Raw genomic sequence first — 115,343 nt, forward strand, 5'->3', positions numbered from 1 at the left:
CAGTCCCTGGATTATTCTTCAAGCCACACTCAATTTACGGCAGTGCGCAGGAAGGACGGCAGACGCAGCAGGGCTACCCCGAGCCCAACCAGGCCAAACAGCAGCAGCACACCTGCAGGAAGCAGTACGTCGCTGATATGAGCATGATGTGCAATGATGTTGATCAGCGAATGCTGGGCCCAATACTGCGGCATGAATCTGCTGATATGCTGAACAAATTCCGGTAATAGATAAGTCGGAAACCACAGCCCGCCCAGAATGGCGCCGCCCATCGAGATGAGCTGGGTGATAACCATCGCTGCACCTTCCCCTGGAACCACGAACGATAATCCCAGACCGATTCCCGTCCCGGCAATACTTAGAGCAATCACGATCACAATCAGAGCTGGATAATTTCCCAGATGAAGGTCATACATAAAGTGCCCGAAGGCAAACAGCACGGAACACTGTGCCATAACCGTCAGGATGAAAGGAACCCACATCCCAATCAGATACTGAACCGGCGTAATGCGTGTACTGCGGATGCGGGTGAATAGTCCGGTCTTCTTTTCCTCGAAGAAACGCCGGGTCATCGTAATCATGATGAAGAACACGAACATGACGGTCATCCCCGGGACAATCTGATCAATAGCGCTCAGCTGCTCTGAAGACATATTTACCGGCTTGATAGCAATCGGCGACACGAGCGCCTGCTGCGCCGCCTGCGCGGAAGCACCCAGGGAAGTCAGCGATGTCTTGATTTTCTGTTCCCGATACTGATCGGACATTCCCTGTAAAATCGCCTGAATCGGGGCAATGGCTGTCTGGGAAGCCGGGTCTTTATACAAGGTGATATCTGCAGCTGCTCCATTCTTCAGCTTTTGTTCAAATTGGGCCGGAATCACCAGCATGGACGTCATCTGTCCCTGCTTTAACCGGTCAAGCTGCTGATTCAATTCGCCTGCCGGAGAGGCATCCACCGTAATAATACCGGATAATCTGCTAACAAACGCCCTGGATGCCTCACTGTTGTCCTGGTCTACTACCTGCAGGGTGATCGCTGACGTGTTGGCCTCCTGGTTATTGATGCTGCCGAAGATAAGGATAAAGGCAATCGGCATGAACAGCAGAAAAATAAAACTTCTCCGGTCTTTGCGGATCAGCCGCAGTTCTTTGCTAATAAGAGCAAACATAGGATGAACACTACCTTTCTTCACAAAATGGTTTCGGATTATTCGAACTGGATCAGTCTCTAAGCGCCGTACCGGTGACCGTCAGGAATACATCCTCAAGCGAAGGCCGGATGACTTCAAGCTTTTTTACATTCCAATTATGTTTACTGCACTCTGTTATCAGAAGTTTTATCATGTGCTCAGCCTGTTCCGTCTCCAGTACCCAGCCGGATCCCTCTTTACGGACCGATGTGATTCCCGGAGCAATCTGAGGCTTGGGCATACCAGCCGCTTCAATATAGATCGCCTGGGACGCATAGCGGCCAAGCAGCTCTCCGAGCGGCGCCTGGGCCTTGACCATGCCCTGATCCATAATGGCGACCTCGTCGCACAGCGCTTCCACTTCCTCCATATAGTGCGTGGAGTAAATAACAGTAACCCCATCCCGGTTCAAGCCCCGAATCAGGTCAAAGATATGATTCCGTGACTGTGGATCAATCCCGACGGTGGGTTCATCCATAATAAGCAGCTGAGGGCGGTGCAGCAGTGCAGCAGCAATGTTGATCCGCCGCTTCATCCCGCCCGAGAAGGTACGGATCTCTTCCTTGGCCCGATCCAGCAGCCCGGTCTGCTCCAGCACTTCCTTCATTCGCTTGCGCAGCTCTGCGCCGCGGACGCCGTAAGCCTGACCGAAGAACTCCAGATTATCCCACGCGCTGAGCCGCTCGTATAGTGTAATCTCCTGCGGCACATAACCGATGTAACGGGAAGCGGCTCCCGGATTGCTGTCAATCTCCTCACCGAACAGCTTGACACTTCCCTGATCCGGCTTGACGACTCCCGTCAGAATCTTCATCGTTGTCGATTTGCCGGCACCATTCGGACCTAGAAACCCAAATGAGCTTCCTTCCTTTAAAGTAAAGCTGACGTTCTGCAGGGCCTGTTTCCTGCCATAGCTTTTGCTGAGACCGGTTACCTCGAGCAGCGGCTCAGCCGCTGCCGAAGCTTTGTGCACAGCAATCCGATTCGGGGCAGATTGTATATGGGACATGTTCGTCATCTTATTGTTCCTCCTATATCAGATCGTTAGTTTATGTTCAAGCAGGTAAGCAGTCAGCCGATTGATAAGAGCTGTTGCAATCCAGGCTGCCACGATGCTTACGATTCCCACTGCACTGGGTGTCCAGCCTCCCTGTCCGAAACCCAGCCACTCCAGGAGCACCGGATGGTCAGAGTCACTTACGGAGGACAGCACCAGCGAGAAACCGCCCATGGACAGGATCATCAGCAGTGGCAGCAATGGACGAAGCAGCGTATACCGGATCGTGGCCGCGAGGATACCTAATGCCAGTATCAGTGGACTCACCAGAATGATCATCACCGTCCAATATATTCCGCTCACCAGGCAATCCTGCACATCTGCAAGCGTGAATCCTCCCAGGAACAGACTAATTACAGCCGCGTATACCGTGCCTATGATCAGGACTGCAACGGTGACAATGGAGCTCTGAATCCAGCGGGCAGCCCATTTGGAAGAGATAAGCCAATGCCTCGAGTAAGGCAGTGTCAGCCACCAGCCAAAGGTTTCATTGCTCCACTCTCTTTTGACAGAAGAAAAAGCGAAAAAGAACAATCCGAAGGGAAAACCGGCGAGGATCTTCCACAAATCCCGCAGCTCCAGCTGATCCTGGGAGGCCGAATACGTAAGGCCAACGAAGATAACGGCGAGAACTGAGATCAGATACACGACACCCCATCGCATCCGGGTGCCTCCCTGGCTCTCCCGGCCGGCTCTGCGCCAGCTTCCTTTATTACGTAATTCCCGGCGTACCAGCGCCTTGAACGATCCCGGTGTGGTCATGACTTGATTCTCCCTTTCGTATACATCGTTTTGAACACCTGATGCAGGGAGCCATACTCGGCCCGCAGCTGCTCACTGTCCCCCGCCCAGATCGCCTGTCCGGCATTCATCATGACCGTGTAGTCAAACAAGGCTTCCACTTCCTGAATATCATGGGTACTGATCAGCACCGTCTGGTGGCTCTCCTCCAGCAGGTCAATCAGACCGGATACGATGGACTCCCGGGACATGACGTCGATACCGGCAAAAGGTTCATCCAGAATAATTAGCGGGGCTGTACGCGCGATACACATAATGAGCATCACCCGTGCTTCCTGGCCCCTGCTCATTCCGCTGACCCTCATATCCGTGTCTACATCCATATATTCCGCCATTTGCTCTGCCCGTTCATAATCAAAGCCCGGCAGGAAAGTCTGTCCCCAATCCAAAGCATGCTTCACCGTGTCGTTCGGGTACCAGTGCGCCCGGTCAGGCAGATAAGCAACACCTGCATTGGTACGCCAGCCTGGCTGCTGTCCCAGCACTTCAATCCGTCCGGCGTCCGGCTGGACCAGACCGACCAGGGAGCGGAACAGCGTGGATTTACCACAGCCGTTGGGTCCCAGAATACCGGTGATACTGCCTTCCGGGATTGACAGTGACAGCTGATCGAGTGCCGTCTTGCGGCCGTAACGTTTGCTGACCTGCTCACAGGTGATGATGTTCTGTGTCATGCTCTCTCTCCTTCCTGCTCCTGCCGGGAGCGTTCGACGTAATCCTGTACATCCGACCATGCGACGCCCAGGCTCTCCATCTGGGCCAGAAAAGTATCGATATAGCGTGAAGCCAGATCCGTGCGGAACGCCTGCACTTTCTCGGGCAGCGAGGTCACGAAGGTTCCCTGTCCCCGCCGCTTCTCCGTCAGCCCATCCCGCTCCAGCTCCTGATAGGCACGCATGACGGTATTCGGATTCATCTTTAATTCCTGTGCCAGTTCCCGCACCGAAGGCATTTTCTCACCCAACCTGATTTCCCCTTTCGCAATCGAACTACGAACCTGATCCAATATCTGCTCATAAAGCGGTTGGCTAAAATCAATCCGAAACCGGAGACCGCCAACCTGCTGTTCTTCCATAAATGTTCCTCCTCAGGCCAAGCACGGCATTTCCTTATGTGCTGTACCGGGTTAGTTATACTTCATATGTCGTATGCTTTAAGTGTATTATATCACTTAATACACTTAAAGCAACATAAAAAATAACGGTCATTTCCTCTTGGGGTATCCGCCCTTTGGAATGACAGGATACAAAAAAAAGGTGCTCTCCTCGGAGAAGCACCTTACTGCATCTTATTTGGCTGTACTCTTATCGTTGGCCGAGGCCGCCTTGGCGGAAGTTAACGCCTTCTTGGCCGCCTGTTCCATATTCATCACATCGTCGGTCTTCAGCGCGTAGGCCCAGCTGCTGTCTGGCGGAACTGCCCAGATGATCCCTGGATCGTCTGCGGTCGTCCAGCCCTGATAGACCTTGCTTTCTTCACGGCCATTGACTGTCTGTGTCAGCGTCATGGTGAAGCGCTGCACCGGCTTCTTCAGCTCGGGTACGGGGCGGACTTCACGATCTGTTGTTAACCCTTTGACCTGAGCCAGCAGAGACGTGGCCTGGTCTGCCTCTATCTTGGTACCATTCAGTGTCCAGTCAGTGACAGCCTCTGCACTGCCGCTCCCCGATCGCTTCCCTACCCAGGAGAAGATGGGACTTTCCCACTCGAGTGAGACCGTGTTATCATCCTCCCACGTGAACGGAGTGGTCACCATAAAGTCCAGCGGCGCCAGCAGGAGGCCGGACAGATCTTGCTCGGCCGCAGCCACAACCTGCTTGCCGTTAACCTGCACATAATCCCCGCTTCCCGTCGGCAGAGCTGAACCTACCGCATACGTCGTCGTTCCTTGTGCCGTATGGACCTGGATTACCCGGTCATTCGTGGAAATTCCGTATTTGGCGGTGTCGCCCGGCTGTTCTTCTACCGTCTGACTGGTCGTCAATGCGCCCAGTGTGCCCAGCCATTGTTCCACGGCGTAAGCATTGACCGGATAGGCTCCCGGCTGCTTCATCACCCAGTTTCCTTTGTCTTTGACCAATTCTACAGTGCGTCCATTATGGGTCACTGTAATCCCGGTTACTTCAGAGGCTTCTACAGCAGACAATTTAGCCGGTGCCGGGGTTTCCTTCTGGAAGAAATTTTCGCTCTTGGCGTAGACAAATCCTGCGATCAGCAGCATTAACAGCACCAGCGTGGGAATGAATTTTCTCATGCCTTTCTCCGCCTCCACCACAGCAGACTGCCGATCATTACGAACAGCAGCGGAATACCGACGACTGCTGCTGTGAAAATATACGAGCCTTGCTTCGCCGTCAGATAAGCCACCTGATAACCGGCTTCTTCGCGCGGTCGGATCGTCACACCGCTGCTCTTCTCACGCAGATAGCTGAACGCGTTCAGCGCAAGATCGCGATTGCCCCCGGTCGTAATTTCACTATCCTGCACGAAGGTGGATGAGCCCAGAATAACGGCCTTCGGCTTGTTGTCCTTCGAACTGACCGCAAATCCCAGGTCGAGCGGACCCTGCGGATCCTGATCCTTGTCGTTATTCGTTGTATTATTCAGCAAGTCTTTCAGATTCGTCTCCCCGTAGCTGTCACTGGAAGACTGCAGCAGCGGGGTCACCTCATATTGATCCTGCTCTTTTGCCTTCAGGGCCACGGACAAGGTCAACAGCGGATTCAGATTGCTGGCCTTCAGCTTGTCTGTAATCTCATGTGTACCAAAATCCGGCACACTCCACAGGATGCTCATGCTGCTGGCATGCTTGTGATCGATCGTAACCGCGTGCTGATCCTGGACGCCGTATTCACCCATCAGGGCATCCAGGTTCTTCCACCCCGTCTTCATATCTTCGTTGAATCCAAGAGACAGATACAGCTTCCCGCCATTCTGCATATACGTCTGGATCGCCTTCAGCTCGGTGCTGCTGATGTCTCGCTGCGGCCCTATAATGGCCAGAACATCGGCATCCTTTGGCACCGAGCCAGCCTGTGCGAGCTGAAGCTCCTCCGTCGACACCTGCTCGCCGGACAAGGCGGTGTTCAGATTGCTCATTTGACTGAGCGCAACCTCTTCATGGCCGGTCAGGAATACAATTTTCCCCTGATCATCTGAAGTCAGCCCCAGCAGAGCCGAGGTCAGCTTCTCCTCCCCGGAAAACTGGTAGGAACCATCACCGCTGCCGCTCTGAAAGAGACTGGTCAGCTCAATAACCCGCTTGGTTTCTCCCTGCAGCACCACTACGGAGGCTCCAGTCAGCCCGTAGGTTTTGGCCATGGCCGGCTGCTGGGCAAGATCGTATTCCTCCACCTTCAGATGCTTGTTGCGCTTGGCATATTCCTGCATCAGATCCCGCACCTCGCGGTTCAGCAGCTCATTCCCGTCTCCTGAGACGGTGAACAGCATCAGGCGGACATCCTGCTTCACTCCGCTGATGGCGTTCCGGGTCTGCTCAGACATTGTATACTGCTTGCTCGCCGTGAGATCGGCCTGGAAGCCGGTCAGGGAATTCAAAAACAGGGTCAATAAGATAAAAATACCGACCGCCGCCACAGACAGCACAGCACTGTTCGTATGACTTAACCATTTTTTCATATCGTTACCTCCACCTTTTCCGTTCCACAACCTGAATGCTCAATAGGATGAACAGTCCGGCCAAGGTTACAAAATAGAGGATGTCGCTGCCGTTCAGCAGCCCCTTCGCAAAGCTGTCGAACCGCACTGTAAGCGAGAACGGGTCTATCCATTGATGCAGCTTGCTTCCAGTGTCACTGGAGCCGCCCAGACTGTCCATCATCCAGAATGCGAGCATGAGAATAAAGCCTGCCACCGCCGCAATCATCTGATGCTGGGACAGGGTCGAAGCGAACAAGCCGATCGCCATCATGCCTGCACCGAGCAGGAATAGTCCGATCACGGAAGTCAGGATCATGGTCAGGTTCACCGGACCGAAGAAGGACATGATCAGCGGATAAAACAGGCTGCACAGGATCAGCACCAGCAGCATGGCCAGCGAAGCAAGATATTTGCCGAAGATAATCTCCGTTACACTTGCAGGTGATGTGAGCAGCAGCTCATCCGTACCCTGCCTGAACTCCTCGGCGATGAGCCGCATCGTCAGCAGTGGAATGATAAAGAGGAACATCGACAGCGTGTCTCCAAGCACAAGACGATAATCCAGAATGCTCGGCTGGTAGCTTACAAAGTTGTTATAGAACAGCAAGCCGGTTAGCAGCATGTAGATCGCCAGTGCAAAATAGGAGGTCGGTGTCCACAAGTAGGCTTGCAGTTCTTTTTTGCTGATAGCCAAAAGACGTCTCATTTCCGCTCCTCCCCTTCTGCGGACGGCAAAGCTGCCGCTTCCATCGTATCCGCTCCTGAGGAATCAGCCTGTCCGGTTTTATTTAATTCGACAGTGGAAGCACCTGCTGCCTCGCCCTTCTCATCACCTATTTCGTGTCTGGACTCATTCCTGTTCTCGCTCATGGTAAGCTGCTGAAAGATCTGCTCCAGGCTGCGGTTCTCCTTCTTTATTTCAAGGATCGGCAGACCTGCTCCGGACAACAGATAGAACAGCTCTTCCCGGAAATCTTCAGTTGTATGACCCGTCAGCATCAGCCGGACGGTCTTGCTTCGCCGGGGGTCTTCCCTGCCTGCCAGGGATTCATTCTCGATGGTCTCGATCATGACCTTTTCCCACTTGTTCAGCAGATTTTCAACCACATCCGGTTCACTCTTCACTTCGATCGATACCTTAAATTCTTCACCCATCGAGCGGGCCAGAGAATCCGGTTCCCCGTCCAGTACGATCTGCCCCTGATTGATGATCAGTACCCGGTTGCACAAGGCACTCACTTCCGGGAGGATATGCGTGCTGAGCAGGACGGTATGCTTCTCGCCCAGCTCGTGGATCAGCTGCCGGATTTCCATGATCTGATTGGGATCCAGTCCTGAAGTAGGCTCATCCAGAACGAGCAGATCCGGATCATGAATAATCGCTCCCGCCAGTCCGAGACGCTGCTTATAGCCTTTGGAGAGTGAGCGGACAACTTGCTTTTCTCTGCCGTTCAGCCCGAGTCTCGACACCATTTCAGAAATGCGCAGCTTCTGCTCGCGTGCCGGCACGTCCCGCAGGTTGGCCACAAATTTCAAATACTGCTGCACGGTCATATCGCCATACAGCGGCGGGGTCTCGGGCAGATAGCCGATCCGGCTGCGTGCCTGCTTCCCCTTCTCATGGATCGGAATCCCATCCAGTGTAATCCGGCCTTCACTAGGCTGAAGATAGCCTGTAATCATCCGCATCGTTGTCGTTTTCCCTGCACCATTCGGACCGAGAAAGCCGACAATCTCGCCGCGCTGCATGGCAAAATCCAACTGATGTACGCCGCGGCTGCCCTCATACCACTTGCTCACCTGCTTTACTTCCAGCACATGCTTCATCCTTCCTTTATAAATATTGCCTGTCCCTAACTGCAGCCGACCCCTTATGCCTAAGGTCATGGTGACTGACGAACCCATTCCGGACGATCTGCATGATCATCCCACTATATCCCTGGTAGTCTAAATCCGGCTTAAATGAACTTAAATTTAAGCTTAAAATATTGTGTCTAAATTGTGAATTAATTAGAGACAGCAAGAAGCATTCCTTTCCAGGTAGACGAATCTATCATTTCTTATTTTAGTGCTAGATTACCCAATCAACCTCTAGCAATTCGCATATCGTATATAGAACCTTCCGGAAGGTATCCTAACCACAAATCGAAGGGAGATCTACCTTATGCCAAAATTTCTTGATCTGAGAACCTCCGAACAGAGTAACACGGACACTTCAACGCTTGCAGTACCTGTTGGAGCGGGGGCTGCCGTAGTGATCGGCGATATCGGTCTGGTGACTACAGGATTTGCCGGGCAGATTCGTGTATCGCTTCAAGGTTATGCCAAAGTCACAACAACTACAGCCGGTTCCACATTGACATACCAGGTTGTTCGAAACGGAGCTCTTATCTTTACAACAACACTGACTGCGGTTACTGCAGGCGAACAGGATCTGGGCGGCTTTACAGCAGCTGACCTGCCGCCAGCTCCTGCCTCAGGCCTGATCCAATATCAGCTGCTTGTGTTCGCTAGTGCGGCAGGCATCACCCTGGGCGCCCGCGCGTTTACAGGTGTAGCAGCATCCGACTAACAATGAAGAACCAACCTGAAGGGAGATGAAGCTTATGCCAACTTTTCTGGATCTAAGAACCTCTGTCCAGAGCAATACAGATGCCATCACGGCTGCGATCCCTACCGGCACACCGACATTGACTGGTGATATTGGTCTGGTAACAACCGGCGCAGTCGGTCAGATCCGTGTTGCACTGCAAGGTTTTGCGAAGATAACAGCCCCCGCTACTCCTGGAGCTACGATCACTATTACCGTTTTGCGAGGAGCGACCGTTATCTTCACCACTACTTTCACATCTACGACAGCCAACGAACAGGTATCGGCCGGTTTTGAAGCCGCCGATCTGCCGCTAACACCTGCCGGCGGCCTGCTCCAATATCAGATGCAGGTCGTAGCAAGTGCTGCCGGTGCTACACTCGGTGCCCGTGCATTCACTGGAATTGCCGCTGCCGACTAATTCACGCTGCTGCAAAATACCGGAGCTGCCGATGATCGGCAGCTCCGGTAAGTACATATTTATCATCCGACAATGCCCGGAAGAGGGAAACATCATGGACAATTCAATTCGTAAGTGCTCTAAGCATGCCAATAAATTCCCTGCAGTATTTTTCTGGAGAGAATTCCTGCCGCACATGTACTTGTGCGTTGTGGATCAATGCGTTGCGCAGAACTGTATTCTGCATCAGCTCCAGCGCCTCATAGAACCCGCTCGTTATATCACCCATCGGATACACTTTACCTGTAACGTTGTGGATCAACGAACTCCGAACGCCGTCTATATCCGTAGATAATACCGGACAGCGACAGCTCATCGCTTCTATCACTGCATAAGGTGCACCCTCCGTCTTGGAGGTCAAACACAAAAAACCGCCGGAATCGCCTATAATCGAAAAATAATCTGCCATAATCGGGTGAGGAATATTCGACAGTACCCTCGTGTTAGCTCCCACATTTAATAACTGCAGCATATCGTAGAAAGCGGCTCTCTCCTCCGGTACAGACAAATTGATGTCTTCAAACATCCAGAGTTGAATGGCCGGGTTAACGTGCACTAGATGATGCGTGAGCATTAGAAATTCACGCCAGTTCTTGTTATCTCCCCGTTCAAACCTGCCAAGCCAGGCGATGACAGGATGTCCCGCTGGCGGCAAACCACGATAGGTAAAAGAATGGGTATCCATACTATTATTAAAACCGAAACGCGTAATGTTGGGAAAAAGCTCCTCAAACAGAGCCGTAATATGCGGTGTATTCGGATTAAGCACCCCATTGACATACGGTAAGACATAAGGCTGGGCCTGCATCAGCGCCTGGCGGGCCTGATCCTGCGGCCCATATCCCTGAACCTCAAAAATAATAATTCCTGTATAACCGATCTGACGAATAAAGGGAATATACTCATAGGCCGACACCACGATAATCGCTGTATAACCATGTGTTTGAATGAGTTGACCGATCTCCGCTTCATTCGATGTCACAAAAGTAGGGATGTCCCCAGCATTCTGAATACCGGCACCTGGTCTGATATACAGACAATGACATTCCACGCCATGACCTCTCAGAGCCAGACATCGCTGGCGATTCAGGGTATCCACTCCTCCGCTCGGCACATAGAACATAAACAAAACCTTCATTAACGATGCCCCTCCTCCTCAAAAATGCGAACTCGCACTTTACCTACAATATATTGAAATTTGAGGATGATTGACTGTTCTGATGTCCAGCCCTTTGTAATTTCTTGGTCTTACTGAACTGCCCATACCTCCTTCGTCTTCCATTCATACGATGGTATGAATACCCAGAGCCAAGGACAGGAGAATGATATGCAATGAAAATGCTCATTACTGGCGGAGCGGGTTTTATCGGCTCCCATCTTGCCGAAACCTTGCTGGAACAAAATGTTGAGGTTCATATCGTTGATAATCTTTCGAGCGGCAGCATCTCCAATGTGCCTGAGAACGTTACATTTATTGAGGAAGATGTCCGCTCGGCATCACTGCAGCACCTTATGGCCGCCGAGCGGTATGACACGGTCTTTCACCTTGCCGCCCAGTGCGATGTTCAGCACTCCATCAGTAATCCGGCCCATGATGCTTCCGTGAACATTTTGGGAACGCTCAACGTACTGGAAGGCTGTGTCCGGAACAAGATGACCAAGATGATCTTCTCATCTACCTCGGGAGTGTATGGCAACCCCGAATATTTGCCTGTTGACGAACAGCACAGGGTTCAGCCACTCTCCTTTTACGGCTTGTCCAAACTCGCAGCCGAATCTTATATCACTCTTTATCACGCTCTTTACGGCGTACCTTATACCATCTTAAGATACGCGAATGTATATGGACCGAGACAGAATACCAAAGGTGAAGGTGGCGTCGTCGCCCAGTTCATGAACCGGCTGTTTACAGGCAGCCCTTTGACCATCTATGGTGACGGCGAACAGACCCGGGACTTCATTTATGTCAAAGACGTAGCTGCAGCGAATATTGCCGCTGTCCATAACGGCAATCAGGGGGTGTTTAATATCAGTACAGGTCATGGCCGGTCGGTCAATACGCTGGCCGCACTTCTGGGTGCAATGCATTCCTCGCCGCTCCTGTTGGATTACGCGCCGGCCAAATCCGGAGATATCCGGGATAGCTGCCTGCTTCATGCTCATGCAGCGAAAGAGCTCCAATGGACACCGCGCTTCAGTATTGATGACGGCCTTCGGCAGCTGTATGACTACTATGCGGCATCTAGCCCTGGCTGCCCATAGCCGCTCATCTCATCGATCAAGCTTAAACCACCAGCGAATTTTCAAGTTTTCAAATTGAGGGGGGTCCCCTCTTTTTTAATTGCTAAAAAAAGGGGGTTAAACAAAAAAATCTAGAATGTCATGGGTAGACCTGAGGGTTTACCCATGACATTCTACAGGATACGATCTTGATCCATTCGTCATTTTTTCCAGATTCTCTAGTAGACACCTAACTGAACAAGCATGCTGCGAAAGCTGGTTCCATACTGCTCAGGAGAAAAATACATTTGGACATGTGCAAGCGCCTGTTCCGTGATATTATTTCTTAGCGTGTGATCATGCATCAGCGTAAGCGCTTCTTGTACTGCCTCCTGGATATTGCCGAGGGTATAATATTTTCCTGTAATGTTGTGAACGACCGCACTGCGCACCCCGTCGGAGTCTGTCGTAAGCACCGGACAGCGGCAGCTTATGGCTTCAAGAACAGACATCGGGCCACCTTCCACTTTTGACGTGGAGATGAGCATCCCCCCAGAGTCCCCGACTCTTGAGAAATAGTCAGGCATAGCAGCGTGCGGGACATCTGCGTGAATCGTAAGGTAATGTTGTAATTCAAGTTCTTGAATCATTTGGTAGAACTGCTGACGTTCCACTGGGGCAGACAGAGCCGGATCTTCGAACATCCACAGCCGCAGATCTGGGCGGTGTTGAAGCAAATGATGAGAGATTAACAAAAACTCGTTCCAGTTTTTGTTATCTTCGATTCGTCCAATCCACGCGAGCACTGGGTTTTCCAACCGGGGATGAGCACGATAAGAGAATCGACTCGTGTTCAGACAGTTGTGGATATTAAACTTGGGCTTCGCAGGATAGACCTGCTGAAGTATTTCGACAATATGCGGTGTATATGGCGTAAGAAGGGCATCCGCATAAGTCTCGATAACGGGCTGCGCCTGGCTCAGTACCTGCCGGGCCACTTCCTTCGGTCCGAATCCCTGGACTTCAAAAATCAGCCTGCCGGTGTAGCCCAGTCCACGCAAACGAGGTAGTGTATCATAGGCGGAAACGACAATAATTGCGGTATAGGAACCCTGCATCAGGATTTGGTAAATATCGTTATCATTGTTAGTCACAAATGTAGGCATTGGATAGTTGTTCTGCACACCTGGACCAGACATGAAGTACAGACAGTGACCGTTGATTCCATAGGCACGAAGCGCATCTACCCTCTCCCGGTTAACCGTATCCATTCCTCCGCTGGGGTTATAAAATACGAACAAAACGTTCATCGCCTCGCCCTCCTGATTAAATCCTTTTTTCTGAGTATGAGCATGCTCATGCTTCCCCCCCCATACTTCGGATCAAACCCCGCATGGCCCCGTCATACACACGTTGGACTGCACGCCATTCTTCATGGATCTGCGGCCGATAACGCTGTGACCCCATCCCCTCATGGACTCGGTAGGCCGTAAGATTCTCGTTCAGATATGGAAAAGGAACACGGCTTAGCACCACACGGTACCAGAAATCCAGATCATGCGTATAGCGCAGCGACTCATTAAAATTTCCTAGATGGGTGAATATTTCTTTCTTAATCATCACCGTACACCCATTGACCGGATTCATATTAAAAAAGCTGGAGGCAAAAGCAACCGGTTCGGCGAAAACAGCACCGGCAGCGTAAGAAGTTACCTGACTTTCTGCATTGATAAAATCAAAGTTGGTGTGTGAAATCAGAGCATTATGGGTCAGCATAAACTGCAGCTGATTTTCGATCTTGCCTGGATAAAAAATATCATCCGCACTTAACCATGCAATATAATCTCCACCAGCATAACGGATGCCATGATTCAAGGCACTTGCTGTCCCGCCATTAGCTTTACCCAGATAATGGACGCGGTCCCGATAAGGGGCCAGACGATCCGCATTTGAGGTCGACCCGTCATCAATGACCAGAATTTCCACAGCATCGTAGGTCTGTTCCAATGCACTGGCAACCGCACGATCAATGTAAGGACAATTGTAAAATGGGATAATGATGCTCACCGTTGGCTTCATTCTTTACACTCCTTTCATGCGGAAATAGGTAACCACATCCTTAATCGATTCACGAAGGGTAACATGCGGCTCCCACCCTAATCTGTTCAGAGCTTCCGGGGGCGACTCCGGATGATCTGTGTTTTCCGGTTGATTGCCATACTCGATTGTATAGTTCCTGCCCGCCTGCTGCATCATCATTACGGCCATAGTCTCCAGTGTAGACTGCTTCCCGGAGCAGACAGGGTAAATGCTTCCAGGATCTCCTTTTTGAAGAAGAACTGCATACGCTCTTACCGCATCTCTGACATCGAGAAAATCCCGTTTGGTGACACGGGAAGAAATATGAAATGGCTGTGAGACAGAATCTGCCATATCACAAGACACCATATAATGAGCCAGCAGGGCACAAAAACCTGTGGAAGGACCTGGCCCCACCAGATTCGATGGTTCTGCTATGACGATATGCTGGCCGAATAACTCCCTCCATTGAAGAGCTGCCTGCTCCTGCAAGGACTTGCTTAAACAGTAGGGATGGATCTCTCCATAATTCCCTCTCATTTCTAAGGTGACCCGAGAGCCGACAATCACAACCCGGGTATGCACCAGCGGACGCAGCGCATCCAGGAGATACAGCGTCGACATGACATTCGTTTCCAGATAAAGAAGCGGATGTTCCCATGATTCAGGAACCGAATTTTTGCCGCCGAGATGAAGGACATAGTCAGGTGAAATCTGCTTCACAACCCGTTTCAATTTTTCTTTGTCCAAGAGATCACAGCTATATATATCCATATTCTCCGGCAGGCCCGAGGGCAGCGAGGCAGGTATTTTACGTACAAGTGCGGCCACCCTCCACCCGAGATCCGCAAAATGCCTGCACGCATGAATTCCGGTAAAACCAAGTGCGCCGGTAATCAGGATAACGTTGGATTGTCGGTTGTGCTGCGCGTCCATTCCTCCAGCTCCTTCAACATTTCGTGGTAACCGGGAACTGAATAGTTGACATCCTCCCGGGTTGATACCAGAGTCCGGTCCAGGACAGGCAGATCAGACGGGACGATACGGATGCCAGGTATGCGCCAGATTTCCTGGAATAGGAGCAGCAGTTCGTATTTGCTGATGATCTGTGGGGAGACGAGATGAATGAGGCCTGATACCGGCTGCTTCCACAGCGAATGAATCGCCTTGGCAAGTTCAAGTGTGGTTATACCATTCCAATAGACATGACGGTATCCGCTCACCTCCCCTTCCTGCTGCAGGAACCAATTCAATAGTCCAATTCCATCTTGGCGGATCTCCGGTCCAATAATGGATGTGCGAATTGTCAGGTGCCGTTCGCCGCGAACTTCACCTATCGCTTTCGTTCGGGCATATACGCTCTTACCGTCAGGAAGGGTCTGCTCGGTATATCCGCCCTTGTCACCCAGAAACACACAATCCGTACTGACGTGGATCAATTTTGCCCCTACCCTGTCAGCTGCATGGCGCAGCTGATGGGGCAGGAAGCCATTGACATGATAGGCCGTACGGCTGTTCTTTTGAGCATCACCATTTAATACTCCAGTTGCATTAATGATCAGATGCGGCCGGATTACATCTATAAGACAATCAACCGCTTGGCTGTCGGTTACATCGAGCTGAAGGCTGGATCGATCTTCGGGATTCCGGGTCGTATAGGTCACTGTATACTCCTCAAGTGCTGTAAAATACTGCACCAGAACATGTCCCAACATTCCGGTACCGCCCAGAATCAGGACCTTCATGACAAGAAGCCTCCACGCTGCAAAATATCTCTGATTTCATTCTTGTTCATCAGATTTTGTCCGGAACTGAAGCTGTCAAAGGTTACTTTCGGGTAATCCCTGTAATGTTCCTTGAGACCTGCAATGTCAAGCATGGGCAGAATGACCAGATATTCTTCATCGTAAATGACCGTCGTCTGGCTCTCAAAATCACTCATCAGAATTTCATGGATTTTCTCACCTGGACGGATCCCTTTCTCGATCACCCGTACATCCTCTACCCCCATATCTTCCGCTAGGACTTCGGCCAATTCGACTATCCGGCAGGTCGGCATGGACATGACGAAGATTTCACCGCCCACACTGGCTTCAGATGCCTTAAACAACAGCTTGATCGCATCGCGCAGGGTCAGAAAGAATCGAGTCATCTGCAGGTCCGTGATCTGTACCTCACCTTTATCGGCAATCTGGCTTTTGAACAGATGCACGACGCTGCCATTGGTTCCGAGTACATTGCCGCCTCGGACGGTCACGAATGAAGTATTGCTATTCAACAGGTTGGCATAAACAATCAGCTTCTCCCCGATTGCCTTGGTCATACCATAGAAATTGGATGGGTTGGCTGCTTTGTCGGTAGAAATGTAAACCACCTTCGTCACATGGTTATCGATAGCCGCCTCAATCACATTTTGTGTCCCTACCACATTGGTTTTAAGCGCTTCATAAGGCTGTTCTTCACAGACGGGAACGTGCTTCAGGGCAGCCAGATGGAAGACATAGTCGACTCCCTGACATGCTGCAGATAGTGCATCCTTATCACGGATATCTCCGATACGGAAAACTAACCTCGGATCATCAAACTGGCGGCTCATGGCAACTTGACTCGATTCGCCGCGGGAGTAGATGATAATTTCCTTTGGATTCAGCGGCAGCAGCTGGCTCACCAGCTCATGACCCCAAGAGCCGGTTCCCCCTGTAACCAGAATGCGTTTATTCTCAAACATTCAGTTTCCCTCCAAGCAGAAATTTAACAACTTTGTCAGATACATCTTCCGCCAGATACCCATTCGGGCGTTCCCACACCCGGCTCAGTTTCACCATCAGCGAAGCAGAACGGGCAATGGATGCTGCATCCAGGCCGGATACGATATTACTCCCGCAATCAATTGTCTCAGGTCGTTCGGTAGTACGGCGCATTGTGACGGTCGGTACATGCATGATGCAGCACTCTTCCTGTACGGTGCCACTGTCGGTCAGCACGCATAGTGCATGCCGCTCCAGCCGGACAAAGTCGAAGAAACCGAACGGTCTATGGAATTCCACCAGCGGGTGGACCGCCATAGGCGGGTGCTGGGCAATACGGGCAGCTGTTCGGGGATGAATACTGCAGATCACCGGGTTGCCGTGTTCCTCAGCAACCCGATTCAACCCTCCCAGAATGGCAAGCAGATGCTCGGGAATATCCACATTCTCTGCCCGGTGGGCCGTGACAAGTACATATTGATCCGGTTCCAGCTGCAGCTGTTTTAGAATACCGGAAGCCATAATCTGCGGTTCATAATAACGCATGACCTCGTAGATGGGATTGCCGGTCAGAATAATCCGTTGGCTGGGCACACCCTCACGGAGAAGATGCTGGCGACTTTGTTCTGTATAGGGCATATTAATGGAGGAGATGGCATCAATCACACGACGATTCTTCTCTTCTGGTACCGTTAGATCAAAGCAGCGGTTGCCGGCTTCCATATGAACTACCGGATAGCCCAGCCGCTCAGCAAGCAGCGCGCACAGTGCGCTGTTCGTGTCCCCGAGAAGCAGAATTTTATCGGGCTTCTCATGCTTCAGGATGTCTTCCATCTGCAGGAACATAGAAGCCAACTGGCTGCCAAGCGTACCAGCCTGCTCCTGCAGCACGTAATCCGGGGCGCGCAGACCCAGCTCACGGAAGAAGATACCACTCAGACTTTCCGTGTAATTTTGCCCTGTATGAACCAGCACGTGACCAGTTGCATATTGATCAAGCTTCGGAATAATAAGACTGAGCCGAATAATCTCCGGCCGGGTACCGAGTACCGTTAATATTTTCATATTAGCTATCCCTGCCTCCATTAACGTGTGGCTGCTCTGTTACGGAGCTGCCGTTTCTTTGCCCGGCGGGCAGTCAGGGTCACCCGCCGTCGCCGCTGTCCGACTGCGATCTGCCGGCCTGCCCGTCGCAGTCCGCGACGCTTGACCCTCCGTTTGGCACCGGTTGACCGCTTCCGTTTCGTAACTTTGCGCCGGCGGCGCTTTTTTCCACTGCCTGCCGCGGCTGGTACAGCTGGAGGTGAAGGTGCTGCTGCCAGTTCCAGCGCTGCCCCTTGATTAAGCGGCGGCTGTGTGGATAGAGGTAGACTATGAAGAACCGTCGGGGGAAATTCTCTGACCAGCTTCTGTGCCGGGTCCTCCACCTCCATTCTCCGGAGTTCGCCCTGATCCCAGACATACACTGGACCACCCGGCTGCTTTATCATGGGAAACCAGGACGGGTACTGCCGAATCCATTGGGTGACCATGGCATGCATTTTTTCCCGGTAGGCTTCGATACCATAAATGCGCCGAGCCTCCAAGTGACAATGAATTCCGCGATCACGCGTCTGTTCAGGGTGATCCAGAAGTACGGCAACCCGATTCGCAAGGCCTTGGCTGTCACCAGCCTCAACCAGCAGTTCCCCGTTATTGACATTCTCCATAAGTTCGGCGAGACCGCCCTGCCGGAATGCGACAACCGGCTTACTGAAGAGCAATCCCTCCAGAGCCGTCATTCCGAATCCTTCAGGCACCATACTCGGAACCACAACGATATCCATAGCAAGGTAAGCCGATGCCACCGGGTCTACAAACGGAGTAAATACAAAACGTTTAGCATATCTTGAGCTTTTGATCATATCAACGCAATCGTTGTAATACTTACGGTCCGCAGGACTGCCAATAATCCAGTATCTGCACCGGGGATGCGTATCACACAGCCTCAAAGCCATCTGGATAAAGTACTTCAATCCTTTGCCTTCATAAATAAAAGAAGAAATATACCCGATGCAAAGTCTAGATCTGCGAAAGCCTAATTCTTCACGTTTGAGACTTCTCATCTCAGGCCAGCGGTACGGCTCCGGAAGCTCAGCATTCCAGGAAGGCGGCAGAATGGAAAATTTGGATGGGATGCTGCCCTGCTTCAGCGGCTCCATGACTGCATCTGAAATGCCGATAACCCAGTCGCTATAGGCATCGATAATTCCGGCTCCAATGGACGTAAACGGACTTGAAGCTACAATCTCAGTCACCTTCCAGATCACCGGAATACCCAGATGCTTGCCTACAAGAGCGGGCAGAACATTCACACAAGTATTCGTCAGAAGCGCATCCGGCTGCTCATTGCATACCAGATCCACCATTTTAGCGAACGAGGGATGCTGTCGCAGCTGCTCTGCATCTCGCTCAAGTCCTTGATAGGGGCTGCACATACCATGAAGCATGGGCGAAGAAAGCAGACGCACTTGAATTCCATGCCGCCGGGCCATCGCCGTCATCTTGCCTTCATTTGGCGCGATCAGCACACAGTCAAAATACTTCCCCAGCTCCCTGCAGAAGTGAAGCAGCAGTTTTTCTGCCCCCGTGATGCTGCGAGTATTGCTGACATGGCAAAACAGCAGGATCTTTGCTCTTCTCGCCATAAGTTGCGAACCGCTGCAGTCTGCTGCAGGGTCCGCCCTTCACCTCCTTCAAACTCATTCCTCAGCAGGATTCCTCAGGGAAAAATGAGCGTAAGCATCTCATTCAGACGAGAGCTGTAGGTATGATCCCGCAATGTACGAGCAAGCCCGTTTAGTGCAATTTCCCTGCGTTCTTCTTCATGCGCGAGGTAATAGTCGATTTTGTCCATCAGCTCCTGAGGTGAGCTGTAAGTCTCGATTTCCTTCCCAGGCTCATAGAACCGCGCCAGATCACTTCGTATATCGGTCAGCTGCAAAGTGGCGCAGGCATTGATCTCGAAAGTACGCGGATTGGGGGAAACGCCGTCCATCTTCAGCTGGTTGTTGTTGACGGAGTCATCTTCGATGGAGCGGTGAAGGTTAATGACAATTTTGGAGCCGTTGTAGATTTTACTGGTATCCCGTGGGCCCAACCATGTACCTAATCCGATTTTTTCCTGATATAACTTATAATCCGGTATGCGGTCCCACCAGATCCCATTGATTACCGTGTCTTTGGACATCAACCGTGGCATAATCGGGTTGAAATAATATACACGGTTCCAATAGGCGGAGCCTATAAAAGCGACCTCTTTCTGAACTTTTGACCGTGTGGCAAGTGGAGCATAGTGCTGGGTGAACGCAGCAAAAGGAAGATAGTGCACGGATGGACATCCGTGCTGGCGATACAATTCCACGCAGTTAAATTCGAGTGTAAAAACGTGGTCAAAATGAACAACCATATTCAACGTCATGTCTGTATAGTACGGATCATCTGTCAGCCACACGGCTGTTCGGATTCCCATTGCGCGTACAGCATCGATCTGGTCCAGCGGGAACTCCATGCCGTCCAGCGCAAGCAGGAGATCCGGGCAGAGCTCCTGAGCCTGAGACACGAGGGGCTGGCGCGGATCAGTGACACTGACTTTAGCAGCCAATGTCTGCAGTGTCGCAATAATCGCTTCATCAATCGGCGAATATGGGAATCCTTTGCCTGAGCTAACATACAGGATGTGGATCTGCCTGAATGGTAACGGTTCCTGCGGCTGTGTAAAGAGGAAATTGGCACGGCCGCGCAAATACCCCTCTTCCTGGCCTGCCAGATATCCGGCCTGCCGGCCTCGTCTGTATTCCGCCGCCGGGCTGATACTGGCGGCTCGAGGACGTGTTGGCTTGTGCTTTCTCATGAAACGCCACTCCTTTGTATAATCTTCTTTTTGGACAGGTTGCGAGACCTATTCATTCAGCCAACGCTAAAGCCAGCAGTGAACGCATGCGCATCGTGTAGGTATGCCTCTCCATGGTCGTATAGAGTCCACGCCAGGCCATTTCTCTTCGTTCCTTTTCATGCTCCAGGTAATAGGCCAGCTTCAGCTGCAGCTCTTCTGCTGAGGTAAAGGTTTCCAGATCATAGCCCGGACGATAATACTGCACCAGATCCTTCCGCCAGTCTGTTAGCTGGAGGGTTCCGCAGGCGCTGATCTCATACGTCCGCGGGTTGATTGAATTGGCTCCGAGTCCAAATGAATTCTGATTGTCCTGGCCAGGTTCGGATGGACGATGCAGATTAATAACGATCCGGGCACCATTGTAATGTTTGGCCACCTCTTCCGGTGCCATCCAGCCCGGGCGAATGAACTCACCCAGCAGATCCTTCCGGTTCAGCCGTTCCCAGAATCCGCCTGCAATGATCACCTTCTTTCCGGTCAGAAAGGGGGCCAGCTTGTCGAAGAGCTCCACACGGTTCCAGAACGCATTGCCGATGAAACAGATGTCCGAGTCGTATTCCGGACTGATTCTGCGAGGAGCATACAGTTCGGGATGTACGGCGAGCGGCATGTAATGAACCCGCCTTGCACCCAGACCTTTGTAAAAGGAAACACAATTCATTTCATGCGTGAACACCAGGTCATAGTGACTGGATAGTACAGAGGTGCTTGATGTGAAATAAGGATCATCCACGAACCAGATCGCAGTCCGAATGCCCATCGCCCTTACTTCCTTAATCTGTTCGACCTGGTTTTCTGGAAATACATGCAGTCCATTCAAGACCAGGACCAAATCCGGCCGGTGCGCCCGGGCTGCCTCCAGGATCCCTTCCGCTGTGCCGACCACACACTCCCGAACGTTCTTCTGAAGCGCGTCCCTAATACCGCTGTCAATGGATTCAAATCCCTGCGGGATATACAGTACCTTGACGTCACGATAATAAGGCTCAGGTACGCGGACCCGCTTCAAAATGGACTCACACCCGCCAAGACGCAGGCCTTCACGATACCCGTCCCGGTAATTTGCTGCTATCGCGGCACTTTGTTGTTGGGCCACCTTGTTCACCCGCCTGTATGGGTTTATGGATGTTGTTCCCTTAACTATATGCGGAGGGAACAAATGCATCATGGACGGGTGCCCCGGCCTGCACAAAATTGGCTTCCGCCCTGTGCTTCCTCTCGGCTGACATGGACCACATAATAGAGTGTTATACCAAAACGCAAAGCGATCGTTCCTTGTCCATCCCTGCGCATTGAAAATAGGCCAGCTGTTCATTCGGCTGGCCTGTTCACATATGTTTTACCGCTGTGTTTCGCACGGTATGTGTTATTGCGACTTGTAGGACAGTTGATGGCCATCCTCGAATCCTTTTGCAAAGCCTGCATTGAAACCTTCATTATAAGCTTCTTCATATCCCTGACTAAACGTAGATGTACCATTGGCTGCAAGCGGGGGAGAAGGCACAGCACCATGCTTGTGTATTCCTCTGATTCGCTTCAGCTTCTTCATCCGTCTTTTATTCTTCATACGCAACTTTCGCTTCAGCAGCAGCTTCTGTCTCAGATGCCGGCTGGAAGAACGCTTCTGCAGACGAAGCTTCTTCCTGCGTAGCTTCAGTCTGCGCAGCTTCAACCTGCGCAGCTTCAGCCTGGAACGGCGCCCCCGCAGCAGCTTCGCGGAACGGCCATGCGTTCTCGACCGCCGTTTGTGTTCTCCAATACTCAATTGACTCATTCTGATCCCTCCAGTACTCCCCGAACGGCATACCATACTGCGTCACAAGCTTCGTTAAACCATGGCAGTGAAGGAGTGCCATAATGTTGTCTTTGCCATTCAATACCGGATATGACAAAGGCCATCTGTCCCTGATACTGGGTCAGCAGCCTGATATTCTCGGCCAGACTTTTGGCCGTCGAATCCGAATATGAGGATATATCAGCGATGCAGTGTAACATGCGGGCGAGAGCCTGCTGGCTTGCCGCGATAGACTCCATCATAGCAAGCTTCGCCGCCCGTTCTTGACGTAAATAGCTCATCTGTCTCCGCTCTCCATCTCAAAGCCGCCATCGAACATCCCGCCTCCGCCATCTTCCTCCTGCACAAGCAAAGCCTTCAGATTGCTGCAAAGGCCATTTTCCAGCTTGGTCAGTCCTTCCAGCATTTCAATAATCTGCTCATGCAGCTGCAGTGGCTCCCTCAGCTGTTCCTCGTGTGTATCAAAAGCATGCGGATGCAGATGGTTCAGAGACCAGTTTCTGATCTTCTCTGCTTCCACCGCCTTAGCTTCCAGAATGACTGCGATATTCCACTGCATCTTGGCTGCTGCATCAAGCATATGTGTAAAAGTCTGTTCCCGGCTCATTTCTTCCCTCCTCTTCCATTCGCCGTTTGTCTTGCGACGAAAAGCTACTCCTCATCCAGATCCCCAATCTCTTTCATTACCTGGCCGAGCGTTTCTGCCATCGCTTCCTGCAGATCAGCCAATCCGTTCAGGTATCCTACGATACTCTTGTGAATCTGTCCGGAGCTTTCAATTAAGCCAGGCACTCCATTTAGATCCGGCTCTTCATCAGGCAAATGATGAATAATCTGGGACATACGGACAGCGACCTGCCGTTCTGCATCCAGAAGCCGAGCCATCTGCTGATGAGAGTTGGATATATGTGCCAGCAGCTCGTTCACTTTACTTTGCATAGATGAACTCCTTCCTTGATGCCGGACACTGCATACTTCAGCATGCTGTCCGCCCTATCTGCTCACCTGCTACAGCATATGCGAATGCCCGGAAGGCAGTTCCATGGGCACTACATCATTTTCATAAACCTTCAGACAGCTTCGGAGGAGCCATAATCGGTGTACCTGGAGACAGCAGCTGCTGAAGAAGCTTATACTCCGACTCACTAATGGTCGGAAGGTTACGTTGCGGCAGTCTCCATTCCTCGGCCGCATAAGTTGATAAAAGCGGACAGAGAGAACCCGAGCGTATCTGATAGTATCGCTGGACCGAGGAATAGCCTGCGGATATGAACTGACCATCACAATTTGAGATATTCTCCAAAAAGGTATCATCAAAGGTGATCGGCATAAGTTCAAGCCGCTGCTGAACATCCTGTACAGTTATAAAGTTTCCCTGCTCATAGACAAGCAGGTCGTAACGCGAAAGACGTACCGGCTCGAAGGGCAGTATCCATGTCTCCTTCACGGAGGAACCTGTAAAAAGCGGATACTTGACCCCTTGCTCCAGCCAATAGATTTGGCCGGAAGGACCTTTGACAATTATGCCATCCGGGTAGCGTTGCACCGCGGATAGGCTGCGTGGGTGTTCCGCTTCATGACCATGCCGGCTAACCCCTTCCAACCAGGCAGAGAGATGCTCCCATTTTCTTTCAAAATACAGCCGATTATGCTCATTAATGCGGTGAAAATCGTCATGTCTTAATGTCTTCATGCTCGCACTTCCTGCATGATGGATAAATGCGTCACCAGCAATCATAAGCCGCTGGCCTGTCAGCTTCATCCGAAGAATCCAATCTTCATCTTCGTAATTGCCAATCCGAAAACCTTCATCGAAGTAACCGACCTGTTCCAGGGCTTCCCGTCGGAATAGGAAACAAAAGCCGACGAGCCGGTTCGTCTCGCGCCAGCGTCCCGGATCCGGCTTATTGTTATGCTGGGCGAACGCTAACATTTCTCCGATCTGATCAGGCTGATATGGAACATCTATCTGCTGTTCACCGCTGATATAGTTAGTTACGGGTCCTACCAAACCGATGCTGGCATCACTGTCAAGACAGGACAGCATATGATCCAGCCAATTCGGTGTCACAATCGTATCGTTGTTCAGCACGACAATACGGCTTCCCTTAGCCATCATCAGTCCATGGTTTACTCCGCCGGCAAACCCCTTGTTCTCCGGCAGTATACAGTACCGCATTGAAACACTCCGTCTGAGCAAGTAATCTCGGGTGCCGTCTGTGGATCCATTGTCAACAACTATGATCTCGTATGGCGGAATAGTATATGCCTCAATGCTGTCAACACAAGCTTTTAGAAGCTCAAGCTTGTTAAAGGTAGGAATGATAATACTTGTGCCTTCGAATATTTTGCCAAATGAAGACTGGCCCAGCTTCCTCCCTTCTTCATGACCTCTTGCATAACCTGCTGCGTATCTCCTGCGGGCAGCTTTCTCTCCCAGTCTGACTTTGCGACGTGATCTTTTTCTACTTCGCTTTCCTGATGTAAATACCAGCCCCGCTGTATACCCTAAGCTTCTTCTTCGCATCCGTATCACCTCCGCATAGTCGATTCCTTATTTCATTGAGTGCTCCGGGGGACTGGCTGCAGCTGCAGCTCTCCGGAGGCCAGCTTGTCAGCCAAATGCCCAATATCCAGAGCCGTCCTGCCAAGGCGCGAAGCAATCTGCTCGCAGATGACAACAGCTGGCACACCGGCAGCCACCAATGCGATATCGAAACTGGCCGTTACCGCTTCCGCCTGCGCCACTACAGCATCCACGTCTTCAAAACCACGGACTGGTCTGATAACACCAGTGACGAGAACTCCGTGCGCAACGAGCATTTCGGCTAATCCCTCTGCCTTATTACCAGCAACCAGAACCTTTCTTCCCTGCAGCAGGGGGAGAAGCAATCCAGCCCCTTGCAGCATGTAGTTGATCGCAGAGCTCGTTAGGCACAGTTCCCGCCACGGCAGACCGAAATGCTGAAGGACTGGAAACAGCAGTCCCTGATAGGTTGGCAACCTCGCCTCTGGAATGCCAACCAGATCTGCCCTGCGAATGGATTCCGCCAGTCTGGACTGCAGCTGCGGGGTAGGACGCGGTACTCCCGCATAAGGAAGAAAACTGGCAAAGCTATCCGCTTCTCCCGCTTGAAGAACGGTGCCGTATGCTAATGTAAGGAGTTCACCGTCTCCAAGCCTGATTAGAGATAGCGGACGGCCCGCATGAATCCCTTCGTCCAGCCTTTCATATACCTGTTCAACAGTAAGCAGGGGATAAAGCTTATCGGCATTTTGCCTAAAGCCTTCTTTGATTAAATCGGCTGCTGAAAATTCCGGCAGAATCGTCAGCGGGGGCAGAAGCGATGCAACAATTCCTTCAGCGCCGTCGTATCTCCCATCCCGGTAACCTTTGAGATACTGGCTCTGGTCCGAAGAGACGGTAGAGTCCGCTGGGCCTTTAGGAGAGGCAGGCGATACCTTAGACGAATAAGGGCCTCCAAGGGCACTGCCTTTTAAAATTGTCTCTGGTTGCGAGTGGTGTCCAGCCGACGAACAGCGCTTCTTGAGCATTCGTGAACTCCGTAAACGGCCTCTCCTTTGTCCTGCATACAATGCTCGTCGTTTCCTTTTTATTCTATTTTTTCGCCGCTGGCTTGCCCTGGAAATTCGCTTTGTAAGGACATAGTGCCTGCGTGCACTTCCGGACCGCCTTTTTCGTGCTTTCCCAGAGATTGCAGCCATCATTGCTGTTGGTTGCGAATCATCCCGGTCTTTCCCTTCATTGTTCATCACCTTCACCTCCCCTTCAATCGGGCCAGTTTCTTCTCCCTTGTCTCTGTGTGAACGGTCAGGGCAGCAGGTTTTTCATCTGAAGACCTGCTTCTTCAAGTGAATCAAATGTGCCTGCATCGACCCAATACTGCTCCAGAATCCCGTAGCTTAATGCTTTTTGCTCTGCATACCGGTTGTTAACGTCTGTAATCTCCAGCTCTCCCCGCGCAGAAGGCACAATGCCGTCAATCAGCTCGAATACGCTGGTATCATACATATAAATGCCTGTGACACAGAAATCCGATTTTGGATGCTGCGGCTTCTCCTCAATATGCAGAATCGCTTCAGGGTCATGGGGATCAAATTCGGGAACTCCATAGCGATGCGGATCATCCACCTGTTTCAGCAGTACCTTCGCGGTGCCGTACGGCTGCTTCAGATATTCCTGAACAATGGGTCCCAGATCATCCACGAAGAGGTTGTCGCCAAGCAGAACGACGAATTTCTCCTGGGGCTGAACATAATGCCGTGCCAGCTCCAATGCGTCGGCAATCCCTCCAGCCGCATCCTGAATACGATAAGTCAGCCTTACGCCATAAGTGCTTCCACTACCCAGGAATTGGGTATAGAGACCTGCTGACTGCTTGCTGATAATTAATAAAATATCGGTAATCCCCGCCTCCTTCAGCCGGTTAATACCGTAACTGATCATGGGATGCCTGCCCACCGGCAGCAGGTGCTTGTTGACCATTTCGGTCAGCGGGGCAAGACGTGATCCCGTTCCTCCTGCCAGAATAATTCCTTTCATGTGATCCCTCCCGGTTCTTCCCTCTTCATTTAGATATCGCGCTAACGGCTTTCCCTGCTGTCAATCCATGAACGCGGATCCACCTTCCATTTATCCATGAACAATCGGTGGTTGCGTTCAATCAATTCCTGCAGCTGTTCGGAAGGCGTATGGCTGAAGCTTGCACTGCCGAGATGATGCACCAGACTATCTTCACACATCAGCAGCCGATAGCCGTGTTGTCTGGCCCGGTAACAGTAATCGTCGTCTTCATAATGTCCTTGACCGTACGCCTCGTCCAGCAGCCCGATGGTCTGGATAAGACTTCTTCTCATGAGCAGGCAAAAGCCCACCAGCCGTTTTACCTCCTGCCACATCGCAGGATTCGGAACGTTTCTCTCTGCAGCAATACGAATAAACTCCTCCATATTGTCACCGTGTACTTCGATCTGCTGCAGCCCGCTGGCATAATTCGTAACGGGCCCTGTCAATCCAACGTCAGGCGCGCTGTTCAGAGCAGCCCGCAGCGGACCCAGCCAGCCTGGCGTCACCGTGACGTCGTTGTTCAACAGCAGCAGCTCCTGACCTGTCGCCATTCGGATCCCCTGATTACAGGCGGCCGGAAAGCCCTCATTCTGAGGCAGGCGAACACAGGTGATCCTTTGCTCCCGGCAGTAGGCGCCTGTCCCGTCCGTGGAGCCGTTATCAACCACGATGACCTCATAGCGGCCCTCCGTATGAGCACGGATCGCGTCGATGCATGGTCTGAGAAGGTGAAGTCCATTGCAGCTTGGAATGATGATGCTCACATCCACTCCGCTCATCGTGCATTCCTCCTGCGTGCAATCTGATCACGCGGCATCGTAAGGTGTATTAGCTTGCGGCCGGAGCTGCCCATCACAGCAGCCAGCGCTTCCGCATGGTCTCCAATAATCATCCGGGCTACCGGATTCCGCCGTCCGCTGTTAATCTCACGTCTGCGGTTGTTTTTAATGACGTCCACTTCGTGGACGGCCTGGATCTGAAGCCCTTTCTGCAGGCCTATCGCCTGCGCCTTGGGAGGCACAGCGAGCTGGCCTGCGCCCACTTCAGCCACAAATCGCCGTGACAGAGCATGTGGAACCGCGGTCAATGAGTTAGGCCCGAGATCCTTCCGCCCCATACTGCGGTTGAGAAAAATTTTACAGCGGGTCACCTCATCCTGATGGGCGAAACGGGGAATCATCCGGCTAATATCATTCAGTGCCGCATCCAGTCCGCTGTCCACCGCAGACAGAAATGGAGCGAGGTCCTCTGCCTTGACGGCAAAGTCACCGTCCAGGAATAGAAGGATATCTGCATCCGTCATCCTGGCTCCGAGGGCACGGCCGACATCATGACCCGCTGCATCCGGCAGATAGGCCATCGTAACGCCGGGATGCCGCTCTACTTCCTCCGCTGTCCGGTCGGTACAACCGTTCACCACGACGATGACCTGCTTCAGTGGCAAACGCCCTAATTCAGTCAAGACACCGCCAATCTGGTCTTCTTCGTTGCAGGCCGTTACAATGGCCGCTGCCGTTCCCTTCAATGGCAGGGCAAGCGGCTGACGGCGACTTGATACCGGAACGGCTTCTCCTGCAGACAGAGCTTGTGACACTTCCGGCACGGCTTCCGCCGCAGGATGACGGGGCAGCAGCCGCTGCCTGCGGGACTGGAGCAGAAGAGGCGGAGCCGCACGTCTGCCGGCGCGGCGTGATGGGCTTCGTCTGCGCGAGAACATTCCTGCAGATATCCGGCGGGAACGGGAGTGTGCTCTCCGGCTGTCATGCGCCGTGGTTCTCATAGACTCACCTCGCTCAGATGACGATCCCGGTGGAGATCCGTATGTCCAGCCCGGGGTCCCAGTTCCCGTGTCAGCCACTGGATCGCTTCCAGATGATCGTTAATCACAACCGCCGCTAGCGGATCTTCTTCCCCGGATTTACGGCGGAGCCGATTCAGACGGTTTACTTCAACCGCGTGTACAGCGCGCACCGCCAGGCCGGACACGACGGCCTTGGCATGGGCCAGTGGGGGCTTCTCCAACACTTCAAAACCCAGGATCTCAAGCGCTCTGCGGCTGATCGCATGCGGAACTGCCGTCATCGATGTGCCTTGAAGATCAGGCCGTTCCAGCATCGTGTTCAGCACATGCTTGGCCTCTACAACCGGGTGTACTTCTTTTGCCTTCACCGGACCGCTGTATTCATTCAGGGCCACGTCCGTTCCCGCCATAACAGCGCGTATAAAGGGAATTAACTCATAGGATGGAACCGCCATATCTCCATCCAGAAACAGCAGAATGCGACCGCTTGCTGCCTCGGCTCCAACGCGTCTTCCGACATCGTGGCCCAGCGGCTCCGGATAGGTAAGCACCCGTGCCCCAGCAGCCTGTGCTGTCCGGGCCGTTCCGTCCGATGAGCCGTTGTCGACGACAATCACCTCGACGAACGGGTGAATTCTCCTCGCTTCCCGCACTGCACGCCCAATCGTCCGTCTCTCGTTCATGGCCGGAATAATGACGGAAACGACAGGTCCGGCCTGGACAGGCGGCTGCTCACGCGGTAAAGATGCATGCATCACCGTCTTACGCTTTCTCTTCATCTTCGCCTTCGTCCATCTTCGCCGTCGTTTACGGCCGTCTGGCAGCCGGCGTCGTCCTGCGCGCCGTATACTGCGGCGCTGCCTTGAACGGGTTGCCGGATGCTTTGCCGATATGGCGGCCTCCGCCTGCGGGGCGTTCTCCTCATTGCCCGCATCTTGATGCAGTTCCAGGTTGCTGTTGTCCATCAGCGTTCACCTCCTGTATTTCCTATCCCCCAGGAACGGGTACCCGCAGGACCTGTTATCAGGTAGCCTGTTATCATGTGCACAACACATCTTATTCCATGACATCCGTACGGTAACGGCATCTGTCCTTACCCGCTCCGTCGATTCGCGTTCCAGCAGAAGTTCTATGTACGTCAAAAACCCATATCCCGCCAAACACTGTGCGGGATATGGGTTATCATTTTCAGACAGCCAATGAATCAGGAAGGACCGACAGCAATCCAGGAGAGTACTCCATATGATGACGGGCTGCTGCTCTGAATGCAGGCGACTTCCAATACGGCACAGTCGACACGCTGCATTTTGAGTGAGACATGGTAAGCCGGATGGTTGGACATAGCCACAATGACGTAGTTGCTCGAAGGGAATGGTTTTTCGAAGGTCACGTTCACTTCCGTATGGTCCGCCCCGCCCGGCATAATGAACGCATTCATGCCAAACTGCTGAATGCTGCTCTGGCTGCCTACTCCCTGGACTGGCGTCCACGACAGGTGCTCCGGTGTGATGGATCCGGCTGCAATATGACGGCCATTTACAGAATTTTCGGCAAGTTCAAGCGATCCGGATTCCTGTTGAGCCTCCTCACTCTCCAAGGGTTCTTGCGGCTGCGGCAGGTTGGAAGATGGCTGTGAGGCCGTGGTATTCTCCACGTTCTGCACCCGTTCCTCCAGACCGTCCAGTCTGCCCAGTGCTTCCAGGACCTCCTCGGCCAGATGCTCTGCACGAACCGTGTTGGGAGCAAGATGACCGCCTTGGACAGCACCTGCTGCCAGATGTTCGGCATGCACGGCATGCTGTGCAAGATGTCTGGCGCTCACTACCCCTGCCGTCAGATGCCCGGCGTTAATCGAATGGCTGGCCAAATGTTTCGCGTGGATCGCGCCCTCTGACAGATGCTCACCCTTCACCAAGTCCGGAGTCAGGTGATTGGCTTGAATCGAACCATCGGACAAGTGCACCGCCTGCACCGCGCCTTCGGTCAAATGCTCCGGATGGATGGAACCGGTAGACAGATGGTCGGCATGCACAGAGCCCTCTGCCAGCTGATCAGCGTGCACGGAGCCTGCAGTCAGGTGAATCGTATCAACCGCTTCTTCCGCCAGATGTTCACCCTGTACCGCATTCGCTCTCAAATGGTTAGAACTAACCGAAAGATCCGACAGATGCTTGGCGTTCACCGAACCCGCTTGCAGGTGACCTGCATGCACCGAACCTTCGGCCAGGTGGCCAGCGTGCACCGAGTTATCGCTCAGCTGTTCCGCCTGTACGGAGCCTGCTGCCAGATGGATCGTCTCCACCGCTCCCTCGGCCAGATGATCGGCATGCACGGCATGCTGTGCGAGATGTCGGGTGCCGACGACCCCTGCCGTCAGATGCCCGGCGTTAATCGAATGGCTGGCCAGATGCTTCGCGTGGACCGCGTCCTCTGTCAAATGGACGGCATGCACCGAACCTGGAGACAGATGGTCGGCATGCACAGAGCCCTCTGCCAGCTGATCGGCATGCACGGAGCCTGCAGTCAGGTGAATAGTTTCAATCACATCTTCCGCCAGATGTTCACCCTGTACCGCACCGGCTGCCAGATGGATCGTCTCCACCGCTCCCTCGGCCAGATGCTCACCCTGCACCGCACCGGCTGTCAGATGCTCACTGTGAACGGCGTCTTCGGCCAGGTGTACCCCTTGGACCAGGCCCGCCGTCAGATGCTCCCGGTTCACCGATCCGTCGGCCAGGTGATAGGCATGAACGGATGACGAGGCCAGATGGATGGAATCAATCTCCCCTTCCGCCAGATGCTGCGCATGAACTGAACCGGCAGACAGATGATCCGCGTGGACCAAGCCTTCAGCCAGATGGCCCGCATGAATAACACCTGCGCTGAGATGCGCCGGCAGAATCAGGCCTTCAGCCAAATGAGCGGACTCTACAGCCCCAGAGGCTAAATGATCGGCATGGATGATATGTTCATTCAAATGCGCTGATTGGACGGCACCCGCGGACAAATGCACAGTCCGGACTGACCCTTCGGCGAGATGCAGCGACTGCACAGACTGATGATCCAGGTGTCCGGACTGTACTGCCCCTGCCGCCAGCTGTCCGGAGTCCACTGCCGCAGCAGCCAGATGTCCGGTCTCTATCGTTCCTGCAGCTATATGTCCGGCTTGCACAGCTCCGTCTGCCAGATGGCGGGAGTGAATGGAACCCTCCGTCAGATGGCCGGCATGTACGCTGTCCGCTGCAAGATGGACGGATTGTACGGACGCCGGTGCCAGATGAGCTGCTTCAATAGCTCCCGGAACGACATGCGCGGCTTCAACGGCACCGGGTGCAAGCTGTTCAGCAGTGACTGCCTCTGCTGCCAGATGGACCGTGTTCACAGCCTGGTCCGCCAGATGCAGGGAAGACACCGCGCCTTCGGCCAGGTGCAGCGATTTTACAGTCCCTTCGCCCAGATGACTGCCCTGTACGGCACCAGGTGCAAGTTCACGGGACGTGACAGCGCCTTTCGCAAGATGGCGGGATTTAACGGCTTCCCCTTCCAGCTTCGAGGACGTGACGGCCCCGTCACGAAGAAGTGGTGTCGAGATGGACCCTTCCTGGATATGTCCGCCGCCAATGCTCTTATGATGAAGGTGATGCGGGAGTACAGCGCCTTCCGCAAGATGGCGGGAGTGCACCGTGCCGGCCTGCAGATGTTCTTCACCGACCGTATCCGGCTGAAGATGAATACTCACGATGGAGCGGGGCTGCAGCTGCTGGCCCGATACAGCGAGCGGTGCCAGATGCTGCGTACCGATCGCGCCCGGCGCCACGGCGGATTCCGTCACGGAACCTGCGTGCAGATGGTGCCCGGTGACGGAGGACGCCTGCAGATGCACCGGGCCCACGGCGTCTGCCGCCAGATGCGCGGCTTCAACGGAACCTGCCTGCAGATGTCCGGCATGGATGGACTCCGGCTGCACATGTTCAGCCTGAACCGCCCCCCGCTCCAGATGGCGGGAAGATACCGATTGTTCAGCCAGATGCAGCCCGTGTACAGACGCGTCCTGAAGGTGGACAGCGCCCACTGAGCGGCTCTTGAGGTGCGTGCCGCTCACTGATTCCGGCTGCAGCGTCTGGCCGGACACCGACGACGCGGACAGATGCTCTTCACCAATCGCATTCTCCGCAATCTTGCTTCCGGTAATGCTGGCATCCGGCAAAATGGCGGCCGAGCAGACTTCTTCGGCCAGATGATCCAGCGTCACCGAACGCTTCTGCAGATGATAGCCATGGATGGCTTCCTGCTGCAGATGTTTGCCTGCAATGCTCTCCAGTGCCAGATGCATGCCGGAGATCGTCCCCTGTGCTACAACATCACCTGTAACCGCCCCATCTTCGATAGCCCTGCGGTTCACTGCACCAGGGGCCAGATGCTCCGGCTGGATCGTTCCCGCAGGAATTTTGCTGCCGGTTACGCTGCCCTCCGCCAGCTTGGCACTCGTCACAGCTGCATCGGCCAGCTTATCGGTCGCCACGCTCTCCGGGGACAGCTTGACGGAGGTCACTGCATGGTCGCTCAAATGCGGAGCCTGAATGGAGCCTGTCTTCAGCTGGGGGCTTCCCACTGAGCCGGAAGCCAGCTTTTCGCTGGTGACGGCACCGGACTGCAGCATATTGGAAGTAATGCTGCCTTCCTGGATGTGTACGCCGGCTACGGCGCCTTTCGCCAGATGCTTCTGCATAATCGCTTCCCGCTGGAGTGCAGACGGGCCTACACTTTCGGCAGCCAGATGCTTCTCCTGCACTGCGCTATTCGCCAGCGCAGACGAAGTTACTCCCCCTGGTGCCAGTGCAGCGGAACCGACAGAACCGTCTGCCAGCTTGCGTGCGGTGACACTGCCGGCGGCCAGCTTCTCTCCGCTGACGCTCTCCCGCTGCAGCTGGCCTTCTCCTACAGATTCCCGGACAATATGCCGGGACTGAATGACTGCATCGGCCAGATGTCCGCTGTTAATGACGCCTTCAGCAAGGTGGATCGATCCGATACTGCCTGCAGCCAGATGCCTGGACAGCACACTATGTTCAGCCAAATGCCGCGAAGTGACGGATACCGGCGTGATCTGCTCGCTGGTGACGGAATCCCTGGCCAGATGCTTCGTCTGTACTGCCTCGTGCGCTAATTTGGCCGGAAGAATACTCTGGTCGGCAATCTTCGAAGCGGTCACCGAAGCATCAATAATTTTGGCAGTCCCGATCGTTTGATTCGCCAGATGAGCAGATTGGATACTGGATTCTGTCAGATGCCGGCCCGTCAGTGTGCCATCCGGGATATGCTCAGGCTGAATGGCACCGGGTGCAATTTGTCTCGAACCAACGGCCCCTTCAGCCAGATGGGCTGATGTCAGCACTCCGGGGGCCACGTGACCACCGGTAATACTGCCGTCTTCCAGCTGATCCGGACCGATGGCTCCATCTGCCAGTTTGCTGCGGGTGACCGCGCCATCGGTCAGATGAACTGCGGTTACGATATGTTCGCCGATGTGACGGCCTTCGACCGCTCCGTCACGCAGATGCGCAGCGCCAACCGCCTGTTCACGCAGCTTGGAGGCAGTCACCGCACCTTCAGCCAGCTTGGAAGTGTCCACTGTACCATTAGCCAGATGGCGTTCAGACACAGATCCCGATGCGAGCTTGCTGCCGGTTACTGCCTGATCCTGCAGCAGATCGTCTGAGATCACAAGCGGACTGAGCTTGCGGGCGCTGATGGAGCCGTCGGCAATTTTGGAAGCACTGATAGATTGGTCTGCCAGTTTCTGTGGTGAAATGCTTCCGTCCTTCAGCTTTTCCCCGCTGATGGAAGCATCCGGGATTTTATCGGGCGTTACAGCTCCATCCGCAATATGTTCCTGTGTGACAGCGTCCGGCGCGATATGTGCCGACAGGATGGAATGATCAGCGATATGGATGCTGGTTACTGCATAGTCTTCCAGTGCTTCGCGTCCAACGCTGCGTTCACGCAGCTTGGAGCCGTCAACGGCACGCGCAGCCAGTTTGTCGGATGTAATGGCGAAGTCACTGATGTCATCGCTATAGATAAAAGCCCGTGTCGTTCCGGGCATTTTCTTCTCCTCCAGCAGACGCTCCCGTTCCCGGGGTTCGAGAATGATATGCAGATCGTTCTCATCAGCCTGGGCCGGCGTCCCCGTCCATTCATGCGGATGGGATTCGGCCTGGGGCACCTCAGCTTCCGGCTTCAATACCTCTTGGTCATTGCTGCCGGACGGGCCTGTTTGGGCCGCGTCAGTCTGTTCCTCCTCCAGATCCGCAGCAGACGCTGGCTGGACATCCTTCGGTGCCTCGGCCAGAGCTGAAGAAGAAATATTGACCTGCAGTGGTTCCTGCGGCTCTTTTACGCGGCGGCTGGGCCGGTTGCGTTCGAGCATTTCCAGTTCCTGCGTGCCCGGGTTTTCAACAATATACAGCTTCTGCGGGCCTTTGGGACTTTTCGTTTTGCCACGTTTTTTCACAGCTGCTCGCTCCTCTCTAAAAATTGCCTTTGCGTCATCCTATGCACCCCTATGGGCATTTGTCACCGTCCTGCGGCTTTTTGCATGAGCTGCTCCCAGCGCCGGGCTGTATGCTCCCAGCGCAGGCGGTGCCTCGCTTCCTCACGTCCCGCAAGACCCATGGCCTGACGTTGACCGGCATCACGGAGCAGTTGAAGGATGATCTCCGGCAGCAGCTCCTTCAGCCTCTCCTTCGGAATGAGCCGGCCTGTCACCCCATCCTTGACTACTTCGGGAATACCGCCTGCATCGGAAGCCACTACCGGTACGGCTGACGCCATTGCTTCCACGTTAACCAGCCCGAAAGCTTCGTTCCCGAGGGAGGGCACGACGACAAGATCGGCCAAATTATAATACTGTGCCATACCTGTATAGGGGGTAAAAGGTATGAACATCACGTGCTGCGGTGCCTGTTCAGCCAATTGGTTGAGACGGCGGCTGTAAAGGGTCGATTGTCTGGAGCCGTAATAGGCGCCGCCAACAATGAGCAGCAGAATTTGCGGTTCGGCCCGGACAAGCTCGGGAAGGGCCTCTAACAGAATATGCACGCCCTTCTCCGGCAGCAGCCTGCCGGCGTACATCACGATTTTCCGCTGCTGCCACCCCCGGTCCCGCAGTTTGGCTTCACGCAGAGCCTCCGCAGCCGGCGTCCAGCGGGGCAGGAAATCCTGCAGCCGCACACCCAGCAGATTGGACTCCACCCTTCCCTGCAGGAAGGGATAACGCTTCATCAGCGTCCCGCCCAGAAAATCACTATCCACGACGATGCGGTCCGGAATATCGAGCAGCTGTCCTGCCTTATCAGCCGACATGTAGGGCGGCTCCACGAAAGTCAGCGAGTGCAGGGTCAGCACGACCGAAGACTGCTGGAAAGCAGCAGCCATCATTTTTGCAATCCGGGGCCGGTTATGAACGTCGATCACATCCGGCTTCCAGTCCTTCAAATGGTCAATGATCCTCCGTCCGTAAGAAGCGCCGGGAGACACCCGGACACATTCCACACCATGCACGCTGTCATGATCCGGAAGACCTTTACCGCGGATCCCGTAAATTCTCGACTGAATCTGTGCAGCAGCCAGCGGTACTGTATTCTCAATCATGCGCTCTACCGAGCTGCTCATGCCGGAAGGAATGACGAAGGAGCCTGGCGTGATGACTGCTGCTTTGACAGGTTCCCCTGGAGTCTCGGGCATTTAGAATCACGTCCTTTTTTATGGATAGCGCCAGGGTGGGCATGCCTGCAGCTGCCTGCAGCCTGAGCTTCCTGCCCGTCCCGTCTGCGTCCTTTTTACTGTTATCAGCCTATTCCCGGTTTCCTGGTTTGGGACCATATTCTGTTTTCTCGCAGCAAAAAAGCACCCGAACCCGCATTTTTGGGCGGACGGATGCTTGTTGTAAATTTGTTAAGAGGTCGTTTTCTTTATGGATATGGACGCTTATGCAGCCGACCCGTTCTCCGGTCCCGCTTCCGTAACATCCCACGTGATGCTCTGTCTTCCGCTTCCATTCGGCTATAAACAAGCCGTCATCCCTTTCGTTTCAAAGCAGGTCAATTCCGATTATAACACCGAGAATAATCACCCGGAGGATGTTACCGATAGCGAAGGCAGCCGTTTTAAAAACAGCAAAAAGGATCTGGGCATACTCATTGGCACACGTTTCCCCTTATCTCATCATAAGTTCAATTCAAATGACTGGCTCCAAACACATTGAATATCCCCCTGCAGCCCCTTCACTCTGCGGCCGGTATCCGTGAACCCGGTCTTGGCATACAGATTTTTCGCCACCATGTTCTCTTCATTGACCCCCAGTACAATTTCATCCGCGTCTGCAAAATGATTCTGTACAAACCCAGGGAGAATCTGCAGGGCCCGTCTGCCGAATCCTTGTCCCTGCATTTCCTTCGTTATCGACAACCCGCGCAGCAGGATCGCCTGCCGATTCGGACTGTAAGAGGCCGGTCCCGGCCACGTATGAAGGACCATAAAACCAACGACCTGATCATCGGCCGTAATGACGACCGGATAGCGCCGGGAATCCTCCCGCCCAAGGTCCAATAAAGAAGCGGGCATGGCTGTAAACCGTTCCTGCCCCTCCGCAAGCCGGAAGGCGGCCAGCACAGCCTCATCCTCGTCCCGGCAGAAGCGGAGCTCCACTTCCGCTGCATGTTTCTCGGCAGCAGATGAAGCTTCGATAAGGCTGTTCTTTACTCCAAGTTCATATATCCGGCCAGCCATAAAATCAAAAAAGGTCATATTGATCTGTTCACAGATGGCTTCGGGCAGGCGCACAATCAGCTCCCCCGCCAGCTGAACGAGGATTTGCACTCCTTCCGGCTGCCGGGAGGGGGCCATTCCTTCCATGGCCTGCTCCATACGGCTCGCGATTGAAGCCCCAGTATTTTGTGACAGGCGTTTGAGACCCAGGTGCGCAGCAGCAGGATTATCCAGGTAACGGATTAATGATGCCAGGTCCCCGGCCATATAATGGCCCAGCTGAGAGGCCCAGATCGAATCCCCGCGGCTGTATGCGGTCTCGAATTCCAGCAGCGTAAACATAAATTCGTGAATAGTCCTGATCAGTACCGCAGGTTCGAGCGGATATCTGCATTCCACATAGTCCTTCAGTTTATCCTGCGGATCATACAGAACCTGAAGAGCATCGGTCCGGGGCAGGCTGCCGTACGTCACGGTATAGAGGTCCAGATGAAGACCATCGTCATACACACCTACAATTTGGGGACCGACAAACGAAGCCTCCGACCAATAAATTAAAGGCCGGTAAGCTTCCATTATGCGGATCCTCTCCGGCAGGAAGGCGTTGATTTCTTCGTCAGCCACCATGCAGTACAGATCAACATCAGAATACGTATCCCCTTCCCCACGGGCCAATGAGCCTTTAAGGAAAATAGCCTGAACACCCGGCTCCGCCTGAAGAGAACGACAAACGCGCTGAATGGCTTCGTTTTGCCTGTTCATGGAATCGTTCATAGGTATACCTCACTTCCTGCCGCAGACTAACGGAAGTACAGCTTCTTTTTCATATATAAGGCCACTTCTCCATCCACAGCATCTTCATTGGTGTAGAGGGAGAGATCGATGCCCTCCAGCTTGAATCCACAGCTGCGATAGAAGGCAATCGCACCCGTATTCGTATTCTGGGTTTCCGCTGTAATCGCGCGAATACCCTTGGACTTGGCGGCCTGCTCCACACTGGATATCAGCAGACTGCCCAGAGACTTGCGGCGGTGGCGCTCCGCTACCTGCAGATGCCACAGGACCAGCGTATTATTCCAGGCTTGAAACCCGCAAACGGCGATACCCGCCAGCTCTTCGTCCATGTAGAGTCCGAAAGAGTTTCCTTCCTCCACCATTTCACGGTATCTGGCATGATCTTCATAACCGATCGGCTCCAGCTTGATATAGGGCTTTTCTAACTCCACCAGCTCTAATGAAAGGTGTACCGATTTTGCGGATTCCTGCTTGGTAACGGCAAATTTCAATCTGGATTGATAGCCGAAGCTGCCCAGCTGCATCAGCTGTTTTTCCGGGTATTCGGACAGCGGTAAGATTTTCATAGCCCCTCCTTAAATACACTGCTCGGCTTGTATCTATGTATTTCCGATTTTATCGATGCCTTTCCTGCTTTATTTCGAAGACTTCATGGTTTGGAAGGCGTGGATTCATGTTCAGAATGAAGAATGGAATACAGCAGGGAGTCATGAAATTTCCCTTTGTACCACCAATGTTCCCGCAAATATCCCTCCTGCTTCATACCGATCGTGCGCATGACCGAAGCCGAAGCCGTATTCTCCGGTCTGCACTTCGCATAGATACGGTGGATACCCAGCTCTGCAAAGCCAACCGCCAGCAGCGCCCGTGAAGCTTCTGCCGCATAACCGGAGCCCCAATAGGCAGGATTCAGACAGTAACCCAGCTCGGCATTATAACCGTCCCGATGCAGTCCGCAGCCACCGATAAGACTGCCGTCGGATTTGAGGGTAATGACCAGCTCATAGACCGTCCGCGGCTGCTGCTGCTCGGTAATCAGCTGTTTCACGTAATCCCGGGTTTCTTGTTCCGAGTTGGGCCCCCAATGGGTATGTACAGTTACCGCAGGATCAGATGCATACTCATGAATTGCACGCCAGTCCTCTGCCTCAGCCTCCCGCAGCCATAAACGCTCCGTCTCGAGTTCCATCCATCACTCACCTCCATTATGAATTAAAGCCTGATTCAGTCTCATTCCAACCATGATAACCCATATATGGAAACAAAAAAAGACAATTCCGACATTTCGAAATTGTCCAGAGTTACATTTAATTTGAAGCAACCAGTCAAGGGCTGCTACCGTCATGACTCAGCGAACGAAAGTATTGCGGACTCTTTTGGAACGGAGCAGATAGGGAACCCAGACCAGACAATAGAGCAAGGCACGGAACAGATATTGAAATGATTTTCCATCATCCATTGCTCTGCCCAAATCAATCTGGTTGATTAGAATTGTATCAATCAATCCCCACAGTACGGTCAGCATCAGGAACGTTATGATCAGAACCCGGGTCCGTGTCTTTTTCCGGTATAAATCTACCAGAATCCAGATCATCAAAGCAAGCTGCAGTACCGCATGAACCATTACGAATACATAGAACGGCTGCCAGAGCGGATGGTAGAATGAGGAACTGTCATCTGTAAGCTTCACCCAGACATCGGAATTCATCATGGTTACAGAGGACACAAGGGAAGCTAATAGTGTTAACGTATTCAGATAGAGAGAAATCTGAACCAGCACAAGCCACCCGCCAAGTCCTGAGGGGCCTTCAAGTCCCTGGTAACGAAAACTGCGTTTGGGCTCCGGTGATAAGGGGCTGCCTCCTGCAGAATCAATATTGTGTTTCATGACGAGATGCTCCTTCTAATACTTCTAATAGTATGTACACTGACGGATCTCCGCGTAATCTAATCTAGTTAGTTATTATACAAATTAATACAATTCGAAACTGTAAACCGGTACACAAGGCCTTTCCAATTCTTCTCCTGAGACGGCAACGCGTGATTTCCAGTATGCATGTTAGTCATCCTGCCCCAGAAAATCTGGGCTGGCCTGTTTGCATCCATTATGGGTGCTTTTCATCTGCCTGGGAACTGATCGAACAGATGACAGGCCGCCCACTTGTTCATGCTTTCCTCCTGTATATCTATTTTTATCGGCGGTCAGGCAGGATACGCTGCTCCAATGCATATAGCTCATCGTCCAGAGAGGCCAGCTTTTGCTCCATCACCTGACGGGCATCTGCCAACGCCTGGTTATACACATATGGGGAGAGTTCTTTCAGCATGTAGTCCATAAAGTTCTCCGCTGCGAGCTGACCAATCTCCTGTCCAAATTCCATTTGAAAATAGTGCTGTATCCCTTCACTGATGATCAGCTTTTGTTCTCTCGGGATCTGCATCGGTTTCATCATTTTTTCCTCCTCGGCTGGTTATCTCCACATGCTGCGTCTGCTTCTGCTTCGTTCTCTCCATGAATCCCCGTTCGATAAAGTTTGCCGACGGCGGCTGTATGCCGCACTCTCTGGCCCAGACGGACAATTGTCCGATATGGTGTACCTCATGGACAATGACATGCCGCAGAATTTCCCCTGCGTACAGAGGGCCGGTCCTCCAGGGAACCTGTACTTCACGGTAATCCATTTCCGGCTTCCACGCATCCATCCAAGGCTTCAGAACCATCCTGTACCGGTCTGACAGCAGCCGGATCGACGTCAGAGAGGCATAATCCGCATAGCCCGGTTCTTCGTCCTCCCAACCTGCAATGGCTGCGATCCAGCTGTATTCCACATCGACGACATGAAAAAGGGTTTCGAGAATCGATCCTACCCCGCCTGTCCGCGGCGCAGCAAGCGCTTCATACGGCAGCTGCCCGCACCAGGCCAGCCATTCATCACGCACTGACCAGTTATACTCCAGAAGATATCTCATCGCATGCTCCTGTCCTATTCCAATCCCCTGTTCCTATTCCAGGTAGGGATTGTATGTTTTTTCCATGACTAAAAGTGTATCACTCTTGATCAATAAACAACAATATCAATTTCAGTCTGCACAGCAAAAAGGCATTCGAAGAATCCCCCGATTCCTATCAGGACAAAAAAGCAGCCGGCCTAAGCCAGCTGCTTAATCATGCTGCGGTGCGGAATGCCTACTTCCATATAAGGAGCCCCTTTAAGGCTGTAGCCAAGCTTTTCATAGAATGGAACTGCCGTGGCCCGGGCATGGAGAATGATCATACCGTACCCCTGTTCCTTCGCCAGCTGCTCCGCGCTGCACACCATCATCCGCCCCACATTCCTCCCTCTCGCTGAGGCGGCAACCGCTACCTGCTTCATCTGCAGCGTACGGTCATCGATTCTCCGCAGCAGCAGTACGCCAACCAAGACGTTCTCAGCCACCGCACAGATATGACAGTCCTCCTGCTCCTGGTCTGTCGGATCATCCGCGATACTCATTCCAAGAGGGCGGCGGAGCACCTCATCTCTGAGCTCCAATCCCTCCAGGTATCTGACAGACCCCCACGCCATGGTTTCAATGATCAGCTGCATCTTGATACCATGCCAGGAACGCGGCAGCCACATCCTGGCCGGCCTTACCATTCGGGTGAGGATCATATTCAGAGCTCATGTAACGCGGCTGCAGGCGGTGCTCAGCTGGGACCGGAAGTGATAGTACGGCTGCCAGATCGAAGATCCGGTCCACGCCCGTGATCTGTCCGCTGCGGATGGCCGCATTGACTTCGCGCCACGCCGCTTCCTTCTCTCCTTCGAAGTTAAAGGGAGGAACCGTACATAATACAATACTGCCTTCCGCATGCTGACTTCGAATGGCTGTGACGATGCGCTGCAGGCTGTCGAGCAGCTGCCCAGCCGTCCGCTGACCAATGTCCAGATCGTTCACGCCCAAGGCGATCACGACTTCATCTCCCTGCATCGCCTTATACAGCCACGGACCTCCATCTGCTGCATCATACGCTCTGCCCCAGCCGGAACCTATATTCCAGTGCCCATAATCGGTTCCCAACCCTGCAGCAATCTCTGCAGCCCAGTACTGATACTGGTCCTTTGCGGTCCGGACTCCTTGGGTGATGGAATCGCCGAAGAAAACCATTTGCTTCTGTACTGTCGCCTGATAGCCAATGAAGGATGGCAGCACCAGCCGGTTCTCTGAACGCACAAATCCATCGGCTGACGACTGACCGGCACGGTTACCGGGCGCCTCGAAGCCTGTAGCCAGCATCTGCTCCACATTATAAGGGTAGGACTTCCCGGATGAGACCGTACTTAAAGTCCAGGAGAGACACAGATAATGCCCTTCCGGAATTTCAATGTGAACCGTATCACTCCACCATCGCTCTGCGGGCAGCACCTGACGGCCTGCTTCCCCTCCGAACGTAACGGGCACTGCAGAGCCTTCCACCACCTGACCGTCCGGTTCCATACCTCCGTCACTTAGATAGGCGGCCTCGATCCGCCAATCACCGCCCGGCTCTCCACCTAAGGCATCCGCCCCCTGGTCCCAGGTCGAGTCCACAGCATTGCTGTGCCACAATTTCAATTTCAGCTGACCGTACGCCCGCGGTTTAAGATAGATCCGGTATGTATAAGTTGCGGCCTCCCCGCGGTTCATGATAAAATTCGCCGCCGTTGACAGCAGCACCGCCGACGTGTATCCGCTGTTTCTTAAATCAAGCGCCTGTTGAGCACCTGTGCTTCCTGACTCTGTCACATTCATCCCCCGCAGTTCATGAATTGAATATAAAACCTTTTCGTAAATCTCTTATCCATCTTATCCCACCCGCTCCAGGTTGAAAAGAACACGCCCGGCAGGCGGTCGTCCATACACTCATCGATACACGGACATACAATGTCAGTACGGCAATCTGTCATGCCATTCTTGTAAAGGAGGAGCGCCATGCTGAAGCAGTATGTCGGCATTCTGCTCAACTCACGCATGTACCAGGGAGTCCCCCGCATGCGGACGAGACCGGAATATCTATTCCATTATGAGACCGCCGGGGCCGCATACGGACTCACGCCCTGCTATTTGCGGCTGGAAGACATTCATCCTGCATCCGGTAACTGCCTTGCCTACGTATGGGATCAGTATGAATACCGGCAGCAGCGTATTCCGATTCCTGACGTCATTCATAACCGGGCGCTGTACTCCGGAGAGTCCAGCCACCGCAAGCTGGATCGTCTGCTGGCAGGCGGTATTCAGGTATATAACGCAAGAAACCGCTACGCTAAAGACCAAATTCAGCTGCTGCTGGCCGAAGATCCGCTGATCTGGCAGCACCTGCCCCACAGCACGGTCGCCACACCGGATTCACTGGAGCATATGCTGAGCCGCTACGGTGATATTGTTATCAAGCCGGCTAACGGCAGTGTCGGCCGGGGGATCATGCGGCTCTCTCTGAGAAGCCGCGGCGGCTGGGAGCTGCAGTGCGAGAATCCGGCTCAGCCGGGCCGCTGGATGACCCTGCCCCTGCCCTCGCGCCAGCTCCCGCCCTTCGTCAAGCGCCGCATCAGCAGCCGGACCTATCTGGCGCAGGAAACCCTTCCCCTCGCTGCTATCGAGGGGCGTCCTTACGATCTGCGTGTCACGGTTCAGCGGGGCGGCCAAGGCAGTTGGGACGTAACCGGTATGTTCGCCAAGGTTGCACCAGGTCACACCTTTGTCTCGAACGTGGCGCAGGGAGCCACTGCCCTCCCGGCCGCAGAAGCACTGCAGCTCAGCTTCCCGCATATCTCCACGGACAGCCTGCTTCATCAGATTCGGGAGCTGTCCCTGCGCATTGCACAGCATCTGGCTTCACGGCTGCCGCATCTGGCCGACCTCGGTCTCGATATAGGCATTACCGGTACCGGCGAGCTGTACTTCATCGAATCCAACGGGAGAGATCAGCGTTATGGCTTCCGGCTGGCCGGCATGTCAGCTGCCTGGAAAGACAGCTACTGGCGGCCCATGGCCTACGCCCGCTGGCTGCTCGATCAGCCGGCCGCTCCGTATACTCCCCTGTTCTCGCCTGCTTCTCCCCCGGAGGGCAAGAACTTCTGGTAACTTGCCGCATATTGATTTACAGCACATTCTGTGTCAATATAGGGCAGACAGCCGGACCGCGTCCCGGCAGTATTGGCGCGGAACATTTTCTAGGGGGATATGGAATGGCAAAACAATGGTTGCGGCTGATGACAGAGCTCTCATCGCGTAAATGGGTCTGCCGGGTCATGGGATCCTTCGCCCACAGCGGTATCAGCCGGCACTTTATCCCGACCTTTATCAAAAGCTATCAAATCCCGGCACATGAAGCCGAACACGACTGGAAGGACTACCGTTCGCTGAATGCCTTCTTCACCAGACGGCTGAAGCCGGGGATGCGGCCGGTCGATGTTGCCCCTGATTCCCTGATCAGCCCGGTGGATGCGCGCATCACCTTCATGGATAAGATCTCCAGCGGCACCCTGTTCAACGTGAAAGGGCAGGATTATACCCTGCAGGATCTGCTGAATCATTCGCCGCATCTCGAAAAGTACAAGCATGGTTATGCCTTTGTTCTCTACCTGAGTCCCACGGACTATCACCGTATTCATGCACCGGTCACTGGGACACTAATCGAGAATGAGCATATCCGGGGCAAAGTCTATCCGGTCAACGAATTTGGCCTTACGCATATGAGGGGAGTGCTCAGCCGTAATGAGCGTCTGATTACCTACATGGCTCATGAAGGCGGGGAAGTAGCCGTCGTCAAGGTCGGTGCCATGAACGTCAGCAGCATCAAATATGCTGATGAACAGGCTTCCGCCTGGGAGCGGGGCAGCGAGCTGGCTTATTTTGAATTTGGTTCCACCGTCGTGCTCCTGACAGAGAACGGCACATTCGAGCCGGATCCTTCGATCCACCTTGGAGATCAGGTACGGATGGGACAACGGCTCGGCCGTTTTATCGACCGAAACGCCAATACGGCAGCTGATCCGCTGCTGTAAGAAGGGTCGTACAACTAAAAAAGCAGCACCGGCGCTCTGATTCCGGTGCTGCTTTTTGGCGTGCTGCGTGAGGCTGAAGGAAACGTTCATGAATCTTGTCCCTTCATGCTGCGCAGTGCTGTTATTCATTTCATTTAAAGCTCGTGTTCACCTTCGTGCAGCAGCCCGTTCCTGTTGTGCATACCCGTCATGTTCCTCTTGCTGTCGCTGCTGCACTTCTCATTCTATAGATGCTTCATCATTTACAGGTTTGGTGATACTGCATACGCTTCATTCAGAACCAGGCGCTCTGTATGTCTGCGGCCGGTCTGTTGCGGCGGTGGCGGTAACGGCACATCATGCCGCCTCCCGAGCACTCGCGGTTGCGGATACGACGTTTGAAGCCCAACATAGCAGACCCTCCTCTCTTTCACTTGTCCCGTACTCATACCTCTGTGTCTATACCTCAGTATGTATACCAACGTGACAAGCATAGAGAGATTTTACCCCCGTGTTCATCCCATGAAACAATTCAGCTTGCCACCGGAGGAGGTCGTTTCTATTTTAACCAATTCTAACGGATCTCCGACGGGCTCTTGCCCGTATGCTGTTTGAACTGGCGGCTGAAGAAGAAAATATCCCGGTAACCGAGAGCTTCTGCCACCTCCGTGACATTCATCCCTGCATGCTGCAGCATGTGCTGGGCACGTTCGATCCGCTTCTGGATAATGTAAGTCTGTACCGGCATGCCAATCAGCTCTTTGAACCGGACCGAGAAATAACGCGGTGAGAGTCCCGCCCGTCCGGCCAGATCCTGCACCCTGTGCGGCAGACCGGGATGCAGACGCACATAATTGGCAACCTCCAGCAGCGCTTCTGTCAGCTGATGGGTTACCTTACGCTCTACCGGAAATTCCCGGTCATTCCGCAGCAGACAGATCATCATCTGCTTCAGCAGCAGCTGCACCTCCTCCGCAGCTCCATAGGGCTGGTCAAGCCCCAGCCGTACGCAGCGTGACAGCATGTGCTCGAATTCGAATGCATCCTCCAGCACCCGGTACGGTTCCGGAATATCTTCCACTGGTTCTGTCACGTCAAAATGAATATATGTAATGACCAGCGGTTTCTGCGGGTTGTGCGTAGCATGTGTATGATCGCCCGGCCGGAAGAGAAAGCAGCTGCCCTTCTGTACAGCAAACGGCACATCATTAACCACCACAGTTCCCTCACCGCTCCATACATAGAACAGGTCATAATTCGGCATCGGCTTCTCCCGCTTCTGCCATTTCCATCCCGGCTCGCAGACAATCTTGGCAAAGGCCGGGAGCTGGACAAATGATGCCGGTGACGCATTAAGCATACCTTCGCCTCCTGAGTTGAATGTCTGTTGCATTTGCAGAATCTTTCAATTAAGCATGTGTCCCTCCAACCGTCTACTGTAGGCTCTTCCAAGCCGCAGCCAGCCGGCGGGCCCCCTCTTCAATCTGCTCCTCTTCCAGATGAGCGAATCCGAAGCAAGCCGCCGGGGGGATATCCGCGAGCGCGAATTCGCCCGCGTCCCGGAACGACACGCCGTGCCTTACTGCGGCCTGCCGGAAGGCCGCGTACTGGTCCGGCGGTCCGAGCCAGCGGGCATAGAGATGCAGCCCTGCGTCGCTCGGCTGCAGGTCGAACAAGCCGCCGACCTGCCTGTTCAGGGCCTGCTGCAGACAGATGCAGCGGGCACCGTAGAGGCGCGTGATCCGCCGCAGATGCCTGGCGTAATCGCCATGCGCCATGAAGCGCGCCAGTGCGCGCTGCTCCAGCAGCCCCGGCGGCAGCGGGTCATACAGCGCTTTGGCGGTGATGACCGGCTGCATAAGTGATCGCGGCAGCACGGCATACCCGAGCCGGAAGCCGGCGTACATCGTCTTCGAGAACGAGCCGATGGTGATGACCCGCTCTTCCGTATCCAGCGCCTTCAGCGGCTCCATCGGCCGGCCTCCCCAGCGCAGCTCGCTGTCATAATTGTCTTCGACAATGACAGCCTGCCGGCGGGACGCCCAGGCCAGGAGTTCACGCCGGCGGGCCAGGCTCAGTACAGTCCCGCTCGGAAACTGGCGGGCCGGCGTGACGAACAGCAGACTGGCATCCCAGTCCGCGGGAATAATACCTTTGTCATCCAGCCTCGCCGCGGAGATCTGTCCGCCGCTGGCTGTTACCGCCCGTACAATGCCCTGATAGCCGGGATCCTCGGTAATGACCTGGCGTCCCGGATGAACAAGCAGCTGGGCCAGCAGCGCAATGCTCTGCATCGAGCCGCTGAAGAGAACCAACTGCTCAGCATCCGCCCGGATCCCGCGGCTCTGCTGGAGATGACGGGCCAGCACCTCCCGGAGCTCCCTGTCGCCAGCCGGATCCCGTTCATTCTCTGTCCCCAGCTCTCGGGCCGCTGCCCGCAGAGCGCGATTCCACGCAGCCATCGGAAAGTGATCTTCCGGCATCCGTTCGATGCCGAAGGAGATTAGCTCCTGATGGTTCATGCCCTGTTCTCTGTCCAAGTACGGGAACGGGCTGCGGCTGGCGCGTGACATCTGCAGCAGCCGCTCCCCCCAGGGAGACAGCAGGATCGCTGCTCCCTCAGCGCGAGCTTCTAAAGAAGAAGGCGTGATCTCAGCCGATATGAATGTGCCGCGGCCTACATCCGAGCGGATATATCCATCTGCCCGCAGCATCTCGTAAGCCTCGGCTACCGAGCCCCGGGACAGTCCGTACTGGCCGGCCAGCCAGCGGGATGAAGGCAGGCGGGTACCACCAGTCAGCATCCCGCCATGAATAGCATCGCGGATGGCATGATACAGAGCCAGATATTTGTATCGGTGTTTCTCGGTATAAGTCTCCAGCGGAAACATCAGCTGCATGCCTGTTCCCCCTCCCTCCACTGCCTGATTCGAGCATTTTAGATCATTGGATTCGCTCATGATGAGTACAGCACGAAGATTTATGCAATACGTAGAAAATGGACCAATAAAAATAATCTAAATTGGATCTTATTTCATGTCAATATAACTCTTACAATGACCCTACCCGGCAGGAGCAAAGAGAACAAGGGAGTGGTCTTAATTGAGAAGACAGGAATTCAGTATGGAAGAGGAACAAGAACTAACGGCTTTTTTGCAGGAACAAACCTTTGGTTTTCTGGGAACCGTCACCCCTGACGGCGAACCCCGCGTAACCCCGCTTAACTTTGTCTACGACCAGGGGATTTTCTACTTTCACGGCAGCCTGGCTGGTGAGAAAATGAAAAACATCCGCAGCCATGACCGTGTCAGCTTCACCGTAGCCGAGGAGTTCTCGCTGATTCCTTCGTATTACAGCGATCCAGAGATGGCTTGTCCGGCTACCTCCTACTTCAAGAGCGTAGCGGCCGTTGGCACAGCCCGTCCGGTTCAGGATGCTGCCGAGAAAGCCCACGCGCTGGGTCTGTTTATGGCCAAACTGCAGCCTGAGGGCGGCTATGCCCCGATCGATGCTTCGGACAGCCGATATGCCCCTAGGCTCAAAAGCGTATCTGTCGTCGCCATTGTGCCAGAACGGATCAGCGCCAAGTTCAAATTTGGCCAGAATCTGAAGACGGAAGCCAGAGAGCAGATCGCTAGTCAGCTGGAGGAGCGGGCACGGGGTAAGGATATGGAAACCGCCAGGCTTATGCGCCAATTCTGCCCTTTTCATGCTAAGGAATAACTTTTACACACGAACAATATATCATTTTTCCTCTTATAATTTTCGTATATAACAGGTTAGCTGCTGCAAATAGTTCGATTCGAGGAATAATACATCCGTTATGCGTGACGGCATAGGGGTGAAGTGCTATAATGTTATCCAGCAGAAATCGGAAAGATGAAGCCTGATCCAGCATGACCGGGCACGCCTTCCGGACTGCACTTGAAAATGTCTAACATGACTTGGAAGGATGGAAACCATGAACCCACTGGCTGGACAGTTGAATCAAAGCATTCAGGCTGGAAATCAACATGTGTTCGACATGCTGTCACCCCTCGGAAGAGAGATCTATTTTCCAAAAGAAGGGATCCTGAGCCAATCTGCTGAAGCCGGCACCCTGGCCAAGAAGTACAATGCCACCATCGGTATCGCAACCGAGAACGGCGGGCCTATGCACCTGAACGTCATTCAGGAAAAGCTGTCAGCATACCGGCCGCAGGATCTTTATCCATATGCACCGCCTGCCGGCAAACCGGAGCTCCGCGCCGTATGGCGCAGCAAGATGCTGAATGAGAACCCGACACTGGCTGACCGTTCCTTCGGCAACCCTATTGTAACGAACGCTCTTACCCATGGTCTCAGCATTGTGGCCGATCTGTTCGTGAATGAAGGGGACGCTGTCATCTATCCGGACAAGAACTGGGAGAACTATGAGCTGACCTTCGGCATTCGCCGTCATGGCCGTCTCGTGAATTATCCGCTGTTCACCGCCGATATGAAATTTAACAGCGACGGACTGCGCGAGGCGCTCCTGAACCAGAAGGACAGCGGCAAGGCGATTGTCCTGTTGAACTTCCCGAACAACCCGACCGGATATACACCGGGCGCCGAGGAAGGTGAAGCCATCGTCTCCGCGATCCGCGATGCAGCCGAAGCCGGCATTAACGTCGTGGTCGTGACAGATGATGCTTATTTCGGACTCTTTTTTGAAAATTCATTAACGGAATCCCTCTTCGGCCGTCTGGCCGGCCTGCATCCGCGTGTGCTGGCGATCAAAGTGGACGGGGCAACCAAAGAGGAATATGTCTGGGGCTTCCGCGTCGGCTTCATCACCTATGCTTCGGACAGCCAGGAGGTTCTGACCGCTCTGGAGCAGAAGACACTGGGCATCATCCGCGCGACAATCTCCAGCGGTCCGCATCCTTCGCAGACCTTCGTGCTGGATGCTCTGAAGTCCGAAGATTTCAGACCACAGCAGGAAGAGAAATTTGAGGTCATGAAAGGCCGGGCGAACAAGGTCAAGGCCCTGCTCGACAGCGGCCAATATGAAGGCGCATGGGAGTACTATCCGTTTAACTCCGGTTACTTTATGTGCCTGAAGCTGAAGGATGCTAATGCTGAGCAGCTTCGTACCCACCTGCTGAACCAGTATGGTGTTGGCACCATTGCCCTCGGCGAAACCGACCTGCGGATCGCATTCTCCTGTATTGCAGAAGACAATCTGGAGGATCTGTTTAACCTGATTTATCAGGGTGTACAGGATCTGCGCAGCAGCTAAGCCATCACGAATGGAATTATTAAGTGCTCTTTGCCTTTATGGGTAAAGAGCATTTTTAATCTAACGTCCTCTCCACTTCAGCCCAAGCACGAAAGCCCCTGGTCTCATAATATACGGTGTACGACCAACACCAAGTTCGAAAGGGGAATGAACATGGGAGCAGAAGAAGTAAGAGGCGGATATGGATACGCAGGCTACACAAGTGCAGGTGTCATCCTGGTTCTCTTCATCCTGTTGGTTATCATCACTAAAACTTTCTTCATCTAAGGATCAGCAGCAGGATATGAAAGAGGTCCCGTGCCGTATCGGCCGGGACTTTTTTTGTCTGTTCGGCGGCAGCTTGTCTCGTCTTCACAATCCGCTCCATGCCATTTTCACGTCTTATAATGGAGGTATTTCATAAGCCCCCTGAACGCCGCTCGACTGCGGCACCTGCTGCATACGGCTCCGGTATTCACTCGGCTTCAGCTGCTCCAGCTTCTCGAATTGGGTGACGAAATAGTCTGCATTGCAGAAACCGACCCGTTCAGCAACTTCATAAATGCGCAGATCACTTTGCCGCAGCAGCCGCTTGGCTTCCGTCATCCGCAGCTGCAGCAGGTAGTCGTTAAAGTAAGTCCCGTATGTTTTCTTAAACAGCTGTCCCAGATATACCGGGTTCATATAAAAACGCGCCGCCATGCTTTTTAGGCTGATATTCTCGCTATAGTGTTCTTCAATATATTCACGGATCTGGTGGATTCCGCCCCGCTGCCGCTCCCTTCGCAGCTTCACAATTTCATGACTGCTCTCTACGGCAAAGCCGATAAACAGCCGCTTTAACTCACCCAGCGACAGGTTCAGATCATGCCAGCCGAGCAGCCGTTCTGCCGCCGCCAGCGGCTGCTCGCCGCCGCCCATGCTGCGGATGACCTCCTGGACACCAAGCACGCAGCGGTGGATGTTCATTTTGACGGCTTCAGGGGCATATCCCTGCTCCTGGAATGTGGTAAAAAGAATATGAATCGCTAACTCCATTTCAGCTCTGTTCGTCTCTTCGATTCGTTCAATGATGGAATCAATGTGCGCCTGACTTGTCATGACGTACTGCGGTTCCTTACCTGGCTTCTCATGTCCCGGGACAACACCAGTGGACTCATACATATATTTATAGGCCAGCATCTCAACTGCACGCTCATAAGATAGCCGGAGATCGGACAGCCTCCTCACCGGTTGGCCCATATAGACGAATATTCTCCTCCCCGGGAGCAGTGCTTCCAGTCGGGACACCATCCTTTCCCCCAGCACGCTCAGGCTTTTCCCTGCAGCTGTTAACAGTTGATCTGAGATCAAAATCCCCAGCCTGCTGCGATGCTCATGCACATAGAGCGGGAAGTGGGCATCAGTCAAACTACGCAGCACCTGTTCCGCATATTCCCTGAATTGCTGCAGCGTACAATGACCCCTTGCGTGCCAAGGATGCTGGTCATTCAGTTCCAATAACACATAATATAATGGCTCGTCGGCCCGAAGCATCAGCTTCTCTTCCCACTGCCGGATAAACCCGGCATCGGCCCGGCCCATAATAATCTCTTCCTTGAGCGTACCGCTAGATAGCCGTACCTGGCGGTTCTGTCGCTCCTTTGCCTCCGTCAGCCGGTGATTTAACCGGTTGAGGGCTGCCGACAGCTCTTCGTCATCCACCGGCTTGAGAATAAAATCATGGACTCCATAACGAATAGCCTGCTTTGCGTAATTAAAATCATTATATCCGCTGATAATGACAAATTCGGGACTGTGTATGTTGTCCACTGCTGCCTTGCCGATCAGCTCCAATCCATCCAGGACCGGCATGCGGATATCCGTAATCACGAGGTCCGGCTGAAGAGCATGAATCAGCTCCAAGGCATCTTCTCCATCATCCGCTTCACCAATAACCTCAAAGCCGCAGCTCTCCCAGTCCATCAGCTTGAGCAGCCCTTTGCGTGTATATACCTCATCGTCCACCAGAATTGCACGGTGCAGCTGCATGACGTCTTCCTCCTCATCCCAATGTGATCCAAGTCCAGACGCTTTATTTAAGAAAACCCGCTCAATCGGCTCATGTTGAACGAAAAGTAACCGTTTTCATTTCATGGTTTTATTGTCACTTTCAATAGGCGAAATGTCAATCCTCCAAATGGTATATACTGGGTTATTAAGGTGCCGAATGTAAAAGCAGGCTCTTTTTGTCCTCTCCGGTTCCCCTTGCCTCCACCATGTGATAGCATTATCTACAAGAATGATTTGAAAGCGCTATCTAAAATACCGGCAAACCTAACTGCCAAGGAGGAATCATTTATGAACCAACTGCCTCAACATGCATCCCTGCAGGGAAAAGTGGCTGCCATTACCGGCGGATCCGGTGTCTTGTGCTCCGCCATGGCCCGCGAGCTGGCAAGCCAGGGTACCAAGGTCGCCATTCTGAACCGCACCCGGTCCAAGGGCGAGCAGCTTGCTGCCGACATCAACACGGCTGGCGGCACAGCCATCGCCGTCTCCTGTGATGTGACGGACCCGGCCAGTGTAACCGAAGCTGAGCAGCACATTTTCGACCAGCTCGGTCCGTGCCGGATCCTGATCAATGGGGCCGGCGGCAACCGGGCCAGCGCCAATACGACGCAGGAGACGTTTCGTACGGAAGATCTGGAAGCTCACGATCATAAGACCTTCTTCGATCTGTCAGTGGATGGATTCCGTGAGGTGCTGGACTTGAATCTGACGGGTACACTCATCCCAACGCAGCTATTCAGCCGCCGAATGATCCAGCATGGCGGAGGCAGTATTATCAATCTGTCCTCGATGAGCGCACCTTCACCAATGACGAAGGTCCCGGCCTACAGTGCAGCGAAGGCGGGCATTAACAACCTGACACAGTGGCTGGCTGTCCACCTGGCCGAATCGGGCATTCGGGTAAATGCTTTGGCTCCAGGTTTCTTCCTAACGGAACAGAACCGCGAGCTGCTCACCCATCAGGACGGCAGCCTGACCGACCGTTCCCGCAAGATCATCAGCCATACCCCGATGCGCCGCTTCGGCAAACCGGAGGATCTGCTCGGCACCATGCTGTGGCTGGCAGACGACGAGGCTTCCGGCTTCGTGACCGGTGCTTTTATCCCGGTGGATGGCGGCTTTATGGCTTATTCCGGAGTTTAGCACTTTCACCGCTCTCCCGGCAGCTAGACAGCAGTCCCGCAGGGATTGCTGTATAATCAAGAAAAGATAAACCCGCAGCTGCCGGCACAAGCCAATGTTAGAGCGTAAGCCGCTCCCTTTAGCTGCTGAACAACAGGTTAGCCGGGGATCTGGACTTGAATGTGCAGATTCCATTCGGCTGCGAAAAGGAGTGTCCTGCCATTGCTGTTACATAAAGGAGAGACCCTCTTCCGTCAAGGGGAGAGCGGGCCGCTGTACCATCTGAAGAGCGGGATGCTCAAAATCATAAGAGTTCACGCGGACGGCGGCTCGATCCTCGTGAATCTGATTCTTCCCGGCGAAACGATCCCCCACCATTCACTGATGAGCCCTAAGCCGTATTATGGTACGGCCGTTGCTCTCGTCACCAGTGAAATTGACATCCTGCCTGCCGCAGCCTGGTACGAACGGCTGGAGCAGGAGCCAGAGCTGAGCAGGACCATTGCGCTGCAGCTGCAGGATAAGCTGCGAATGATGCAGCAGCGCATCGATCAGCTGACGGAGATTACACCGGCCGAGAAGCTGCGGAAATTTCAAGTCTGGTTCGAGACGTATGTTTCCCCCGCCTCCATGACCGAAGTGCTGACCCAGGATGAGATCGGCCAGTTCATCGGACTGCGGCGGGAGACGGTAAATCGTCTGCTGCGTGCACAGCGGAATCCCGGTACAACCTCATAACGCACCAACAAGCCAGCTCCCGAAAGAGCTGGCTTGTTGGTATTCGTTAGTTTAATGCCGCGGCGGGACCGAAAAATTCAAAATGAATATCCTTCTCCGGCACTCCCCATTCATGAAGTGCCTGATTAATTGTCCGCATGAACGGTACCGGACCACAGAAGTAGAAAACGGCATCGCGGTTTGGCACTACACTGCGCAGCCACTCCAGATCCATGTAACCCTCTTTATGATAGCTGGCGGCAGCACGATCCTCTTCGGTAGGGGAGGTGTACACCCATTGAGCCAGAGAATGTTCCTTGCCGGACACCAGCTGCTCTACCGCTTCACGCATGGCGTGATACTGGCTGTTCTGCGCGGCATGGAGGAACACCGCCGGACGCTCTGGTGACCGCTTCGCCAGCGTATTGAACATACTCACCATTGGAGTAAGGCCTACACCGCCGCTGATAAACACAACCGGACGAGTATCCTGCTCATCCAGCACAAACTCGCCTGCCGGAGCAGACAGCTCCAGTACATCCCCCTCCTGAACTTGTTCATGCAGATAGGTTGAGACTTTACCTGCAGGACGTTCGCCTCTGGCATCTTCCCTCTTGACCGAAATCCGGTAATAAGGCCGATCCGGTGAATCTGACAGACTGTACTGACGAAGATGGGTATAGGCTTCGCCCGGAATGAAGATCTTCACACTGATATACTGCCCGGGCTGAAACGAAGCGAGCACTCCGCCGTCTGCGGGTACGAGATAAAAAGAGGTAATCATTTCGCTCTCTCTTACCTTGCGCTCAACCCGAAAGGAACGGAACCCTTCCCAACCGCCCTTTTGTGTACGGGCTTCTTCATACATCCCGGCCTCGACCCCAATGAAGGCGTCCGCAATGACACCATAGGCATCGGTCCACGCCTGAAGGATTTCATCGGTCGCCGCATCTCCCAGCACCTCAGCGATCGCCGCGAGCAGATGCTCCCCTACGATCGGATAGTGCTCAGGCTTAATGCCAAGGCTGCGGTGCTTGTGGGCAATCTGTTTGACGACAGGAAGTATATTCTCAAGCTGGTCGATATGCTTGGCAGCTGCATAGACCGCGTTGGCAAGGGCCGCCTGCTGACGCCCCTGCTTCTGGTTTGCGTGATTAAATATATTCAGCAGCTCGGGATGAGCCGCAAACATGCGTTGATAGAATGTGGTAGTAATCGCCGTACCGTGGACTTCCAATACCGGAACTGTTGATTTGATGACATCAATCGTATGCTGGTTTAACATGTTGAACATCGTCCCTTCTCTCTTGGATCTGCTTCCAAGTATAGAGAACAGGACATCCCTGTCTTGTGATTTCGATCACTCTAAAAAGGAAGGAATCGTGACAAACCTCACGATTGCCCATTCAAACTAAATCAGCTGGTTCGCGAATAGAAAGATAAATAATACGGCAGTCACAACGAGTGTGAAGCATGCTTGTCCAGATACGTGCTTTTCGAGCCGCCTGCTTATTTATAATCTCTATTAAAAAATACATAAACACATAACTGAAAACAATGATGATTAAAGAAACCACTGGCAGCAGTCCTTTCACTTCACATCTCCTCCTAAAAAAATGACCAACCCCACAAGATCAAGGTTGGTCATCTGTCCTATTTTATTAAATATAGTCTTCCCCGTTCACTTCGCGGTCCCACTTCTTGCCTTGTGCCTGTCGGAACAGAATGACCAGCAGCACAGCAGCGATCAGCGAGGCCGCAGCGGCCCCCATTCGGTCTGTGCCTCCCAGCAGCAGAGGAAGAAAGAGCAGGATGGCCACAGGCAGCTGTATCTGGAACATAAAAGTCAGAAATTGACTGCGCCGCATATTAGCAGGGATCGGATACAACTGCAGCCAGAACGATTCCGCATGGGGACGTCGCAGCGTCGCCAGCTGTACGCCAATCAGAAATACGAAGAAGACATAGATTACATTACCAAACCAGCTTGAAGCGGTCAGCACGGTTAGAATCAACCCGAGTACAACCAGGCGTACAATGATGCCTGCCGCTTCCGTACGCGCAAAGGTCTTCATCAGAAGATAGCGGTAGGCAGCACGGCGCTCCCAAGGCAGATTGCGTCCTAGACCTGCCAGCCAGCGGCGGTTCTTCACCCGCTGGCCCAGCGCCGGGACATCCACGAACCAGCCGAGCGTCCGCATGACACGGCCGGCCTGGGCCTTCTCCGTGTCAATGAGATTCTCCCAGGGCACCGGCTGCTTGGCGGGCGCCCGCAGCGCGGCGGCATATGCGGCCGCCAGCAGCACCAGGAAGGGCAGACTGCGCAGCGGCGGCTGCCACAGCCAGGCTGCAATCGCCAGCAGCCCTACAGCCCAGCGAAGCAGCCGGTATCCGGCCGCGGTTGCCCGCAGTGTCATCCGCTGCTCCTGCCATCCCCCGTAGCTGCACAGCAGCTTAATAAGGATCAGGATGACGGCTGTCAGCAGCAGCGGCTTGGAATCAGCATCAGCCCGGATGTACATCGGCCAGAGCAGGATCAGCAAAATGAGCAGACCAACCATTTTGTACGTCACACCACTGATCCAGGCCCCCTGCAGATACGATCGCATATGATATTCCAGCGGACGCAGAAAAATGATGTCTGCCTTCTGGACATAAGTTCTTACTGTACTGAAGATGATGGGCAGGGCCAACAGTACCAGCATGATCCAGCGGATCGGCAGGTTGGCGGGAAGATGCTGTACAAAGGATGTATACCAGGCCGAGAAAGCAATGAGCAGGAATAGGAACACGACGGCTACCCCGCTCTGGAATACATATCCCAGATAGGGAACGACCTGCCCCCAGAAGGCGGCACGCCGTTCACGGCGAAGCTTGAGCAGATCCATATTAATCCCTGCCTTGCACTAGATTGTAGAATATTTGTTCCAGCGGTACGCCCTGCTGTCCTGTCTGTGCACGAATCTGTTCCAGGCTGCCCTGCACGATAACTTCGCCGCGATGAAGGACAATGAACCGGTCGCAATAATTTTCAATGGTAGACAGAATGTGTGAGCTGAGCAGGATACTTGAGCCGGAGGTCTTGATTTCCATCATAAAATCCAGCAGAGAGCGGATCCCCAGCGGGTCCAGGCCGAGAAAGGGCTCATCAATAATATAAAGCGGCGGCCCGGCCATAAATGCACACATAATCATAACCTTCTGGCGCATCCCCTTGGAGAGATGCGTGGACAGGCTGCTGCTCTTCTCTCTCATCCGGAACAGATCAAGAAGCTTATCTGCCCGTTCCCGGAAATCCTGTTCTTTCACGCTGTACGCACGCGCCGTAAATTCCAGATGCTCCATCACGGTCATTTCGTCGTACAGTTCAGGTGATTCCGGGACAAAAGCAATCGAGCTCTGATAAGCCTCTGTATTCTCTTCCCGCTTATTCCCCAACACCCGGATCTGACCCTGCTGCGGATTCATCAGACCAAGGATATGCTTCATGGTGGTGCTTTTGCCGGCCCCGTTGAGTCCGATCAGCCCCAACATCTCCCCCGGCTGAACATCAAAGGTAATATTGTGCAGCACAGGCTTTTTGGCGCTGTAGCCTCCGCTCAATCCATCAATTTGCAGCACGGATGTCTGCTCCATTCCGATCCCCTCTTTCCAAGCCATTTCGTTTGATGCGCCTGAACCCCGGTCTGCACCGCAGGGTCAGGCCATGGCTGTCCTAGTCACGCGACTGCTTGTCTTTCAGCCACTTGGGCGCCCCTTTGTTTTTGCGGTCACGTTCCTTATCGCGTTTGCGGTCCTGCATACCTGCACCCTGGCCGGTACGGCTGTTCCCGCTGGTACGCGCGCTTCCCGCCCCAGACTTGCTGACCTGGCGCGGTTTACTGCTGCGCGGCCCACGTGGTCCGCTGCCGCCCTGCTTCTCCAGCACTTTTCCGGCGAATAAGGTTCGTTCTTGAAGATCCGTATTCAACTCGCGGGCAAATTTACGCATAATGAACGTCTCGCGGTCAGTCACAATGGACAGAACCAGGCCAGAACGGCCCATGCGGCCTGTACGGCCTGCACGATGCACATAGTGCTCCGAGTCCGTTGCCGGATCATAGTTAATGACACAGCCCAGTCCCTCAATATCAAGGCCGCGTGCGGCAACATCACTGGCAACGAGCAGCTGGATTTTACCATCACGGAACTGGGACAGCACCCGGCTGCGGGTCACCTTATCGGCATCTCCGTACAGGGCAGCTGCATTCAGACCCACATGGTTCATCTTCGCTTCCACTTCACCAATATCATCGGTGTTGTTCACGAATACAATCGCACGGTCCGGATTATAATGGCGTACCAGACGGCGCAGTGTATCAATCTTTTCCCGTTCTTCAGTTACAAAATACAAATGCTCCAGACCGGCCGCTGTCTTCTGGTCAGGCTTAATACCGACCTCCACCGGGTTCTTCATTTCTTGCTGGGACAAAGCCCGCGTGTCATCATTCATCGTGGCGGACAGGAACACCAGCTGGCGTTCACGCATCGTGCTGCGCAGGATATGCTGTACGTCGGCAGCGCCGCCGAGCTGGAACACCTGATCGACCTCATCAATAACGAGCGTAGTCACGGTATGCATCTTCAGCTTGCGCAGGGCAATCAGCTCACGCACACGGCCGGGTGTGCCTACTACCAGCTGGGGATGCTCGCGCAGCTTCTCAATCTGGCGCTTGGCCGCAGCTCCGCCAATGAGCCCCAGTACACGTATACCGAGACCCTCTCCATACCGCTGGCCCTCGCGTACGATCTGCATGGCCAGCTCCTGGGTTGGCGCCAGAATCAGCTTCTGGGTTGCTCTGGAATCAGTATCCATATTCTGCAGCAGCGGCAGCAGATAAGCGAGTGTTTTGCCGCTGCCGGTCTGGGATTGAGCGATTACATCTTTACCTTCCAGAATAGCGGGGATGCTCTCCGCCTGTACGGGTGAAGGTTCGTTAATACCATGCTCGGACAGCTTGGATACGAGGGCCGCATCTACACCGAGCGATTGAAAGTTAGCATTCATGGTTGTCCATCCTTTTCAGCCTGCAGTCTTTGTTCTGAAGCAGGCTCTTATTAATCATCGTTAATCTTCATTATATGCGAAAACACCACATCCACCAAATCATCCATCGCTTTCCTGGCTTCGGCAGAGCACAAAAAAACCGGCTTGTGCAAGCCGGCGTTACTTTTGACTCATGATTCCCTGTGTCAGCCTGTCTGCCAAGCGGGGGAACAGCTGGTACAGCCAGACCCCTGCCGAAGCCAGACGGGGCAGGTTCACTTCTTCCTTGCGTTTCTCAATCGCTTTCACAATATGACCTGACACACTTTCCGGCTTCATGAGCATCCACTTCACATTATTCACGTAATTTCCGGAAGGGTCAGCCATCTCAAAAAACGGGGTGTCAATCGGTCCCGGATTAATCGTCGTCACGGTAATGCCTGTCCCGCGCAGCTCCTGACGAAGTGCATTGCTGAATCCCAGCACCGCATGCTTGGTCGCCGTGTAGGAGGCTGATTTGGCTGTGCCGATCTTGCCTGCCATAGAGGCCACATTCACAATCTGACCGTAACGCTGCTCGATCATGTGCGGAAGAACCTGCTTGGTGCAGCGCACCAGTCCCATGTAATTAACATCCATCATATCTTCAAATTCCGTGACGCTCATTTCAGTCGCATATTCAAACTTGCCGTAGCCTGCATTATTCAAAAGAATGTCGATTCGCCCGTACTTTTGATAGACGTCGGCGAACACCCGCTCCACCTGCTCACTGTCCGTCACATCCAGCACTTTGATCTCATGCGGACCCTGCAGTGTTTGGCTGATCTTCTCCAGCTTCTCACGCGAACGCGCAGCCAGGATCGGAATCGCTCCCTTCTCCTGCAGCATGGACGCACTCAAAGCGCCGATTCCGCTCGATGCTCCGGTAATAAACACAACACGGTCTTTCAGGTCAACCACATTCAGACCTCCCTTAATCATATGGAGCTAGAATCCATCCACAAATGTATTATAACCATAATATATATTTTGTGAAATGAATTCGCTCTCCATCCATTCTAAGAGATCATGACCTGAATATCGAGTTCGCCAATTCCATCCATCATCAGTGGGATGCTTAGTGCCCGCTGAGGTACGAATGAGGTAAGGTTTTCTGATTTCATAACCTGCGGAGGCGTAATGTCCACCGTAACACCCTGACTGGACAGAATCGTGCTGGCGTTGCCGCTGATCATATTACCCAGTTCCGAAATAGCACTTTGCCCCATCTCATCCAGCTCTGTAAGCACAAATCCGCCCATCATAGCCGAAACCATTTTCAACGCGACCTGTTCGTGCAGTCCAAACACAATATTCCCGCTCATTTGACCTGTCATCCCGATCATGATCCAGATATGACTGTCAATAAGTTCTACGTTCTTCACCCCAAGGCTGCCTGTTGACGGTGAAATTTGAATGACCTGCTCAATGACAAGCCGTGCTGATTCCAAGAATGGATTAATCACTTCCGCTTTCATGATAGGTTTTGCGCCCCTTTGCTCTGGGTTGATGGTCACACATCAAAAGTCCCATTAAATTCAAAATTATTATACTTTAAGTCTTAGGAAAAAGCATCTATTATTACGCTAATCTGTAGCGACAATCTACTTATATATCGTCAGGACTACTTCAATTATTTAGAGTAAATACCGCTAAATCTCTTTCTCCCCGGGGCAAGGGTTCAAAAAGACGGCGTGCTGGATGGATATGACTGCGTCAGGAATGCAGGACTTTTGAATCACAATGTCTGCAAATTACATGACCGCCGGTGTTGAGGCCTGGATATCGTTCTCTTCAGCGGGCCCATCGGCTCTCCCTGCCTCACGCTCTCCCTTATCCAGCTGGACCCGGGTCAGCAGGATCATGCCGATCACGAAGAACAGCATGACAGAAAGAATGGCCAATCTGCTGGACCCCGTCCAGGCAGCCGTTAAGCCAAACAGGGCCGGGCCAGCAGCTGCGGATACTTTACCCGAGAGGCTCAGGAAACCGAAAAATTCAGCTGTCCGCTCACGGGGAACCAGGCGGCTGTAGATGGAGCGTGCCAAGGCTTGACTGCCCCCCTGTACGATACCGACCATAAAGGCCAGAATATAGAAATGAACGGCTGTTTTCATAAAATAACCGAAAGTAACAATCAAAGTATAGAACACCAGCGATGCGTATAAAGAACGTTTGGCACCAAATGCCCGGGCCAGCCGGACAAACCCATAGGTAAAAGGAATACCGACAAACTGCGTAATGAGCAGCGCTGCAATCAGGTCCGTCGTGCCGATCCCGATCTGAGCGCCGTAGATCGCCGCCATGCTGATAATGGTGCTGATGCCGTCATTGAAGAACCAGAAGGCCAGCATGTATTTGAGAAGTTCGGGATAACGGGTAATACTGCGGAATGTCTGACCAATCCGGCGGAAGCTGTCTTTGGTGTGATGAGCGAATCCGAGACGGTCCTTTCGAGGAGCCGCCGGCAGGTTCCGGAGCAGCGGAATACTGAAGAGGACCCACCATAATCCAACGGTTAGAAATACAGCCTGGGTAGCCTGAGTCTGACTGGCAAAGCCTAACGGCTTCCACAGCTGGATCATCACCATATTTACGGCAAGCAGTACACCTCCGCCAATATAGCCGTACATGTAGCCTTTGGTAGATAGCGCATCCCGTTCAGCCGGGGGCGCAATATCCGGCAGCATGGCATCGTAGAAGGTGTTACCTCCGGAAAATCCGATGGTCCCCACGATGAACAGCAGCGATACCAGAATGTAATCGCCCTGGCCGGCCAGCGCCATTGCACTGCTGGCTGCAGCACCCAAAATTGCACTGACCGCCAGGAACAGGCCTTTGTGCCCGCTGGAATCAGCGGCGGCCCCCAGAACCGGTGACAGCAGGGCTACCAGGATCATGGCGATGGTCTGTGAGAATGCCCAGTAGCTGGAAGCAGTCGCTCCAGGCAGCCCGGAGGCAGCCACATTTTGATAATAAATCGGCAGTACCGCCGCCAGCATCGTGGTGGCAAACGCCGAATTGGCGAAGTCATACATGGCCCAGGCGCGGGCTTGTTTCTTGTTCATTTAACATCCTCCTCTATTCTCTTCTTCCACCTTAAGCCCTGTTTGTAAAAGTGAATGTCGATTTCGATTAAATGAATATGAACCTGCCAACCGGAACGGGTTTGATTGCCCTAAGAGGGGGAATCCCCTATAATTTAATGAAAACCATTTCGAACTACATAGACGTCTGGTACAGATCACAATTCACATCCACGCAAAAGGAGGGTGTACCTATGAACATAAGTCAACTGGAGACGCTGTTGACGATCTCCAAGACGATGAGTTTCCGCAAGGCCGGCGAACTGCTCAATCTGACACAGCCCGCTGTATCCGCCCAGATTAAAAGTCTTGAGGACGAGTTCAAAACGGTGCTGGTCGACCGGAGCCAACCCGTCACCCTGACGGATCGCGGCCAGGTATTTCTCGAACACGCCGAACGCATCCTAGATATTGTGGAGGAGCTGAAGCAGAAGCTGTCCGATCTTGATCAAATTCCGCAAGGACGTATTGTACTTGGTACCACCACCTCGATCGCCATTCAGATTCTGCCGCGTGTCCTCTCCTACTTCCAGGATCAATTCCCTCTGATCAAAACCAGCATTCAGTCGATGCCCTCCTCGCAGATCTATCAGCAAGTAGAGAACGGACTGGTTGATGTAGGCATCGGGTATCTGATTGAACGAAATCCGAATCTCAGCAGCTCGGTTCTCTACTACGACACCTTCGAGCTGGTTGTCTCTCCTGAGCACCCGCTGGCCGCCAGTCCTCATGCCGATATGGAAGCGCTGCGGGAAGTCCCGCTCATCCTGCTTTCCCCGGATACCGTGGGACGACGTTTTGCCGAAGATGTTTTCCGCCGCTACAATATCGAGCCGCACGTTGTTATGGAGCTGTCCAGCAGTGAGGAAGTCAAGCGGATGGTTGAACTGAACCTGGGAGCAGCTATTATATCCCGGCAGTCCGTTGCTTCTGAGACACGTTCGGGCACCCTGAAGATCATTCAAATTACTGAACTGGAAGTCAGCCATCCGGTAGGTGTTATATACAAATCCAGCCGTTATCTAAATTCGGCTATGCAGCAGTTTCTGAGTGACCTGAAGGGCATGCCGGAAACCCAATTTATCAGCTCGGAATAACCGATCACCAGACCCGTTCAGAGAGGAGCATGTCCATGAAATTTGATCTGCATACCCACCACTACCGCTGCGGTCATGCTGATGGTGACATCAGGGATTACATTGAGGCTGGGATCGCCGAAGGTCTGCAAGCCATTGGCATTTCGGACCATACCCCTTATTTCGGCAGCGACGAGGAGCAACCCTTCCCGCATATTTATATGGGCAAATCCCAAATTGCCGGTTATGTGGAAGAGGTGCTGAAGCTGAAGGCTGAATATGCCGGCCGGATTGACGTCCTGCTTGGTATTGAATCCGATTACTTCCCGCAGTACGCAGAAATCTATCGTAAGGCGCTTGCGCCATATCCTTTCGACTACATGATCGGTTCGGTTCACCAGATTGAGGGGATCAGCATCTTCAACAAAAACCGCTGGCGTGATTTAAGCGATGCACGCAAAATTGAGGTGAAGGAAGGCTATTTTGCTCTTATTGCAGAATCGGCGAAGAGCGGCATGTTTCAGATCCTGGGTCATATGGATGCGATGAAGGGCAATTACCCGGCTTTCTCCAGCATCCAGGCTGCACGCGCGCTAGATAACACCTTGAAGACCATCGCCGAGTGCGGAGTAGCCATTGAGATTAATACTTCCGGCAAAACCAAATTGAGCGGCGGCTGGTATCCGGCAGATGACATTCTCGAGCGAGCCTGTCATTTCGGGGTCGATGTGACCTTCGGATCTGACGCACACAAACCATCCCGCGTAGGTGACGAATGGGAAGCGGTGCGCAGCCGTTTGAAGGATATCGGTTTTAAGAAGTGGGTCTATTTTAAGCAGAAAAAGAAACAAATCGCCGAGCTATAAGAACAAAAAAAGGGGACCTGCCATACCGGCGGGTCCCAAAAGCAGTTTATATATTCAAAAAGGGGGTCATGTCAATAAGTTTACCCTGTCTCTGTTAGAGGTTAATGTCGGCATTATTTCAATTGTGTAACAAAATATATCATTTGCGTCACATCTTCTGCCTCATCCACTGATTCCGGGTTAACTTGTAGACATGGACCGGAACTCCCCCGTCTCCTTCTGCATATGGAGCAATGACTCTGCCAAATGTCAGACCGTTCTTCACGAGTACTCTCAACGAGGCTGAATTATCCGGATGACAGCGGGCTTCCACATCATGCAAACCCAGTCGAGAGAAACCAAACTGCAGCAGCAGCTTCAGCGATGCTGTGGCATAACCGCGTCCCCACCAGTCTCTACCCAGTATATATCCGACCTGGGCCTCTCCTGTCAGCTCATTCCAGAATTGAAAAGAAACCAGTCCGGCGAATTTGCCCGTTGCCTTCTCCCAAATCCCGAAATGCAGAGATTGCATGGTAAGGGCACTATCCTTAATCTGCATAACCAGCTTTCTCGCCCGGATGGGAAGCGGCTGTGAAGCTCTGTTCACATACCGGATCACCTCCGGGTGAGAGACCATATCCAGCAGCCGCTCGTAATCGGCTCCTGATAACAGCATTAATGTAAGAAGCGGATGATGAAGTACAGGTTGAACCTCGCGGATGCTGCTTTTTGTGAGGATAAGCTCTGGCTGAAGCCGATTCTTGTCGTGATCGGCAAGCTTTGTAGGCCATGTCATGGCCGACCCTCTCCTTTAGATTTATTCGCCGGCCATTCCCCGGTAAACCCCTGTTCGCAGCTCACGGATATATAAGTCCAGAGAAGGGACACCCGCAGCGGCTGCACGCTCAACTTCCAACTCAATGTTGTAAGGCACCCGGACAAACTGGATGTTAAAGGAACCCGTCTGTCTGCTGTCAAAGTCCCCTTCCAGGATACAATACGATGCCTGCGTCAAGTCCAGCGGGTTGCCGACACTGCCTGCGTTAAATAATACTTTGCCATCCAGATGCTGCAGATATGCATTATGTACATCTCCATAACCCACGACATCCGGAGAAGCTGCCTCCATCTCATCTTTTGGCGTCACAATCGGGTCGAACATGGCCAGCCGCAGTTTCTCCTCATCCCAGGGCTGAACCCGGTGATAGACGCTTTGAGGTGAAGCATGCAGCAGCCGGATATGGCGGCCGCTTAACCGGAAATCGTAACTGAATGGAAGCGTAAGCAGATACATCAGCCGCTCCTCACCCAGCCGTTCTGCCTGCCAGGTGAAATTGATATTGTCCTGCACCTTCGTGACCAGCTCATCCCAGTTGCCGCGAACGACAATCTCAGCCCGTTCACGGATACTGTCTACTACTTCTGCAGGCATCGGACCTTTTCCTACCAGATCTCCCAGACAGAAGATGCGCGTAATTCCCCTCCGCTCGATATCTGCAACCACTGCATCCCAGGCTGTTTTATTTCCATGTATATCGGATACTACAGCAATTCGTTCCATCCTCTTTTCTCTCCTTATCGCTGCTGTACTAGACGGGGTTCAGCGTCAGAACGGTTAGTTCCGGACGACAGAGGAAACGGATTGGCAGACGAGTCATACCAAATCCCCGGTTCACGTATAAAGGCATATGTGTTTCCCCAATATAATGAAGCCCTTGAATATACCGTCTGCCCCCAAGCGGTGTAATCAATGCTCCAACGAAAGGCAGGCGAACCTGACCTCCGTGACTGTGACCTGACAGCTGCAGCGCAAAGCCGCTTGCTGCTGCTGTATCCGCATAATCAGGCTCATGCATCAGCAGGATGCGGAATGCTTCTGAAGGGATTCCATCGACAGCCTGGGCTAATTTCACCTTGCCTTCAATTTGATCCTCCAGACCAATCATTGCAATGGCATCCTTTCCCTTCTGAATCCAGACATGTTCATTACGCAGAAGCTGAAAACCGGTACGCGGGTACAGTCCGGGCAGACCGTCCGGACGGGATACCCATTTGTAATCATGATTGCCCAATACTGCAAATTTGCCCAGAGGAGCATTCAGCCCTGCCATACTATCTATGGATTCCAACATACTGTAAGGATGATCATCTACAATATCCCCTGTAAAGCAGAGCACATCCGGCTGCTCTGCCTGAATCAGCGCAGCCAGTCTTTTGAAGTCCTCTGCATCCGTATGATACCCCAAATGCACATCACTAAAATGAACAATCTTCATACCGGCAAAAGCAGCAGGGAGACCGGAAAGCGATAAGTTCAGGCGGTTAATCTCCAGATGTCTCGGCTCCCACCATCCCGCATAACCTCCCAGCAGTCCGACTCCGATAGCTGCACCTGCCGCTTTTTTGAGGAACGCCCTCCTTGACGTGTTGAGCTCCTTCTGATGACGATCCTTCCGGCGGAGGGGTGTCTGCCGCTCCGAATGCGGCGTATCTTCCATATGATCATCTCCCCAATATCTCTTTACATCTGCATTCCCTCTACCCAGGAATCAACTGGTGCTGCATGGGGGCTACCTATGTATTACCCTATTCCGGTCATTACGACCTTAGCCCTTATCCGTAATGCGTTACTGCTAACCCGTCATTCGTCATCAAGCTCATCTTGACGAGGGGAGGACTTATCATCCGAAAAGCCCTTCATGCTGGATGCCTCATTAAAATCTTAACGTTTTACAGCGAGCCACATGGCAGCATAATCCACCATATCACGCTGAGAGGCCAGGAAGCAGTCCGCCTCACCAAGGGTGCAGCGCTTCCAGCTGGAGGGATGCTCCTGCTCGAAGTCCGCACCCAACGCCTCAAAGTCATCCGAATCAATGTTGTAGTTTTTGAACTCCTTCCATTCCTTACCTGACTCGGTTAAGAGTGGGGCTTGGCTCATCAGCTCAACACGCCCCCTGTAAGCGGTCCGGTACTCTGCCAGGTGGAAGGAGGTGTTCGTCGCATGGGTTGTGCCCAGGAACAGTACCTGAGCCTCAAGGTCATACATTCTGGCCAGCGGGGAATGCTCTCCAAGGCCAAAGTCCAGACTATGATGGTCTATAATTTGCTCCGCAAGCGGACCTTTAGCAGCAAAAGACAACTGCGGATGACAGCTCCGTCTTACGCCGGGCTGCAGTCTGAACAATTCAGGTATGCTCCCCATCCCTCGGGTTTCAGTCAAAAAGGGATCATACGCCGGCATCTCGTCACGAATCAAATCCCACCACTTCGGATCGGCTGGCGGTGCCATCCAGGTTGATGGATCGGTAAGATCACTGGATTGTGTTGGCATGATCAGGGTCCCTTCCGGACCCAGCACCTCCTCCAAGGCCATAATTACAGCTGCAGCTCCGCCAGGAATATAACGTTTGAAGGCTGACAACGAGGAGTGGACCAGAAGCACCATACCAGGCTTAATGCTAAGCTTCTCCCTCAGAGTTACGACGATCTCCGAGGCCGTGACCGGCTGATCAGTAATGCGTTGTGCTGTCATATTATTCGATCCTTTCTATTCAATCCTTACTATTCGATCCTTACTATTCACTATCTTTCTGTCAAATCAATGGCTGATTATAGAAAGTATATCATAAGACCAGCACGTTCTTCCTGCTCCCGAACTGTACACAGCACAACAGCAGGCCTCCGGTAATAACGGAGGCCTGCTGTGTAAAAGTAGTATTTTACATGCCCAGCCAGCGCTTGAACATGTGTTTCGTTGTTGCTTTGTTCATTTCCGCAATCGATGTAGTAAGCGGAATGCCTTTCGGACAGGAGCGCACGCAGTTCTGCGAATTACCGCAGCCTTCGATTCCTTCATCTGTCATCAGAGCATCGAGACGCTCTTCAGCGTTCATTTCGCCTGTTGGATGGGCATTGAAGAGACGCACCTGCGAGATCGCCGCAGGTCCGATGAAGCTTGTTTTGTCATTCACGTTTGGACAAGCCTCCAGGCATACGCCGCAGGTCATGCATTTCGACAGCTCATAAGCCCATTGTCTTTTCTTCTCTGCCATCTTCGGTCCTGGGCCCAAATCATAAGTACCATCGATCGGAATCCATGCTTTGACCTTCTTTAATGCATTGAACATCCGGCTGCGGTCGATGACCAGGTCGCGGACGACGGGGAACGTCTTCATCGGCTCCACGGTGATCGGCTGCTCCAGGTTATCAATCAGCGCCGCACATGCTTGACGCGGCTTACCGTTGATGACCATGGAGCAGGCTCCGCACACTTCCTCGAGACAGTTCGATTCCCAGCACACGGGTGCAATGGAAGCTCCCTTGCTGTTAACCGGATTTCGCTGGATTTCCATCAATGCGCTGATAACATTCATGCCGGGACGGTACGGAAGCTCGAATTCCTCCGTATAGGAAGCCGAATCCGGTTGATCCTGGCGTGTAATTACAAACTTGACCATCTTGCTGGCAGCAGCTGTTTCCGCCATGTTCATTCTCCTTTCTCAATCCCTGTGTTTATGTTGATTATGTTGTGAGTCTTCTTCAGAGGTCTGGTTACTAGCCCTTAACAGCAGCCCTATCAGCGTACGTATCCCGTATCCGTCAGTCTTTGGAATAGTCACGGATCCGCGGCGGGATGAGGGATACATCAACCGGCTCATAAGAGATATCCGGTCCATCTGCTGTCCATTTGGCAATCGTCGTCTTCAGGAATTCATCATCGTTACGGTCCGGGAAGTCCGGCTTGTAGTGTGCGCCGCGGCTTTCATCACGGAGCAGCGCACCTTTGGTCATTGCTTCAGCCAGCTCAAGCATGTTCCAGAGCTGACGGGTAAAGGCAGCACCTGCATTGTTCCACTGCGATGCATCATTGATGTTAATGCGGTGGTAACGCTCCTTCAGCTCCTTGATTTTGCCGATGGTAGCTTCCAGCTTGTCATTGTAACGTACCACTGTCATATTATTGGTCATCCATTCACCCAGCTCACGGTGAATGACATAAGCATTCTCGCTTCCATCCATGCGGAGGATGTTCTGGTATTTCTGTTCCTGGCGGTTCTTGTAGCCGTCAAATACGGATGAGGATACGTCCTGTACCGATTTCTTCAGACCCTTGATATATTCTACGGCCTTCGGTCCGGCCATCATGCCGCCGAAGATGGCCGAGACGAGCGAATTGGCTCCCAGACGGTTCGCACCATGATACTGGTACTCACATTCGCCTGCTGCGAACAGCCCCGGAATGTTAGTCATCTGGTTGTAATCGACCCACATGCCGCCCATCGAATAATGGACAGCCGGGAAGATCTTCATTGGAATTTTACGCGGATCATCACCCATGAATTTTTCATAGATTTCAATGATGCCGCCCAGCTTGACATCGAGCTCCTTCGGATCCTTGTGGGAAAGATCCAGGTATACCATGTTCTCTCCGTTAACGCCAAGACCCATATCGACACAGACATGGAAGATTTCCCGGGTTGCGATATCACGCGGCACCAGATTGCCGTAGGAAGGATACTTCTCTTCAAGGAAGTACCAAGGTTTGCCGTCCTTGTAGGTCCAGATCCGGCCGCCCTCACCGCGGGCGGATTCGGACATCAGGCGCAGCTTGTCGTCGCCCGGAATCGCTGTCGGGTGAATCTGGATGAATTCCCCGTTCGCATAGTGCACGCCCTGCTGATATACCGCACTCGCCGCCGTTCCTGTGTTGATCACCGAGTTGGTGGTACGTCCGAAGATAATGCCCGGTCCGCCGCTGGCCAGAATCACAGCGTCGGCAGCGAAGGTCTGCACTTCCATGCTGCGCAGATTCTGACCGACGATGCCGCGGCAGATCCCCTCGTCATCAATCACAGCCTGCAGGAACTCCCAGTTCTCGTATTTCGTTACGAGACCTGCGGATTCCCAGCGGCGGACCTGTTCATCCAGCGCGTACAGCAGCTGCTGGCCGGTGGTTGCACCTGCAAATGCCGTACGGTGATGCTTCGTTCCGCCGAAGCGGCGGAAATCCAGCAGACCTTCCGGTGTCCGGTTGAACATTACGCCCATCCGGTCCATCAGGTGAATGATGCCAGGTGCTGCTTCACACATCGCCTTAACCGGCGGCTGATTAGCTAGGAAGTCACCGCCGTATACGGTATCGTCAAAATGAATCCAAGGAGAGTCGCCCTCCCCTTTTGTATTTACGGCTCCGTTAATGCCGCCCTGTGCACACACAGAGTGCGAGCGTTTAACCGGAACCAGAGAAAACAAATGAACATGGACGCCTGCCTCAGCGGCCTTGATTGTGGACATGAGGCCTGCCAGGCCTCCGCCCACAACAATGATATTGGATGCTGCCATATGACCCACTCCTTCTTAACTGATGACTGCTTTCACGGTATTGATAAACGCGGTAGTCTGATCAAACTCCGCGCTGCGGAAGACAAACAGAGTAACAATAAACATGATGGCTACAACGGCGAACAGTATCATACAGATGTAGGAAGACACACGCTGTGCACGCGGTCCAACCGTAATGCCCCATGCCACGAGGAAGGACCAGAGGCCGTTCGCAAAGTGGAAGGAGGTGGACACTACACCAATGAGGTAGAAAATGAAGAAGACCGGCTGGGTGACGATATTGTGCATCAGCCCTCCAAGCTCTTCATGTGTGACCTGCCCCAGAGCCACCTGGAAACGGGTATCGTACACGTGCCAGATAATAAATACGAATGTAACAATGCCGCTGACCCGCTGCAGGGTATAACGCCAGTTGCGCTCATAACCGTACCGGTTAACATTGGGCTTCGCCTGATAGGCGATATAGAGACCATAAATTCCGTGGAACAGAAGCGGAAGATAGATCAGTACCGTCTCCAGCACGATCACGAGCGGAAGGCCATTCAGGAAGGCTACGCTTTTGTTGAAGCCGTCCAAGCCTCCTTCCACCGCGGAGAAGTTGGTGATCAAATGCTCCAGGAAGAACAGCCCGAGCGGAATAACGCCGAGCAATGAATGCAGCTTTCTGGAATAATACCCTTTCATAAACGGTCATTCCCCTTTCCCATAGATAGCGTTTTCAATAGTACTTTTTACATTTTATAAAAGAAGGTAAACTACTCCCTGGATAGGAAGGATCGACAAATTGCTCCATTTTTCCATGTTGTGAACAACTTGTGTCATTGTTCATGTTACTCTTTTTCAACTTATAATGGAATTGCAATATACTTATTAATTGTTATAACCTAGAGACATAAGATAGAAACCGCTATCACTTTCTTCACCTCTTCCCATCCAATATGGTCTCAAGGAGTGAATCCTCTTTGTTTGAAGATATGAATGCATTCGCAATCGTTGTTGAGCAGTCGAGTCTGAACCGTGCCTCCAAGCTGCTTAATCTCTCTCAGCCCGCATTGTCCCGCAAAATCGCCAAACTGGAGAGCGAGCTGGGCGTTACCCTGTTCGACCGCCGGGGCAAACGTCTTGAGCTGACCAGTGTCGGCCAGATCACGTACACGTTCGCATTGGAGCAGCGGCGGCGGCAGAGCCAGTTCCTCCAGACCCTCTCCCAGTTCAAAAGCGAGCTTCCGCGTTCGCTTACGCTCGGCGCGAGCCTGACTACTCTTCAGACGACGCTCCCCTCGCTGATGAATGAGTTCATGGAACGGCATCCCCAGACCGAGATGAAGCTGCTGACCGGTAAAACGCTGGAGATTGTCTCTTCTGTAAGGGATAAAAAGGTGGACGTCGGTCTGATCGGCTCCTATATTGATGAACCTGGTCTGGTGTGCATCCCCCTGTTTGACGACCATCTGGAGCTGGTTATTCCCCAGAGTCATCCTTTTGTCTCACGCTCCCGCCAGGCACGCCTTGAAGAGCTGCAGGGCCAGCCGATGATTATGTTCTCCAAAGGGACGCTCTACCGCCGGATGACGGACGATCTGTTCCAGCGGTTTGGCGTCATGCCTGACATCAGGACAGAGATCGATTCCTTTGAAGCTATTGTGCGGTTACTCCCCATCTTCAAGGCGTCCGCCCTGCTGCCCAAATCGTATCTGCGCGGACAGCTGCTGCGGGACAACGAGCTGGTCTCCTTTCATATTCCCGAGCTTGAGCAGACCCGCCGGACGACCTGCCTGATTTATGACGACACCGTCGAGCACAGTCCGACAGCCTTGTATTGGATTACAGAAACGCAGCAGTCCTTCGCCGCCATCCATAGTACCTCATAAGAACAAAAAAGGCTCCATGAGCTGCCTTCTTGGCAGACATTGGAGCCTGAATGTTGTGCTAGGCTGGGTTCCGGCTGTTTTCACCGTTAATTTCCAGCCCCAGCCGCCGCGCTGCCCAGGCTGTCGTGCTTGCCTGCAGCAGGATGGTCAGCATGATGGCCATGAATGTCACTGAGGCGATAATCTCGCCATGGGCAACGCCCGTTGCAATAATAATACCGGACAGCGCAGCCGGAATCACCCCGGTCTCCCGGACCCACATCATGAAGAGAAGCTCCTGCCAAGACCATCGTGATTGGCGGTCAGGCAGTGCGGAGACGAGAACCGTCAGTGGACGCGCGGCCAGCATCAGGATCAGAACTACACCCAGACTTGGCCAAAAATAGTGACCTAGTGCCTGGAAGTTAACCTGGCTGCCCAGGAGAATGAAGATCAGCATGCGCATCATCAGCGTCAGATTGTCCGCAACCATTCCCATCTCGTTCATCTTGGCCTCCATAGAGAGACCGAAGATATGCGCATTCCCCCAGATTAACCCGGCCGCAAAAGCAGCCATATACCCGCTGACATGCAGGAGATCGCCGGCGAGGTACGAAGATAGGGCCACCACAATCATTGCAATCGTTGTATACTCCTGCAAAATGCCGATTCTCAGATGCGCAACCAGATAATTCACACCAGCTGCAAGGATGAAGCCGATGACGATGCCCCCGATAGCCGTTCTGAGAAAGTCCCAGGTCATCGTCTGTACATGAAGCCGGCCTCCTTCCACAGCCGCTAGCAGCGCAAAAGTAACAATCGAGCCTGTCGCATCATTAAAAGCCGACTCACTCTCCACCGTAATGCGTACCCGCTCACGTATGCTTACTTGGCGGAAAACGGGAATGATGGAAGCCGGATCGGTCGAAGCAATAACCGCGGCGACCAGCAGAGCGAACATCCAGTCTATGCCGAACAGGTAGTGAACGCCTGTCCCGACAATGCCCACAGTCACCAGGACGCCGGGGACACTCAGCATGGACACTGTAAGCCAGACTTTCCGTAGGCCCTCCAGACGCAAATTTCGTCCCCCGTCGAACAGAATCAATACAGAACCTGCTGTCAAAATAAATTGATTAATCACCGAGCTGCCCGGTTCATGAATGAGACCGAGTCCGGGTCCGATCAGCATGCCTGCCGCGATAAAAAGCACAACGTCCGGCAGCTTCAGCAGGGCAGCGAAACGGCCGGCAAACATGCCGACCGCCAGAATGAATAATAGTAGAAGTAATACATGGTGGATCATTTCCGTAGCCGAGGATTCCATAGCTGTTCCCTTCTCTTCTTGACGAATATATTGCCTCATTTGTTATTTTCTAATAAGACCTATTCTAATGAGACCTATTATGATTATTTCCCCGGTAATTACACATTTACTACCTGCTGCTCAAACTGTGTAATATTTTCGTTCGAACCGATCACGACCATAATATCCCCCTGACGGAGCTGGTCCATTGCTGTTGGTGCAATAATAATGCCTTCCGGCTTGTGTACGGCTACAATGCTGCAGCCATAACGGGCGCGGGAGTTCACTTCAGATAATGTCTTACCGTTCAGACATCCGGGCACTGTTAATTCCACGATGCTGTAATCCTTGGACAGCTCAATATAATCAAGCAAATTCGGGGTTACCAGCTGATGAGCAACCCGCACGCCCATGTCCCGTTCAGGATAGATAACCCGGTCTACACCAAGTTTGGTAAGCGCGCGCCCGTGCAAAGTCGAGATGGCCTTAGCGACAACCTGATTGACACCCAGCTCCTTCAGCAGGATGGTGGCCAGAATACTCATCTGGATGTCATCACCAATCGCAACGATCCCGCAGTCAAAGTTGCGGATACCGAGAGACCGGAGCGTCTCTTCATCCGTTGCGTCAGCGATCACCGCATGAGTCAGGAGCTCGCTCATCTCGTGCACCACATCTTCGTCACGGTCGATGCCGAGCACCTCATATCCCAGTTCCATGAGCTCCAGCGCAAGGCTGGAGCCGAAGCGGCCCAAACCGATTACCGCAAATTGCTGTATCTTCATTATCCTTGTCATACTCCCTTATCCAATAATCATTTTACCTTCCGGATGGCGGTACAGCTCTTTGCCTTTCTTAGGTCCAAGCGCGTACGCCAGAGTCAGCGGTCCAAGACGGCCCGCAAACATCGTTATACAGATCAGCACTTTGCCGATCGTCGTTAAATGGGGGGTCAGCCCCATCGATAGCCCTACGGTACCGAAGGCCGAAGTCGTCTCGAATAATATACTGAGAAAACTCGCGCTCTCCGTTGTTGTCAGGGCCATCGTGACCATAATGACCAGCAGCAGAGCCAGCAGAGAAATAGTCAGTGCCTTGAAAATTCGCTCCTGCGCCAGACGGTACCGGAACATCACGATATCATCACGACCGCGGATCATCGCAATCACAGCACCGATCATGATCGTAAAGGTCGTCGTCTTGATACCGCCGCCGGTAGATCCTGGTGAAGCCCCTATAAACATAAGAATAATAATGAAAAACTGTGTGGCCTGCCGCAGGCCGCCGATATCCAGCGTATTAGCGCCTGCCGTACGTGGTGTGACCGACTGGAAAAACGCACCGAGCAGCTTGCCTCCCCAGTTCAGGGAACCGAGCGTTCTCGGATTAGTGAATTCAAAGATGAAAATAACAACCGCACCGAACACAATCAGAAACGCCGTCATCGACAATACCACCTTGGTATGCAGTGACAGCTTACGGTTCTTCCGGTATTCAACCAGATCAGACATGACCACAAATCCGATGCCCCCGGAAATGATAAGAAACATAGCCACAAAGTTCACTATTGGATCATATACATAACCGGTCAAACTCCGGTATTCGCCAAACAGGTCAAACCCCGCATTATTAAACATGGAGATGGAATGCCAAATTCCAAAATAAACAGCTCTTCCGAAAGGCATATCGAAAGCCCAGCGGGCAGCGAACAGCGCCGCGCAGACCGCCTCAATCGTCAACGAATAGATCATGACCTTACGGATCAGACGCACAATTCCTTCCATCGTATTCTGATTCATCGCCTCCTGGAGAATCAGACGGTCTCGCAGTGAAATCCGGCGCTTGAATACGAGTGCTACCAAGGTAGCCATGGTCATAAACCCCAGACCACCCAGCTGAATAAGAAGCATAATGACAACCTGACCGAATGTAGTAAAATCAAGCCCGGTATCTCTCACGACAAGCCCGGTCACACAGGTGGCAGATGTGGCAGTAAACAAAGCATCTATAAAAGGCAGATGCCTGCCGCTGGTGTTGGAGACGGGCAGCATTAACAGCAGGCCGCCGAGCAAAATAATGGCTGCAAAACCCAATACCAGAATCCGGGGGGGAGATAACTTCAGCCATTTCAGCTTTGAATTCAACCGTTTCACCTCATTTGTAAATTCACGAAAAAAAGACACCGGAAAACCCGTGTCTACTGGTTCCTGCTGATGATCACCTACGAGGTTAGCTGACGGATTCGGACATATGCAGGCTGCCCTATTCGGTCGGCAGCGCCGTCCGAAATTCACCCCAATTCATGGTTCCCCCGTTTTCCTATGGAAATTCGGTTATCTTATTTGATTCGCTGCTTGTTTTTATCTTTTGTACATTTGCATAGAGATTATAATGCTAGTTACCTGTGCACACAAAAATGGTTTAGTCGGAATTAGCCCGATTTTGACCAAAAAGCTTCAATCCGGCTGATCGCAAGCAGTTTTTCCATCTCTTTCACACACTTTCTGTTTTTTTCATCCACTATCATCTTAAATGTAAGGTACTGGTTATTAAGCCTCCCCGTATGCTATTGTTAAATTTGTTGTACCCGGCCTCGGGCCTGGGCAGAATAACAGGGATTAGGCTTGAACAAGGAGGAATTAGATGAAAAGTTCTATAGGATCAGAGACTGCTGAAGCATCCGCAAATCAATACAGAAGGCTGATTGTACTGGCCGTGATCGGCCTTGTGCTATTCTTTGTTCTTCAAATTATGCTCCCGTCACTGACAAATCAGTCATCGGATCTGCCGGAAGGCGGCATGATTACCAAAGAGCAGGCCGCTCAGAAGGCCCGGCAGTTTGCAGACAGCGTATGGGGGCCTGGAACGGAAGCAGGCGAGCCGCTCGTTATCTATCATTCCAGATCGGACTTTTACGGCTACTTGTCCAAGGAGAATTTAATCGGGGATTATGATAAGAAATGGAACCGCAAGTATCCTTATGACGTATTCCGTGTCCAGTTAAAAGGAGCGGCGAACGGTCAGGATGCAGCCGTCGACATCAATATGAGCAGCGGCCAAACCGTCGGCTTCCAGGTTAAGAGTAGTGACAAGAATGCAGCCCGGGCTGCCGCAACGGAGGACCCGGCTGCCAAAGATATGCTGATGCGCATCGCTGAGAGCGGCATGCAGCTGAACGAGAAGGAGCAGCTGGCGGGACCGGTGCTGAAGCTCTTCGGATATGACCCCTCCCAGCTCGAATTGATGACAGGGACCGATCAGTCGGGACTGACCTACCGCGTCAAGGATGCCGCAATCGGTCAGTCCAGGCTTGAGCTGAAATTCGCTTTTGAACAGGGAGCCGTTACGGCCTTTGCACCCGTCTTTTCCGTTCCGGCTGCCCACACTCAATATGTTGATGATCAGACCAAGCTGGCTAATTGGCTGTATTGGATCGGTTATGTGGTCCTGACCTTTATCCTGGGCGTGCTCGCCATCGTGTACAGCATTCTTACACGGCACCACACCAGCTTCGCCCGCGGGGCGGCCTTATCGGTTATCTACTTTGTGGTAGCCATGGTCGGCACACTGAATATGCTGCCTGCTCTGCAGGCAAGCGGAACCACCGGCGGCATTCTGGTATTCGGCATGATCATCCAGGCTATGTACACGCTCGTGATGGCTGTCATACTCTATCTCTCCCTTGTTGGAGGCGACGGGTTATGGCGGAAGCAGGGAAGAAATCTGTGGCTGCGCGCTTCTGAGCCAGGCTTCGCTTCCTACACGCTGCACAGTATGTACCGCGGTTACCTCTGGGCCTTGATCCTGCTGGGCGTGCAGTCGGTCATCTTCGTGATCCTGCAGCTGACCATCCATACCTGGTCTACCACGGACGAGACACAGTCCCCTTACAACACGATCTATCCGTGGCTGATGCCGATTCTGGCGTGGATGGCCGGAATCGGAGAAGAAGGGGTGTACCGTCTATTCGGTATTCCAATGCTGAAGAAGATCGTCCGCAGCACCTTTGTGGCGAGCCTGCTGTCCTCGCTGATCTGGGCTTTCGGCCATACGCTGTATCCGATCTACCCGGTCAGCACACGCCCGATCGAGCTTGCCATCATCGGTTTGCTCTTCAGCTTTGTGTTCCTGCGCTACGGCTTTGCTACGGTCGTATTCAGCCATGTGGTATTTGACAGTGTACTTATGGGCATCAGCCTGATTGCCATGGGAGACGCAGTTAACGTTATTGCAGGCATATTCTGGATCGTTCTTCCGGCCATTGTCGGTTACGTGATCTATCGTTTTAACCGCAACCGCAAGTTTGCACCACAGCAGCCGGCTGTACAGCCTTATGGTACAGCCGGCCCGGGAACGGTGGAATAACTTCTGTCAGCCTCAAATATTCACATATCAAGCAAAGTGACTTCAATCAAAAGAGCCTTAGCCCTGTCAGAAGGGGCTAAGGCTCTTTTGATTGAACTACTGCATTTACTGCTCATCTTCACGCAAGGCCGCAATGATCTGCCGGGCCAGCTTGTCGCCAATAGACAGCGGGCGGAAGTCCTCAACACTGGCCTCACGAATCTTCTTAAGCGAGCCAAAGTGCTTCAGCAGAAGCTTGCGCCGCTTCTCGCCAATCCCCGGAATGGAGTCCAGCTTGGAGGTCACCATCGACTTGCCGCGCTGTTCCCGGTGGAACGTAATTGCGAACCGGTGGACCTCCTCCTGGATACGCTGCAGGAGGTAAAACTCCTCACTGTTGCGCGGAAGGGCTACAACCTCAGCTGTATCCCCCATCAGCAGCTGTGAAGTTTTATGCTTGTTATCCTTCACCAGCCCGCATACCGGAATGAAGAGACCCAGCTCATTCTGCAGCACATCCATGGCTGCAGAGATCTGGCCTTTACCGCCGTCTACAATGATCAGATCCGGCTGCTCCAGTCCTTCCTTAAGCACCCGTTCATAGCGGCGGCGGACCACCTCACGCATCGTATCATAATCATCCGGTCCTTCAACCGAACGGATCTTGTACTTGCGGTATTCTTTCTTGTCCGCCTTGCCGTCAATGAATACGACCATGGCGGATACCGGATCTGCCCCCTGAATGTTCGAGTTATCAAAAGCCTCGATCCGGTGCATGGAAGGCAGACCAATCGCTTCACCCAGCGCGGCTGCTGCCTTGACTGTCCGTTCCTCATCACGTTCAATCAGACGGAATTTCTCATCAAGAGATACGCGCGCATTATCAGCGGCCATTCCTGTCATCTGGCGCTTCAGACCCCGCTGCGGTACCAGAACCTTTACCTCCAGCCATTCCTGCAGCGCTGCTGCGGCAGTAACCGGGTCTTCCAGTCCGGCACCCGACACACTCTCCTGGCTGCCGCTGTCCTCATCACTCTCTGCCTCCAGACGGTCTCCAATAGATTCACTTTCGTCCGAACCAGCCGTGTAGGCACCTTCTCCAGACGCCTCTGCGACCAGCAGACCCTCCATTGTCTTCGGCTGCTCTGCGGCTGCGGCAGTCGGTGCGATGCCTGAAACGGTTTCTCCATGGCCTGGAGAAGCTGTTTCTGCGGGTACCACATCCAGACCGGGGAGCAGAATCTCATGCGGCAAGGCCGGGTTGTCACTGTAATACTGGGTGACAAAGGACATAAAGTCACTATATGCCTCGCCATAGAAAGGGAACGTCGACGTATGGCGTTCAATCATTTTACCCTTGCGGACATACAGAATCTGCACACACATCCAGCCTTTATCCACCGCGAAGCCAAACACATCACGGTCTTTGGAATCCGCCGTCGTAATCTTCTGCTTCTCCATAATCGCGTCAATGCTGATAATCTGGTCACGCAGTTCCTTGGCCCGTTCAAAATACAAATCTTCGGCGGCCTCCTGCATCTTGCGCTGCAGATCCTTTTTGATCTCCTCATGCCCCCCGCTCAGGAAAGAGCCGATCTCCTGGCCGATCTGGTCATAGGTCTCCTTGCTCACTTCCTTAACACACGGCCCCAGACATTGGTGCATATGATAGTAAAGGCAGACCTCTTTAGGCATCACACCGCACTTGCGCAGCGGATACATCCGGTCCAGCAGCTTTTTGGTCTGGTGGGCTGCATACGAATTCGGGTAGGGCCCGAAATATTTGGCTTTATCTTTTAACACCCTGCGGGTTACTTCCAGCCGAGGATGGGCTTCATTCGTAATTTTGAGATATGGAAACGTCTTGTCATCCTTAAGCAGTACATTGTAACGAGGCTGGTGCTTTTTGATCAGGTTGCATTCGAGAATCAGTGCCTCCATGTTGCTGCCGGTTACGATATATTCAAAATCGCGGATCTCGGAAACGAGCCGCTGTGTCTTTCCATTATGGCTGCCGGTAAAATAGGAACGTACCCGGTTCTTGAGTACCTTTGCTTTACCTACATAAATAATAGTGCCTTCCCGGTTCTTCATCAGATAGCAGCCTGGCAGATCAGGCAGCAGTGCCAGCTTGTGGCGAATGTTCTCCATGGCCTTCTCCTGTTCCCTTACCAAGTCCGCAAACTCTTCCATACGATTCTGGTCCTCCTCTCCATGGTGGACAAGCAGCGCCTATTGTAACATTCAGGGACAATAACGCAAAAAACGCCCCCGGTTCAAACCGGAGGCTGTGTTCAGCAGGCCGGAACTGGGTTTACAGTCCGGTACATGCTGAATTATTGATGTTTGGCAATGATGCCTTTCAATGCTTCTTTGGAGTTCAGACCTACCACTTTATCCACAGGCTGACCGTCTTTGAAGAAGATCAGGGTAGGAATACTCATTACGCCAAAGCGGGAAGCGGATTCCGGATTCTCATCCACGTTCACCTTCGCAATTTTCACATCGTCGCCCAATTCCGTGGACAATTCATCCAGAATTGGAGCAAGCATTTTACAAGGGCCGCACCACGGTGCCCAAAAATCAACCAAAACCGTTCCTTGGCCTTCAACCTCGTTCTTGAAGGATTGGTCGGATACGTTCACAATAGCCATGAGAATTCCTCCTTATAGGAAACTTCATTATAATATAACCCAAAGTGCCGGAATCGACACGTGATCAGTATAGCATAATAAACTCTTGATTGTGAAACAAAAGGAGGATCTTCATCAAATCCTCACTGACCGCCGCGCTGATTGTCACCCTTGACCTTGACTACATCTACGAACGGCCGAATCCGGTCCATCAGACGCTGCCCCTTATAAATCTCCTCGCCGTCCTTACTCGTGAAGCTCAGATGCTTCTCCAGTCCTTCCAGCGAATAATTGGAGGTATACAAGGTTGGCTTCCGGTTCATTCTGTAATTCAGAATCGAGCCCAGTACATGGTCCCGTACCCACGGGCTCAGGTTTTCTGCACCGATATCGTCGAAGATCAGCAGATCGCAGTTCTTCAACATATCCGTCGTATCCTTTAGCTTCTGTCCATCCTGGAACATGGATTTGAGGTCTTCTACGAAATCAGGCATGTAGACGATGACACCCGTGTAACCCACCAATGCCAGCTCATGGAGAAGATATCCCATCAGGAACGTCTTTCCTGTACCAAAAGAACCCTCCAAATAAAGGCCTGTCGTAGGCAGCCCCTTCTCCTTCACTTCGTTGATATAGCGGAAAACCTGGTTGACTGCAGGCGCACGCTGCAGATCCTTGCGGGCAATCTCAACCGCATTATACCCTTCCTTCAGAGCTCGCTCATCCACATAGAAGCTGCGGATCCGCTGCCTTACCTGCTGTTCACGCTGCCAGGCGAGCTGCAGGGCGCAAGGAGCCCGGCGCTCCACAATTTCTGGAATTCCGTTGATGTCCTCGACGGTCAGCTTGCAGTAATGCCCCTGAAAATCATTCGGGCATCGTTCCAGTCCCGGGCAGTTATCACAGCTGCGGCGGTCTTTGGTGTACTGGTACAGCTTGCTCATGTTGATTCTAAGCAGCCTCTCATCCACTTCGGGGTGTTCAGCTCTGAATTCGCGCACAAGCGGGTCGCCCATCAGTTCTCCGGTCAGACGTTCGGAACGCTCCTTAAACGATGAACTCTGCATCCGCTGGAGCAGTTCTCCCAGTGATTCCATCTTCCGCCCTCCTCTCGGTCAATCCTCAATCTTCTATATTTAAACGGCTCTACATACCGCTTTTCTTCTTGCCTGCCTGCATCTGCTCCGCCATACGCAGCAGCTCCTCGAATTCCTCTTCCGAGACAGCATCCCCGCCGGCTTCATCCTGTACAATCGGTATTTCCGGCTTCAGCTTGCCCTGTCGTCCGGCATATCCGCGATTACGCGGAGCGCTGCCGCCGGAGGCTGCATTTTTCCCCTTAACCTTCGACTGGTCCCGTATGTACTGTACGGCCTTCTCATAGGTATTTATTTGCTTGAGCAGCATATTCGAGGCTACCGCCTCGACAAAATTACGATTGATCCGCTGGTCGCTTCCCTTAACAAGCAGTGACATCAGGTAATGGATCAGTACATTGATCACTTCAGCTGGCAGCTTGTAGCTCAGGTCAATTTTCTCGAATATATCGATCAGATTAGAAGGCACCGAACCTGGGAAGAATGTCTTAAGCAGACGTGTGTACGGCTCATTGCGCAGCATCATATTATACTGGTGCACATCACATTTGGACTCAAATTGCGGAGGAACTTCAACATAATACTCCATCTCAACCATGTGTTCTTCCTGCAGTTCATCCGTCTCTTCCGTCTGCCGCAGGGCAATGACCTTGGCGGCATGGACTTCCTGCTGCTCCCGGCGTTTACGCTCCTGACGGGACACGAGGCTGGCCTGATGCTGAAGCTCGTCCAGCAGCAGGGCACCCTGCGTATCAAAGATTCCGTCCTCATCCAGCAGCCGGCAGATATCTGGAATATCCAGATCAAACTTCCGGACGACGTAATTGAGCATGCTGAACTGTTCGTGATCGAAGCGCAGCTGTTCTACATAACGGCGGTTGGCCGACTCCCGCGGGAAACGTAAAATAATATCCGCATAGTTCAGACTGTCCTCTTCCTTGACGGCAAGCGGGCCGCTCTGACGTGCAGTCGACACTTCCGTCAAGGCCTGTTCCAGCTCGTAGTCGATCACATGCGTGTTTAATTCGAAAATATCATAGAAGGGAACCGATATGTTCTCCTTATTATAGGAAGATTGGGGCCACTCGGCAGCTTCGCTGCTCCAGAGGGAAGCACGCAGAGCCAGCACGGCAAACTTGCCGATCTTGTCGCGCAGAAGCAGCGTAAGATGCTGGGTACGGAAGAACTCGTTCGGCGATAAGGGTGCCTGCAGTTCATACTCGTACATATAATCATCCGTCTCCGGCATGTAGAGGCGGCTGGTCTGAAGCAGACCGACAGCTTCCAGCAGCGATGCCTGTTCCATCAGGTACTTACGCCCCTTCTCACTTGGCTCCAGCCCCAGCGTGAGGAACAGCCTGCGCTGCTGCTCCAGCGGTGAATACCCGACCTGCTCGGCAGGCACGTGCTGGCAGAGAAGCTTATACAGGCCCATTGCAAAGGCCCCGACCATCGGCTGATATACATTACTGAGCATACGCTCATCAATGGCGCTAAGGCCAAACTCCCTGTATACACAGTAGCGATGATTCTCTGTAAAATGCAGCAGGCTTTTCATCCGCATCGCCCCATCTTCCTTTCCCGTTTCATGTTTCTCTATTCTATCATATCTGCCTGTACGTTAAATCCTTAAAATGAGCCAAAATATTTGGGAATGCTCCCTTTTATTCGGCCATCATTCGTTATAGAACGACATACGCCGACCTTCATATTCGAGCGGCAAAGAGTCAGTTTACAGCAAACGGTACGACAAATCAATGGACATCCGAAGGCAGTTCTTATGAATTTTAAGTGAAATTATCGTCCATGATTTGCCCGGCCTTAGCGCTTGGGATACAATGTAAGAGTCAATCTAATGACTGTGAATTACATCCAATGCTTACATATATGACAGGAGTGAATAATCAATGAGCGATGCCGCAATGACGCTGGAGGGCTGGTACGCCCTGCACGATTTCCGATCCATTGACTGGACGGCTTGGAAGGCAGCGGATGATGAGGAGCGTGCTGTAGCCCTCGATGAGCTGCAGGCGTTTATGAAAGAATGGACAACGGCGGAGGAAGCTGGTCAAGGAAGTTCTACCGTCTACACGGTGGTAGGACAGAAAGCGGATTTCGTTATGTTCCATCTGCGCGAGACACTGGAAGATCTCAAACATTTGGAGAACGAGTTCAACAAAACTACTTTTGCCAAATATACGACCAAATCGTATTCCTATGTCAGTGTGGTGGAGCTGAGCAACTACCTGGGCAAGGACGGCGGGGATCCATACCAAAACCCGGAAATCATGGCGCGCCTGAAGCCAATTCTGCCCAAGAACCGTTATATCTGTTTCTACCCGATGAACAAAAAACGCGATCTGAACGACAACTGGTATATGCTGTCCATGGAAGAACGCCGGGGAATGATGCGCAGTCACGGTATGATCGGCCGCAGTTATGCAGGCAAGGTCAAACAGATTATTACCGGTTCGGTAGGTTTGGATGACTGGGAATGGGGCGTTACCCTGTTCTCAGACGATGCACTGCAGTTCAAAAAGCTGGTGTACGAAATGCGCTTTGACGAGGTCAGTGCACGTTATGGTGAATTCGGTTCTTTCTACGTTGGCAGCCTGCTGGATGAGGGATCCTTTGAGGAAATGCTCAAGCTCTAAATCCACCTAATGATTCAACAATAAGTATAAATACAGCAAAGAGACCCTCCGCCTGTCCTGGCAGCCCGAGGGTCTCTTTGCTGTCTGCAGCTCCTGCGATCTAGAAAAAGCGTCCCTTCTTCAGCACCAGCGGAATGCCGCCGATGATGAACAGATAGCGCATATCTACAATCTTCTTCAATTGGGCAGCTGTCCATCCCTTCATCTTGCGCCCGCCGACAACCGCTACTGCCTCTCCCTTACCCAAGGAGGCCACCGTCCCCTTGTTGCTGAAGACGAACTTGTGCGGCTGGCGTCTGCGGATGGCGGCCACTACATTCCTTGCACAGGTGACTCCCTGCTGCATCGCGATCTGGGCCGTAGGCGGATAAGGACGCCCTTCCGGGTTGAAGAACAAAGAGTTGTCACCAATGATGAAAATGTGATCGTATCCCGGCGCACGCAGAAACTCATCTACCTTAACCCGTCCACGCATAACTTCAAAACCGGCGTCCTCAATAATATGGTTGCCGCGGATACCGCCGGTCCACACGATGGTCTGGGCCTGAATCTTCTCCCCTTCACCTACGATGACACCGTCAGGAAGACATTCTTTAATCGGTACTCCAATCCGAAAAGTAACACCCTTGCGCTTCAGCACGTCCATAGCGTATTCTACCAGCTCGGGATCAAAACCCGGCAGCGCTGTGGGGGCAGCCTCGACATTGTAGATGTTGACCCGGTTGGGATCTACATCGAATTCACGGCACAAAACGGGAATCCGATCCGCCAGTTCGGCCACAAACTCAATGCCGCTGAAGCCGGCCCCTCCTACCACAAAATTCAGCCGTGACTCTCTGCGGTCGTTCTTGTATAAGGCAAACTGGTACTCTACATGTTCACGGATCATCCGAACGGAATTGATACTGCGGATCGTCATCGCATGTTCCTTCATTCCCCGGATACCGAAGGTCTCCGGCTCTCCGCCAAGACCGATCACCAGATAGTCGTAGGTGAGCAGGCCGTCTTCCAGGATAACTTTCTTCTCTTGAACCCGGATTTCCTTGACTGTGGATTTGACGAGATCAATTTTGAATTCATCAATCAGCTTTGAGATGGGAACCCGTGAGTGTTCGATCGTATCCGTCCCGGCTGCCGGCATGTGCAAATGGGTGGTAATATAGTGATAGTCATGGCGGTTGACGAGCGTGACATCGGCCTCATTATATTTTAATTCTTTTTGCAGCCGCTGCGCTGTCAGTATCCCCCCGTAACCAGCACCCAAAATCACGATTTTGGGAATATTGCTCATGGTTTAACCCCTTCCGGTTTGTTTCGCTCCATTTCCATTATTGTATATGGTGGACAGCTTGTGGCACCAGCTTTATACATTCCTCTCCTTAGTATTCACAGCAGTCATTGAATATAGTCGTTTTTTTGAAGGACCGGCATGGTCCGGGAGCTCTGTCATAGCCGACTTTCCAAAGCAGGTTACCAGCGTTTATAATGAATAGCAGTTAAGCTTTTTACATACCCGTGTTTGAAAGGATACGAATGTGAAAGGTTAGCCAGCAGCGCTGCTCTGGCGGCAGCTGACGGTTTGATATTTTAGCGGAGGTGCATCACCTGTGACAGTTCAAGACCACAACGGTTCCATAACCGATCTGATTATTATCGGAGGCGGCCCGGCCGGCCTCTTCGCCGCATTCTACGGCGGGATGCGCCAGGCTTCCGTAACACTGATTGAGAGCATGCCCCAGTTGGGCGGGCAGCTCGCCGCTCTCTATCCAGAGAAGTATATTTATGACGTGGCCGGATTCCCAAAAATAACAGCTCAGGAGCTTGTCAACAATCTGGTTCAGCAGATGAACCATTTTAATCCTCATATTGTACTCGAAGAGAAGGTCGTCTCGGTTGAGAAGCTGGAAGAGCGCCACTTTGTCGTAAGAACAGATAAGAATGAATACCACAGCAAAGCCGTAATTATTACAGCCGGTGTAGGGGCATTCGAGCCTCGCCGTCTGGAACTCCCGGAAGCTGCCCGATTCGAAGGAAAGAACCTGCATTACTTCGTCAGCGATCTGAGCAAATTCGCAGGCCGGAAAGTATTGATCAGCGGCGGTGGTGATTCTGCTGTAGACTGGGCACTGATGCTGGAGCCAATTGCAGCTGAAGTTACGCTGATTCACCGTCGCGACAAATTCAGAGCACATGAACACAGCGTGGAGAATCTTATGGCTTCCAAGGTGCGCGTTGTGACCCCAACCGAAATCGTGAGTCTGCATGGCGATGAAACCATTACCAGCGTTACCTTGTCTGATGTGAAAACAAAGAAAACGCAGGAGATCCAAGTCGATGATGTGATCGTCAACTTCGGATTTGTGTCTTCGCTCGGACCGATTGCCGAGTGGGGGATCGAGATCAGCAGCAACTCCATCGTTGTTGATACCCGCCAGGAGACTAATATTCCGGGCATCTTTGCAGCCGGGGACATCACGACCTATCCGGGCAAGCTGAAGCTGATTGCAGTAGGTTTCGGTGAAGCACCTACGGCCGTGAATAACGCGAAAGTATATCTGGATCCGGACGCCAAGCTGTCCCCGGGTCACAGCAGTAACATGAAGATGTAGCACCCAGTCAAGAGACAATTATATTCCACAGAAAAAAGGGTATCTTACTCCTGAAGATAACATTCTCAGGAGGAGATACCCTTGTCTTATATGTGCCCTTTGTGCAACGGTCTGGAAGCAGTTACAAGGCCATGTCCCCGCTGCGGACAATGGATGAGCAACTCCGGGCAACCGGAAGATTATGCCGGACCTTACAGTCCCTATTCCTCTGTTGATACCAGCGAGCTTCATTCCGTTCACCCTGGCGGCTGTCCCCATCTGTTCACCTGTCCACATTGTCACCACGATGAAGTGTATGTCGTCCCCGTTCTCATCGCGCAGGAGAGTCTCACAGAGACTCCATCTGGACTTCATGGACAGGCAGGCACATTGTAGAACGATTCCTTACAGGTGTACACCTTGCCTGCTGCAGATTCCATTAATGAAGAACGGCTAACGCGTTAGCGTTAACGTCCAGCTCACGTTTGCGAATCTCAGCCAGGAGAAGTGCGATGAAGTCGCGCTCAAGATTAAGCTGGATTGCCATATGATAAGAATCCAACAGCATCTCATCGGTTAGCATAGCCATCTCTGACACAACCTTTCCTTAAATTTCCTAATTCATTCTATCAAATAAATAAAAAGAGAACAAGCGTTCCTGTTATCCACAACCTTCTGTGGAAATGATGTGCACAACCTGTTGGTAAATCCAAGAAAGTCTTGTAAATGGCAGGGGATAATGTGGATAAAGGTTATACACAGCTGCTGTGGACGAATCCGGCTCTTAAAATATTTCTTTGAAAATACAATGTAAGTAGTTTCAGAACTTTGAATTCGCCATGTATATAGTTACAAATACCATATATTGATTACATTATAGCATTACATTCCATATATTGCTGTACAAAAACAAAATCAATCCCAAACGTTATCAATTTTTTCCAAAGTTTGGACTATAGATATATTTACCCTCCCATCTCTTATAAGAATCATTTTCTGAAAAATTAAATAAAGGATCGGGCATCTTATAGCAAAAGAGTGAACTGACTTTACACACCTTTATCAACAAAGATATATTTAGATAGATTACCTTTCATACTGACCGCCTGAGCGCATATTATAGAAGGAGGATACAAGAATTGGGTATTTTTGAGGTTTTTTATACGATTATGATGATCCTGATTATTGCTGCCCTGATCGGCATCACCGTCATGTGTTTTGTCATGGGCACCAAGCTGGCAAAAGGAAACACACATCGTGCTTTCGGTTTCGGCTGTATCGGCTTTGGGTTCATCAGTGCAGCCATCACCGTGTGGGCAATCTACTTTAACTTTATCGGGCCCTATGTGTAAATTTTTTATATATTCCAGAAAATTGATTACCATCTTCTCGTACAGCCCCTATTGCCTTCTTCATGAAGATAATGGGGGTTTTTGTGGATCAATCCGATAAAGCAGGAGGTCTTTCAGGTTAAGATTTGTTGTCTGGCTCCGAGATTGATACAATGTCAATAACTTTCAGACAAGGAGCAGGAGATATGAACAGCAGAGTCGGCATTATAGACATTGGATCCAACTCCATTCGATTGGTCATTTACGATGTGACGAGCGGGGGTGCCTATCGCGTCATACAGGAATGTAAGGAATCTGCACGGCTCAGTGCCAAGATCAGCCCCGACGGGACGATGAGCCGGGAGGCCGTGCTGACGGTAGTTCCGGTGCTGCAGCAGTTTCAGGAGGTGTGCCGGCTGTACGGTGTGTCCTCGGTGCGCACCGCGGCGACCGCTGCCATCCGTAATGCCGGGAACTCCGGTCAGATTGTGGATTGGCTTCAAGAAGAGACGGGTCTGACGATTGAGGTATTATCCGGGGATCAGGAGGGTTATGCCGGCTTCCTGGGTGTCATCAATACCATGAACCTAAGTGATGGGGCCATTATCGACATTGGCGGGGGCAGTACAGAGATTACTCTGTTCCGCGGCCGGGATCGTCTGCGTACGTACTCTTTCCCTTTCGGTGCTGTAAACATGAATGTACGATTCGGACACAGCGAGGGTGTGCCCTGGACATCAGAGCAGATCGAAGCACTCACCCGTCATGTCATTCAATCTCTGGATGAGCATGACTGGATTCGTGCAAATCCCGGGCTTCCATTGGTCGGACTGGGCGGAACCATCCGGACGCTTGGCAAGATCAATCAGAAGCGTTCCCACTACCCGCTGCCAGTGACTCACCATTATGAAATGAGCAGGGAAGACGTGGAGCATTTCTTTACGACGCTGCCTGCCATGTCTTATACACAGCGGAAAAAGACGCCTGGGTTATCCAAGGATCGGGTGGATATTATCATTCCAGGCCTGATTATTCTGCGGACCATCTTTCAATACATGCAGGCAACGCGCTACCTGATCAGCGGCTCAGGCCTGCGGGACGGCTTGTTCTATGAACAGGTTAACCCGGAAACGCCGGTCGTCCGCGATCCTCTTGCCGCAGGTATCGACAATATCCTGGCCTTCGGTCCGCCGGTACCTCCGGAGCATCTGCAGCGCGTCCACGGTCATGCCCGGCTGCTGTATAACACCCTCTGCGAGCACGTCCAGCCGGCGGAGCGGACACTGGATGAGCGTCTTCTGTACACGGCCAGCCGACTGTACAAGATGGGGGCCACTCTGAATTACTACCAGTACACCCAGCATTCCATGTATTGGATCCTGCGCTCCGGCCTCAGTGGACTATCCCACCGGGAGACGGTACTGGCTGCCGCCGTTGCCGATTATCATCCCAAGAACCGTACGCCTCGGCTGATCCACGAATATGCCGATATTCTGGATGACCAGGACGATGTGCGCATTCAGCGCCTCGGTTCGCTGCTCAAACTGGCAGTTGCACTGGACCGCAGCGAGACCGGCACAGTTGAAGAGCTTGCCATACAGCAAAAAAGCGGCTCCCTGCGCCTGCGTCTGTTCAGCAGGGCGGAACCGCTCATCGAGCTGCGCGAGATGGAAGCCGCAGCCAAGGACATGCATAAAGCGTGGGACATTACGTTATCGTGGGAAGCTCTTCCCCTTTCCACGAACTGATTGATATGGCTTCAAACTGACTGCGCATCGGCTGCCCTTCGCAAGTAACGTAAGCGTAGCTTCCGTTCGGCAGCAGCTGCCTTGCCTTGACATTATCGCGCAGGGACAGATCCAGAATATGAATCAGCATCTCCTTCAGCCGGACATCGACCACTGGGCACATCAGCTCAATACGGCGTGTCAGGTTGCGGGTCATCCAGTCTGCGCTCGACAGATACACTTCCGGCTTGCCGCCGTTCTCGAAATGAAAGAGGCGGGAATGCTCCAGAAAGCGGTCTACGATGCTGATCACCTTAATATTCTCACTCAGGCCTTCAATGCCCGGACGTAGGCAGCAAACACCGCGAATGATAAGGTCAATTTTGACTCCGGCCTGGGATGCTGCGTATAGCTCGTCAATCATTTCCTGGTGAGACAGTGAATTAATCTTCGCCCGGATGCGGGCCGGCCTGCCGGCCAGTGCATGTTCCGCTTCCCGGCGGATCAGGGCAAACAGCTTATCCTTCATACCGGTCGGCGCCACGGTTAATGCCTGCATATCCTTCGGTGCCGAATAGCCGGTAATCTCATTGAACAGCTCCGATGCATCCTCCCCGATAACCGGATTGGCGGTGAACAAGCCGATATCCGTATAGACTCTGGCCGTATTCGCATTATAATTTCCTGTTCCCACATGAACATAACGTTTTAATGTATTTTGTTCACGACGAACAATCAGAATAATTTTGGCATGGGTCTTCAGTCCAACAAGACCGTATACAACATGACAACCGGCCTTTTCCAGCTTACGGGCCCAGGCTATGTTGCGTTCTTCGTCAAACCTCGCCTTCAGCTCAACCACTACGGTCACCTGTTTTCCCGATTCCGCCGCCCGTGCAAGTGCCGAGATCAGCTGGGACTGTCCATTCACCCGGTACAGGGTCATTTTAATGGCCATCACCTGCGGGTCCTCGGAGGCTTCCTCCACAAAATCAGTCACCGCATCAAAAGACTCATACGGATGATATACCAGCACGTCCTGACGGCGAATGGTGGAGAAGTGATCCTCGGCCGGAGAGAATTCCTGCGGATACACCGGCTTGATCGGCGGGAATCGAAGGAAAGAGAAGCCTTCCAGACCATCGGCAAACGAGGCCAGAAAGCTCAGGTCCAGCGGCCCGTCAATCTCGAAAATATGATCATACAGCTCAAATTCCTCCCGCAGCTCCGCCAGTGCATAAGGGTGAATCCCCTTCTCCACTTCAAGGCGGACCGGAGCTCCGCGCTGTCTGCGGCGCAGCTCCTTCTCAATCTCCTCCAGCAGATCCTCTGCCTCTTCCTCGTTAATGGCCAAATCTGCATTGCGTGTCAGACGGAATCCGTGCACATCTACCGGAATGTAGCCGCTGAACAGAGTGTGGATATGATGCTTAATGAGCTCCTCGCTAAGGATAAAGGAGCGCTTTTTGCTGTTCGCACGGTAAGGCACCGGGATAACACGCGGGATGTTGGAAGGAACCTGAACGATCGCGAAGAATGGCTCCTCCCCTTCCGGCTCGCCCTCTTTTCTCAGCACAACAGCCAGATATACATATTTATTGTGCACCAGCGGGAACGGCCGGCTCTGATCGACCGCCATCGGTGTAAGCACCGGAAAAATAATATCATGGTAGTAGGTGTCCATGGCCTTCTGCTGGGTTTGACTCAGGTCTCCGTAATCCAGAAACATCAATCCTTTTTTTGCCAGCTGACGGGACAGATCGCGGAAGGTCCGGTACTGCTCGTGCACCATAGCCGCCGTACGCTTCATCAGACGCTTGTACAGACCGGCCGGCGTGTAGCCTGTAAAATCCTTTTTCGTATACCCCGCCTTAATTTTCTCGAATGTCTCTGCTGCACGCACGCTCATGAACTCATCGAGGTTGCTGCCCATGATCGCGACGAACTTGGCGCGCTCCAGCAAAGGCGTCTCCGGATCCTGAGCTTCCTCCAGGACACGGCGGTTGAATTCGATCCAGCTTAAATCTCGGTTCAAATAACGATATGACGCACCTTTGTCATCTAGATTGATATGTTTCATACAGCCTCCGTTAATCTGCTTCCGGTATTTTGCCTGGTTTTTGCTCCTTCTTCCGCATTGATAACCAGGAAACCGGATGCTTCAATCAGTCCTATCCATTGTACTACTGCAGCAAAGCACCAAGCATCATCGTAGTGTTAACGCAATGTAAATTAAATGTTAACCCGCTTCTTTTTCTAAAAATCCATCACGGCTGGAGATGAAACTTCCCCCGAGCCATCTGCTGTCTCTATTCTATCAGTTTCTCCCTTACCTGCGCATCTACTGCCTGCATAAAGTCAATGAAAAAGCCTTTACTTCCGCCGCCGTACAAGGTAAAGTGGTAACGTTCGCATGAATAACCCGGGACCGTCCAAAGGAGGCCAAGATTGATGAATTCGAACAAACCTCGAATCCTCGATAAAAATATTGATTTCTTCGTTGCCGCACTGTCGCAAAGCCTTGTATCTGTCTGGCAGGAGGATCCGGCCGGCGTCTATTGTGAGATCGGAGTCGGTTACGTGGAGCAGTTCTCGGATGATACGATCCGGATTCGCAGTGAAGAAGGCCGTCTTAGTTATTTTGCACGTGACAACGCCATGTTCCAGGCACTCGTCAATTCGAATTAATTAGCTGAATCCCCATCTCCATGAAGAGATGAGGGATTTTTTAGTATAAGCGGAAATAAGCAGCAGATCCCTCCCCGGCCGCTTTGAACGATTCAATAAAAAGGTGTATCCTTTTAAGGTGCACTTCGTGCAATGAATCACATGATAAGCCGGGCATCTGTTCCGAATCCATGGGACGCCCTGCCGATCTTATATAAGGAGATACCGCCATGAATGATTCTTCTACATCGTCCGTGCTGATTATGACTGCCGTCGAAGCCGAGCGGCAGGCCGTGCTGCGCGGACTGAACGGTGACGACCGCTTTGACGTCGTCATTGCCGGTGTCGGCGCGCCGAGCGCTGCCGCCCGAACGGCGGCGGCCATTGCCGCCAGACCTGAGGCCTACCGCTGTGTCATCAGCGCAGGCATTGGCGGCGGCTTCGCCGGCAGAGCCGCCCTCGGCGAGATCGTTATCGCCGATACGATCATCGCCGCCGATCTCGGTGCCGAGACGCCCGACGGCTTCGCCAGCGTGGACGAGCTGGGCTTCGGCTCGAGCCGGATCGAGGCGGCCCCTGCGCTGTCCCAGCGCTGGGCCGCGGCTCTGCAGGCAGCCGGCCTGCCTGCACGGTATGGCCCCGTGTTGACCGTCAACACGGCGACAGGCACAGCGGCGACAGCCGAAGCGCTCGCCGCCCGCTATCCCGGCGCTGCCGCGGAAGCGATGGAGGGCTATGGCGCGGCGGTTGCCGCCCAGGCGCAGCAGATCCCGGCACTCGAGATCCGGACGATCTCGAATGCTGTCGGCCCGCGTGACCGCGCCGCGTGGCGTATCCCAGAAGCACTGCAGCAGCTGCAGGCTGCTGTTTCCATTTTACCGGAGGTGTTATAGATGAGGATTGCTTATTCCCCTTGCCCCAACGATACTTTTGTCTTTCATGCCCTGACGCACGGGCTGGTACCGGGCGCACCCGCGTTTGACGTGACTTTCGCGGATATCGACATTACCAATAATCTGGCTGTGCAGCCGAACGATCTTGATGTCATGAAAATCTCGTACGCTGCCCTTCCTTGGGTTCTGGACGAGTATGCCCTGCTTCCAACCGGAGGAGCACTGGGACGCGGCTGCGGTCCGCTCGTGCTGACACGCGGCGACGACAGCTTCACGCCTGATCCGGCTCTTCTGTCCGGCAAGCGGGTAGCCGTACCAAGTGAGCGCTCAACCGCTTATCTGCTGTTCCGCTTGTGGGCAGCCCAGAATGTGCCTGGCGGTGTCGGCGAGATTGTCGTCATGCCGTTTGATCAGATTATGCCGGCGGTACGCGACGGCATGATTGATGCCGGCCTTGTCATCCATGAAGCACGCTTCACCTATCAGAACTACGGTCTGAAGCTGCTGCGTGATATGGGAAGCTGGTGGGAAGCCGATACCGGGCTGCCGATTCCGCTGGGCGCCATTATTGCGCGCCGCACCCTGGATGCCGATCAGCTCACTTCCTGGATCCGGTCTTCCGTAGAGTATGCCTGGAAGCATCCGGAAGCGTCACGCGATTATGTCGCAGAGCATGCCCAGGAAATGTCCCCGGACGTAACCCAGGCTCACATTGACCTTTATGTGAATGAATTTACCGCCAATCTCGGCAATGACGGGTATGCGGCAATTGAGGCGCTGCTGGGCCGTGCTGCGGAAGAGGGCCTTGTACCGAAATTCGATCTGGAGCTGCTCCGCAACTAATTTAGATTAAAGACAAAGAAGGGCCTGCCGCTGATCTCCAGCCGGAGACTCTTCTTTTGCAATTTCGGTCTGCGCTTTTGATGTTTTAATCTTCTTCACGGTTGTCATAATCCTCATCCCGCTGATACGAAACCAGCAGGCCGATGCCAATGGCAGCCATCGCGACCGGGATAATAATCCACCACAGGCTTAACCGAAATAGACTGTAGCCTGACTGATGGGTGAGCGCAGAGACTATAAACCCGGTGCAAATCATGATGACGGCCGATAATAATGAAATACTGCCCAAAAAGAGTTTTACCATCAGACCACCCCACCTGATCACAGTTCTAATACTAATCCCTACCCTGCCAGACACAATTTGTACCAAAAAGGTTGTGTTAAGCCGTACAAATTCTTCTTCCATATAGAGAAACCACTTTACCCTAAAGGAGCGGATCGGTATGACGATGCAGCAATGGCCGGAGTGGATTACGAATGTGGGGTTTCCGGTGACCGTTGCCTTGGTTCTGCTGGCTTACGTGCTCCGGTTAAACGGTCAGCGCCTGGACAAGATGGAGGAGGCCTTAAAGGAACTGAAAGAGCTCCTGGGGAGCAGACATACACGTTGAAGAAGCTGAAGCTATGTATAAAATAAGGCTCGGCCTGCAAAGAGAATTCCGTTTCTCTGCTGCAGCCGAGCCTTTATTTTGTGTAGGGCATCTCAATGGTGTGTGTACAGCTATCCTGTCAGCACTGCTCCGGATTGGGCACTCCCGCATCCTCACGGGTACGGAAGCTGGAACCGCAGCCGCAGGTCGCGATCGCGTTCGGATTATGGATCGTGAACCCGCCGGACATCCCGGATTCTTCAAAGTCGATCTCAAGCCCGTTCAGGTACTTCAGATCCTCCTTGTTCACAACCACCTTCATATCCTGTACTTCCATATATATATCCTCGTCGGATTCTTTGTCGTCAAAGCCCATCGCATAAGAAAAGCCGCTGCAGCCTCCAGTTGCCACGCCTAGACGCAGAAACATGTTTGGAATCTCCTGCTGTGCCAGCATATCCTTCAGCCGGTCAGCCGCTGTTTCGCTAATGTTAATCATCTGAAATCACTCCTTTGACTAATTGGTCTATTCAAGTATACTCCACTGTTCACAGGTGCTCAAGTCATGGATTACCTGATCGGTTGAGTGCTTTTGGCCCGTTTTTATTTACCATTGTATTGAACACCCGGAAGGTGAGGTTTATAATAGATAGGTATTCAAACGATCAAGTGTCGGATTTTTGTCATGAACCAGTAATAACTTTGCCACAATTTCAGTTGTAAATTATTTCACATTCTACAGACTGGAAGCTGCCCGCCCGGGCGATCGGGAGCAAGCAGCTGTCCACATTCAATACCATTGACATGTACCTTACGAGTGTTACAGCCGTGCAGCCTGTCTGCCGACTTCAATAAGAATTACCATTCGCATGCCGGAACATCCGGCCTTGCGGGACACCCTGTACGACACTGTTCATACGTATGGATGTGCGGCCAGCATATTGCGCATCTAGAGGAGGAATCGGTATGTCCACATTAATCACGCCCCACACTGACAAAAGAATGGCGGAAATCGTAGAGAAAGTGCAAAACGGCCAGCGCCTCAACCTGGAGGATGGCGTTTATTTGTACGAAACGGACGATATTCTGACACTCGGTCAGTTGGCGAATGAAGCTAATCTCCGCAAGAACGGCAAAAAAGTTTATTTTATCGAAAACATGAGCCTTTACTTCACCAATGTTTGCGAAGACCGCTGTGCGTTCTGTAATTTCCGCAAAGACCAGGGAGAAGAAGGCTCTTATACGCTTTCTGGGGAAGAAATGATCCAGTATGTCGAGCAGCATATCCATCCTGGTGTACGAGAGTTTCACATCGTTGGCGGACATAATAACCATGTACCATTCCAATATTATGTGGACTCCCTGAAGGCTCTTAAGGAGAAGTACCCACAGGTAACCCTTAAAGCCTACACCGCTGCGGAGATTGACTTCTTTACCCGTATCAGCGGATTGAGCATCAAGGAGGTACTGACGGAGCTGCGTAATGCCGGTCTAGAAACACTGACTGGCGGCGGTGCAGAAATTTTGTCTGATCAGTACCGCAAAAAAATGCATGTGACGAAAGCCAACGTGGACCGCTATCTTGAAGTTCACCGGGCTGCTCATGAGCTAGGCATGCGTACCCACACCACCATGCTGTATGGTTCGGTTGAATCCTACGAAGATCGCATTAATCACATGCTTCAAATTCGTGATCTGCAGGATGAAACCAATGGCTTTATGGTATTCATTCCTTTGTCCATGCAGCCGAAGAATAGAAATGCAGGCATCATGCGCCGCAACTCCGCTTATGAAGATCTCAAAACGATTGCAATCAGCCGCCTGATGCTGGATAACATCGACCATGTGAAGGCCTACTTCATTAACATCGGTCCACAGCTTACTCAGGTTGCCCTTTCCTTTGGCGCTTCCGACGTTCACGGAACCATCGTACGTGAACAGATCAGCCATGCAGCGGGTGCCCTGACACCTGCCGGCTTGACCCGTAAGGAACTGATCTGGCTCGTGAAGGGCGCAGGACGCATCCCGGTTGAACGCGACACCTTCTATAATGAGATCGAAGTGTTTGAATAGGACAACATCAGCGCCATAACGGCGGTATAACAGAAAGGAAGAACGTTACACATGAAGAAATTTGTCATTCTTGGAGGCGGCTACGGCGGTCTTACCATCGCAAAAGATCTGATCGAGGGATTTGTTCCCAATGATGTAGAAATCGTGCTGGTGGACCGATCCCCTTTCCAGGGTCTAAAAACCGAATATTATGCTCTGGCAGCCGGCACTGTATCTGACCACGAGCTGCGGATTAACTTCCCGAAAAGCGATAAGCTGACACGCAAATTCGGCGAAGTCCGTTCCATCGATCTGGATAATAAGCATATTCATTTCGAGAATGAAGGCGAGCCGATGAGCTATGATCAGCTGGTCATCGGTCTTGGCTGTACAGACCGTTTCCACAACACACCGGGTGCTGAAGAGTATAGCAGTACCATCCAATCTTTCAGCAGTACCCGTAAAACGTATCTGCGTCTGAATGAAATCCAGCCATACGGTACGGTTCACATTGTCGGCGGCGGACTGAGCGGTGTTGAGATGGCGGCCGAACTGCGTGAAAGCCGCGAAGATTTGAATATCAAAATCATGGACCGCGGGGAGCGCGTTCTCTCCGCCTTCCCTCAACGTCTGTCCAAATATGTACATGAGTGGTTCAAGGAGCATGATGTGGATGCACATTCCCATGTGTCCATCTCCCGTGTCGAGCCGAATGCGATCTACAACCGCGAAGAGAAAATCTATACAGATGCTGTTGTATGGACAGCAGGCATTCAGCCGGTCAAAGTCGTTCAGGATCTGCAGGTCGCTAAGGACCCTCAAGGCCGCGTCGTACTGAACGAGTACTACCAAATTCCACAGTATACCGATGTATACGTGGTCGGCGACTGTGCAAGCCTGCCGTTCTCTCCGAGCGGACAGGCCGCTGAAGTGCAAGGCGAACAGGTCGCGCACATTGTACGCGACCTGTGGAAAGGCCATACCCCGCACCCGCATCCGCTGAAGCTGCGCGGAACGCTGGGCGCTTTGGGCAAAAAAGCCGGATTCGGTTATGGCTTTATGGGCAACGCATCTCTGATGGGACGCGTGCCGCGTCTGCTGAAGAGCGGAGTGCTCTGGAAATCCAGACGCCATTTCGGCTAATAAGCTTTCAATCAAGGTCGAGGCTGTCCCATGCCTCGGCCTCTTTGATTTTGGCCACAATGGCTTCATACAGAGCTTCGGCACTCTCGGCAGCGATAATTTCCCCGTTCACCATCGCGAAGGGTTCCATATAACATTGGCCACAGTTGCTCAGGCAGCCGTATTCAATAACATCATAGTCTGGGTTTTCTTCCAGCCGCTCCATGACCTCGTCGGTGCCGAAGTGCATGTTGTTGGTACAAAATTCGATAATTGGTCTCATTTCATTCACCTGCTTTGTTCTAAGCCGTTTTATTTTGGCCTGAGTTGTAATATAATATAACTTATAGGAAAGGAGTTGAAAGTAATGAGCGAAAACACGCAAATCCCAATGTACGATGAAGTGTCCGAAGTTCTTGACAAGCTTCGCCCGTTCCTGCAGCGTGACGGCGGTGACGTCGAGCTGGTGGACGTGGAAGACGGTATCGTTAAATTGAGATTGATGGGTGCATGCGGCAGCTGCCCAAGCTCCACTATTACCTTGAAAGCCGGGATTGAACGCGCTCTTCTCGAAGAAGTTGAGGGTGTTGAAGAAGTCGTTCAGGTATTCTAATCAATCCTTAAGTCATATTGCACAAAGAGTCTTGGATCCCTCTCGGGAAGTCCAGGGCTCTTTTTTTGTCGTCTTTCGGAGAAACAGAGCTCTTTTCCAGTATAGAAGATTTGATGAACTTGCTCAATGTTTGTTCATGGAAGCTGCTGATATATGCAAGTCTGCCCCTTTATGCAAACCAGGCCCTTATACCTATTAAATGTATAGAATCGATATGTAAGGTTTCTAAAATCCCTAGGTAATTTAAACCAAAAAAGGAACAAAACGCTTGATGGATCAATTTGGAATATGTTAAATTCAATAGGCATTATTGCAGCCTTATGCAAGAAATACAATATAAATCGATCTATATTCATCTAACATTCATTCTCCTATAACGAAAGGAAGCTACTATTTTGAGAAAATTTGTTCCCTTACTCGCAGCAGCTATTCTCGGTCTGTCGCTGACGGCTCCTGCCTTCGCATCCGGAAATGACGTCTCAACTCCATCGGAGAATCCCTACAAATTCACTTCGGGTCCCGGCTCGGTTGATGTCGGAGAAATTGCCACTCTGGAATTAACGCCCGATCAGGAATTTTACGACAAGGAAAACACGATTCAAATGGTTCTCGACAGCAAGGGTGTTCTGTCCGGAGACGAGATCGGCACATTATATCCGGCTGATGTGGATGAGCCTTGGGCTGTCGTATTCGAGTACAGCGACTCAGGGCACATTGACGACAGCGACAGCCGGGATATCGATGCGGACGAGCTGCTGGACAGTTACAAGCAGGGAACGGCCGAACAGAACCGGAAGGTTCCGGTTGAAAATCAGCTGGAGATCACCGGCTGGAATACGGAGCCTGCCTATGATGAGGCCCTCCACAGTTTGACATGGGCGATTGCGGCTACGGATCATGACAACAAACCAATCGTGAATTATAATGTCAAAATCCTTACCCGTACTGGTTATATCTCGGCTATTCTGATTACAGACCCTGACAATCTGTCTACCTACCAAAGTATGCTTAAGAACGATATCCTGCCCAAGATGACCATTAAGCCCGGCAATACATATGAGGAATTTGATGCTTCTGTCGATAAGAAATCGGAATGGGGCTTGAGCGGACTGATTCTGGGCGGAGCGGGTCTAGTGGCCGCGAAGAAGCTGGGCCTGCTGCTTCTGCTGAAGAAAGGCTGGTTCGTAATTGTTGCGGCTATCGTCGGTATCTTCAGCTGGATTCGCAGGAAGCTCGGCCGTGCCAAGGCCGAGCAGGAGGCTGAGCAGCAAATCAGCGATTTCTATGCGCAGGAGAACGGCAGCACGCCGCAAGGACCGTATAATTCCAGCAGCTATGAAGCAGGCGCCGTCCCGGATTCAACCCGTCCGGAGGATGAGCTGGAGCGAGGACGTCGGGAAGCAGCAGCGACCAATGTGCAGCCTGTCCGGAAGGATAGAGGTTCATCCGATCACTAGAAGAATAGATCCAAAAAGGCTGTCCCCCGACCAAGTCAGGGAACAGCCTTTTGCATCATTTCCACTTCATTAGAAAGCTGGAATAATAGAACCGTTATAACGGTCTTCGATGTATTTCCTTGCTTTCTCGGACGTCAGCGCCTTCGCCAGGGCCTGGATTTCCTTTGAATCTTTATTGTCCGGACGGGAGACCAGAATGTTCACATAAGGTGAATTTTGATCCTCCATGAACAGAGCATCCTTCGGATTCAGCTGTGCCTGCAGCGCATAGTTTGTATTAATCAGCGCTACATCGACCTGACTCAGCTGGCGCGGCAGCTGTGCTGCATCCAGTTCAACGAATTTCAGATTCTTCGGATTCGATGTAATATCTTTAATTGTCGACTCAATATTGGTCTTGTCCTTCAGTTCAATCAATCCTTGGTCAGCCAAAAGAATCAGAGCCCGCCCTCCATTGGTCGCATCGTTCGGGATAGCAATTTTCGCCCCGTCCGTAATCTCTTCCTTCGCTTTGATTTTTTGGGAATAGGCAGCAAATGGCTCGATATGTACGCCTACAACTTTGACCAGGTCCATACCGCGCTTCTTGTTCTCACTCTCCAGGTACGGCTCATGCTGGAAGAAGTTCGCGTCGAGTTCTTTATCATAGACCTGCTGGTTCGGCTGGATATAATCATTGAACTCCACGACATGAAGCCGGATCCCTTGACCCTCAAGCTCAGGCTTGATGGCCTGCAGAATTTGCGCATGCGGCACCGACGACGCACCGATTTTTAATTCTACCTCACGGGGAGCCCCCCCTTGTCTTACATTATCAGGAGCAGCCCCGTTATCGCTGCCTGTATTTTTGCTGCCGCAGGCCCCTAGCAACATGACCAGCGAGAGCATCAGCACGGTGATTGTCCATTTTCTCATCTCATACCAACCCCTCTTCCGTTTCAGCGGATTATTGTTTAGATTTACTTATTGTTCCGGGATTACCCCTCTCTATGCATTACCCGATCCGTCATCCGATGTCACACCACAACAAAAAAGCCCCCAGCAATAGGGAGCTTTCGTGTCATGATTGCAGTATGATCAGCAGACTTAGAATGCAGGAATAACCGCGCCTTTGTAAGTGTCGTTGATAAATTTCTTCACATCGTCGGAAGTCAGTGCTTTGGCCAGCTTCTGGATGGCTTCATCGTTCTTGTTGTCCTCACGGGATACCAGGTAATTGGCATAAGGAGCACTGCTGTCTTCTACGATCAGCGCGCTTTTCGGATCAATCTTGGCTTCCAGCACATAGTTCATGTTAATCATCGCCATATCCACTTGTTTCAGCTGACGGGTCATCATCGCTGCGTCCGTCTCCAGGAACTTCAGGTTTTTAGGATTGGAGGTGATATCTTTTTGAGTGGATGTAATGTTCGTTTTGTCCTTCAGTTCAATCAGGCCATGATTTGCAAGCAGGATGAGTGCACGTGCACCATTCGATACTTCGTTCGGGATCGCAATAGTTGCGCCGTCCGGAATTTCGTCAATGGACTTATATTTATCGGAATAACCGCCGAATGGCTCAATGTGAACCCCCGTTACGGTTACCAGGTTCATGCCGCGGGATTTATTTTGTTCCACCAGGTACGGCTCCGTCTGGAAGTAGTTTGCATCCAGCTTCTTCTCGTTTAACTGCACGTTAGGCTGCACGTAGTCTGTGAATTCCACAACTTCGAGATTGACGCCTTCCTTCTCCAGCTGAGGTTTGATGTGCTTCAGAATCTCCGCATGCGGTACTGCTGTAGCGCCTACTTTTAATGTAACGGTTTTGTCAGCGGAGCCGCTGCCGGTATCTGTAGCTGCACTGTCCCCGCTCTTCTCATTGTTTCCGCAAGCCGCAATCACGGCGACCAGCATAACGCTCAGCAAAGCCATAACCCATTTTTTCATCGTTTCTCTTCCCCTTCTCATCTCAAATTTGAATTAAGGCGAGTCTACTGCCCGTCTTGTCGACCGGCATCGTCTCTGTCTATGTGTTGTTGCCTTATTTCCTCGAAAAATAGATCACCAGACGATCACCGATCATCTGCAATACCTGGACAATAATGACCATAATCACTACGGCTACGAGCATCACCGCTGTCTCATAACGGTAATAACCGTAGTTCACTGCCAAAGTTCCAAGACCGCCTGCACCAATCATACCGGCCATGGCCGTGTTGGATACCAAAGCCACCACCGTAACAGTGAGACCTGCCAGAAGTCCTGGAAGGGCCTCCCGTACGAGCACGCGTGTAATGATCTGCCATACCGAAGCTCCCATAGCACTGGCAGCCTCAAGCACTCCTCGGTCTACCTCACGCAGCGCCGTTTCAACCAGTCGTGCGAAGAACGGTGCAGCCGCTATCACCAGCGGAGGAATCGTACCGAGAACCCCGATCGTGGTGCCTACGAGAATGTCCGTAATCGGCAGCAGGGCCACAATCAGGATAACAAAAGGCACAGAGCGCAGAATGTTAACGATAAAGGACAAAACACTGTAAACGCCTTTGATCCACGGTGTGGTAGAACGTGCTGACATGAACAGGATAATGCCCAGCGGAAGTCCGAGAATCAATGTGAACAGAGCCGATGCACCAACCATTTTGAGCGTATCCAGTGTAGCTGCGCCGAACTCGCTCCAGTCAAGCTGTGAGAAATCAAGACCTCCCATTAGTTCATCACCTCCACATCCAGGCCTTGTTTGGCCAGTTCCTCCAGCGTGCGCTGTACAGCCTCATCCGATCCTTCAAAACGGACAATCAGCTGACCGTAAGGCACCGTCTTGATTGTCGAGATTTTGCCCTGCAGTATAGCAAAGTCCACTCCGGTCCTGCGCACAGTCTGTGACAGAATCGACTCGTATGTTTTGTCCCCGAGGAAAGTGATCTTCACCGGCTGTGAGGCTCCCGAGGCTGTTCCCGTCAATTCCTGCAGGGACTCTCCCTGATCGGATTCACGCTGAATAAAATCACGAGTAATCGGATGCTGCGGCTTCAGGAACACATTGGCTACAGGTCCCTGCTCGACGATGCCGCCTTGATGGATCACGGCCACCTGATCACAAATGCTCTGAATCACATGCATTTCATGAGTAATCAGGACAATCGTCAGATTAAACTGTTTGTTAATATCTAGCAGCAGCTTCAGAATGGAGTCTGTCGTCTGCGGATCCAGCGCAGAAGTTGCTTCGTCACAGAGCAGCACATCCGGCTCGCTGGCCAGCGCCCGGGCGATGCCGACACGCTGCTTCTGGCCGCCCGAGAGCTGTGCCGGATATTTGGAGCCATGCTGCTCCAGTCCGACAAGGGCCAGCAGCTCCTTAACTTTTTCATCGATCCTGCTCTTCGGTGTTCCGGACAGGCGGAGCGGGAATGCAATGTTATCGTAGACTGTCGCTGAGGACAGCAGATTAAAATGCTGAAAAATCATACCGATCCGGCGGCGTTCCTTCTGCAGCTGCTTCTTCCCGAGACGGGTCATTTGGACGCCGTTGATCCATACCTCGCCGGTGCTTGGACGTTCGAGGAGATTAATACATCGGATCAGCGTACTCTTACCGGCACCGGAATGACCGATAATGCCGAAAATTTCACCTTTCCCGATGGTCAGATCCAGACCGGACAGCGCCGTTGTTTTTTTATTTCCGCTGCCATAGACCTTGCTGATTTGCTTCAATTCAATCATGGAGGTACCCCCTTCTTTGTCTAGTCTTCGCTCCATATAGCAAAAAGAGTCCCTGCAGTTGATCAGGGACTCTCTCATGTACAAGACGCGCCTTCTCATCTGCCAATACCAACCTATTCAGGTGGGTATTGTTGGAATTAGCACCATGACATTCTCCCCGACAATAAATTTTGTCGGGGAGAACCGGTTGCCGGGCTTCATCGGGCCAGTCCCTCCGCCTCTCTTGATAAGAACGATATTCGGTTATATTTATCCATATGGATCATTGATATCTGAAAACTTTGAATAAATTACGTAAATAGCTGAAACTAAAACTCAGTATAGATAGTTTGCGTGAGTTTGTCAAAGGGAATTTAAAGAAATGATCATGACGGCTGCAGGCCTTTTTCCCCCCACAACTGAATGGTATATTCAAATGCTGCGGACAACGTCTTGCAGGCCATATCCAGTCCAAGCTTGAGATCCTCCAGATGCTGATCCAGGTCTTCGAGTTCGACTTTGCCATGCAGAGACTGATGCAATTGCCACAGATCATCCTGCATCTCTGCACTCATCAGGTGGATCTCGGTGTTCCGGCGCTTGCGCAGGCGGCTTACCGGGTCACGATACGATTCATTGATCTGATACAGCTTGTTTTCGAGCTCCGGATGCAGCTTCAGATAATGGAACTGCCGAATCACTGTAAAATACGAAAAATGCGGCTTTACCTTGGCTGTATGCAGATCATATAGATCGTTAAGCATATTGCCCAGCTTGTCCAGTACAGAGAAGAGCCGGATGAATCCATCCTTGTAAAAATACACATAACGGGCATAATCGGCCTGTTCTTCTAGTGTCATGTCATCGACATAGCCGGCTTTTACTTTCTTGCGGAAGAACGCAGCTGCAAAATGGCTCTGCTCCAATTCGTCCAGCGAGGAGATGAGACCTTGGGTAAAAATCTCGGCACGGCGGTAATCATGAGTCGGATCATTGTTCTGTTCGATATGCGTCTGCAGCTTCTGCAGAGCCGTTACCATATTCTCGATGGCTTCCTGCATCAGTCCTTCATTCTGGCGAGGCAGCTCGCCCAACAGTGTACGCAGCATTGCCGTGACCCCCTTTTAAATAAAGTTCTCCCCATGCTTCACGAATTCATGACTCATTACATTGCTCAGGCAAAATAGCTCTTCCACCGCTCATCCACCAGCTTGACGATATCCTCGCGCGGAATAACCTCGTCCGGGTATCCTGGCTTCATTCGAGCGTCCACCACGATCGGCAGCTTATAGTTCAGATGATGCAGTGCCACTTCGGAATCAGCATACATATCCGTTGCAGGATTGAAACGGGTAAAGACGGTCCAAAGGAAGGATTTCTGTGTCTTCACGACCTCTTCAGCATCATCCACCACTACGATCAGCGGCCAAGGGGTATCACTGCCTGACAAATGCTTCACCAGCAGCGGCGCAAGTTCCGGGTCCTCTTCATAGCTTTTGCCGGAAACGACCAGACAGCCGCCGCAGTAAGGCTTGATCTGTCTGATTCCCGGCAGATCCCCGCCTTCATAATGGCGCGGAAGCTCGCGAACCGGCTCACCTACGCCGAGCAGTACAGCTTTGCTGCCATGGTTCAGCTTACGTCCTGTATAGTCAAGCGTGTCATGGGATGTATGATTAAAAATAAACAAATCTGTGGCAGGGTTAAACCTTTCCAGGATGGTTTCAAGCAAAAGTGTGAAATTCGAGAGATCCATTCTCTGATCTGTCAGCATCAGGAACTTGGTCAACGACAGCTGGCCCTGGCCTAGAATTGTGAAGGCAGAGACGAGCGCCTCACGGGAATAGCTTTCCCTAACGACGGCTGCTGCAAGCGCGTGAACTCCAGTTTCGGCATAAGCCCAGAGGGAATGAACCGCCGGCATCACCATCGGGTATGCCGGTGACAGCAGACGCTGCAGAAATTCGCCCAGATAATAGTCTTCCTGGCGCGGTTTACCGACGATGGTCGCCGGATAGATCGCGTCCTTGCGGTGCCACATATGCTTCACATGGAATACCGGGAAGTCATGCTGCAGCGAATAGTAGCCGAAATGGTCGCCAAAAGGTCCCTCCGGACGACGCTCGAACGGAGGCACGATTCCGCTGATCGCGAACTCGGCTTCTGCCGGAATCCGGTGGCCGCCCAGCGGATCCTCTGCCATAGGCAGCTTGCCGCCCATGATCAGCGAGGCCAGCATCAGCTCCGGCAGGTTCTCCGGTGCAGGCGCGATAGCCGATGCAATCAGCGCAGGAGGACCTCCGAGGAATATCGTGGCTGGCAGTGCCTGACTGCGCTGCTCGGCTTCATGGTAATGGAAACCGCCGCCCTTGTGAATCTGCCAGTGAATCCCTGTCGTCTGATCATCATAAATCTGGATTCGGTACATCCCGAGATTGTGGTCCTTGCTGTGACCCGGCTTCTCCGTATAAACGAGCGGCAGGGTAATGAAAGGCCCTCCGTCGTCCTGCCAGCTCGTTACTTTGGGCAGCGGGGCTAGCGGGGCTTCGGTCCGCTTCACGCCGAGGATAGGGGCCTCCTGCTGGGAGACCGTCTTCAGACCGATCTTCATCATATCCTTAATGAGACCGCGTTCATTCCATAACGCTTTGGGGGTAGGCGGCACCAGCGATTTGGTTGCTCCGACAATCGACTTCATCAGTTCTTCCGGACGAGGGCCAAAAGCCATATCTACCCGGCGGTTGCTGCCGAAAAGGTTGGTTACAACCGGAAACGGTGTGCCTTTGACATTCGTGAACAGCAGAGCCGGGCCTTCTTCCTCAATGACCCTGCGGTGAATCTCCGCCAGCTCCAGATAAGGGTCCACCGGGGCCTCAATGACCTGCAGATTATTTTCCTTGCGCAGTGCTTCTATAAATTGACGCAGATTCTGATAAATCACGCTAATATGTCCTCCTAACAAACAAAGCCCTCGAAAGATCCAAGGACTTTATCTGATTCTTCTAATGTCTATTATATTACAGTCTTCGCCATAAAGCCCAGCGGCTCATCAGGACGAATGAACAGCCGGTGGAAGCTTGTCCGCGCGTGGCGAGAGACTCCATACCCGGTAGCTCATATAGCTCAGTACGGCAAACAGCAAAGCAATAACGATCATGTGGCCGAGTACAACGAACATGTACAGCTCTGGACGTGTTACGGCCAGCAGGCTGAATCCGATCAGACCTTGCAGCAGCACGAGCACAACGGTAATAACACCCAATACACGGATGTCCTTATGACGTGGATGATGGCGGTAGGATACATGTGCGAGCGCCAAAATCAGCACGACCAGAATCCCTGCAGCAGCCTGATGAAGCGACAGCGGCGGCATACCCGCAAAGAGCTTGATTCCGTTCGTTGTCGCATGGCTCAGAAAAGCCCCGGTATACACTGCAATATACGTATAAATCGTCGTGCCCCATACCAAGTTTCGGAAGCCGCGGGTAACCGGAATAACCTCAGTAGGCTTCCGATAATCTCTGTCCATCTGCCATACCCCGAGCGTCATAATGAGGGCACTGGCAAAGGCGATAATCGAAAACCCAAAGTGCAGCGCCATGACGGCAGCAGATTGGGAAAAGACGACCGCAAGGGCCCCCATGATCCCTTGAATGATAACAAATAACAGAGTGGTGAAGGAGAAGAATTTCAGGTCGCGGCGGCCTTTACAGAACAACAAAAAGCCCACAAATGAAGCAATGGACAATAATCCTGCCAACGCACTGACCGAACGGTGCGAGAATTCGATAACCGAAGCTATCGTGTGGGCCGGTACAAGCTTGCCGTTGCAGGTCGGCCATTCGCGGCCGCAGCCAAGACCCGAATCAGTACGTGTGACGACGCCGCCGCCGAAGGTGGCGAGGAACATGATGATACAGGTGGCAAGTGCAACCCATTTTAAATATTTGATTTTGTTGGAAGACAACGTATTCACCTGCTTTGCAATGGAATGATGTAGGATCCGCGAGTCATGTCTATCCTGACAGAATGTACACGAATTACCGGGGCTAAACATGCAGCGGTGACATTTTACAAAAATTCTGCATCCGGCTCAGCCTGAACCACGCTTCTGCTGATTTAGGTATGCAAAATATGGATTGCAAAATGTTTATCTAAAATTGATTATAACGGATAAAGCATGCCTTGCACCGATGCTATTGTGACAAAAAAAGAACGACTAACCTGCTGTCCTCCCATCCATGACACCACAGCTGGATGCAGAAAAGGGCCGTGTCTTCCCTTGGGAAAACACGGCCCTTTCCGGGTCAGATGCTTATTGGGATACAGCGCCATATACCTCGACGGCACGATCAAGGAATTGCTCAATTTCTTCTCTTGTTTTGCGCAGTTTATTTACGTACCGGATTAACTCCCTGCCTTCACTGTAGGCAATAAAACTGGGAATTCCCAGAATATTATGCTCCTCGCTAACCCCTTCAGCCTGCTCCACGTCCACTTCAATCAGCTTGAGCTTGTCCTTGTAGGACGTCTCTACGTCCGGCATAAACGGATCGATAAAACGGCAGTCTCCACACCAGTCGGCTTTAAATACGGCTACTGTCAGGCCGGGGGCCTGTATCGCGGCATTGAATTGTTCCTTATGTGTAATCTTCTCCATGCTTGATCTCATCCTTTCGCAGCAAAGTTTATAAAACAGGCACAAAGCTAACCAAATGTAAGTCAATCTACGCTATAAGTGAAGCAGAATACCGAGTGGAAGTCAAACTTTTGAGCCATACTGTTTCTATAGCGCCTGTCATGAGCAGGTTGGAAAGGACGGCGAACAAGCATGGCTTGGCTAAATCATGTGCTGCAGCCGCTGGAGGGGGCCGCCCGGCTGCTGCAGCAGCTTCCCCGCTCCGCCCTGGAGGTCATTCGCGGCGAACGGGCGAGCTGGCAAGCTTCACGTTCCCTGCGATGGCCCTATCTGCCGCTTGACTGGAATGCGGCAGGTGCAGACAGTCTCCTGCAGCAGCTGGAACTCCTGCTGCCGCATGGGTTTGACGGTGTTGGACCGGCAGGCAACCGGCATCCTGCGCATAAGTCACCGCTGACCTGTCAGGAGGACCAGGATATCGTGAATCAAATCGAGGCTGATCTGATCCGGGAGAACCGCAGCAACACAACACGAACGGCTGCATATCTGGAGGTTTATGAGACCTATCCCGAACTTCACTGGTCTCTGCTCGCCCATTTTGTCTCCCGGAACGGCGGTTATAACATGACGGATCTGCAGGGAGGGCTGATGGACGGCGTGCTGGATCAGGAGCAGCGTGAAGCACTCTATCGACTACTGGAACGCTGCAATGCCCTGATATTCCAGGATGCTTATCCCCAGCTGCAGCTGTACAGGCACAGCCGGCGGCTGGGACGGAGCTGCTTTCACCTGCTGCCGTATTTCCATGTGTCTGCCTTTATGAAACCGGTCTGGGAGCGCTTCTGGACCCAGCGTGAAAGCTCGGTGCTGACCGTCGCGCTCATCATTAATGAGCAGAATTATATTGAAGGTAGGGTCGTTAATCACCCTTACTTCCGGAAGCATGTGCTGGATACGGCCAGCTTTAAAGCCCACGACCGGGTCCAGCTTAATCAGGTCGTTTTTCCGCTCGAGCAGGATGGGGGGCTGGCCGGGCTGGTGCTGGAACGTTTCGCCCGGCTTGCCGAACGTATCGAATTTGGCAAGAGCCTCTATGCCATGCTCTTTGGTCACGCCAAAGTACTGGATCGTGCGCTTGCATTCGCGCGCCGTGTGCCTCACGAAGGCTCGCGCGCTGAGTATTGGCCGCGTCTTTTCACCCCGGAACGCGAACAAGCGCTGTACTCTCCAGAGGAGAGTGCAGCGCTTGCCCAGACGGAGTGGCTTCAAGCTGGCCGGCGGCTGTACAGCCCTGTACTTAAGGCTGTATGGAACGATACGCCGTATGAACCTATCCCGCGGTATGACTGGTTTCAGGACGGAAAAGCGTTATCCCACCTTCATCGGCCGCGCCGTCCATACTTGTTTGAAATCAGCCACAAACACCGCTTCGGGCTGATGAAGACAGCCTGGCTTCATGATGCTGCCGCCCTAGCGGACGGCCTCACCCGGGAAAAGCCATCATCAAACCATTAGCTCATTAGATTAGCGGTTCAGCTGCCGCTGCGGCTGCAGACGCATCAATGGACGCAGCACACGCTGCAGGATGCGAGGATAACTGCCCAGTTCATCTCTGCGGATGACGCGAAGCAGCACGAGCAGGACGAGGTACAGAACGAGCACCAGCAGCCCTACTGCGCAGCAGACGAGGAAGAAGGCGATCCGGGCTGGCATCACATGAGTCAGCAGAATGCCTGCCTGATTCAGCCCGTAACCGGCCGCGCAGGCGAGCAGAACCGACAGCAGGAAGCCGGTCCAGCGCTGTCCAAGAATAGAGAACGTTACGATCCCCTTCAACACCCGCAGGTTGAGCAGTGTGATGACGAGGAAACAGAGTCCTGTCGAACCGATAATGCCATAAATACCAAAGACCGGTGCCAAAAGCCAGCTGCCTGCCACCTTGACGATAATCCCGATGAGCACATTGATCATGGATCTTCGCGGCAGACCCATCCCGATCAGGATCGAATTCGACGTCATCATCGTGATCTGGAAGATCGTACCGAAGGTCAATGTCGCTATAATGCCGCTGCCATCCAGTGAACTGAAAAGCAGACCATTAATGGAATATGAAGCAACGCCTAATGCCAGTACAATCGGCATGCCCGTGAGAATGGCTATCCGCAGCGCCGATGTGACCTGGCTGCGCAGATGGACCTCATCCTTGCGGGCAAAGGCTGCAGAAATAACGGGGATCAGCGATGTACTGAGCGCAATAGCCAGAATCGGCGGAATCCCCGCCACACTCTGGGCACGGCTGCCCAAAATACCCAGCTGGGCAGTGGCCTGCAGATTTCCAATCTGATCCTCCAGCAGCTTGACGATAATCGAGGTATCGATAAAGTTGACGGCTGGAACCGCCAGAGAGGACAGCACGATGGGAATGGACAGCTTGAAAATATCCTTGTAGATGCCCAGCATCGGCAGATCGGAAGCTCCTCCGCTTTCCAGCAGCTCACGTCGGTCCTGACGCCGCAGCTTCAACGTGTAGTACAGCATGACAGCCATCGCACCGATACTGCCCAGTACTCCCCCGAAGGAAGCGCCGGCTGCTACCTGGCTGTCACTATAACCGAGATTCAGACAGATCAGCGCGAGCAAAATCGCCGTCACTACACGGGCAATCTGCTCAACAATCTGGGAGATACCACCGGCTGTCATGTTATTGCGTCCCTGGAAATATCCGCGCATCATGGCAATCGCAGGGAACAGCAGCAGAGCCGGTGCAAGCGCACGCAGTGCCAGGGAAGATTCAGGCACGCCCGCCACATGTTCTGCATAATAAGGGGCTCCGGCATAGAGTACAGCTGTAATAATGACTCCCATGGCAGCCGCGAACAGCAGTGCCGCATGATACACCCTGCGGGCTTCCGCCGGCTTGTCCAGCGCATACCGTTCGGACACCATCTTGCTGAGCGTACTCGGAATCCCGGCGGTCGCTACCGTCAGCAGCATGAGATAAACGTTGTTCGAGATGGTGAAGGAAGCGTTGCCGACCTTCCCGAGCAGATGCTCCAGCGGAACCCGCTGCACCAGACCCAGCACCCGCGCCACCAGTGCGGCAGCTGCTAGAATCAGTGTTCCTTTGATAAATGATTCTTTTTTAGACAAAATAAAGTCCCTTCTTTCCCCTGCAGCTCGTGCAGCAGGATACATAACGGCTGCCGGGACATCCGCCCCGGCAGCCTCCATTCATATTTAGTTCCAGATCAACCAAAGGATAAACAGAATAATCATCACCAGTTGAAGTATAAATTTCATCACCGTACTCGTGAACAAGCCCAGTACCGAGCCGAAACCGACTTTAGCAGCTTTATTCACACTGGATCCGGAAATAACTTCCCCGATAAAAGCTCCGATGAATGGCCCCAATATCAAGCCAAAAGCCGGAATGACAAACGGCCCGATAATGACACCGATCGTACTTAAGGTCGTCGCCAGCTTAGAGCCGCCGAATTTCTTAACACCCCATGCATTGACAACATAGTCGGCCACGAACAGCGCGACCACAATCAGGGTCTGAATAATCCAGAACCAGACATTATAATGCGAAAAGTCGAAGAACCAGCCATAGACGAAGAACGCCAGATAAATGGCCAGCGCTCCCGGCAGAATCGGATATACAGCCCCTGCCATACCGATCAGGAACAAGGCAATAACGATGATCCAACCCAGAACGGCCATATCAACACCCCTTTATCCCAAAATATGATCCCGGATTACTTCTACGATACCGTCCTCATTGTTGGAAGCAACAATAAGATCCGCATTCTCCTTGACCAGCTCCTGCGCATTCCCCATGGCTACTCCCAGGCCAGCTGCCTGAATCACAGCCAGATCATTCAGGCTGTCGCCGACAGCAACAACCTCTTTCATCGTAATACCCAGCAGCTGACAGACCTCACCGATCCCTGTCGCCTTGGAGACGCCTTTCGGATTGATCTCAAGATTGGTCGGAGATGAATTGGAGATCTCCAGACCGCCCATATCCTGAAGCTTCAGAATAATCTCGTGACGCACCTCATCGTTCGGCGTATCGTAGCCAAACTTCAGCCATTCCAGGCCTTCCATGGATTCCGGCCAGCGGTCTGAATTGAACAGTTCATCCAAAGAATACGCCCAATACCATGCCCGATGTTCCAGCGCCAGCTGACGCATGCTGACAACGGCTTGCGGGTCAAGCAGGGACCGGCGCCACAGCTCATGTGGTGACTTCCATATCTCGCTGCCATTAACGGTTACCATCGGCGTCTCGAGCCCCAGCTGCTGCGCGAATGGAAGCGCACTGCGGGCGGCCCTGCCTGTCGACAGACAAACATGAATACCTGCCCGGATCGCTTCATTAATCCAGTTGACGGTCTGCTCCGAAATTTCATTATCATCGGTCAATAGCGTTCCATCCATATCCAGAGCGAGCAATTTATATCTTGGATTTGTCATCAGTCTCTCCCTCTCCTCCTATGTACTATTACACCTGATCCAATACACGGTATATATCTATCTGAGTTTCATGCCTGCAGCCGCAAGCACAACGACATTTTACCACATGGGACTCTTCCCTACCAAGCCAAACGGCGCCCATCCTTAAGAGGCCCTTCTTATTCAGGATATCAACCGGTTTGCAGAAGCATCCGGAAAATGAGCAGCTATAAAAAAGACTCACCTGACGGTTGTCAGGTGAGCTGTGTTTCGTTACTCACGTTCGTTCGATTACATAAGAAGTGCGTGATTTAAAAATACACTTGCTTGTTAATGATTGGTTGTTGTGTCTGCCTGGCCCTCGGCATTGTCCTTGTTTTTCTTCGGTACTCCGTCAAGCCCGTATTCCTCATCGTAGGCGTCAAAAATTTTACGCGCAATCGGTCCTGCACTCCAGGCCCCGAAGCCGCCTTCCGGCACAACGACCGCAACCGCAAGCTTCGGATTCTCCCGGGGAGCGAACGCAATAAACACCCCGTTATCCTTCAGGACGCCGCCAACACTCTGCTGGGACGTACCGGTTTTACGCGCAAAATCGTAAGGGAATCCCCGGAATGCTTCCACATCCGTTGCCATTCCTTTGATGACTTCATTCCAGTAAGATTCCGGAAACTTGGCTTCATTCAGAACCTTCGGCTTCATCGCCTGAACTACATTGCCTTTATCATCCTTAATTTGGCTCACCAGATGAGGCTGCAGGCGCTGGCCATGGTTAGCCAGCATAGTTACATACTGGGCCAGCTGCAGCGTCGTATACTTTCCTTGCTGCCCGAAAGACGCATAGGCCAGACGGGACAGAGCCGTTTCATTTTTATTGGTGTACTCCAGTTTGCCAAGATATTCGTTCGGTAAATCTACACCTGTAGAGACACCCAGTCCGAATTCCTTCATATATCTGTCCCATACATCAATTCCTTGTTCCGGCATGTTTTTATACTTGTTGTACAAACGTTCCCCGACCATATCCACCATAAATGTATTGGAAGAGTGACGGATCGCGGCCGAGGGGTCAAGGGTGCCGTAAGCATGACCGCCCGAATTGCGAACCCGGGACGAGTCATTCCGGCCAAAATACGCTGTGCCGTTATCATGATAGTAGGTGCTGGTTGTGAACAGACCTTCTTCCAAGCCAAGCAGCACGGACAATGGCTTGATGGTGGAACCCAGCAGCAGGACAGATTCCGGGTGCTGACCAGGTCTGCCCGAACTGAACGGCCGAATCGTACCATTCTGATACACGTTGGCAATTTGCTTGAAATCGTCTGCTCCTACGCTCCCCGACTGCCAGACATTGCTGTCGTAATCCGGCATGCTGGCCATGGCAACAACGTTACCCGTGTTCACTTCCATTGCAACCGCATAGCCGGTAGTCGCATTAGGATGCGTTTGCCCAGAGACCCGGTTCGTATGCAGCCATTTCAGCTGATCCATGATCGCCTGTTCGGTCTTCACCTGAACATTTTTGTTAATCGTGGAATAGATATCATAACCCTTTTGCGGAGGCGTGATCGATTCTACCCCCTGCGGCATATTCCGCGGATCGACCGGCACCGTTTTATATCCGTTTTTGCCGCGCAGCGCATCCTGATATTGGAGCTCCAGACCATCGAAACCGACGTCCTCATTCTCTTGATATACCAGCCCCGGGTCCTGATTCACACCAGCCTTCACCATATTGGCCTCAATGTTCTTGTA

At 52.6% G+C, this 115,343-nt stretch carries 111 protein-coding genes and 2 riboswitches (1 of these 113 cut by a window edge); of the genes, 29 read left to right on the forward strand and 82 right to left on the reverse strand.

Going from position 1 to position 115,343, the window contains the following annotated elements:
* Positions 1–29: 29 nt before the first annotated feature.
* From Q5741_RS11175 to Q5741_RS11215, 9 genes are all read right to left on the reverse strand, one after another.
* Complete coding sequence (locus Q5741_RS11175) at positions 30–1,172, reverse strand: ABC transporter permease (protein ID WP_305024170.1); 1,143 nt, start codon at positions 1,170–1,172, stop codon at positions 30–32.
* Between the two features lie 52 nt (positions 1,173–1,224).
* On the reverse strand, positions 1,225–2,211 hold the full coding sequence (locus Q5741_RS11180; RefSeq protein WP_305024171.1) for an ABC transporter ATP-binding protein: 987 nt from the start codon (positions 2,209–2,211) through the stop codon (positions 1,225–1,227).
* Between the two features lie 18 nt (positions 2,212–2,229).
* Positions 2,230–3,012: an ABC transporter permease gene (locus tag Q5741_RS11185; RefSeq protein WP_305024172.1), complete on the reverse strand. Its 783-nt coding sequence runs from the start codon at positions 3,010–3,012 to the stop codon at positions 2,230–2,232.
* Complete coding sequence (locus Q5741_RS11190) at positions 3,009–3,725, reverse strand: ABC transporter ATP-binding protein (RefSeq protein WP_305024173.1); 717 nt, start codon at positions 3,723–3,725, stop codon at positions 3,009–3,011. Before Q5741_RS11190 ends, Q5741_RS11185 begins: the two co-directional genes overlap by 4 nt.
* Entirely contained in the window at positions 3,722–4,126 is a 405-nt protein-coding gene (locus Q5741_RS11195) for a GntR family transcriptional regulator (protein ID WP_305024174.1), read from the reverse strand. Before Q5741_RS11195 ends, Q5741_RS11190 begins: the two co-directional genes overlap by 4 nt.
* Before the next feature lie 213 nt (positions 4,127–4,339).
* On the reverse strand, positions 4,340–5,305 hold the full coding sequence (locus Q5741_RS11200; RefSeq protein ID WP_305024175.1) for a DUF4340 domain-containing protein: 966 nt from the start codon (positions 5,303–5,305) through the stop codon (positions 4,340–4,342).
* Positions 5,302–6,690 carry a GldG family protein gene (locus Q5741_RS11205; RefSeq protein ID WP_305024176.1) on the reverse strand — a complete coding sequence of 463 codons (1,389 nt, stop codon included), beginning with the start codon at positions 6,688–6,690 and terminating at the stop codon, positions 5,302–5,304. The genes Q5741_RS11200 and Q5741_RS11205 overlap by 4 nt, the downstream gene beginning before the upstream one ends.
* Positions 6,691–6,694: 4 nt before the next feature.
* A complete protein-coding gene (locus Q5741_RS11210; RefSeq protein WP_305024177.1) occupies positions 6,695–7,417 on the reverse strand; it encodes an ABC transporter permease subunit in 723 nt (240 codons plus the stop codon).
* Positions 7,414–8,538, reverse strand: a complete 1,125-nt coding sequence (locus tag Q5741_RS11215; protein ID WP_305024178.1) for an ATP-binding cassette domain-containing protein — start codon at positions 8,536–8,538, stop codon at positions 7,414–7,416. The genes Q5741_RS11210 and Q5741_RS11215 overlap by 4 nt, the downstream gene beginning before the upstream one ends.
* Before the next feature lie 337 nt (positions 8,539–8,875).
* Between Q5741_RS11215 and Q5741_RS11220 the strand changes: the two genes are divergently transcribed.
* Both Q5741_RS11220 and Q5741_RS11225 read left to right on the forward strand, forming a co-directional pair.
* Positions 8,876–9,283, forward strand: coding sequence for a hypothetical protein (locus Q5741_RS11220; protein ID WP_305024179.1), 408 nt, complete (start codon positions 8,876–8,878; stop codon positions 9,281–9,283).
* Positions 9,284–9,317: 34 nt separating this feature from the next.
* A complete protein-coding gene (locus Q5741_RS11225) occupies positions 9,318–9,722 on the forward strand; it encodes a hypothetical protein (protein ID WP_305024180.1) in 405 nt (134 codons plus the stop codon).
* Between the two features lie 103 nt (positions 9,723–9,825).
* Here Q5741_RS11225 and Q5741_RS11230 read toward each other — a convergent pair whose 3' ends face one another.
* The gene (locus tag Q5741_RS11230; protein ID WP_305024181.1) at positions 9,826–10,899 is read right to left on the reverse strand and encodes a glycosyltransferase family 4 protein; all 1,074 of its coding nucleotides are present in this window, start codon (positions 10,897–10,899) and stop codon (positions 9,826–9,828) included.
* 194 nt (positions 10,900–11,093) lie between these two features.
* On the opposite strand from Q5741_RS11230, the gene Q5741_RS11235 reads away from it, so the two are divergent.
* Positions 11,094–12,023, forward strand: coding sequence for an NAD-dependent epimerase/dehydratase family protein (locus Q5741_RS11235; protein WP_305024182.1), 930 nt, complete (start codon positions 11,094–11,096; stop codon positions 12,021–12,023).
* Between the two features lie 197 nt (positions 12,024–12,220).
* Here Q5741_RS11235 and Q5741_RS11240 read toward each other — a convergent pair whose 3' ends face one another.
* From Q5741_RS11240 to Q5741_RS11340, 21 genes are all read right to left on the reverse strand, one after another.
* Positions 12,221–13,291 (reverse strand): glycosyltransferase family 4 protein, encoded by a 1,071-nt coding sequence (locus Q5741_RS11240; RefSeq protein WP_305024183.1) that lies wholly within the window; start codon positions 13,289–13,291, stop codon positions 12,221–12,223.
* A 46-nt stretch (positions 13,292–13,337) separates the two neighbouring features.
* The gene (locus Q5741_RS11245) at positions 13,338–14,060 is read right to left on the reverse strand and encodes a glycosyltransferase family 2 protein (RefSeq protein ID WP_305024184.1); all 723 of its coding nucleotides are present in this window, start codon (positions 14,058–14,060) and stop codon (positions 13,338–13,340) included.
* A gap of 3 nt (positions 14,061–14,063) precedes the next feature.
* Entirely contained in the window at positions 14,064–14,996 is a 933-nt protein-coding gene (locus Q5741_RS11250; RefSeq protein WP_305024185.1) for an NAD-dependent epimerase/dehydratase family protein, read from the reverse strand.
* The gene (locus tag Q5741_RS11255; RefSeq protein WP_305024186.1) at positions 14,957–15,805 is read right to left on the reverse strand and encodes an SDR family oxidoreductase; all 849 of its coding nucleotides are present in this window, start codon (positions 15,803–15,805) and stop codon (positions 14,957–14,959) included. Before Q5741_RS11255 ends, Q5741_RS11250 begins: the two co-directional genes overlap by 40 nt.
* Complete coding sequence (locus Q5741_RS11260; RefSeq protein ID WP_305024187.1) at positions 15,802–16,788, reverse strand: polysaccharide biosynthesis protein; 987 nt, start codon at positions 16,786–16,788, stop codon at positions 15,802–15,804. The genes Q5741_RS11255 and Q5741_RS11260 overlap by 4 nt, the downstream gene beginning before the upstream one ends.
* Positions 16,781–17,872, reverse strand: coding sequence for a non-hydrolyzing UDP-N-acetylglucosamine 2-epimerase (gene wecB, locus Q5741_RS11265; protein WP_305024188.1), 1,092 nt, complete (start codon positions 17,870–17,872; stop codon positions 16,781–16,783). The genes Q5741_RS11260 and wecB overlap by 8 nt, the downstream gene beginning before the upstream one ends.
* A gap of 20 nt (positions 17,873–17,892) precedes the next feature.
* Entirely contained in the window at positions 17,893–19,494 is a 1,602-nt protein-coding gene (locus Q5741_RS11270) for a glycosyltransferase family 4 protein (protein ID WP_305024189.1), read from the reverse strand.
* Positions 19,495–19,568: 74 nt separating this feature from the next.
* Positions 19,569–20,699: a CgeB family protein gene (locus tag Q5741_RS11275; protein WP_305024190.1), complete on the reverse strand. Its 1,131-nt coding sequence runs from the start codon at positions 20,697–20,699 to the stop codon at positions 19,569–19,571.
* A 52-nt stretch (positions 20,700–20,751) separates the two neighbouring features.
* Entirely contained in the window at positions 20,752–21,846 is a 1,095-nt protein-coding gene (locus Q5741_RS11280) for a glycosyltransferase family protein (RefSeq protein WP_407074350.1), read from the reverse strand.
* A 261-nt stretch (positions 21,847–22,107) separates the two neighbouring features.
* Positions 22,108–22,515, reverse strand: a complete 408-nt coding sequence (locus Q5741_RS11285; RefSeq protein ID WP_305024192.1) for a hypothetical protein — start codon at positions 22,513–22,515, stop codon at positions 22,108–22,110.
* The gene (locus tag Q5741_RS11290) at positions 22,512–22,817 is read right to left on the reverse strand and encodes a hypothetical protein (RefSeq protein WP_305024193.1); all 306 of its coding nucleotides are present in this window, start codon (positions 22,815–22,817) and stop codon (positions 22,512–22,514) included. The genes Q5741_RS11285 and Q5741_RS11290 overlap by 4 nt, the downstream gene beginning before the upstream one ends.
* Complete coding sequence (locus Q5741_RS11295; RefSeq protein ID WP_305024194.1) at positions 22,814–23,143, reverse strand: restriction endonuclease subunit S; 330 nt, start codon at positions 23,141–23,143, stop codon at positions 22,814–22,816. Before Q5741_RS11295 ends, Q5741_RS11290 begins: the two co-directional genes overlap by 4 nt.
* Positions 23,144–23,187: 44 nt before the next feature.
* A complete protein-coding gene (locus Q5741_RS11300; RefSeq protein ID WP_305024195.1) occupies positions 23,188–23,475 on the reverse strand; it encodes a nucleoside-diphosphate sugar epimerase in 288 nt (95 codons plus the stop codon).
* A gap of 121 nt (positions 23,476–23,596) precedes the next feature.
* Complete coding sequence (locus tag Q5741_RS11305; RefSeq protein WP_305024196.1) at positions 23,597–25,063, reverse strand: glycosyltransferase family 2 protein; 1,467 nt, start codon at positions 25,061–25,063, stop codon at positions 23,597–23,599.
* 32 nt (positions 25,064–25,095) lie between these two features.
* Positions 25,096–26,091, reverse strand: coding sequence for a GT-D fold domain-containing protein (locus tag Q5741_RS11310; protein WP_305024197.1), 996 nt, complete (start codon positions 26,089–26,091; stop codon positions 25,096–25,098).
* Between the two features lie 277 nt (positions 26,092–26,368).
* Positions 26,369–27,100 (reverse strand): sugar phosphate nucleotidyltransferase, encoded by a 732-nt coding sequence (locus Q5741_RS11315; RefSeq protein WP_305024198.1) that lies wholly within the window; start codon positions 27,098–27,100, stop codon positions 26,369–26,371.
* Between the two features lie 41 nt (positions 27,101–27,141).
* Positions 27,142–27,903 carry a glycosyltransferase family 2 protein gene (locus tag Q5741_RS11320; protein WP_305024199.1) on the reverse strand — a complete coding sequence of 254 codons (762 nt, stop codon included), beginning with the start codon at positions 27,901–27,903 and terminating at the stop codon, positions 27,142–27,144.
* Entirely contained in the window at positions 27,900–28,904 is a 1,005-nt protein-coding gene (locus Q5741_RS11325; RefSeq protein ID WP_305024200.1) for a glycosyltransferase family 2 protein, read from the reverse strand. The genes Q5741_RS11320 and Q5741_RS11325 overlap by 4 nt, the downstream gene beginning before the upstream one ends.
* Complete coding sequence (locus Q5741_RS11330; RefSeq protein ID WP_407074351.1) at positions 28,901–29,704, reverse strand: glycosyltransferase family 2 protein; 804 nt, start codon at positions 29,702–29,704, stop codon at positions 28,901–28,903. The genes Q5741_RS11325 and Q5741_RS11330 overlap by 4 nt, the downstream gene beginning before the upstream one ends.
* A 425-nt stretch (positions 29,705–30,129) precedes the next feature.
* Positions 30,130–35,439: a WIAG-tail domain gene (locus tag Q5741_RS11335; protein ID WP_305024201.1), complete on the reverse strand. Its 5,310-nt coding sequence runs from the start codon at positions 35,437–35,439 to the stop codon at positions 30,130–30,132.
* Positions 35,440–35,501: 62 nt separating this feature from the next.
* The gene (locus tag Q5741_RS11340; protein ID WP_305024202.1) at positions 35,502–36,671 is read right to left on the reverse strand and encodes a glycosyltransferase family 4 protein; all 1,170 of its coding nucleotides are present in this window, start codon (positions 36,669–36,671) and stop codon (positions 35,502–35,504) included.
* A 229-nt stretch (positions 36,672–36,900) separates the two neighbouring features.
* On the opposite strand from Q5741_RS11340, the gene Q5741_RS11345 reads away from it, so the two are divergent.
* A complete protein-coding gene (locus Q5741_RS11345) occupies positions 36,901–37,191 on the forward strand; it encodes a hypothetical protein (RefSeq protein WP_305024203.1) in 291 nt (96 codons plus the stop codon).
* Here the strand turns inward: Q5741_RS11345 and Q5741_RS11350 are convergent.
* The 8 genes from Q5741_RS11350 to Q5741_RS11385 form a co-directional block, all read right to left on the reverse strand.
* Positions 37,152–38,456: a GNAT family N-acetyltransferase gene (locus Q5741_RS11350; RefSeq protein WP_305024204.1), complete on the reverse strand. Its 1,305-nt coding sequence runs from the start codon at positions 38,454–38,456 to the stop codon at positions 37,152–37,154. The two genes, Q5741_RS11345 and Q5741_RS11350, sit on opposite strands and share 40 nt — an antisense overlap.
* 38 nt (positions 38,457–38,494) lie before the next feature.
* Entirely contained in the window at positions 38,495–39,055 is a 561-nt protein-coding gene (locus Q5741_RS11355; RefSeq protein WP_305024205.1) for a GNAT family N-acetyltransferase, read from the reverse strand.
* An 83-nt stretch (positions 39,056–39,138) separates the two neighbouring features.
* Positions 39,139–39,678, reverse strand: coding sequence for a GNAT family N-acetyltransferase (locus Q5741_RS11360; RefSeq protein ID WP_305024206.1), 540 nt, complete (start codon positions 39,676–39,678; stop codon positions 39,139–39,141).
* A 159-nt stretch (positions 39,679–39,837) separates the two neighbouring features.
* Positions 39,838–40,377 carry a DUF2569 domain-containing protein gene (locus Q5741_RS11365; protein WP_305024207.1) on the reverse strand — a complete coding sequence of 180 codons (540 nt, stop codon included), beginning with the start codon at positions 40,375–40,377 and terminating at the stop codon, positions 39,838–39,840.
* Between the two features lie 304 nt (positions 40,378–40,681).
* Positions 40,682–40,939, reverse strand: a complete 258-nt coding sequence (locus tag Q5741_RS11370; RefSeq protein ID WP_305024208.1) for a DUF2164 domain-containing protein — start codon at positions 40,937–40,939, stop codon at positions 40,682–40,684.
* The gene (locus Q5741_RS11375) at positions 40,893–41,459 is read right to left on the reverse strand and encodes a DinB family protein (protein WP_345784157.1); all 567 of its coding nucleotides are present in this window, start codon (positions 41,457–41,459) and stop codon (positions 40,893–40,895) included. The genes Q5741_RS11370 and Q5741_RS11375 overlap by 47 nt, the downstream gene beginning before the upstream one ends.
* Before the next feature lie 179 nt (positions 41,460–41,638).
* Complete coding sequence (locus Q5741_RS11380; protein WP_305024209.1) at positions 41,639–42,076, reverse strand: GNAT family N-acetyltransferase; 438 nt, start codon at positions 42,074–42,076, stop codon at positions 41,639–41,641.
* Positions 42,060–43,256: an SGNH/GDSL hydrolase family protein gene (locus Q5741_RS11385; RefSeq protein ID WP_305024210.1), complete on the reverse strand. Its 1,197-nt coding sequence runs from the start codon at positions 43,254–43,256 to the stop codon at positions 42,060–42,062. The genes Q5741_RS11380 and Q5741_RS11385 overlap by 17 nt, the downstream gene beginning before the upstream one ends.
* Before the next feature lie 186 nt (positions 43,257–43,442).
* Between Q5741_RS11385 and Q5741_RS11390 the strand changes: the two genes are divergently transcribed.
* The gene (locus tag Q5741_RS11390) at positions 43,443–44,591 is read left to right on the forward strand and encodes a YheC/YheD family endospore coat-associated protein (RefSeq protein WP_305024211.1); all 1,149 of its coding nucleotides are present in this window, start codon (positions 43,443–43,445) and stop codon (positions 44,589–44,591) included.
* A 104-nt stretch (positions 44,592–44,695) separates the two neighbouring features.
* Entirely contained in the window at positions 44,696–45,514 is an 819-nt protein-coding gene (gene asd, locus Q5741_RS11395; RefSeq protein WP_305024212.1) for an archaetidylserine decarboxylase, read from the forward strand.
* 553 nt (positions 45,515–46,067) lie between these two features.
* On the opposite strand, the gene Q5741_RS11400 is transcribed toward asd, so the two are convergent.
* Positions 46,068–46,853 (reverse strand): AraC family transcriptional regulator, encoded by a 786-nt coding sequence (locus tag Q5741_RS11400; RefSeq protein ID WP_305024213.1) that lies wholly within the window; start codon positions 46,851–46,853, stop codon positions 46,068–46,070.
* Positions 46,854–46,926: 73 nt separating this feature from the next.
* The gene (gene pdxR, locus Q5741_RS11405; protein WP_305024214.1) at positions 46,927–48,393 is read right to left on the reverse strand and encodes a MocR-like pyridoxine biosynthesis transcription factor PdxR; all 1,467 of its coding nucleotides are present in this window, start codon (positions 48,391–48,393) and stop codon (positions 46,927–46,929) included.
* A gap of 202 nt (positions 48,394–48,595) precedes the next feature.
* Between pdxR and Q5741_RS11410 the strand changes: the two genes are divergently transcribed.
* The 3 genes from Q5741_RS11410 to Q5741_RS11420 all read left to right on the forward strand — a co-directional run bounded on the left by Q5741_RS11410 (position 48,596) and on the right by Q5741_RS11420 (position 51,020).
* The gene (locus Q5741_RS11410; RefSeq protein ID WP_305024215.1) at positions 48,596–49,216 is read left to right on the forward strand and encodes a pyridoxamine 5'-phosphate oxidase family protein; all 621 of its coding nucleotides are present in this window, start codon (positions 48,596–48,598) and stop codon (positions 49,214–49,216) included.
* A 238-nt stretch (positions 49,217–49,454) separates the two neighbouring features.
* On the forward strand, positions 49,455–50,753 hold the full coding sequence (locus Q5741_RS11415) for an aminotransferase class I/II-fold pyridoxal phosphate-dependent enzyme (RefSeq protein WP_305024216.1): 1,299 nt from the start codon (positions 49,455–49,457) through the stop codon (positions 50,751–50,753).
* A 153-nt stretch (positions 50,754–50,906) separates the two neighbouring features.
* Positions 50,907–51,020, forward strand: a complete 114-nt coding sequence (locus tag Q5741_RS11420; RefSeq protein WP_305024217.1) for a YjcZ family sporulation protein — start codon at positions 50,907–50,909, stop codon at positions 51,018–51,020.
* Between the two features lie 114 nt (positions 51,021–51,134).
* Here Q5741_RS11420 and Q5741_RS11425 read toward each other — a convergent pair whose 3' ends face one another.
* Entirely contained in the window at positions 51,135–52,763 is a 1,629-nt protein-coding gene (locus Q5741_RS11425; RefSeq protein ID WP_305024218.1) for a response regulator, read from the reverse strand.
* A 309-nt stretch (positions 52,764–53,072) separates the two neighbouring features.
* Here Q5741_RS11425 and Q5741_RS11430 point away from each other — a divergent pair, with 309 nt between their 5' ends.
* Both Q5741_RS11430 and Q5741_RS11435 read left to right on the forward strand, forming a co-directional pair.
* Entirely contained in the window at positions 53,073–53,927 is an 855-nt protein-coding gene (locus Q5741_RS11430) for an SDR family oxidoreductase (protein ID WP_305024219.1), read from the forward strand.
* A gap of 201 nt (positions 53,928–54,128) precedes the next feature.
* A complete protein-coding gene (locus Q5741_RS11435; RefSeq protein ID WP_305024220.1) occupies positions 54,129–54,644 on the forward strand; it encodes a Crp/Fnr family transcriptional regulator in 516 nt (171 codons plus the stop codon).
* A 46-nt stretch (positions 54,645–54,690) separates the two neighbouring features.
* Here Q5741_RS11435 and hmpA read toward each other — a convergent pair whose 3' ends face one another.
* The 8 genes from hmpA to Q5741_RS11475 form a co-directional block, all read right to left on the reverse strand.
* On the reverse strand, positions 54,691–55,908 hold the full coding sequence (gene hmpA, locus Q5741_RS11440; protein ID WP_305024221.1) for an NO-inducible flavohemoprotein: 1,218 nt from the start codon (positions 55,906–55,908) through the stop codon (positions 54,691–54,693).
* A 121-nt stretch (positions 55,909–56,029) separates the two neighbouring features.
* Complete coding sequence (locus Q5741_RS11445; RefSeq protein WP_305024222.1) at positions 56,030–56,218, reverse strand: hypothetical protein; 189 nt, start codon at positions 56,216–56,218, stop codon at positions 56,030–56,032.
* Between the two features lie 66 nt (positions 56,219–56,284).
* Positions 56,285–57,511: an ABC transporter permease gene (locus Q5741_RS11450; protein ID WP_305024223.1), complete on the reverse strand. Its 1,227-nt coding sequence runs from the start codon at positions 57,509–57,511 to the stop codon at positions 56,285–56,287.
* 1 nt (position 57,512) lies between these two features.
* On the reverse strand, positions 57,513–58,259 hold the full coding sequence (locus tag Q5741_RS11455) for an ABC transporter ATP-binding protein (protein ID WP_305024316.1): 747 nt from the start codon (positions 58,257–58,259) through the stop codon (positions 57,513–57,515).
* Positions 58,260–58,338: 79 nt separating this feature from the next.
* Positions 58,339–59,670, reverse strand: coding sequence for a DEAD/DEAH box helicase (locus Q5741_RS11460; RefSeq protein WP_305024224.1), 1,332 nt, complete (start codon positions 59,668–59,670; stop codon positions 58,339–58,341).
* A gap of 159 nt (positions 59,671–59,829) precedes the next feature.
* Positions 59,830–60,609 (reverse strand): SDR family NAD(P)-dependent oxidoreductase, encoded by a 780-nt coding sequence (locus Q5741_RS11465; RefSeq protein ID WP_305024225.1) that lies wholly within the window; start codon positions 60,607–60,609, stop codon positions 59,830–59,832.
* Between the two features lie 98 nt (positions 60,610–60,707).
* A complete protein-coding gene (locus Q5741_RS11470) occupies positions 60,708–61,166 on the reverse strand; it encodes a chemotaxis protein CheX (RefSeq protein ID WP_305024226.1) in 459 nt (152 codons plus the stop codon).
* A 276-nt stretch (positions 61,167–61,442) separates the two neighbouring features.
* Positions 61,443–62,756, reverse strand: a complete 1,314-nt coding sequence (locus tag Q5741_RS11475) for an MFS transporter (protein WP_305024227.1) — start codon at positions 62,754–62,756, stop codon at positions 61,443–61,445.
* A 212-nt stretch (positions 62,757–62,968) separates the two neighbouring features.
* Between Q5741_RS11475 and Q5741_RS11480 the strand changes: the two genes are divergently transcribed.
* Both Q5741_RS11480 and Q5741_RS11485 read left to right on the forward strand, forming a co-directional pair.
* Entirely contained in the window at positions 62,969–63,871 is a 903-nt protein-coding gene (locus Q5741_RS11480; protein WP_305024228.1) for a LysR family transcriptional regulator, read from the forward strand.
* A gap of 35 nt (positions 63,872–63,906) precedes the next feature.
* Entirely contained in the window at positions 63,907–64,716 is an 810-nt protein-coding gene (locus tag Q5741_RS11485; RefSeq protein WP_305024229.1) for a histidinol-phosphatase, read from the forward strand.
* Positions 64,717–64,864: 148 nt separating this feature from the next.
* Here Q5741_RS11485 and Q5741_RS11490 read toward each other — a convergent pair whose 3' ends face one another.
* From Q5741_RS11490 to Q5741_RS11520, 7 genes are all read right to left on the reverse strand, one after another.
* Positions 64,865–65,494: a GNAT family N-acetyltransferase gene (locus Q5741_RS11490; protein WP_305024230.1), complete on the reverse strand. Its 630-nt coding sequence runs from the start codon at positions 65,492–65,494 to the stop codon at positions 64,865–64,867.
* Positions 65,495–65,515: 21 nt separating this feature from the next.
* The gene (locus tag Q5741_RS11495; protein WP_305024231.1) at positions 65,516–66,259 is read right to left on the reverse strand and encodes a metallophosphoesterase family protein; all 744 of its coding nucleotides are present in this window, start codon (positions 66,257–66,259) and stop codon (positions 65,516–65,518) included.
* 28 nt (positions 66,260–66,287) lie between these two features.
* Positions 66,288–67,196 (reverse strand): metallophosphoesterase, encoded by a 909-nt coding sequence (locus tag Q5741_RS11500; RefSeq protein WP_305024232.1) that lies wholly within the window; start codon positions 67,194–67,196, stop codon positions 66,288–66,290.
* A gap of 224 nt (positions 67,197–67,420) precedes the next feature.
* Positions 67,421–68,233 (reverse strand): aminoglycoside N(3)-acetyltransferase, encoded by an 813-nt coding sequence (locus Q5741_RS11505; protein ID WP_305024233.1) that lies wholly within the window; start codon positions 68,231–68,233, stop codon positions 67,421–67,423.
* 187 nt (positions 68,234–68,420) lie between these two features.
* On the reverse strand, positions 68,421–69,185 hold the full coding sequence (gene sdhB / locus Q5741_RS11510) for a succinate dehydrogenase iron-sulfur subunit (protein WP_305024234.1): 765 nt from the start codon (positions 69,183–69,185) through the stop codon (positions 68,421–68,423).
* A gap of 115 nt (positions 69,186–69,300) precedes the next feature.
* Complete coding sequence (gene sdhA, locus Q5741_RS11515; RefSeq protein WP_305024235.1) at positions 69,301–71,043, reverse strand: succinate dehydrogenase flavoprotein subunit; 1,743 nt, start codon at positions 71,041–71,043, stop codon at positions 69,301–69,303.
* A 15-nt stretch (positions 71,044–71,058) separates the two neighbouring features.
* The gene (locus Q5741_RS11520; protein WP_305024236.1) at positions 71,059–71,727 is read right to left on the reverse strand and encodes a succinate dehydrogenase cytochrome b558 subunit; all 669 of its coding nucleotides are present in this window, start codon (positions 71,725–71,727) and stop codon (positions 71,059–71,061) included.
* A gap of 278 nt (positions 71,728–72,005) precedes the next feature.
* On the opposite strand from Q5741_RS11520, the gene Q5741_RS11525 reads away from it, so the two are divergent.
* Positions 72,006–72,914, forward strand: coding sequence for a LysR family transcriptional regulator (locus tag Q5741_RS11525; protein WP_305024237.1), 909 nt, complete (start codon positions 72,006–72,008; stop codon positions 72,912–72,914).
* Positions 72,915–72,972: 58 nt separating this feature from the next.
* On the opposite strand, the gene Q5741_RS11530 is transcribed toward Q5741_RS11525, so the two are convergent.
* From Q5741_RS11530 to Q5741_RS11540, 3 genes are all read right to left on the reverse strand, one after another.
* Entirely contained in the window at positions 72,973–74,220 is a 1,248-nt protein-coding gene (locus Q5741_RS11530; RefSeq protein ID WP_305024238.1) for a cation:proton antiporter, read from the reverse strand.
* 98 nt (positions 74,221–74,318) lie between these two features.
* On the reverse strand, positions 74,319–74,984 hold the full coding sequence (locus Q5741_RS11535) for a potassium channel family protein (RefSeq protein WP_305024239.1): 666 nt from the start codon (positions 74,982–74,984) through the stop codon (positions 74,319–74,321).
* Positions 74,985–75,002: 18 nt separating this feature from the next.
* A complete protein-coding gene (locus tag Q5741_RS11540; RefSeq protein ID WP_305024240.1) occupies positions 75,003–76,343 on the reverse strand; it encodes a TrkH family potassium uptake protein in 1,341 nt (446 codons plus the stop codon).
* 59 nt (positions 76,344–76,402) lie between these two features.
* A riboswitch (cyclic di-AMP (ydaO/yuaA leader) is annotated at positions 76,403–76,544 on the reverse strand.
* Between the two features lie 298 nt (positions 76,545–76,842).
* Between Q5741_RS11540 and Q5741_RS11545 the strand changes: the two genes are divergently transcribed.
* On the forward strand, positions 76,843–78,564 hold the full coding sequence (locus Q5741_RS11545) for a CPBP family intramembrane glutamic endopeptidase (RefSeq protein ID WP_305024241.1): 1,722 nt from the start codon (positions 76,843–76,845) through the stop codon (positions 78,562–78,564).
* A 105-nt stretch (positions 78,565–78,669) separates the two neighbouring features.
* On the opposite strand, the gene uvrC is transcribed toward Q5741_RS11545, so the two are convergent.
* The 4 genes from uvrC to Q5741_RS11565 form a co-directional block, all read right to left on the reverse strand.
* Entirely contained in the window at positions 78,670–80,736 is a 2,067-nt protein-coding gene (gene uvrC / locus Q5741_RS11550) for an excinuclease ABC subunit UvrC (protein ID WP_305024242.1), read from the reverse strand.
* Positions 80,737–80,879: 143 nt separating this feature from the next.
* Complete coding sequence (gene trxA / locus Q5741_RS11555) at positions 80,880–81,197, reverse strand: thioredoxin (protein ID WP_305024243.1); 318 nt, start codon at positions 81,195–81,197, stop codon at positions 80,880–80,882.
* 122 nt (positions 81,198–81,319) lie between these two features.
* Entirely contained in the window at positions 81,320–82,273 is a 954-nt protein-coding gene (gene dnaI / locus Q5741_RS11560; protein WP_305024244.1) for a primosomal protein DnaI, read from the reverse strand.
* 49 nt (positions 82,274–82,322) lie between these two features.
* A complete protein-coding gene (locus tag Q5741_RS11565; RefSeq protein WP_305024245.1) occupies positions 82,323–83,837 on the reverse strand; it encodes a DnaD domain protein in 1,515 nt (504 codons plus the stop codon).
* Positions 83,838–84,180: 343 nt separating this feature from the next.
* Here Q5741_RS11565 and hemQ point away from each other — a divergent pair, with 343 nt between their 5' ends.
* Positions 84,181–84,927 carry a hydrogen peroxide-dependent heme synthase gene (gene hemQ / locus Q5741_RS11570; RefSeq protein WP_305024246.1) on the forward strand — a complete coding sequence of 249 codons (747 nt, stop codon included), beginning with the start codon at positions 84,181–84,183 and terminating at the stop codon, positions 84,925–84,927.
* A 100-nt stretch (positions 84,928–85,027) separates the two neighbouring features.
* On the opposite strand, the gene Q5741_RS11575 is transcribed toward hemQ, so the two are convergent.
* Entirely contained in the window at positions 85,028–86,218 is a 1,191-nt protein-coding gene (locus tag Q5741_RS11575) for an NAD(P)/FAD-dependent oxidoreductase (RefSeq protein WP_305024247.1), read from the reverse strand.
* A gap of 316 nt (positions 86,219–86,534) precedes the next feature.
* Here Q5741_RS11575 and Q5741_RS11580 point away from each other — a divergent pair, with 316 nt between their 5' ends.
* Together Q5741_RS11580 and Q5741_RS11585 are read left to right on the forward strand one after the other, a co-directional pair.
* Positions 86,535–87,536 carry an NAD(P)/FAD-dependent oxidoreductase gene (locus Q5741_RS11580; RefSeq protein WP_305024248.1) on the forward strand — a complete coding sequence of 334 codons (1,002 nt, stop codon included), beginning with the start codon at positions 86,535–86,537 and terminating at the stop codon, positions 87,534–87,536.
* A gap of 153 nt (positions 87,537–87,689) precedes the next feature.
* On the forward strand, positions 87,690–87,911 hold the full coding sequence (locus tag Q5741_RS11585) for a hypothetical protein (protein WP_305024249.1): 222 nt from the start codon (positions 87,690–87,692) through the stop codon (positions 87,909–87,911).
* A gap of 43 nt (positions 87,912–87,954) precedes the next feature.
* On the opposite strand, the gene sda is transcribed toward Q5741_RS11585, so the two are convergent.
* Positions 87,955–88,104, reverse strand: a complete 150-nt coding sequence (gene sda, locus Q5741_RS11590; RefSeq protein WP_305024250.1) for a sporulation histidine kinase inhibitor Sda — start codon at positions 88,102–88,104, stop codon at positions 87,955–87,957.
* A 550-nt stretch (positions 88,105–88,654) separates the two neighbouring features.
* Between sda and Q5741_RS11595 the strand changes: the two genes are divergently transcribed.
* Both Q5741_RS11595 and Q5741_RS11600 read left to right on the forward strand, forming a co-directional pair.
* Entirely contained in the window at positions 88,655–88,867 is a 213-nt protein-coding gene (locus tag Q5741_RS11595; RefSeq protein WP_305024251.1) for a hypothetical protein, read from the forward strand.
* A 185-nt stretch (positions 88,868–89,052) separates the two neighbouring features.
* On the forward strand, positions 89,053–90,594 hold the full coding sequence (locus Q5741_RS11600; protein ID WP_305024252.1) for a Ppx/GppA phosphatase family protein: 1,542 nt from the start codon (positions 89,053–89,055) through the stop codon (positions 90,592–90,594).
* Here the strand turns inward: Q5741_RS11600 and ppk1 are convergent.
* On the reverse strand, positions 90,554–92,653 hold the full coding sequence (ppk1, locus tag Q5741_RS11605) for a polyphosphate kinase 1 (RefSeq protein ID WP_305024253.1): 2,100 nt from the start codon (positions 92,651–92,653) through the stop codon (positions 90,554–90,556). The genes Q5741_RS11600 and ppk1 overlap by 41 nt on opposite strands.
* Positions 92,654–93,024: 371 nt before the next feature.
* On the opposite strand from ppk1, the gene Q5741_RS11610 reads away from it, so the two are divergent.
* The 3 genes from Q5741_RS11610 (at position 93,025) to Q5741_RS11620 (ending at position 94,976) form a co-directional block, all read left to right on the forward strand.
* Positions 93,025–93,261, forward strand: a complete 237-nt coding sequence (locus tag Q5741_RS11610) for a hypothetical protein (RefSeq protein WP_305024254.1) — start codon at positions 93,025–93,027, stop codon at positions 93,259–93,261.
* Positions 93,262–93,470: 209 nt separating this feature from the next.
* On the forward strand, positions 93,471–94,133 hold the full coding sequence (locus Q5741_RS11615; protein WP_305024255.1) for a futalosine hydrolase: 663 nt from the start codon (positions 93,471–93,473) through the stop codon (positions 94,131–94,133).
* Complete coding sequence (locus Q5741_RS11620) at positions 94,134–94,976, forward strand: 1,4-dihydroxy-6-naphthoate synthase (RefSeq protein WP_305024256.1); 843 nt, start codon at positions 94,134–94,136, stop codon at positions 94,974–94,976.
* 85 nt (positions 94,977–95,061) lie between these two features.
* Here the strand turns inward: Q5741_RS11620 and Q5741_RS11625 are convergent, their stop codons facing one another.
* On the reverse strand, positions 95,062–95,280 hold the full coding sequence (locus Q5741_RS11625; RefSeq protein WP_305024257.1) for a hypothetical protein: 219 nt from the start codon (positions 95,278–95,280) through the stop codon (positions 95,062–95,064).
* A 139-nt stretch (positions 95,281–95,419) separates the two neighbouring features.
* Between Q5741_RS11625 and Q5741_RS11630 the strand changes: the two genes are divergently transcribed.
* Positions 95,420–95,587 carry a hypothetical protein gene (locus Q5741_RS11630; RefSeq protein ID WP_305024258.1) on the forward strand — a complete coding sequence of 56 codons (168 nt, stop codon included), beginning with the start codon at positions 95,420–95,422 and terminating at the stop codon, positions 95,585–95,587.
* A gap of 118 nt (positions 95,588–95,705) precedes the next feature.
* Here the strand turns inward: Q5741_RS11630 and Q5741_RS11635 are convergent, their stop codons facing one another.
* Positions 95,706–96,065, reverse strand: coding sequence for a HesB/IscA family protein (locus Q5741_RS11635; RefSeq protein WP_305024259.1), 360 nt, complete (start codon positions 96,063–96,065; stop codon positions 95,706–95,708).
* A 467-nt stretch (positions 96,066–96,532) separates the two neighbouring features.
* Here Q5741_RS11635 and mqnE point away from each other — a divergent pair, with 467 nt between their 5' ends.
* Together mqnE and Q5741_RS11645 are read left to right on the forward strand one after the other, a co-directional pair.
* The gene (mqnE, locus tag Q5741_RS11640) at positions 96,533–97,639 is read left to right on the forward strand and encodes an aminofutalosine synthase MqnE (protein WP_305024260.1); all 1,107 of its coding nucleotides are present in this window, start codon (positions 96,533–96,535) and stop codon (positions 97,637–97,639) included.
* 51 nt (positions 97,640–97,690) lie between these two features.
* Entirely contained in the window at positions 97,691–98,761 is a 1,071-nt protein-coding gene (locus tag Q5741_RS11645; protein ID WP_305024261.1) for an NAD(P)/FAD-dependent oxidoreductase, read from the forward strand.
* A gap of 7 nt (positions 98,762–98,768) precedes the next feature.
* Here Q5741_RS11645 and Q5741_RS11650 read toward each other — a convergent pair whose 3' ends face one another.
* Positions 98,769–99,023, reverse strand: a complete 255-nt coding sequence (locus Q5741_RS11650; protein ID WP_305024262.1) for a YuzB family protein — start codon at positions 99,021–99,023, stop codon at positions 98,769–98,771.
* A gap of 84 nt (positions 99,024–99,107) precedes the next feature.
* On the opposite strand from Q5741_RS11650, the gene Q5741_RS11655 reads away from it, so the two are divergent.
* A complete protein-coding gene (locus Q5741_RS11655; RefSeq protein WP_305024263.1) occupies positions 99,108–99,353 on the forward strand; it encodes a NifU family protein in 246 nt (81 codons plus the stop codon).
* Positions 99,354–99,748: 395 nt separating this feature from the next.
* Positions 99,749–100,810, forward strand: a complete 1,062-nt coding sequence (locus Q5741_RS11660) for a DUF2167 domain-containing protein (protein WP_305024264.1) — start codon at positions 99,749–99,751, stop codon at positions 100,808–100,810.
* Between the two features lie 69 nt (positions 100,811–100,879).
* Here the strand turns inward: Q5741_RS11660 and Q5741_RS11665 are convergent, their stop codons facing one another.
* The 8 genes from Q5741_RS11665 to Q5741_RS11700 all read right to left on the reverse strand — a co-directional run bounded on the left by Q5741_RS11665 (position 100,880) and on the right by Q5741_RS11700 (position 109,163).
* Positions 100,880–101,725 (reverse strand): MetQ/NlpA family ABC transporter substrate-binding protein, encoded by an 846-nt coding sequence (locus tag Q5741_RS11665; protein ID WP_305024265.1) that lies wholly within the window; start codon positions 101,723–101,725, stop codon positions 100,880–100,882.
* 171 nt (positions 101,726–101,896) lie between these two features.
* Positions 101,897–102,736, reverse strand: coding sequence for a MetQ/NlpA family ABC transporter substrate-binding protein (locus Q5741_RS11670; RefSeq protein WP_305024266.1), 840 nt, complete (start codon positions 102,734–102,736; stop codon positions 101,897–101,899).
* Between the two features lie 94 nt (positions 102,737–102,830).
* Positions 102,831–103,499, reverse strand: coding sequence for a methionine ABC transporter permease (locus tag Q5741_RS11675; protein ID WP_305024267.1), 669 nt, complete (start codon positions 103,497–103,499; stop codon positions 102,831–102,833).
* A complete protein-coding gene (locus tag Q5741_RS11680; protein ID WP_305024268.1) occupies positions 103,499–104,512 on the reverse strand; it encodes a methionine ABC transporter ATP-binding protein in 1,014 nt (337 codons plus the stop codon). The genes Q5741_RS11675 and Q5741_RS11680 overlap by 1 nt, the downstream gene beginning before the upstream one ends.
* Before the next feature lie 92 nt (positions 104,513–104,604).
* A riboswitch (SAM riboswitch) is annotated at positions 104,605–104,745 on the reverse strand.
* Positions 104,746–104,877: 132 nt separating this feature from the next.
* Positions 104,878–105,600: a Cthe_2314 family HEPN domain-containing protein gene (locus Q5741_RS11685; RefSeq protein WP_305024269.1), complete on the reverse strand. Its 723-nt coding sequence runs from the start codon at positions 105,598–105,600 to the stop codon at positions 104,878–104,880.
* 65 nt (positions 105,601–105,665) lie between these two features.
* Complete coding sequence (locus Q5741_RS11690; protein ID WP_305024270.1) at positions 105,666–107,432, reverse strand: UbiD family decarboxylase; 1,767 nt, start codon at positions 107,430–107,432, stop codon at positions 105,666–105,668.
* Positions 107,433–107,540: 108 nt separating this feature from the next.
* Complete coding sequence (locus Q5741_RS11695; RefSeq protein WP_407074349.1) at positions 107,541–108,458, reverse strand: COX15/CtaA family protein; 918 nt, start codon at positions 108,456–108,458, stop codon at positions 107,541–107,543.
* Positions 108,459–108,806: 348 nt separating this feature from the next.
* Positions 108,807–109,163: a thioredoxin family protein gene (locus Q5741_RS11700; protein ID WP_305024272.1), complete on the reverse strand. Its 357-nt coding sequence runs from the start codon at positions 109,161–109,163 to the stop codon at positions 108,807–108,809.
* 159 nt (positions 109,164–109,322) lie between these two features.
* On the opposite strand from Q5741_RS11700, the gene Q5741_RS11705 reads away from it, so the two are divergent.
* A complete protein-coding gene (locus tag Q5741_RS11705) occupies positions 109,323–110,645 on the forward strand; it encodes a DUF2515 family protein (protein WP_305024273.1) in 1,323 nt (440 codons plus the stop codon).
* 9 nt (positions 110,646–110,654) lie between these two features.
* Here the strand turns inward: Q5741_RS11705 and Q5741_RS11710 are convergent, their stop codons facing one another.
* The 4 genes from Q5741_RS11710 to Q5741_RS11725 form a co-directional block, all read right to left on the reverse strand.
* Positions 110,655–112,280 carry a putative polysaccharide biosynthesis protein gene (locus tag Q5741_RS11710; protein WP_305024274.1) on the reverse strand — a complete coding sequence of 542 codons (1,626 nt, stop codon included), beginning with the start codon at positions 112,278–112,280 and terminating at the stop codon, positions 110,655–110,657.
* Positions 112,281–112,367: 87 nt separating this feature from the next.
* Positions 112,368–112,853 carry a DUF456 domain-containing protein gene (locus Q5741_RS11715; protein WP_305024275.1) on the reverse strand — a complete coding sequence of 162 codons (486 nt, stop codon included), beginning with the start codon at positions 112,851–112,853 and terminating at the stop codon, positions 112,368–112,370.
* A gap of 12 nt (positions 112,854–112,865) precedes the next feature.
* Complete coding sequence (locus Q5741_RS11720) at positions 112,866–113,609, reverse strand: Cof-type HAD-IIB family hydrolase (protein WP_305024276.1); 744 nt, start codon at positions 113,607–113,609, stop codon at positions 112,866–112,868.
* Between the two features lie 309 nt (positions 113,610–113,918).
* Positions 113,919–115,343 carry the 3' portion of a peptidoglycan D,D-transpeptidase FtsI family protein gene (locus tag Q5741_RS11725; protein ID WP_305024277.1) on the reverse strand. It continues 663 nt past the right edge of the window, so 1,425 of the gene's 2,088 nt are visible here — the last part of the coding sequence; the start codon falls outside the window, past its right edge; the stop codon is at positions 113,919–113,921.

The organism is Paenibacillus lacisoli, assembly GCF_030580655.1.
GTDB classification, from domain to species: Bacteria; Bacillota; Bacilli; order Paenibacillales; family Paenibacillaceae; genus Paenibacillus; species Paenibacillus lacisoli.

What these genes read in the sequence shown, in the direction of transcription:
- Q5741_RS11175 (WP_305024170.1), bottom strand. Translation starts at nt 1,172, where the DNA reads ATGTTTGCTCTTATTAGCAAAGAACTGCGGCTGATCCGCAAAGACCGG.
- Q5741_RS11180 (WP_305024171.1), bottom strand. Translation starts at nt 2,211, where the DNA reads ATGACGAACATGTCCCATATACAATCTGCCCCGAATCGGATTGCTGTG.
- Q5741_RS11185 (WP_305024172.1), bottom strand. Translation starts at nt 3,012, where the DNA reads ATGACCACACCGGGATCGTTCAAGGCGCTGGTACGCCGGGAATTACGT.
- Q5741_RS11190 (WP_305024173.1), bottom strand. Translation starts at nt 3,725, where the DNA reads ATGACACAGAACATCATCACCTGTGAGCAGGTCAGCAAACGTTACGGC.
- Q5741_RS11195 (WP_305024174.1), bottom strand. Translation starts at nt 4,126, where the DNA reads ATGGAAGAACAGCAGGTTGGCGGTCTCCGGTTTCGGATTGATTTTAGC.
- Q5741_RS11200 (WP_305024175.1), bottom strand. Translation starts at nt 5,305, where the DNA reads ATGAGAAAATTCATTCCCACGCTGGTGCTGTTAATGCTGCTGATCGCA.
- Q5741_RS11205 (WP_305024176.1), bottom strand. Translation starts at nt 6,690, where the DNA reads ATGAAAAAATGGTTAAGTCATACGAACAGTGCTGTGCTGTCTGTGGCG.
- Q5741_RS11210 (WP_305024177.1), bottom strand. Translation starts at nt 7,417, where the DNA reads ATGAGACGTCTTTTGGCTATCAGCAAAAAAGAACTGCAAGCCTACTTG.
- Q5741_RS11215 (WP_305024178.1), bottom strand. Translation starts at nt 8,538, where the DNA reads ATGAAGCATGTGCTGGAAGTAAAGCAGGTGAGCAAGTGGTATGAGGGC.
- Q5741_RS11220 (WP_305024179.1), top strand. Translation starts at nt 8,876, where the DNA reads ATGCCAAAATTTCTTGATCTGAGAACCTCCGAACAGAGTAACACGGAC.
- Q5741_RS11225 (WP_305024180.1), top strand. Translation starts at nt 9,318, where the DNA reads ATGCCAACTTTTCTGGATCTAAGAACCTCTGTCCAGAGCAATACAGAT.
- Q5741_RS11230 (WP_305024181.1), bottom strand. Translation starts at nt 10,899, where the DNA reads ATGAAGGTTTTGTTTATGTTCTATGTGCCGAGCGGAGGAGTGGATACC.
- Q5741_RS11235 (WP_305024182.1), top strand. Translation starts at nt 11,094, where the DNA reads ATGAAAATGCTCATTACTGGCGGAGCGGGTTTTATCGGCTCCCATCTT.
- Q5741_RS11240 (WP_305024183.1), bottom strand. Translation starts at nt 13,291, where the DNA reads ATGAACGTTTTGTTCGTATTTTATAACCCCAGCGGAGGAATGGATACG.
- Q5741_RS11245 (WP_305024184.1), bottom strand. Translation starts at nt 14,060, where the DNA reads ATGAAGCCAACGGTGAGCATCATTATCCCATTTTACAATTGTCCTTAC.
- Q5741_RS11250 (WP_305024185.1), bottom strand. Translation starts at nt 14,996, where the DNA reads ATGGACGCGCAGCACAACCGACAATCCAACGTTATCCTGATTACCGGC.
- Q5741_RS11255 (WP_305024186.1), bottom strand. Translation starts at nt 15,805, where the DNA reads ATGAAGGTCCTGATTCTGGGCGGTACCGGAATGTTGGGACATGTTCTG.
- Q5741_RS11260 (WP_305024187.1), bottom strand. Translation starts at nt 16,788, where the DNA reads ATGTTTGAGAATAAACGCATTCTGGTTACAGGGGGAACCGGCTCTTGG.
- wecB (WP_305024188.1), bottom strand. Translation starts at nt 17,872, where the DNA reads ATGAAAATATTAACGGTACTCGGTACCCGGCCGGAGATTATTCGGCTC.
- Q5741_RS11270 (WP_305024189.1), bottom strand. Translation starts at nt 19,494, where the DNA reads ATGGCGAGAAGAGCAAAGATCCTGCTGTTTTGCCATGTCAGCAATACT.
- Q5741_RS11275 (WP_305024190.1), bottom strand. Translation starts at nt 20,699, where the DNA reads ATGAGAAAGCACAAGCCAACACGTCCTCGAGCCGCCAGTATCAGCCCG.
- Q5741_RS11285 (WP_305024192.1), bottom strand. Translation starts at nt 22,515, where the DNA reads ATGAGTCAATTGAGTATTGGAGAACACAAACGGCGGTCGAGAACGCAT.
- Q5741_RS11290 (WP_305024193.1), bottom strand. Translation starts at nt 22,817, where the DNA reads ATGAGCTATTTACGTCAAGAACGGGCGGCGAAGCTTGCTATGATGGAG.
- Q5741_RS11295 (WP_305024194.1), bottom strand. Translation starts at nt 23,143, where the DNA reads ATGAGCCGGGAACAGACTTTTACACATATGCTTGATGCAGCAGCCAAG.
- Q5741_RS11300 (WP_305024195.1), bottom strand. Translation starts at nt 23,475, where the DNA reads ATGCAAAGTAAAGTGAACGAGCTGCTGGCACATATATCCAACTCTCAT.
- Q5741_RS11305 (WP_305024196.1), bottom strand. Translation starts at nt 25,063, where the DNA reads ATGCGAAGAAGAAGCTTAGGGTATACAGCGGGGCTGGTATTTACATCA.
- Q5741_RS11310 (WP_305024197.1), bottom strand. Translation starts at nt 26,091, where the DNA reads ATGCTCAAGAAGCGCTGTTCGTCGGCTGGACACCACTCGCAACCAGAG.
- Q5741_RS11315 (WP_305024198.1), bottom strand. Translation starts at nt 27,100, where the DNA reads ATGAAAGGAATTATTCTGGCAGGAGGAACGGGATCACGTCTTGCCCCG.
- Q5741_RS11320 (WP_305024199.1), bottom strand. Translation starts at nt 27,903, where the DNA reads ATGAGCGGAGTGGATGTGAGCATCATCATTCCAAGCTGCAATGGACTT.
- Q5741_RS11325 (WP_305024200.1), bottom strand. Translation starts at nt 28,904, where the DNA reads ATGAGAACCACGGCGCATGACAGCCGGAGAGCACACTCCCGTTCCCGC.
- Q5741_RS11330 (WP_407074351.1), bottom strand. Translation starts at nt 29,704, where the DNA reads ATGAAGAGAAAGCGTAAGACGGTGATGCATGCATCTTTACCGCGTGAG.
- Q5741_RS11340 (WP_305024202.1), bottom strand. Translation starts at nt 36,671, where the DNA reads ATGCCCGAGACTCCAGGGGAACCTGTCAAAGCAGCAGTCATCACGCCA.
- Q5741_RS11345 (WP_305024203.1), top strand. Translation starts at nt 36,901, where the DNA reads ATGGATATGGACGCTTATGCAGCCGACCCGTTCTCCGGTCCCGCTTCC.
- Q5741_RS11350 (WP_305024204.1), bottom strand. Translation starts at nt 38,456, where the DNA reads ATGAACAGGCAAAACGAAGCCATTCAGCGCGTTTGTCGTTCTCTTCAG.
- Q5741_RS11355 (WP_305024205.1), bottom strand. Translation starts at nt 39,055, where the DNA reads ATGAAAATCTTACCGCTGTCCGAATACCCGGAAAAACAGCTGATGCAG.
- Q5741_RS11360 (WP_305024206.1), bottom strand. Translation starts at nt 39,678, where the DNA reads ATGGAACTCGAGACGGAGCGTTTATGGCTGCGGGAGGCTGAGGCAGAG.
- Q5741_RS11365 (WP_305024207.1), bottom strand. Translation starts at nt 40,377, where the DNA reads ATGAAACACAATATTGATTCTGCAGGAGGCAGCCCCTTATCACCGGAG.
- Q5741_RS11370 (WP_305024208.1), bottom strand. Translation starts at nt 40,939, where the DNA reads ATGAAACCGATGCAGATCCCGAGAGAACAAAAGCTGATCATCAGTGAA.
- Q5741_RS11375 (WP_345784157.1), bottom strand. Translation starts at nt 41,459, where the DNA reads ATGAGATATCTTCTGGAGTATAACTGGTCAGTGCGTGATGAATGGCTG.
- Q5741_RS11380 (WP_305024209.1), bottom strand. Translation starts at nt 42,076, where the DNA reads ATGCAGCTGATCATTGAAACCATGGCGTGGGGGTCTGTCAGATACCTG.
- Q5741_RS11390 (WP_305024211.1), top strand. Translation starts at nt 43,443, where the DNA reads ATGCTGAAGCAGTATGTCGGCATTCTGCTCAACTCACGCATGTACCAG.
- asd (WP_305024212.1), top strand. Translation starts at nt 44,696, where the DNA reads ATGGCAAAACAATGGTTGCGGCTGATGACAGAGCTCTCATCGCGTAAA.
- Q5741_RS11400 (WP_305024213.1), bottom strand. Translation starts at nt 46,853, where the DNA reads ATGCTTAATGCGTCACCGGCATCATTTGTCCAGCTCCCGGCCTTTGCC.
- pdxR (WP_305024214.1), bottom strand. Translation starts at nt 48,393, where the DNA reads ATGCAGCTGATGTTTCCGCTGGAGACTTATACCGAGAAACACCGATAC.
- Q5741_RS11415 (WP_305024216.1), top strand. Translation starts at nt 49,455, where the DNA reads ATGAACCCACTGGCTGGACAGTTGAATCAAAGCATTCAGGCTGGAAAT.
- Q5741_RS11420 (WP_305024217.1), top strand. Translation starts at nt 50,907, where the DNA reads ATGGGAGCAGAAGAAGTAAGAGGCGGATATGGATACGCAGGCTACACA.
- Q5741_RS11425 (WP_305024218.1), bottom strand. Translation starts at nt 52,763, where the DNA reads ATGCAGCTGCACCGTGCAATTCTGGTGGACGATGAGGTATATACACGC.
- Q5741_RS11430 (WP_305024219.1), top strand. Translation starts at nt 53,073, where the DNA reads ATGAACCAACTGCCTCAACATGCATCCCTGCAGGGAAAAGTGGCTGCC.
- hmpA (WP_305024221.1), bottom strand. Translation starts at nt 55,908, where the DNA reads ATGTTAAACCAGCATACGATTGATGTCATCAAATCAACAGTTCCGGTA.
- Q5741_RS11450 (WP_305024223.1), bottom strand. Translation starts at nt 57,511, where the DNA reads ATGGATCTGCTCAAGCTTCGCCGTGAACGGCGTGCCGCCTTCTGGGGG.
- Q5741_RS11455 (WP_305024316.1), bottom strand. Translation starts at nt 58,259, where the DNA reads ATGGAGCAGACATCCGTGCTGCAAATTGATGGATTGAGCGGAGGCTAC.
- Q5741_RS11460 (WP_305024224.1), bottom strand. Translation starts at nt 59,670, where the DNA reads ATGAATGCTAACTTTCAATCGCTCGGTGTAGATGCGGCCCTCGTATCC.
- Q5741_RS11470 (WP_305024226.1), bottom strand. Translation starts at nt 61,166, where the DNA reads ATGAAAGCGGAAGTGATTAATCCATTCTTGGAATCAGCACGGCTTGTC.
- Q5741_RS11475 (WP_305024227.1), bottom strand. Translation starts at nt 62,756, where the DNA reads ATGAACAAGAAACAAGCCCGCGCCTGGGCCATGTATGACTTCGCCAAT.
- Q5741_RS11480 (WP_305024228.1), top strand. Translation starts at nt 62,969, where the DNA reads ATGAACATAAGTCAACTGGAGACGCTGTTGACGATCTCCAAGACGATG.
- Q5741_RS11485 (WP_305024229.1), top strand. Translation starts at nt 63,907, where the DNA reads ATGAAATTTGATCTGCATACCCACCACTACCGCTGCGGTCATGCTGAT.
- Q5741_RS11490 (WP_305024230.1), bottom strand. Translation starts at nt 65,494, where the DNA reads ATGACATGGCCTACAAAGCTTGCCGATCACGACAAGAATCGGCTTCAG.
- Q5741_RS11495 (WP_305024231.1), bottom strand. Translation starts at nt 66,259, where the DNA reads ATGGAACGAATTGCTGTAGTATCCGATATACATGGAAATAAAACAGCC.
- Q5741_RS11500 (WP_305024232.1), bottom strand. Translation starts at nt 67,196, where the DNA reads ATGGAAGATACGCCGCATTCGGAGCGGCAGACACCCCTCCGCCGGAAG.
- Q5741_RS11505 (WP_305024233.1), bottom strand. Translation starts at nt 68,233, where the DNA reads ATGACAGCACAACGCATTACTGATCAGCCGGTCACGGCCTCGGAGATC.
- sdhB (WP_305024234.1), bottom strand. Translation starts at nt 69,185, where the DNA reads ATGGCGGAAACAGCTGCTGCCAGCAAGATGGTCAAGTTTGTAATTACA.
- sdhA (WP_305024235.1), bottom strand. Translation starts at nt 71,043, where the DNA reads ATGGCAGCATCCAATATCATTGTTGTGGGCGGAGGCCTGGCAGGCCTC.
- Q5741_RS11520 (WP_305024236.1), bottom strand. Translation starts at nt 71,727, where the DNA reads ATGAAAGGGTATTATTCCAGAAAGCTGCATTCATTGCTCGGCGTTATT.
- Q5741_RS11530 (WP_305024238.1), bottom strand. Translation starts at nt 74,220, where the DNA reads ATGGAATCCTCGGCTACGGAAATGATCCACCATGTATTACTTCTACTA.
- Q5741_RS11535 (WP_305024239.1), bottom strand. Translation starts at nt 74,984, where the DNA reads ATGAAGATACAGCAATTTGCGGTAATCGGTTTGGGCCGCTTCGGCTCC.
- Q5741_RS11545 (WP_305024241.1), top strand. Translation starts at nt 76,843, where the DNA reads ATGAAAAGTTCTATAGGATCAGAGACTGCTGAAGCATCCGCAAATCAA.
- uvrC (WP_305024242.1), bottom strand. Translation starts at nt 80,736, where the DNA reads ATGGAAGAGTTTGCGGACTTGGTAAGGGAACAGGAGAAGGCCATGGAG.
- trxA (WP_305024243.1), bottom strand. Translation starts at nt 81,197, where the DNA reads ATGGCTATTGTGAACGTATCCGACCAATCCTTCAAGAACGAGGTTGAA.
- dnaI (WP_305024244.1), bottom strand. Translation starts at nt 82,273, where the DNA reads ATGGAATCACTGGGAGAACTGCTCCAGCGGATGCAGAGTTCATCGTTT.
- Q5741_RS11565 (WP_305024245.1), bottom strand. Translation starts at nt 83,837, where the DNA reads ATGCGGATGAAAAGCCTGCTGCATTTTACAGAGAATCATCGCTACTGT.
- hemQ (WP_305024246.1), top strand. Translation starts at nt 84,181, where the DNA reads ATGAGCGATGCCGCAATGACGCTGGAGGGCTGGTACGCCCTGCACGAT.
- Q5741_RS11575 (WP_305024247.1), bottom strand. Translation starts at nt 86,218, where the DNA reads ATGAGCAATATTCCCAAAATCGTGATTTTGGGTGCTGGTTACGGGGGG.
- Q5741_RS11585 (WP_305024249.1), top strand. Translation starts at nt 87,690, where the DNA reads ATGAGCAACTCCGGGCAACCGGAAGATTATGCCGGACCTTACAGTCCC.
- sda (WP_305024250.1), bottom strand. Translation starts at nt 88,104, where the DNA reads ATGGCTATGCTAACCGATGAGATGCTGTTGGATTCTTATCATATGGCA.
- Q5741_RS11600 (WP_305024252.1), top strand. Translation starts at nt 89,053, where the DNA reads ATGAACAGCAGAGTCGGCATTATAGACATTGGATCCAACTCCATTCGA.
- ppk1 (WP_305024253.1), bottom strand. Translation starts at nt 92,653, where the DNA reads ATGAAACATATCAATCTAGATGACAAAGGTGCGTCATATCGTTATTTG.
- Q5741_RS11610 (WP_305024254.1), top strand. Translation starts at nt 93,025, where the DNA reads ATGAATTCGAACAAACCTCGAATCCTCGATAAAAATATTGATTTCTTC.
- Q5741_RS11615 (WP_305024255.1), top strand. Translation starts at nt 93,471, where the DNA reads ATGAATGATTCTTCTACATCGTCCGTGCTGATTATGACTGCCGTCGAA.
- Q5741_RS11620 (WP_305024256.1), top strand. Translation starts at nt 94,134, where the DNA reads ATGAGGATTGCTTATTCCCCTTGCCCCAACGATACTTTTGTCTTTCAT.
- Q5741_RS11625 (WP_305024257.1), bottom strand. Translation starts at nt 95,280, where the DNA reads ATGGTAAAACTCTTTTTGGGCAGTATTTCATTATTATCGGCCGTCATC.
- Q5741_RS11630 (WP_305024258.1), top strand. Translation starts at nt 95,420, where the DNA reads ATGACGATGCAGCAATGGCCGGAGTGGATTACGAATGTGGGGTTTCCG.
- Q5741_RS11635 (WP_305024259.1), bottom strand. Translation starts at nt 96,065, where the DNA reads ATGATTAACATTAGCGAAACAGCGGCTGACCGGCTGAAGGATATGCTG.
- mqnE (WP_305024260.1), top strand. Translation starts at nt 96,533, where the DNA reads ATGTCCACATTAATCACGCCCCACACTGACAAAAGAATGGCGGAAATC.
- Q5741_RS11645 (WP_305024261.1), top strand. Translation starts at nt 97,691, where the DNA reads ATGAAGAAATTTGTCATTCTTGGAGGCGGCTACGGCGGTCTTACCATC.
- Q5741_RS11650 (WP_305024262.1), bottom strand. Translation starts at nt 99,023, where the DNA reads ATGAGACCAATTATCGAATTTTGTACCAACAACATGCACTTCGGCACC.
- Q5741_RS11655 (WP_305024263.1), top strand. Translation starts at nt 99,108, where the DNA reads ATGAGCGAAAACACGCAAATCCCAATGTACGATGAAGTGTCCGAAGTT.
- Q5741_RS11665 (WP_305024265.1), bottom strand. Translation starts at nt 101,725, where the DNA reads ATGAGAAAATGGACAATCACCGTGCTGATGCTCTCGCTGGTCATGTTG.
- Q5741_RS11670 (WP_305024266.1), bottom strand. Translation starts at nt 102,736, where the DNA reads ATGAAAAAATGGGTTATGGCTTTGCTGAGCGTTATGCTGGTCGCCGTG.
- Q5741_RS11675 (WP_305024267.1), bottom strand. Translation starts at nt 103,499, where the DNA reads ATGGGAGGTCTTGATTTCTCACAGCTTGACTGGAGCGAGTTCGGCGCA.
- Q5741_RS11680 (WP_305024268.1), bottom strand. Translation starts at nt 104,512, where the DNA reads ATGATTGAATTGAAGCAAATCAGCAAGGTCTATGGCAGCGGAAATAAA.
- Q5741_RS11685 (WP_305024269.1), bottom strand. Translation starts at nt 105,600, where the DNA reads ATGCTGCGTACACTGTTGGGCGAGCTGCCTCGCCAGAATGAAGGACTG.
- Q5741_RS11700 (WP_305024272.1), bottom strand. Translation starts at nt 109,163, where the DNA reads ATGAGATCAAGCATGGAGAAGATTACACATAAGGAACAATTCAATGCC.
- Q5741_RS11705 (WP_305024273.1), top strand. Translation starts at nt 109,323, where the DNA reads ATGGCTTGGCTAAATCATGTGCTGCAGCCGCTGGAGGGGGCCGCCCGG.
- Q5741_RS11715 (WP_305024275.1), bottom strand. Translation starts at nt 112,853, where the DNA reads ATGGCCGTTCTGGGTTGGATCATCGTTATTGCCTTGTTCCTGATCGGT.
- Q5741_RS11720 (WP_305024276.1), bottom strand. Translation starts at nt 113,609, where the DNA reads ATGACAAATCCAAGATATAAATTGCTCGCTCTGGATATGGATGGAACG.